Below are 113,065 nucleotides of genomic sequence, written 5' to 3' on the forward strand. Positions count from 1 at the left end.
GCTACGTTTGGACCGAGAACATCGGCAAGGCGCATCGCGTCGCTGCTGCGATCGAGGCCGGCATGTGCTTCGTCAACAGCCAGAACGTGCGCGATTTGCGCCAGCCTTTTGGCGGCACCAAGGCATCGGGCACGGGGCGCGAAGGCGGCACTTGGAGCTACGAAGTCTTCTGCGAGCCGAAGAACGTGGCGGTGTCGCTCGGCGGGCATCACATTCCGCACTGGGGGGTTTGAGGCAATGCGTTCTTCGATCTCCCGTCGTTCGCTGTTGCAGGCCGGCACCGCTCTCGGCGCATGGCCGATGCTTGCCGGTGCCCAGTCCGCGTGGCCTGCGAAGCCGGTGCACCTGGTGGTGCCCTTCCCTCCCGGCGGCACGACCGACTTCGTCACCCGGCTGATCGGCACCGAGCTGTCGAAGACGCTCGGCCAGCCGGTGATCATCGACAACAAGCCCGGCGCGGGCACCGTGATCGGCGTGGACTTCGTCGCGAAGTCCGCACCTGACAGCGGCAACTTCGTGACCGTGGCGAACAGCTTCTGCGCCAACCAGACGCTGGTGAAGAAGCTGCCCTACGACACGACGAAGGACCTGCGCCCCGTCGCGCTCATGGGCATGTCGGAGCATGTGCTCGCCACGCACCCCAGCAGTGGCCTGAAGACGCTCGCGGACCTGCGCGCAGCGGCCAAGGCCAAGCCCGGCATGCTGAGCTATGCGTCGTTCGGCAACGGCACGTCGGCGCACCTGTCGGGCGAACTACTCAAGCAGCAGATGGGCATCGACCTCGTGCATGTGCCCTACAAGGGGCAAGGGCCTGCGCTCACCGATCTGCTGGGCGGACAGGTCACGATGATGTTCGGCAACTGGCCCGAGTTCCGCAGCCATGTGCAGGCCGGCAAGCTGGTGGCGCTTGGCATGGCGACGAAGCAGCGTTCGGTCTATGCGCCGGACATTCCGACGCTCGCCGAGCAAGGGGTGCCGGTCGAATCGAATTCGTGGAATGGTCTGCTGGCACCGGCCGCAACGCCCGATGCCGTCGTGCAGCGCATGAACGCCGAGGTGAATCGTGCGCTGGCATCGCCCACCGTGAAGGCTGCTTTTGAAAAGGGCGGCATCGCTTCTCTGTCGGGCACGCCGGCTCAGTTCGCCGAATTCATCCAGAGCGAGATCGCCAAGTACACCGAGGTGATCCGCAAGGGCAACATCACGCTGGAGGCTTGAGATGGGAAAACTTGCCCTGGCCGCCAAGATCACGCACGTTCCCTCGCTGTATCTCAGCGAGCTCGATGGCCCGCGCAAGGGCAGCCGTCAGGCCGCCATCGACGGCCATCGCGAGATCGGCCGCCGCTGTCGCGAACTGGGTGTGGACACCATCGTGGTGTTCGACACGCACTGGCTGGTCAACGCGAGCTACCACTTGAACTGCGCGCCGCATTTCAAGGGCATCTATTCGAGCAACGAGCTGCCGCACTTCATCAGCAACATGCCGTTCGAGATTCCGGGCAATCCGGAGTTGGGCAAGCTGCTGGCGAAGACGTGCAATGAGTGGGGCGTCGAAACGCTCGCACACGATGCGACCACGCTCGGGCCCGAGTACGGCACGCTGGTGCCGATGCGTTACATGAACGAGGACCTGCACTTCAAGGCGATCTGTGTGTCGGCGCTGTGCACGAGCCACTACCTCAACGACAGCGCGCGCCTCGGCTGGGCGATGCGCCGTGCGGTGGAAGACCACTACGACGGCACTGTCGCCTTCTTCGCGAGCGGGTCGCTCTCGCATCGCTTTGCGCAGAACGGGCTCGCGCCGCAGTTCGCGGACCGCATCTGGAGCCCATTGCTCCAACGCATGGATCACGACGTGGTGCAGATGTGGGAGAACGGCGAGTGGGCTGACTTCTGCTCGATGCTGCCGGAGTACGCAGTGAAGGGCCACGGCGAAGGCTTCATGCACGACACCGCGATGGTCCTCGGCGCACTGGGCTGGTCGGCCTACGACGGCAAAGCCGAAGTGGTGACGCCCTACTTCGGCTCGTCGGGCACGGGCCAGATCAACGCGATCTTCCCGGTCACGCCGCAGGATGGCCGCGCCATCCCGAAAGCCCAGGCTTCGAGTGCCGAGGGCTTCCAGGCTGTTTCACGTCTTTGAGGGGCCGCCATGCCGCATCTCGTCATCCTCTACACACCGAACATCGAGCGCGAAACGGACATGACCGCGTTGTGCCGCACGCTGGCCGACACCATGCTCGAGCAGCGTGACGAAGCGGGCAAGCATGTCTTTCCCCCCGGCGGCACGCGCGTGCTCGCCTATCCGGCCGCGCACTATGCGGTGGCCGACGGCAAGGGCGACTACGCCTTCGTCTATCTCAACCTGCGCATGGCTTCGGGCCGAAGCGATGCGGTGAAGAAACGCGCGGGCGACGCGCTGATCGAAAGCGCGAAGCGGCACTTCGAGCCGATCTTCAACAAGCGCCTCATCGGCATCACGCTGAACGTGGACGAAAGCCCCGGCCAGGTGTACGACGCCAAGCACAGCACCCTGCATCCCCTCTTCAACAAATAGATCGCCATGCTCGCCAAGGACGTCATCCAGCAACTCGCAGCCGAGCTGCACGAAAGCGAAAAGTCGCGCGTGCAGGTCGAGCATTTTTCCAAGCGCTTTCCCGAGATGACCATCGAGGACGGCTACGCGATCTCGCGCGAATGGGTGAAGACCAAGATCGCCGAGGGCCGCACGGTGAAGGGCCACAAGATCGGCCTGACATCGCGCGCGATGCAGCAGGCGAGCCAGATCACCGAGCCCGACTACGGCACGCTGCTCGACGACATGTTCTTCGAGCAGGGCGGCGACATTCCCTTCAAGCGATTCATCGCGCCGCGCATCGAGGTCGAGCTGGCCTTCGTGCTCGGCAAGCCGCTCAAAGGGCCGAACGTGACGATCTTCGACGTGCTCGCAGCCACCGACTATGTGGTGCCGGCGATCGAGATCATCGACGCGCGCATCGAGCAGTTCGATCGCAACACCAAGGCCATGCGCAAGGTGTTCGACACCATCGCCGACAACGCGGCGAATGCCGGCATCGTGATGGGCGGCCGACCGGTCAAGCCCGATGCGGTGGACCTGCGCTGGGTGAGCGCCCTGCTCTACAAGAACGGCGTGATCGAGGAATCGGGCGTGGCCGCCGCGGTGCTCAACCATCCGGCCACCGGCGTGGCCTGGCTCGCGAACAAGCTCGCACCTTGGGACGAGCACCTGGAAGCGGGCGAGATCGTGCTCGGCGGCTCGTTCACGCGGCCGACCAACGCGGTGCCCGGCGACACCTTCCATGCCGACTACGGCCCGCTGGGCTCGATCGCCTTCCGCTTCGTCTGAGCGTCATCGACTGAAAGAACCGACATGCAAACCCCCACCAATCTCTTCAAGCAGGCGCTCGCTGAAAAGCGAGCACAGATCGGCCTCTGGCTGGGCCTCGCCGATGCGTACAGCGCTGAAATCTGCGCCGGCGCCGGCTTCGACTGGCTGCTGATCGACGGCGAGCATTCGCCGAACGGGCTCCAGAGCATCCTCCAGCAGTCGCAGGCGATCGCGGCCTATCCGGGCGCAAACGCGATCGCGCGCGTGCCGCTCGGTCACGGTGACGCAGGCGCGGCACTGATCAAGCAATACCTCGACCTCGGCGTGCAGACGCTGCTGGTGCCGATGGTCGACACCGCCGAGCAGGCGAAGGCGATCGTGCGCGCGATGCGCTATCCGCCGCATGGCATCCGCGGCATGGGCGGTGCGCGCGCATCGGGCTGGGGCCGCTATCCGGCGTATGCGAAGGAAGCGAACGACCGCGTCTGCCTGCTGGTGCAGGCCGAGTCGCGCGAAGCGCTCGCGAACCTCGATGCAATCGCGGCGGTCGATGGCGTGGACGGCGTCTTCATCGGCCCGGCCGATCTCTCGGCCTCGATGGGTCACCTCGGCAATTCGGGCCATCCTGAAGTGCAACAAGCCATCGAGGACGCCATCGCGCGCATCAACCGCGCGGGCAAGGCGGCCGGCATCCTGACGCCGGATGAAGCGCTGGCTAAGCACTATCTGGAACTCGGCGCGCTCTTCGTGGCGGTCGGGCTCGACACCAACCTGCTGGTGCGCCACACGACCGCACTCGCCGCGCGCTTCAAGGGCAGCGCCGCGAAGCCGCAATCGGGCGGCACGTACTGATCGCCCGCAGAACATGAGCAACGCCGATTCCCCGCGCAAGCCCTTCCGTTCCGCGATCATCCGCGACGGCGTGATCCGCGCGACGACGCGCAGCTTCCTGCACGCGCTCGGGCAGGACGACGAGGACATCGCGCGCCCGCACATCGGCGTGTTCCACACGGGCGGCGAGATGAGCCCGTGCAACCTGAACCTGCGCGATCAGGCGCAGCACGCCAAGACCGGCATCTACGCTGGCGGCGGCACGCCGCACGAATGCCCGGTGGTGTCGGTGAGCGACGGGCTCACGATGGCGCACTCCGGCATGCGCTTCTCGCTGATCTCGCGAGAGCTGATCGCCGACAGCGTGGAAGCCTCCACGCGCGGCCACCAGTGGGACGGCATCTTCGGCATCGGCGCCTGCGACAAGAACCTGCCGGGCCTGATGATGGGCATGGTCCGCTGCAACGTGCCGAGCGTGTTCGTGCACGGCGGCTCCGCGTTGCCGGGGCAGACGCCGGGCCCGGATGGCCGCGACATCAACGTGGTCGACACCTACGAGACCATCGGCAAGGTGCTGGCCGGCGATGCGACGGCGGATGATCTCGAAGCGATGAGCCGTGCGTGCCTGCCTACCGCCGGTGCGTGCGCCGGGCAGTTCACCGCGAACACGATGGGCATGGTCTCCGAAGCGCTCGGGCTCGCGCCGATCGGCTCCAGCATGGTCCCGGCGGTGTTCAGCGAGCGCGCGCCGCTGATGCGCCGTGCCGCGAAGGCGCTGATGCGCGCGGTGATGAACGACGGGCCTCTGCCGCGCGACATCGTGACGCGCAAGGCGCTGGAAAACGCCTGCGCGGTGGTCTCCGCCACCGGCGGATCGACCAATGCGGCGCTGCACCTGCCGGCGATTGCGCACGAAGCCGGCGTGAAGTTCCATCTCGACGATGTCGCCGAAGTCTTCGCGCGCACGCCGCTCATCGCTGACCTGCGGCCGGGCGGCCAGTACCTCGCGCGGGACGTGTACTACATCGGCGGCGCGGGCGTGATCCTGCGCACGCTGCTCGAACAGGGCTACCTGCACGGCGATGCGATGACCTTCACCGGCCGCACGCTGGCCGAGGAACTATCCGATGCAGCCGAGCCCGATGGCCGCGTGGTGCGCCGGGCCGGCGATGCGATTTCGCGCGACGGCGGGCTGGCAGTGCTCAAGGGCAATCTTTGCCCCGACGGTGCGTTGCTCAAGACGGCCGGCCTGAAGACGCTGGTGCATCGCGGGCCGGCGCGGGTCTTCGATTCGGAGGAAGAAGCACAAACGGCGGTGCAGAACCGCCGCTACGAGCCGGGTGACGTGATCGTCATCCGCAACGAGGGGCCCAAAGGAAGCCCCGGCATGCGCGAGATGCTCGGCATCACCGCGCTGCTCTACGGGCAGGGCATGGGCGACAAGGTGGCGTTGCTCACCGACGGGCGCTTTTCCGGTGCGACGCGCGGCCTGTGTATCGGCTACGCGGGGCCGGAGGCGGCGGACGGCGGGCCGATCGCGGCGCTGACAAACGGCGATGTGATCGCGATCGATGCGCGGCCGGATGCGCGCAGCATCACGGTCGAACTGACGGACGCGGAAATCGCGGAAAGGCTCGCGAAACGTCAGGTAAACGCGGGGGTGCGGCACGGGGGCTTGCTGGAAAAATACGCGCACACCGTGCGTCCGGCTCACCAGGGCGCGGTGACCCACTCGGGTGCAGTCACGTGGCTGCGCGACGAGTCTTAAGCAACACCCCTTGGAGACACCATGATCCTCACTCGCCGCAGCCTGCTGCAAACCACCGGCGCTTCCGCATTGCTTGCCAGCATCGGCCAGCAGGCCTTTGCGCAGGCGGGCTTCGAGACCGCGCGCATCATCACCGGCTTCGCGGCCGGCGGCACCTCGGACACCACCTGCCGCCGCCTTGCGACGGCGATGACCCCGGGCTATGCGAAGTCGGTCGTGGTCGAAAACAAGACCGGCGCCGGCGGCCAGATCGCCGTGAGCTACGTGAAGACCCAGCCGGCCGACGGCGCGACGATCCTGCAGACGCCGACCTCGATCCTCACGATCTACCCGCACATCTACAAGAAGCTGCCGTACGACCCGGTGAACGATCTGTCGCCGGTGTCGCTGGCCTGCGTGTTCGACTTCGGCTTCGCGGTCGGCCCGGCGGTGCCGCTGAGCGTGAAGACGGTTCCGGAATTCCTGCAGTGGGTGAAGGCCAACCCGACCGCGGGCAACTTCGGCTCGCCCGCCGCAGGCTCGACGCCGCACTTCATCGGTGCGCTGCTCGGCAAGAGCGCGGGCCTGGAGCTCAAGCACGCCGCCTATCGCGGCACGCAGCCCGCGATGCTGGACCTGCTGGGCGGCAACATCTCGGCGGTGTCGGGCCCGATCGGCGACATCATGCAGCACCTGCCCACTGGCAAGGTGCGCATCCTCGGCGTCTCGGGCGAGAAGCGCAGCCGCTTCGTGCCGGACGTGCCGACCTTCGGCGAGCAGGGCCTCAAGAACATGGCGCACAGCGAGTGGTTCGCCTTCCTGCTGCCGGCGAAGGCGTCGAACGACGTGGTCAGCCGGCTGAACACCGCGATGAAGACGGCGCTGGCGCAGAAGGATGTGATCGATGGGCTCGCGGGGTTCGGTCTGGAGGCGATGTCGTCGTCGCCGGGCGAACTGGCGGACCTGTTGAAGAAAGACACGGCCAAGTGGGCCCCCATCGTGAAGGAAATCGGCTTCACGGCTGAAAGCTGACCCTCGCGCGCACTGAAGGCGCCGGGGGAGATTGTTGGAACTTTGAAGGAAGCGATATGAGCAGCATCCCCTCCCCCACCGCGCCTTCGGCGCTTGTGCATCCGGCCATCCATCCCGACGAGCGCGCGGCGCGGCTGCAGCTCGCGGCCTGCTACCGCGTGTTCGCGATGCTCGGATGGACCGAGATGATCTACAACCACATCACGGTGCGCCTGCCGGACAGCGTCACCGGTGGCGAGAAGCAGTTCCTCATCAACCCGTTCGGCCTGCACTACAGCGAGGTCACGGCGAGCAACCTGGTCAAGATCGACCTGCACGGCAACGTGCTCGATGGTTCGACTTATCCGGTCAATCCGGCCGGCTTCACGGTGCATGCGGCGATCCATGACGGCCTGCCTGACGCGCACTGCGTGATGCACACGCACACCACCGCCGGCGTGGCGGTGGCCTGCCTGCAGGGCGGTCTGCAGCAGACCAACTTCTATACGGCGCAGTTGCACGACATGGTCGCGTACCACGACTTCGAGGGCATCACGATCCATGCCGACGAAGGGCCGCGCCTGCTCACGAGCATCGGCCACAAGCCGGCGGTGATCCTGCGCAACCACGGCCTGCTGGCTTGGGGCCAGACGCTGCCGCAGACGTTTGCGATTCTCTGGACGCTGCAGCGCGCCTGCGAGATCCAGATGGCGACGTTCTCGATGGGTGCGGCGATCCCGGTGTCGGAAGACATCGCCCGCAGGTGCACGCGCGATGCGCTGCAATTCAATCCCAATCACGGCGCGGGGCAGGACGTGTTCGACGCGCTCGTCCGCCAGGTCGATCGCATTGACGCCACGTACAAGAACTGAAGGCTCGGACTGAAATCATGAAGGTTTGCATCTACGGCGCCGGCGCCATCGGCGGCTGGATCGGCGCGAAGCTTGCGCAAGTGGGCTGCGAGCTCGACGTGGTCGCGCGCGGCGCGACGCTCGAAGCGCTGAAGCGCGATGGACTCACGCTGGTGAGTGGCGACAAGCGCGTCACCGTGCCGGTCAATGCCAGCGACGATCCGGCTGCGCTCGGCGTGCAGCAACTGGTAATCGTCGCGGTGAAGGCACCGGCACTCCCCGCGGTCGCAGAACGCATCGCGCCGCTGCTGGGCCCGGACACCATCGTGCTCACCGCGATGAACGGCGTGCCGTGGTGGTTCCTGCAAGGCGGTTTCGGTGGCCCGGTTGCTGGCGCGCAGTTGCAGGCGGTCGATCCGGGCGGAAAGATCGATGCGGGAATTCCGGCCAAGCACGTCGTCGGTTGCGTGGTGCATTGCAGCTGCTCGCTCGACGCGCCGGGCGTGGTGCGGCATCACTTCGGCAACGGGCTCATCATCGGCGAGCCTTCCGGCGAATCGACGTCTCGCGTTCAGGCGCTCGGCGAACTCCTCGCGCGCGCAGGCATCGACACCCGCATCTCGCCGCAGATCCAGAAAGACGTCTGGTACAAGCTCTGGGGCAACATGACGGTCAACCCGATAAGCATGTTGACCGGCGCGACGACGGACCTGATCCTCAACGACGACCTCGTGCGCGGCCTGATCTCCACGATCATGCTGGAGGCCAAGGACATCGGCGCCCGCATCGGCGTGCCGATCGCAGAAAGCCCCGAAGACCGTCACGTAGTGACGCGCAAGCTCGGCGCTTTCAAGACCTCGATGCTGCAGGACGTGGAAGCCAGCCGCGCGGTGGAACTCGACGCGCTGGTGTCGGCGGTGCGCGAACTCGGACAGCTGGCCGGTGTGCAGACGCCGTTCACCGACGCCTTGCTGGGTCTGGCGCGGCTTCGGGCGCGACAGTTGGGGCTTTACTGACCCCGGCTTGAAGCACTCAGCGGTGGAGCAGTTGATGCACCGCCGCGGGTAGCGAATTCACCTGCGGCATGAAGCGGTCGATGACCGCGCCGAGCACCACTGCGCAGAACAGTGCACCCAGCAGCGGCTTCCAGGTGAGCCGCACCGCGACAGTGAGCCAGCCTTCGCGCGCGACTCTTATCGCGGCACGCGCGGAGACGTACGAGAACGCGAGTTCGATCGCCACCGCGAGCAGCGCATCCCAGCCGAAATAGAGCAAGGCGAGCGCGCCTGCGCCGAACACGATCGCGGCGCAGATCAGGAAGATCGCGACCACGGGCACCACGATCACGACGCCTTCGTCGACGCTGCCCGCCGCTTCGAGCGCGCCGCTCGCGATATCGGATGCGCCGGTGCCGGAGGGATGATGGATCGCGCTGGCGCCGCTCGAACGCGGTGAATTCCATTCGAAGACGCCCGGATCCGGCACGTCGGGATTAAATTGCGCATTGCGCCGAACCAGCCGCTCGGCCCACCACCGCAGCACCAGCAGGTAGGCGCCGTAGCCCGCGCCCAACGCCACCACGTAGCGCACTGCCAGCGAATCGACGCCGAACAGCATCAGCAGATGCGAAACCATCCACGTCACCAGCAACGTGAGAGTGCCGATCAACAGCCCGTGCGCGCGCAGGTTGTAGGTGCGATGCAGTTCGCGCTCGACCTTTGTTTCCCAGACGCGTACCGATGCCCAGTCCGACAGGATCCTCAAGCGGGCGCTCCGATCAGTCGGCCGCGACCGGCACGCGCTGCGCGACCGCGCACATCAGCTCGTAGCCGACGGTGCCCGCCGCCTGCGCGACTTCGTCGATGGAGAGCACCGCGCCGTTCGATGCGCGGCCCCACAGCGTGACCTCGCTGCCGAAGCCCGCATCGGGCACTGGGGTGAGGTCGACGGTGACCATGTCCATGCTCACGCGCCCGACCATGCGGGTGCGCACGCCGTTGACCAGCACCGGGGTTCCGGTGTCGCAGTGCCTCGGATAGCCGTCGCCGTAGCCGACCGCCGCGACGCCGACGCGCAGCGGTCCGTCGGCGGTGAATCGCGATCCGTAGCCGATCGTGTCGCCGGCCTTGAGGGTCTGCACCGAGATCAGCTTGGTCGAGAGCGTCATGCTGGGCTGGAGCTGCCAGTGCGCCGCGTCGTGCTCGGGAAAATCCGGCGCGCTTCCGTACAGCAGGATTCCCGGTCGCACCCAATCGGCGCGTGCCGCCGCCGAGTGGCGAAGGGTGGCGGCGCTGTTGGCGACCGAGCGCTCGCCCGGCAGGTCGCGCGTGGCCTCGTCGAACACTTCGACCTGGTGCGCGATGCCGCGCGAGCCGTCGGCGTCGCTGAAGTGGGTCATCAGCGAGATTTCGTCGACCTGCGGCAGTGCATTGAGCCGCGTCCATGCGGCGCGGAAGCGCTCGGGGGTGAAGCCAAGCCGGTTCATGCCGGAATTCATTTTGAGAAAGACGCGGTGCGGCACCTGCGTCTTGTGTGCGGCCAGCCAGTCGATCTGCGCATCGCAGTGCACCGCGTGCCAGAGATCGAGGCGCGAACAGAGTTCGAGATCGCGCGGCTCGAACACGCCTTCCAGCAGCAGCACCGGGCCGCGCCAGCCGAGCGATCGGATCCGTTCAGCTTCGTTCAGGTCCAGCAGCGCAAAGCCGTCAGCTGCCCGGAAGGCGTCGAAGACGCGCTCGATCCCGTGCCCGTAGGCGTTGGCTTTGACGACCGCCCAGACGCGCGAATCGAGCGCCGCGCGGCGCGCGCGATCGAGGTTGTGTTGCAACGCAGCGGAATGGATGGTGGCGAGGATCGGACGCGGCACGGCAAAAAAACCTTGGAGAAAGCTGAAAACACGCACATAAACATGCCCCGCGCTACGGGACTTCGCGCGATTTTGACATCGCACCCCCATGCTATAACCGCGCAGCCGCCGTTGAAGCGGCCCCTCTTCCACCATCGCCAGATTTCGTTGCTGGCCAGTCTGCCCATCGATGAAGCGCGGTTTCTACACGATCATGTCGGCCCAGTTCTTTTCGTCACTGGCCGACAACGCGCTTTTCGTGGCTGCCGTCGAACTCATGCGAAGCAGCGGCGCGCCGGAATGGCAGCGCGCCGCGCTGGTGCCGATCTTCACCATCTTCTACGTGGCATTCGCGCCGCTGGTGGGGGCCTTTGCCGACGCGTTGCCCAAGGGCAAGGTGATGTTCATCAGCAATGCGATCAAGGTGGTCGGCTGCGTGATGATGTTGTTCGGCTCGCATCCGCTGTTCGCCTACGCCATCGTCGGGCTCGGTGCGGCGGCGTATTCGCCGGCCAAGTACGGCATCCTGACCGAGCTGCTGCCGGCGTCGCAGCTGGTCAAGGCCAACGGCTGGATCGAAGGCCTGACGATCGCTTCGATCATTCTCGGCATCGTGCTCGGCGGGCAGCTCGTCGGCCACACGCTCTCCAGCCACCTGCTCGCGTTCGACTTCCCGCTCATCGACACCGGCATCGACTCGCCCCCCGAGGCGGCGATCGCGACGCTGATCCTGGTGTATGTCGTCGCGGCCTGGTTCAACACGCGGATTCCGGACACCGGCGTCGAGATGCGCCCGCTGCGCGCCAATCCGCAGCACGGCCTGGTGCGCAACATCGTCGCGCTGCTGCCGGACTTCTGGCACTGCAATTCGCGTCTGTGGCGCGACAAGCTCGGCCAGATCTCGCTGGCGACCACCACGCTGTTCTGGGGCGCGGGCGGCAACCTGAAGTACATCGTGCTGGCCTGGGCATCGCTCGCGCTGGGCTACAACACCGCGCAGGCTTCGTCGCTGACGGGCGTGGTCGCGATCGGCACCGCCATCGGCGCGGTGGTGGCCTCGGTACGCATGCGGCTGGACATGGCCACCCGCGTGATTCCGCTGGGCATCGGCATGGGCATCCTGGTGATGGCGATGAACTTCATCGGCAACATCTGGGTGGCGGTGCCGTTCCTGATCCTGCTGGGCGGCCTGGGCGGCTTCCTGGTGGTGCCGATGAACGCGCTGCTGCAGCACCGCGGGCACAACCTGATGGGCGCTGGCCGCTCGATCGCGGTGCAGAACTTCAACGAGCAGGCCTGCATCCTGATCCTCGGCGCGTTCTACAGCGCCTGCACCGGGTTGGGCCTGTCGGCATACGCGGCAATCACCGCCTTCGGGGTCGTGGTGGCCGGGTTCATGTGGCTCATCAAGCGCTGGCACCAGAGAAATCTCCGCAAGTACCCCGAAGAGGTCGAACACCTCTTGGCCATCGCCCGCAGCGACAAGCATCACTGATTCCGGATCTCGACTGTCTTGGCTGCGCTTGCGCTTGTGTTCAACGCCTTCGTCTGGGGCGTTTCATGGATTCCCTTCCGGCAGATCGAGGCCCATGGCCTGCACCCGGTCTGGACGACTTTCCTGGTCTACGTCGTCATCGCCACGGTGATCGCGGTGCTGCGCCGCAGCATGTGGCACATGTTCGTCCAGCATCCGGGGCTGGTGCTGCTCGGGCTGGCTGCGGGGCTGACCAATGTCGGGTTCAACTGGGCGGTGACGCAGGGCGACGTGGTTCGCGTGGTGCTGCTGTTCTATCTGATGCCGCTCTGGAGCGTTCTGCTTGCGTGGGCGCTGCTCGGTGAGCGCCCGACCGTATCGGCTCTCGCACGCGTGACGCTGGCGCTGGTGGGCGTGGCCGTCGTGCTGAAGACGCCGGAGGTCGAATGGCCGGTCCCGTCGAGCTTGCCGGATTGGCTCGGCGTGGCCGCGGGCTTCTGCTTCGCAGTGACGAACATCCTGCTGCGCGGCCTGCGCCACGCACCGGGCGAATCACGCGCGCTGGCGATGTTCGGCGGCTGCGCGCTGGTGGCAGGCACGACCGCGATCGCCGGAACCGCGCTGGGTGCCATGCACGCACCGGTGTGGACCGAGACCGGCTGGTGGGGCTGGGCCGCGGTGCTCGGCACTGGCTTCGTCTTCGCCAACATCTGCCTGCAATACGGCGCAGCGCGGCTCGCGGGCAACGTGACGGCGGTGATCATGCTGTCAGAGGTGCTGTTCGCGAGCGTATCGTCGGTTGCCCTCGGTGCGGCAACCATGAGCGCGCATATCTGGGCCGGCGGCGCGCTGATCGTTCTGGCGGCCGCATGGTCGGCGTTTGCGCGATCGCCAGGCGACACGGATGATGACCGGTCCGCATTCCAGAAAGAATCTCCATGACGAGCGTGTACGACTTCGAAGCCAAGCAGATCGACGGCAAGCCTGTTTCGCTTTCCGAGTTCAGGGGCAAGGTGCTGCTCATCGTCAACACGGCGAGCGAGTGCGGCTTCACGCCGCAGTTCGCGGGCCTCGAGGCGCTCTACGAGAAGTTCGGGCCCAAGGGGCTGACGGTGCTTGGTTTTCCGTCGAACCAGTTCGGCAAGCAGGACCCGGGAACCAACGAGGAGATCAGCGCCTTCTGCACCCGCAACTACGGCGTGAGCTTTCCGATGATGGAAAAGATCGAGGTCAATGGCCCGGGCGCTGCGCCGCTCTACAAGTGGCTGGTGAAGGAAGCGCGGGGCATTCTCGGCAGCGCGGCCATCAAGTGGAACTTCACCAAGTTCCTGATCGGGAAGGACGGGCAGGTGATCAAGCGCTACGCGCCGATCGACAAGCCCGAATCCATCAGCGGTGACATCGAGGCCGCGCTCGCGGCCTGAGCCCCGCGTCGAGCCCGCAGAAGCGGGTCAGAAGCGGAAGTCGGCGGTCTTCGAGCCGTTGCCCAGCGACACCACCTGCGACTTGGTCACGCCTTCGCTCGCTGCCGCAACGGTGTAGCGGCCGGCCGGCAGGTCCACCAGGCAGACCGGCCCGTCAGCGCGCATCGACAGCGCCGTGCTGCCCTGAGCGTCAGTCACCGTGACCTGCACGTCCGCCAGATAGGCGCCGCTCGCACGCGCGAACAGCAGCGACAGCGGGTGGTCCTTCATCGCGGCGCGCATCGCGTCGGATTCTTCGGAGCCGACGCCGCCGCACACGTAGCGGGCGGCGCCCAGCGTCTTCATCGACGGCGCGAGGACCGGTGTCTGCGCCTGCACCATCCATGGCGCAAGCGCGCACGCGCACACCGTGGCGGCGCGTGCCAGTGTCTGGATGGAAGTCCGTTTCATCGAATCACTCCGGTGGTGAAACACGCGGGAATGTTCGCGCCCGACCCGGGCCTTCGGGGTCAGACCAGACCCCCAGTCCTTGTGCGATCAGGCGATCAGGGTGCCGGCGCGAGGGCCTCGTCCAGCAGTTCGACCCAGTGCCGCACTGGCACTTCACTGCCACTCTGCAGGTGCGTGATGCAGCCGATGTTGGCCGACACGATGGTGGTCGGCCGAAGCTGGTTCAGATGGTCGAGCTTGCGGTCGCGCAGCTTGTAGGACAGCTCCGGCTGCAGCACGGAATAGGTGCCCGCAGAGCCGCAGCACAGGTGCGATTCGTTCTGCGCAACCTGCACGTCGAAGCCCAGCGCACGCAGGTGCTTCTCGACGCCGCCGCGCAGCTTCTGGCCGTGCTGCAGCGTGCACGGCGGGTGGTAGGCGACGAGGCCCGCCGGCGGCTTGACGCGTGGCTTCAGCGTGGGCGCGATGTCGGGCAGCAGCTCGCTCAGGTCGCGCGTGATCGCACTGATGCACGCGGCTTTTTCCGCGTAGACCGGGTCGTCCTTCAGCATGTGGCCGTACTCGCGCACCGTGACGCCACAGCCCGAGGCATTCATGACGATGGCCTCGACCTCGTTACGTTCGACCTGCGGCCACCAGGCGTCGATGTTGGCGCGCATCTGCGCCTTGCCGCCGTCGTGGTCGTTGAGGTGGAACTTGATCGCGCCGCAGCAGCCCGCACTGGACGCGACCACCACCTGGATGCCGGCCGCGTCGAGCACGCGCGCGGTCGCGCTGTTGATGTTGGGCGACATGGCCGGCTGCACGCACCCGGTGAGCATCAGCATCTTGCGTGCGTGCGTGCGCGAAGGCCATGCGCCCGCCGGTCGTGCCTCAGGCACCTTGGCCCTGAGCTTCGCGGGTAGCAGTCCGCGCACCGACTGGCCAAGCTTCATCGCGGGCGCGAAGAGTGACGAGTTCAGGCCTTCCTTCAGTGTCCAGCGAAGGGCGTTGTCGAGCGGCGGGCGCGGCACCTTGTCCTCGACGATCTTGCGGCCGATGTCGACGAGGTGGCCGTACTGCACGCCGCTCGGGCAGGTCGACTCGCAATTGCGGCAGGTGAGGCAGCGGTCGAGATGGAGCTGCGTGCTCTGCGTCGGCGCCTTGCCTTCGAGCACCTGCTTGATCAGGTAGATGCGGCCGCGCGGCCCGTCGAGCTCATCGCCGAGCAACTGGTAGGTCGGGCAGGTCGCGGTGCAGAAGCCGCAGTGCACGCATTTGCGAAGGATCGCCTCGGCTTCGCGACCTTCGGGCGTGTTCTTGAATTCGGGGGCGAGTTCGGTCTGCATGCTGGATCAGTTTGGCGAGTAGAGCCGCCCGCGATGGAAGACAGCTTGCGGGTCGAACTCCTGCATCAACGCGCGGTGGATGCGCTGGGCGGGTGCGCTCAGTACATCGAAGCGCCCGAGCACGCGATGACCATGCGCGTCCGATGGCCTGAAGAGGGTGGCGTGTCCACCTGCCGCCTGCGCCGCTGCGCGGAGCTGCGGCCGCTGATCCGGCGGCGCGAGATACCAGCGCTGGGCGCCGTGCCATTCGACCATCGGGGAACCCGCGATATCGAGCACGGGCGCGGTCTGCGGAACCGACAGGCGCCAGAGATCGTGCTCAGGGTGGCTCGTGAACCATGGATGCCGATGGTCCCGGAGCGACTGCCATCCTGCGGCCGATCGCGCGGCATCTTGCCGCTCGCCGCCGAGATGCGTGCAGGCCGCTTCCACCGCCGCCACGGCCCCGCGCAGGCGCAGCGAGAGAAAGCCCGATCCATCGCGCTCCCGCCAAATGCTCGCGTTGAGCGGCAGAGGACGGCCGCCCCATTCGTTGAGCAGCCGCAGCGCATCGGCCTGCGTGCATGCGAACTCCAGCGTCGCTTCGGCCGGGGCGACCGGCAGCACCTTGAGGCTCACTTCTGCAATCACGCCAAGCACGCCCAGCGAACCCGCGAGCACACGCGAGACGTCATAGCCCGCGACGTTCTTCATCACCTGACCGCCGAAGGTCAGCACCTCGCCGCGACCGTTGACCAGCACCGCGCCGAGCACGTAGTCGCGCACGCAACCCACGCTGGCGCGCGAAGGCCCGCTGAGCCCTGCGGCAACCATGCCGCCGACCGTTCCGCCATCGGCGAAACGGGGCGGCTCGAAGGCAAGGCACTGGCCCCTTTCGGCGAGCGCCGCTTCGAGCTCCGCCAGTGGCGTGCCGGCGCGAACGGTAACGACCAGTTCGCTCGGTTCGTAGCTGGTGATGCCGGTGAGTCCGGTCGTGGAGAGGGGCTCGCCCTGCGGCGGCTCGCCGTAGAAGTCCTTGGTGCCGCCGCCACGAATGGACAGCGTCTTGCCGTCGGCGGCGGCAGCGCGAATGCGCTCGGTGATCTGGCGAAGGGCTGGATCCATGGCGGCGATCGTACCGCCGCGAAGCAGGTCAGTCCTCGAAGAAATTGACGGGAAGACCCGGGGTTGCCACCCGCGTCGCGAGAACGTGGCCCGATGCGGGACGCAGTTCGAGCTCTTGCGCAGGTCTTCCGCGCCGAGCCGTGGTTACGAAAAGCGTACGCAGATCGTCACCGCCGAAGCACGGCATCGTCGGGCACTGCACCGGCGTGGGCAGGGACGAAACCAGTGCACCCGACGGCGAGAAGCGCAGCAGCTGACCGCCTTCGAACATGGCAACCCAGTAGTGGCCTTCGGCATCGACGGTCGCGCCATCCGGACGGCCCTGGTAGCGCAGCGGCGACTCCGGCGTCCAGCCGGGCGGCTTTTCTTCGAACTGCTGGAACACGCGACGACGTGACAAGGTGTTGACGCGCGCAGCCCACGTCCACGCGACCACCCGATGCGCGGCGGTGTCGGCCCAGTACATCGTGTCGCTATCGGGCGAGAAGGCCAGGCCGTTGGCAGTGGTCGCCTCGTTCGCCATCTGCTCGAGCGTGGGCGCGCGGCCGCCGCGCGCGTCGAGGCAGTAGAGCGCGGCGATCGCGCCGTCCTTCGCCTCGTTGAGCGTGCCGGCCCAGAAGCGGCCGAGCGGATCGCACTTGCCATCGTTGAAGCGCATCTTGAGCACGTCGTGATTCACGCGCGCCATCGCCTTGAGCGTGCCGCCCCACTCGCGCGCGCGATAGATGCCGTCGCGCAGTGCGATCACCAGCCCGCCGCTGCGCGCGGGCGCCATGCATCCGGGCTCGGTCGGCATGTCCCATCGCTCGACGGTCGGGCTGTGAATGTCGCCGCGCGTGCGCAAGGCGGCACGGCCCGGGATGTCTAGCCAGTAGAGGGAACGCTCGATGGGGTGCCAGAACGGCGATTCACCGAGCTGGCTCAGGCTGTCGGTCAATGTGGTCCACATGCCGCGAGCTTAGGGGCAAATCGGAACAAAAAAAGACCCGCTGGCGCCGAAGCGCTCGCGGGTCGAACATCCAGAGGAGAACCTCGCAGCGAAAAACGAAATCTTGTCTAGAAAACTGTTTGCGGTATGAAACAGACCGTCATCAGCGGCTGTAGGCGGTTTCGCCGTGGGCCGTGATGTCGAGGCCTTCGCGCTCTTCTTCTTCGCTCACACGCAGGCCGATCGTGAGATCGGTGATCTTGTAGGCGATGAAGGCAACGACGCCCGACCACACGATGGTCAGCACCACGCCCTTGAGCTGGATCCAGACTTGCGCGCCGATGCCGTTGGAGGTGACGGTCGCGGTGACCCAGTCGCCCACGAGGCCGGGGCCGCCGAGCACCTGGGTGTTGAACACGCCAGTCAGAAGCGCGCCGACGATACCGCCGACACCGTGCACGCCGAACACGTCGAGCGAGTCGTCCGCGCCGAGCAGCTTCTTGAGGCCGTTGACGCCCCACAGGCAGGCGAAGCCAGCCACGAGACCGATGACGATCGCGCCCATCAGGCCGACGTTGCCGGCAGCCGGCGTGATCGCCACGAGGCCGGCGACGGCGCCCGAAGCAGCACCGAGCATCGATGCCTTGCCGCGCATCATGGCTTCACCGAGGCACCATGCAAGCACGGCGGCGGCGGTGGCGGAGAAGGTGTTCATGAAGGCGAGCACCGCGCTGGTGCCGGCTTCGAGAGCCGAACCGGCGTTGAAGCCGAACCAGCCCACCCACAGCAGCGAGGCACCGACCATGGTCAGCGTCAGCGAGTGCGGCGTGAAGGCTTCCTTGCCGTAGCCGATGCGCTTGCCGACGAGGACAGCGCCCACGAGACCGGCAACGGCCGCGTTGATGTGCACCACGGTGCCGCCCGCGAAGTCGAGCGCGCCCCATTGCCAGATCAGGCCGGCCTTGTCGTTCATCTGGTCGACGACTTCCTTGCTGGTGTAGGCGTCAGGACCCATCCAGAACCAGACCATGTGTGCGATCGGCGCATAGCTGAAGGTGAACCAGATCGCCATGAACAGCAGCACGGCCGAGAACTTGATGCGCTCGGCGAAGGCGCCGACGATCAGGCAGCAGGTGATGCCGGCGAACGTCGCCTGGAAGGCAGCGAACAGCAGCTCGGGGATGTACACGCCCTTGCTGAAGGTCGCGCCCGGTGCGAAGACGCCGGTGGCCGGATCGAAGATGCCCTTCATGAAGATCCGGTCGAAGCCTCCGATGAACGCGTTGCCCTCGGTGAACGCAAGGCTGTAGCCGTAGATCATCCACAGCACCACGATCATCGAGAAGGTGACCATGATCTGCATGAGCACCGACAGCATGTTCTTGCTGCGGACCAGGCCGCCGTAGAACAGCGCGAGGCCGGGGACGGTCATCATGATGACGAGCAGTGTGGACAGCATCATCCACGACACGTCACCCTTGTTGAACGACGGGGCTGCCGCGGGTGCTGCGGGCGCCGCTGTCGCTTCGGCCGCAGGGGCTGCCGCAGCGGGAGCTGCCGCAGGTGCAGCAGCCGGAGCCGCGGGTGCAGCGGCGGCTGCCGGCGCTTCCGCTGCAGGAGCGGCCGGTGTGGTCTGTGCGAAGCCGGATGTGCCGGCGGCCAGGACGCTCAATCCGAGCGCGATTGATACAAGGAATTTTTTCATTTCGGTTTGTCTTTCGTGCCTTGTGTTTCAGAGGGCTTCGCGGCCGGTTTCACCCGTGCGGATACGAACGACCTGTTCGAGGTCGTAGACAAAAATCTTGCCGTCGCCGATCTTTCCGGTGCGTGCGGCGCCTTCGACGGCCTCGATCACGCGTTCGACAAGCTCATCGGCCACGGCCGCTTCGATCTTGACCTTGGGCAGGAAGTCGACGACGTATTCCGCGCCGCGATACAGCTCGGTGTGGCCTTTCTGGCGGCCGAAGCCCTTGACCTCGGTGACGGTGATGCCCTGCACGCCGATGGCCGAGAGGGCCTCGCGCACTTCGTCGAGCTTGAAGGGTTTGATGATGGCTGTGACCAGCTTCATGATGTTCTCCTACAGATGGATGGAAGCGGCGCGGCCTGTCCGGGCCGCGTCCGCAGGACTACTAGAGCGTCTTGGTCAGCGTGAGGATGAATCGCGTCTTGTTCGGCGAGTACGTGGTCTGGCCGAAGGTGACGCCGTTGATCTCGACGCCCGGGTTCGCGATCACGTTGAAAGCGCTCTGTTCGGTGGCACCCTGCACCGATCCGGTGAGCGAGAGGCCGCCGCCGAAGTCGTAGCCGACGCCCACGTTGTAGTCCCAGTAGCGCTTGTAGCCCAGGCTGCGGATGTCGCTGCTGAAGTAGGTGTAGCCCGCTGCGGCCTTGAAGGTCACCTTGGGGAACACTTCCTTGCTGTACGACAGGTTCAGGTAGCCGGTGTTCTTGCCGTCGAGGCCCGAGCCGCCCTTGTTGCCCGCGTAGTTGAAGTAGTCGTCCGAGACGGTGTGCGAGTACTTGGCAGTGAAGGAGCCGAGCGTGTCGTCGGAGTACGTCGCGGCGCCGTAGATCTCGGTCGTGTTGCCGGCGGTGTTGCCCGGGTAGTAGTACTGCAGCACGCCGAAGTCGAGGTCGAAGACGCTGGCCTTGAATTTGTAGCCGCCGTAGAAGTCCATCTCGACCGAGTTGCCCTTGAGCCAGTTGACGCTGGAGTTCCAGTTGCCAACGTAGAAGCCGCTCGAATGCGCGTAGTCGAAGCCGCCCTGGATCGCCGGCTTCCAGGCGCTCGTCTTGGCGAAGTCGTTGTTCCCGAGCATGTCCTGATCCTGGCCGCGGAACTTGTAGTTCGACGTCAAGGAGACGTTGGCCGTCAGCGGCGATGCCGCAGCAGGATCAGCCGTCTGCGCGCTTGCAAGCATCGGCAGGGCGGCCAGGGCGACCAAAGCCAGGATCTGGTCGGGTTTACGGTGCATCATCGAGTGACTCCTCGGAGTGTTTTGAAAGTGGGTTTGAAACCACCTCAAAGCAGGGAGCGTGCCAAAGCGTTTCAAAGACCCGTTAACAAAGGTTGCGCAGGCATGTACGTCGTGATGAACAAGAAAAGATGGTGCACCATCTTGGTGACAGGGAGTTCAATGAGTTTGTGTTTGGTGCAAAGCCGCGCGTTGCTGGGCCTGGAAGCTGCCAGCGTGACGGTTGAGGTGCATCTGGCCAATGGTTTGCCCAGCTTCACGCTGGTCGGGCTGGTCGATGTGGAAGTAAAGGAAGCGCGGGAGCGCGTGCGGTCGGCCATCCAGAACGCCGGCCTCGAATTTCCCAACAACAAGCGGATTACCGTGAATCTCGCCCCGGCGGACCTGCCGAAGGACTCGGGGCGGTTCGACTTGCCGATCGCGCTGGGCATCCTCGCGGCGAGTGGGCAAATCGATGCGGCCAAGCTCGCCGGCCATGAATTCGCCGGCGAGCTTTCGCTGTCGGGCCAGCTCCGGCCGGTGCGCGGCGCGCTGGCGATGGCGCTGGCGCTGCACACCGGTGGCGTCGCGACGCGGCTGGTGCTGCCGGCGTACAGCGCGCAGGAAGCCTCGCTCGTCCCCGGAGCGCAGGTCTACGGGGCCCGGCATCTGATGGATGTGGTGCAGCAGTTCCTGCCGGCGGGCAGCGAGCAGGCGCCTGCCGCGGAAGGCTGGACGCGCATCGTGCCGTCACCGCCGGCCATCGCGGACGGGCATCCCGACCTCGCGGACGTGAAAGGTCACGCCGGCGCAAAGCGGGCACTGGAGATCGCAGCCGCGGGCAATCACAGCCTGCTCATGGTGGGGCCGCCGGGCTCTGGCAAGTCGATGCTGGCGCAGCGCTTTGCTGGGCTCCTGCCGGAGATGACCGTCGACGAGGCGCTCGAATCCGCCGCGGTGGCCAGCCTGGGCGGCCGCTTCGACACCGGTCGCTGGATGCGCCGGCCGACGGCCAGCCCGCATCACACCGCGAGTGCGGTTGCGCTGGTCGGCGGAGGATCACCGCCGCGGCCGGGCGAAATCTCGCTCGCGCACCACGGTGTCCTGTTCCTGGACGAATTTCCCGAGTTTTCGCGCATGGCGCTGGAGGCGCTTCGCGAGCCGTTGGAAACCGGCACCATCACGATCGTCCGCGCCGCGCGGCGTTCGGAGTTCCCGGCCCGCTTCCAGTTGGTCGCCGCGATGAACCCGTGCCCGTGCGGCTACCTGGGCTCGACGCTGAAGGCCTGCCGCTGCACGCCCGACCAGGTGACGCGCTACCAGGGCAAGCTCAGCGGGCCGCTGCTCGATCGCATCGACATCCATATCGAAGTGCCGGCGGTGTCGGCCGAGCAGTTGCTGGACACGCCTGCCGGTGAAGCGACCGGGACGATCCGCGAACGCGCCGTGCGTGCACGCGAACGTGCCCTGGCTCGGCAAGGCAAGACGAATCACGTGCTGCAAGGCGCCGAGATCGACCGGCACGCGTCGCTCGCACCTGATGCGCTGAAGTTCATGCACACCGCGGCTGCGAAGCTGGGCTGGTCGGCGCGCAGCACGCATCGGGCGCTCAAGGTGGCGCGGACGATCGCGGATCTGGCCGAGTCGGAGAGCATCGAGGTCCCGCACGTCGCGGAGGCGGTGCAATACCGGAGAGCGTTGAAGGCGGCGGTCTGACCCGAGCGACCGCTAAAGTCGGCGACATGGGCGCGCCCGCAACAACAACATCCGCACCCCCGGCCTACGACCGCGGCCTCGTCGCCCTCCTCTCGGTGGGCCAGCTCATCACCTGGGGCAGCGTCTTCTACGTCTTCGCGCTCCTGATGGAGCCGGTGGAGCGCGACCTCGGCCTGAGCCGCGCCCAGTCGTCGCTCGCCTTCAGCCTCGCGCTGCTGGCCGAGGGCGTCATGGCATGGCCGGTGGGCCGCTGGATTGATCGGGGCCATGAGCGCGCGGTGATGACCGGGGGCTCGCTGCTGATCGCGGCGGGGTTGCTTCTCCACAGCTTCATCGGCAGCGCCGCTGCGTTCTACGCGGTGTGGCTGCTGCTCGGCAGCGCGCTGGCGGCGACGCTCTACAACCCAGTGTTCGCGATCGTCACGCGGCGCTTTCCCCATGATTTCCGGCGCGCGATCATCACGCTGACCTTTCTCGGCGGGCTCGCGAGCACGGTCTTCATTCCGCTGGGTGCCTGGCTGATCGCTCAACTTGGGTGGCGGCATGCCCTGTGGGTGCTCGCGGCAATCCATCTCTTTGTCTGCGTGCCCCTGCATGCGCGCGTGCTGCGGCATGCGCCCGGGCCTGCCCGGCGATCAGCCGACCACGCCAACCCGGCAGCACGTCCGGCCGCGCACTACCTGCGCAGCGCCCCCTTCCTGATGGTTGGCATCTTCACCGTGCTGCTGATGGCGGTGACCGCCGCGCTGCCCCCGCACATGGTGAGCCTGCTGCGCGGCGCAGGCCTGCCGGAGGCCTGGGCGATCGCGGTCCCGGCGAGCATCGGACTCATGCAGGTGCTGGGCCGTGTGCTGCTCTTCTTCTTCGAGCATCACTTCGACCTGCATCTCGCGAACCGGTTGATCCCCTGCCTGATACCGCTCGGCCTCGTCACGCTGATTGCCGGCGCGGGTCACCCGGCGGCGGCGCTTTGGTTCGTGCTGCTCTACGGGATGGGTAACGGCATGCTGACGATCGTCAAGGGGACGGCGATCGCGCAATACGTCAATCGCGAGCATGTGGCCACGCTCAACGGAGCGCTCGGGCTGCCGAGCGCGGTTGCGCGCGCGATGGCGCCGCTGCTCCTCGGACTGCTGTGGACCCCTGCGGGGGGCTACACGACCGGTCTCTGGGTCTTGTTCGCGGCCAGCGTGGTCGGAGTCTTCGCGCTGCTCGGAGCGCAGCGCTGGCGCCTGCGACGCGTGTAGTCCAGCGCGCTGGCTCCCCCAAGAGCCAGGGAACCCGCGGAACCGGCTAGGCCGGGCCGCCGGGTTCGCCCCCGGAGAGGGGGTGGAGAGCGACACGAAGTGCGCGAGCCTGGGGGTGAACTAGATCAATCCACGTCCGGCCAGATTGCGCATCAACGCGCCGATGCCGAAGGTCCAGCGCGCCGCGTCTTCGGCATGCACGACCCGGTTCTCCAGCGCGCCAAGTTCGGGCGCCGAGATGGTGACCCGGTCGCCCACCACGTGCGTGAAGCCTTGGCCCGGGCCATGCCGATCCTGAGTGGGCGCAAACATCGTTCCGAGGAAGAGCATCAGCCCGTCCGGATAGGCGTGATGCGGGCCGAGCGCCTGCGACACGAGATCGAGCGGGTCGCGGCTGATCTTCGACAGAGAGCTCGACCCGTCGAGCGTGAAGCCCTCCGGTCCTATCACGCGCAGACCCACCGTGATGCGCCGGACGTCGTCGATGCCGAAGTGGTCGTCGAACAGGCGGATGAAGGGCCCGATCGCGCATGAAGCGTTGTTGTCCTTGGCCTTGCCGAGCAACAGCGCGCTGCGGCCCTCGAAGTCGCGCAGGTTCACATCGTTGCCCAGTGCCGCGCCGAGCGTCTGGCCGCGGCTGTTGACCGCGAGCACGACCTCGGGCTCCGGGTTGTTCCACACCGAACCGGAGTGAATGCCGACATCCGCGCCGGTACCCACCGCCGAAAGCACAGGCGCCTTGGTGAAGATTTCCGCGTCGGGCCCGATGCCGACTTCGAGGTACTGCGACCACGCGCCCTGCGCGATCAGCACGTCCTTGACCTTCGCGGCCTGCGGCGAACCCGGAACGATGCCCGCGAGGTTGTCGCCGAGCAGGTCGCCAAGCGCCGAGCGGATCGACTCGGCCTTCGACGCATCGCCGCGCGCCTGTTCCTCGATCACGCGCTCCAGCAGGCTCGCGATGAAGGTGACGCCGCTGGCCTTCACCGCCTGGAGGTCGCAGGGCGCGAGCAGCCACGGGTGCCGGGTGTCGCGCTTCGACTCATCGCTGTTGGCGAGCGACGCATCCAGCGAGGCCACGCGTTGGGTCATCTCGTCGCGCAGCGCCTCACGCACGGTGCCAACCGGATCGTCATGCTCCAGCAACTGGCTCATGGTTGCCGCGACACGCGACAGGTCGTGCAAGCCGCCCTCATGGACCGCGACGAGCACCGGGCCGATGTCCGACATCCAGAGCCGGCCGACGAGCGTGGCGCGCCCGGCATCGCGAGGCAGGGACTGGGCGGACGTAAGCGTCGAGGTCATGCGGGCGTCTCCTGGTGTGATGGGCCGGTGGTTCGGCCTTTTGCGACTGCGGATCGTACGGGACGGCGCCGATTTCGTGGCGCCTCACGAAGCCTCACGGCGCTGCGTGGGGACCGCTTTCCGCACGCACGCGCGCAATGCTGCCGCGCAAGTCGTGCCACGGCGGTTCCTGCGGCGCGAAACGGGCGCGCATGTAGCCGGCGAGTTCGGCGATCTGCGCATCGTCGAGCACTTCGCGGAAGGCCGGCATGAAGCCGATGTCGCGCGTGGCGGGGTCGCGAACGCCATCGAGGATGGTGCGCAGCAGGTTGTCGGGCCGCGCGCTCGTCAGATTACTGTTGAGCGCCAGCGGCGTGTTCACGCCCAGCAGCGTGGGGCCATCGCCATCGTGGTGGCAGGCGGCGCACGCGCCGTCGAACATGCGCTGCCCGGTGCCGAGCAGACGGCCCTGCGCGGCGGCCCCACGGGCAACGGCCTGTTGCGCCTGCGTGGCGGCCGCTTCTGCCGAGAGCTTCGGATTGAATGACGCGAGATAGGTCGCCATGGCGCGGATGTCCGAATCGGGCACGGCGCCGAGTTCGCGCACAACCTCCGCCATGGGGCCGCCCGCAACGCCGTGGTGCTTTGCGTGGCCATGACGCAGGTAGTCGTACAGCGCATCGGCATTCCACGGCACCGCCGAGTTCGAGAGCGACGTCAGCGATGGCGCTTCCCAGCCATCCACCATCGCGCCCGACAGGAAGGCCGCCCCGCCCTGCTCCGCGCCCAGCGCGTTGCGCGGCGTATGGCACGCGCCGCAGTGCCCGAGGCCGTTGACGAGATAGGCGCCGCGATTCCATTCGGCGCTCTGCGTCGCGACCGGCTGCATTGGCGACGGATCGTGGAAGAGCGCATTCCATCCCGCCATGAGCGGGCGCGCGCTGAAGGGGAACTTCAGCTCGGCCGCGGGCGTTTCGGACCGCACTGCCGGCAGCGACATGAAGTACGCGTAGAGCGCCTGCAGATCATCGTCGCTGGTCTTCGCGAAGGCTGTGTACGGAAAGGCCGGATACAGGTGATGGCCGTCGCGCGAGATGCCCTCGCGCATCGCGCGCTGGAAGGCGCTGAACGACCAGCGGCCAAGGCCCGTCTCCGCGTCGGGCGTGAGGTTGGTGGTGTAGATCGTGCCGAAGGGCGTTTCCATCGCACGGCCGCCGGCATTGGGTGCGCCACCCGCCGCCGTGTGGCAGACCGCGCAGTCGCCGAGCGCCGCGAGCGTGCGGCCGCGTTCGACGGTCGCTTCGCTGTAGGCCGGCGCGCTGAACGACACCGGCGCGATCGCCGGGCGCCACCCCAGCAGACCGGTGACGACGCCGACCGCGCCGACGAGCAAGGCACCTGCGCCTGCCCAGAGCCCGCGTCGGCGAGGCCAGGGCGCATCCGCCGGTGCGGTTCGAGGCTCCGCTCTGGGCGGCTCTTCCCCTGTCGGCGGCGGCAGCGGATTGAGTGCCGCCCGCACCACCTCCGGCGTGAACGGTGGCGCACGAAAGCGCACCCCCGTGGCATCGAAGATCGCATTCGCAATCGCCGCCGTACCCGGCACGGACGACGACTCACCCGCACCCAGCGGCGGCTCGCCGGGCCGCTGCATGTGCACGACTTCGATGACCGGCACTTCGCGGAAATTGATGATCGGGTAGTTGCCCCACTCGCGACTCGCCACCACGCCTGAGGGCGACACGCCGGCCTGCAACTCGGTGCCCGGCTGCGGCTGCTCCGCGAAGCGCACGCGCTCCTTCAATGCACGGCTGGTGGTCTGAATCACGTTGCCGTGGATCTGATGCTCAACGCCCGCCGGGTTCACCATCAGGCCCGCGTCGTGCCCGACGACCACGCGGCGCACATGCACTTCGCCGGTCTTGCGGTTGACCTCGACATCCGCCACCCATGCGGACCACGCCGCGCCGAAACCCGGCCACTTGCTGTGCACGTAGCGCGCATAGGCGAAGCCCTGGCCGAAGAGGATGTCGCCACCAGGGCCGAGCCCGCCATCGGCGTTCTCCTGCGGGCCGGTGCGCATGCGCCAACCGGCTTTCTGGGCAGTTTCTCGAACGAGGTCTGCCGCGCGCGGATCGTGCAGATGGCGCAGCCGGAACGCGACCGGATCGACGCCGGCCGCGGTCGCCAGTTCATCGATGTATGACTCGTGCGCGAACGAGCTCGGCAAGGCCGACACGCCGCGCAACCACGAGGCGCGAACGATCGGCGCCATGTCGTTGACCTTCACGCGCAGGTTGCCGTACGAGTACGGAGGACGCGCGGTGCGGTCGCCCATCTCGAAGGCCTGCGCGACGGGCTCGACAGTGCGCGTCAGCAGCAGCGCCAGCGTCGGCGCGCCGTTTGATGGATAGGAGGTCTCGTAGTCATAGCCTGCGACGTTGCCGTCGGCATCGAGTCCACCGCGCACCTGCATGAGTTGCGCCGCACCCTTGGGCTCCCATGCGTGTTCCTGCTCGCGCGTGAGCTGCACCCGCACCGGCGCACCAACGGCGCGCGACAGCAATGCCGCATCGGCCGCGACATCGTCCGCGCCGTTGCGGCCGTAGCAGCCGGCCGCCTCCATGCGCACCACGTCGATTTGCAAGTCTTCGAGACCCACGAGCTTCGCGAGATCGGCGCGCAGCACATGCGGATTCTGCGAACCGGCCCATACGCGCAGCCTGAAGCCGTCATCGGGCTCCCAGTGGGCGAGCGCACAGGACGGGCCGATCGACGCGTGCATCTGGTAGGGCCACACGTAGGTGCGCGGCATCGATTGCGCGGCACTCGCAAGCGCATCGTCGACGCTGCCTTCATCGACCAGCAGGCGCTGCGTCGCGGGGTTCGCGCGCAGTGCACCTTCGAGATCGTCGAGCGACGGAAGGCCGGGCCACGACTTCCACGTCACGCGCAGTTCGCGCAGCGCCTGCTCGGCCTGTTCCTCGCGCTCCGCGACGATGCCGACAAAGTCGCGAATGACCACCACCGCGCGAATGCCGGGGATGTGCGCAATCGACGACTCGTCCACCGACTCCAGCGTGTTGCCGATGAAGTCGCCATGGTCGGCGCCGGCGTACGGCGGCCGCACCACGCGCCCGTGCAGCATGCCGGGCACGCGCATGTCGTGCACGAAGACGAGCTCGCCTGCGAGCTTGGCCGGAATGTCGACGCGGGGAATGCGGCTGCCGACGATGCGGTAGTCGGCCGGGTCCTTCAGTCGCGAGACCGTATCGAGCGTGAGCACCGCGCGCGCACCGGCGACCAGTTCGCCAAAGCCGAGACTGAACGCGGGATCGTCGCCGGCGTGCACGCAGCCGTCGCGCACCTCGAGGAGCGAAGGCTGCACGCCCAGCCGCTCCGACGCCTGCGCGACGAGCCACGCGCGCGCCTGCGCTGCTGCGTGGCGCAACGGGCCGGCGTGGATCTGGATCGATGCGCTCGCGATCGTCGCGCCCTGGTTGGGCGCACGTGCGGTGTCGCCGAGCACCATGCGCACCTGCCCGAGCGGCACATCGAGTTCCTCGGCCACGATCTGCGACAGCGCGGTCTGAATGCCGGTGCCGAGATCGACGTGCCCATTCAGCGCGGTGACGCTGCCGTCGTCCCACACTGCGAGTAGCACTTCCGGCCCTTCGGCCGGATTGCCCGCGATGAGTGCCGGCTGGCCCTTGGCCTGCGGCGGGGCGGGCGGCGTGTCGCGCACGATGACGAGCATGCCATCGGCATTCAGGAATTCGCTGCGCGTGCGTGGCAGGTCGGCACGCCGCGTCACGAGTCGGCGCCTCCGGCCATTGCAAGTGCGGCGCGCTGCACGGCGGCCACGATTTCCACGTGCGTGCCGCAACGGCACAGGTTGCCGGAGAGTTCGCTGCGGATGCGTGCCTCGCTCGGGTTCGGCTCACGCGCAAGCAGCGCGGCCGCCTGCATCACCATGCCGTTGAGGCAGTAGCCGCATTGCGCGGCCTGCGCGTCTTCGAAGCCTTGCTGCACGGGGTGCCAGCATTCACGAGACCCAAGCCCTTCAAGCGTGGTGATCTCGCGGCCCGCGACGCCTTGCGCAGGAATGACACACGCGCGCGCAGCCACGCCATCGACCCACACGGTGCAGGCCCCGCACTGCCCGAGCCCGCAACCGTACTTGGGGCCGTTCAGCCCCAGGTCGTTGCGCAACACGTGCAGCAGCGTCGCCTCGCGGGACGCGGCGAGTTCGACGCGGCGTCCGTTGACGGTCAGGTCGAACCGTGGGGGGCGGTTCACACGGTTTCGATGTCGGAGGACTGGATGCGCTTCACACCCTTCGCGCTCATCTGCTTCCACGCCGCGGCAAGCGAACCATTGAGATCGATCGCCCGCGTGGCGTCCTCGATCACGTAGACGTTGAACCCGGCCTTGCGCGCATCCATCGCGGTCCACGCCACGCAGAAGTCGGTGGCGAGGCCCGTGACGAACACGGTCTTGATGCCGCGCGCCTTGAGGTAGCCGGCAAGGCCTGTCGCGGTCTTGTGGTCGGCTTCCTCGAACGCCGAGTAGCTGTCCATGTCCTTGTGGAAGCCCTTGCGGATGATGAGCTGCGCGGTGGGCAGCTTGAGGTCCTTGTGGAGTGCGGCATCGTCAGTGCCTTGCACGCAGTGGTCGGGCCACAGCACCTGTGTGCCGTAGCTGAGCTTGGTGGATTCGAACGGCTTCTTGCCATCGTGCGCACTCGCGAACGATGCATGCCCTTGCGTATGCCAGTCCTGCGTGACCACGATGTTGTCGAACGAACCGGCGAGCTTGTTGATCAGCGGCACCACCTCGGCACCACCCTTCACCGGCAGCGTGCCGCCGTCGACGAAGCAGTTCTGCACATCGACCACGATCAGCGCCGCATTGGCCCCGGGCTTGATCTTGGCCGCCGCGAACAACGGCGCCGAAGCGCCGAGACCGCCGATCAGCCCCAGGGCTGCGGCCGACTTCAAGAGGGATCTGCGTTGGGTGTTGTGCATGTTTCGCTCCTCGGGTTGATGAAAGGTTTCAGACGCTCAGATAGGCACGTCGCACTTCGTCGTTTGCCGCGAGTTCCGCCATGGTGGCCTGATAGCGGATCTGGCCCTTCTCGAGCACGTATGCGCGGTCCGACACCAGTTCGGCGAAGTGCATGTTCTGCTCCGACAGCAGGATGCTCACGCCCTGCGCCTTGAGCTCAAGAATCATGTTCGCCATCTGCTCGACGATGACCGGGGCGACGCCTTCGGAGGGCTCATCGAGCAGCACGAGATACGGATTGCCCATCAACGTGCGCGCCACGGTCAGCATCTGCTGCTCGCCACCGCTCATGCGGCCGCCCGGGCGGTTCGGCATCTCGCCGAGATTGGGGAAGAGCTTGAACAGGCGCTCGGGCGTCCACAGCGGCGCATCGGTGCCGTCGCTCCAGCGGCGCGCGGCCTGCTTGCCGACTTCGAGGTTCTCCATCACGCTGAGGTCGGTGAACACGCGCCGGTCTTCCGGCACGAAGCCGAGTCCGAGGCGCGCCGCGTGATGCGGCTCGGCCTTCGAGATGTCATGGCCGAGAAAGCGCACCGCGCCGCGGCGCTTGGCGAGCATGCCGATAAGCGCCTTGAGCGTGGTGGACTTGCCTGCGCCGTTGCGGCCCATCAAAGCAACGACTTCGCCACGACGCACCTCGAGGTCCACGTCGTAGAGGATCTGCGCCGCGCCGTACCAGGCGCACAGCGCCTTGGCTTCGAGCAACACTTCATGCGAGCTCATTGGAAAACCTCCGTGCTTCGCACTGCGGTGCGAGCTTGCTTGGGGCGGCCCGGCGCGGCGCTCATGCTGCCTCTCCCACTGCCGCGTTCACCGCGGCTGCCTTCTCGGCGATCTTCTCGAAGGTCTTGCCGCTGCCGAAGTAGACCTCCTGCACCTTTGGATGGTCGCGGATCTCAAGGGGCTTGCCCTGCGCGATGAGGCGACCGCGCGCGAGCACGATCATGCGGTCGGCGTACGCGAACACGACGTCCATGCTGTGCTCGGTGAAGAGCACCGCCATGCCGCGATCGATGACGAGTTGCTTGGTCAGCGCCATCAGCGAGTTGCGCTCCTTGGGCGCCATGCCGGCTGTGGGCTCGTCCATCAGCAGCAGCTTGGGGCTGTTGGCCATCGCGATCGCAAGCTCCACGCGCTTCACGTCGCCGTAGGCGAGCACGCTGCAGGGGCGATCCGCTTGCGACTTCATGCCGACCTGGTCAAGCAGCGCAAGCGCCTCGTCGCGCTTGTGGTCGGATGCACGTCGCCAAGTGGAGAACAGCTTGTTGTCGTGCGACAGCAGCGCCATCTGCACGTTCTCGACGACGGTGAGCGATGCGAACGTCTCCGCGATCTGGAAGGTGCGGCCCACGCCCAGTCGCCAGATCTCGCGCGGCTTCTTGCCGACGAGCTCCTCGCCGTCGAGCAGGATCGAGCCGCGATCCGCCTTCAATTGCCCATTGACCATGTTGAAGGTGGTCGACTTGCCCGCGCCGTTCGGCCCGATCAGCGCCAGCAGTTCGCCCGGCGCGAGATCGAAGCTGATGCCGTCGACGGCTTTCACGCCGCCGAAGGACTTTCCGAGTTCAGTGACTTTCAGGAGGCTCATGCCTTCGCTTCCTTGAGTTCGGCGGCTTCCTCGGCGTGCCGCTTGCGATCGAAGAGTTGCTTGGCAAAGCCGGCAATGCCCTGCGGGAACAGCAGCACGAGCAGCAGGATGATCCCGCCCAGCATCGCGCGCCAGTAGTCGGTGTTGCGCGCGACGGTGTCGTGCAGCCAGGTGAAGGTCACTGCGCCGACCACCGGTCCGGCCAGCGTCTGGATGCCGCCGAGCAGCACCATCACGAGGCCGTCGACCGACTTGCCCACGCTGAGCGATTCCGGCGAGATGCTGCCCTTGGAGAAGGCGAAGAGCGCACCCGCAAGGCCCGCCGCGATGCCCGCGATCACGAAGGCGGCCCATTGCATGCGCTTGACGTCGATGCCGATCGCATCCGCACGCAGTGCCGAGTCACGGCCCGCGCGCAGCGTGTAGCCAAAAGGCGAGAAGAGAACGCGGCGCAGCCACAGCACGCCACCGCCGACCAGCAGCAGCGTGAGCCAGTAGTAGGCCCGCTTGTCGGACAGCCATGCCGAAGGCCACACGCCGGTCAGGCCGTTGCTGCCGCCGGTGAAGCTGTCCCACTGGTAGGTGATGGCCCAGGTGATCTGCGAGAAGGCCAGCGTGAGCATCGCGAGGTACACGCCTGAAAGGCGCACCGCGAACCATCCGAAGACGAAGGCACCGATCGCAGCCACGAGTGGGGCGACGATGAGCGCAAGTTCCATCGGCATGCCGCTCGCACGCACCAGCAGCGCGGCACCGTAGGCCCCGAGGCCGAAGTACGCCGCATGGCCGAAGGAATGCATGCCCGCCGGCCCCATGATGAAGTGCAGGCTGGTGGCGAACAGCGCCGCGATCATCAGGTCGATCATCAGCACCGTGGTGTAGGGCGAGTCGGCGGTGATGAGCGGCACCGCGGCCAGCACGAGGCCGAACACGCCGGCCGCGATCAGGTAGGTCTTGCTGGGTCGGCGCAGCGGCTCTTCCTGCATTCCGACGTAGCGGCTCGGCGCCTGCGGCTTGCCGAACAGCCCCCACGGACGCCACACCAACACTACCGCCATCACGAGGAAGTCGACCACCAGCGTGAGCTTGGAGAACGACACGCTGAGTCCGAACACATCGACCACGCCAAGCCAGATGCAGATCGCCTTGATCTCGGCAATGAGGAGCGCAGCCACGTACGCACCCGGGATCGAGCCCATGCCACCCACCACGACCACGACGAAGGCCGCGCCGATGGTGTTGAGGTCCATCTCCAGCGTCGCGGGTTCGCGCGGCAGTTGCAGTGCGCCGCCGAGCCCAGCCAGCAGTGCGCCGAGCGCGAAGACGGCCGTGAACAGCCACGCCTGGTTGACGCCGAGCGCACTGACCATTTCGCGGTCCTGCGTCGCGGCGCGAACCAGCGTGCCGAAGCGCGTGCGGGTGAGCAGCATCCACACGAGGCCGAGCACCACCGGCCCGACGACGATCAGGAACAAGTCATACGAAGGAAACTGCCGCCCGAGGATCGACACCGATCCCGCGAGCCCCGGCGCGCGCGGGCCAAGCAGTTCGTCCGGCCCCCAGAACCACAGCACCGCATCCTTGATGACGAGGACGAGCGCGAAGGTCGCCAGCAGCTGGAAGAGTTCCGGCGCCTTGTAGATGCGGCGCAGCAGCACGATCTCGATGAGCGCACCGAGCACGCCCACTGCGAGCGCCGCAAGCACCAGCGCAGGCCAGAACCCCATGCCGCCGCCCAGCCGGTCGACCAGCGTGTAGGCGACATAGATGCCGACCATGAAGAACGAGCCATGCGCGAAGTTCACGATGCGCGTGACGCCGAAGATCAGCGACAACCCTGCCGCGACGAGAAACAGCGACGACGCGCTCGCCAGCCCGTTGAGAAGCTGGACGATGAAACCGGAAAAGCTCATGACCCGTTCGCCTCACTAGCTCAGTCAGTCCGCAGCGCGGGACTTCTTGACTTCGGCAGCAGACGGCTGGTACTTCGCATCGGCGCCGTCGAGGTAGACGTAGTCGACCATCACGCCCTTGCCGCCTTCGTTCTTGGTGCGGCCCACGAACGCGCCCATCGTGGATTGGTTGTCTTCGGCGCGGTAGGTGATCTTGCCGAACGGCGTGTCCACCTGCAGGCCCTTGAAGGCCGCGACCAGCTTTTCAGGCTCGGTGCTCTTGGCCTTCGCGATGCCGGCTGCGGCCGACTTGATCATGCTGTAGCCGACCACCGAGCCGAGGCGCGGGTAGTCCTTGAACTTGGCTTGGTAGGCCTGTTCGAACTTCTTGTGGTCGGCAGTGGTGATGCCGTACCACGGGTAGCCGGTCACGATCCAGCCGGTGGGCGCTTCGTCCTTCAGCGGGTCCATGTATTCGGGTTCACCGGTCAGCACGCTGACGACTTCGCGGTCCTTGAACAGGCCGCGCGTGTTGCCTTCGCGCACGAACTTCGAGAGGTCCGCGCCGAATAGCACGTTGAAGATCGCGTCGGGCTTCGCATCGGCCAGCGCCTGCACCACGCTGCCGGCGTCGACCTTGCCGAGCGGCGTGGCCTGTTCGGCGACGAACTCCACGTCGGGCTGCGCAGCCTTCAGCAGTTGCTTGAACGCTGCGACCGCCGACTGGCCATATTCATAGTTGGGGTAGACCACGGCCCAGCGCTTCTTCTTCAGCTTGGCGGCCTCAGGCACGAGCATCGCGGCCTGCATGTAGGTGCCGGGGCGCAGGCGCACCGTGTAGGCGTTGCCGCCCTGCCAAGTGAGCTTGTCGGTCAGCGGCTCGCCCGCCAGGAAGAAGAACTTCTTTTGCTTCGCGAAGTCGGCAACCGCGAGGCCGGTGTTCGACAGGAAGGTGCCTGCGAGGATGTCGACCTTCTCGCGCGACACCAACTCTTCGGCCACACGCACCGCATCGCCCGGGTTCGCGTTGTCGTCGCGGCTGATCAGCTCGATCTTCTTGCCGTTGACGCCACCGGCCGCGTTGATCTCGTCGACCGCGAGTTCCATGCCCTTCTTGTAGGGCTCGAGGAAGGCGGGCTGCGCCTTGTAGCTGTTGATCTCACCGATCTTGATCACGCCTTGCGCATGCGCAGGAACGAGTGCGGTGACGAGCGTGGCGACGGCGGCCGCGGTGAAGGCGAAGCGCATTGGGGTCATCGGGAACTCCTCGAGGTTTATTGCAGAGAAACGAATGGTGGCATGCGGCTCAACGGAGTCCGTCGACGCCCTTGATTTCGGAAACTTGCAGGCCGCCGATGCGCGGCAGAGGGCGGCCGCTGTCGGTCACCGCGACGGCGACGACGATCTCGTTGGCTCGCGGCGCATCCGACACGCGCGCTTCGACCGCGTCGAAATGGCTGCGCACGAAAGCGGCGTCCTTGTGGCCCAGCGGCACGTCGATGGCGGTGCCGAGCGTGCCGCGCTTCTTGGCAGAGGGCACGAGCGCCGCGCCCTTCTCCACCGCCACGCGCAGCGGTGCGCCGAGCTTGGGATGCAGGATCGCAGCGGCGTGCTCCAGCTCGCCCGATTCGCCGACGATGGCGGCCTTGCCGTAGCTCTGAGCCTGGCCGGGTTCGATGCCGAGCGCGGCGACGGCCTTCTGGCCGAGCAGCGCGCCGAGTTCTTCACCGATTGCGATCAGCTCGTCGAGCGATTCGCTGTAGCGGCCCGCGTACGGGTTCTCGATCACCGCGATGGCGACGGCACGGCGCGTGGGCGGCTCGATGGTCTTGCCCATTTCCTTGCGGGTTTCATCGACCTGGATGACGAGCTTGCGGATGTTGGCACTCATGGGTTTTGTTCCTTGTGTCTCTGGATGCGGAAGGGACCGGCTCAGCGGAGGCCATCCCACTTGCTGATGTCTTCGGCAAGCAACCCGCCGACGCGCGCATGTACGCGGTAACCGGTGCTCATCGCGAGGATGAAGACGATCTCGTCGGCCGCCGGCGCACCGGGCACGCGCACTTCAAATGCGTCGAACTGGCCACGCACGTAGCTGGCGTTGATGTTGGTCAACGGCACGTCGAGCGTGGTGCCGGGCGCGCCGACCTTCTTGGTCGACGGCACGATCGCGAGTGCGTTGGCGGGCTGGCCGGTCTTCTCCTCGGCCTTGCCCTGTCGGTAGGCATCGCGATCACCTTTCCAGCCGAGCAGCTCGCGCATCGCATAGCCGCCGGGCACGTGCCACAGCGCACCGTGCTCCAGCTCGCCGGCCGCACCGACGATCGCGCCCTTGCCGTACGTGGCGATGCGCTCGACCGGCACGTCCATCGCCGCACGCAGCCGATGCGCCATGTCGAGGCCCACCGGATCGAGCAGCTTCATCATCGGAAGGATGTCGGGCTCGTAGCGGCCCGCGAAAGGATTGGTCAGCACGGCGGCGATGGCGCCACGCACCAGCGGCGTTGCGGCGCGGGGGCCGAACTCGTGGTGGATGTGCTCGACCTGGGTGAAGACACGACGTATATCGATCATGAAAACAAGTCCTGCTTTTCGTTAAGCAAATACTGAACCAACTGCACCGCCGACGCCAGTGGACGCCATCTGCAGCGGCGGGTTCGTCCCCCGGGAGCTTAAGGGCTGCACCACGCGCCATTGCCCCTGACAAACCAGCACCACGGACCACACGAGACCCCTGCGCTGCAGGGCCTCAGCGCATGCAACGCCCGCATCGAGTGCGCGGTGCACCTGCGACGTCGGGAGCGCTTCGACATCGCGCGTGACGAGCAGGTCGCCGAGGTCGCTGTCGTCCTTGCATTCATTCGCAGGAAGACGGTGGATTCGGGGATCGTCGACGTTGACGGCATTCGCGATCACCGTCGCGGCCGCATCGGCTTCAGCAGCGGTTCCGGCGAGCACGGTCACGCTGTCCGCGATGCCGAGCGAGAAGCTGCGCCCGCGCCAGCCACTGGTCGCGACACCGCGCACGGGCATGTCCGCGGTGATCTCGAACTGGCCGTCGGTCGTGAGCGGGCCGGTGTCGCGCAGGTCGAAGCGGGCTAGGTCCGCGAAGAGCCCCACGCGCGCCGAATGGCCCGTCGCAAGGTGCAATGCGATGTCGCCGCCGTTGTTGATCCACGCGCGCTCGATGCCGGGACGATGGAAGCAGCCGATGAGTTCCTGCGCGACCGAACCCGCTACCGCCGCCATCGGGGTGATGAAGCCCTCGCTGAATGGCGCACACGCCTGCCACATGCGCTGCGCAACGGGGCCGCGCAAGGCGCATTCGGCACCGACAGGCTGGCGAAGCAGCGGCAGTTCGCCGACGAGCTCATCGAGGATCGTGCGAAAGCGGCGCCACGCGTGCTCGTGTGCCACGGCCACTTCCACCGCATCGCCATGCGCTTCGGCCACGATGTCGATGGGGCCGTGATTCAGATGCCAGCGGCCACCGTCGAGCGCGGTGCGTTGGGCGGTCATCATCAGCCCAGCATCGGGGGTTGGCCCAGCGGCCAGGGGTTGGCCGCGTCCATGCGCAGCCACTGGCGCGCGAGCGGTGCGCCATCGTTGTGCCAGGCGCCTCGCGCGAGTGCCTGTTCGATCGAGAACACATGCTCCATGTGGCCGCCGAGCGCCTGATAGTCGTCGCGGCGCATGCTGAATTCGATCGGCGCCACGATCGCCGGCGTCGGCACGGTGCCGAAGCTGTTGTCGGGCATGCGCGTCACGTCGACCATCACCGTGATGCCGCCGCCCGGCCACACGTAGGCCGGCGCACCGCCGCAGGTCACGTTGACCAGCGCGCGCTTGATGGCGCGCGTGAGCAGCACCGGGTTCTCGGTGACGCCCGCACGAAGACTACCGCCCGCACCGCCGAGGAAGAGCACCGTGCACAGCGAAGGCTCGCAGTTCTCGCCGATGCGGTTGACGATGCGACGCACCTCCTCGGGCATTTCCTGCTCGACAGGGCGAAGCTGGTCGTCGAGCACATACCACTGCGCATGCTCGCCGGTGGTCGACGTCATCAGCAGCTTGAGGCCGGGGCGCGCGACGCCCTCTTCCCAGCCCTCGATGATCGACAGCGGATCGCTGATGTCGGTGCCGCCCCAACCGGTGCCCGGATTCGCGACCTGGAAGTAGCGTCCCGGCGTCGATTTGCGCCCGCGCATCTGGATACCCGATGCAGGCATGTCGAGGCAGCGTCCGGCCTGGTGTTCGGTCAGCACGCCGGTGATGTGGTCGTCGACCACCACCACTTCGTCGGCATGCCCGAAGAGCTGGCGCGCGAAGATGCCGATGGCCGCCGAGCCGCAGCCCACGCGCATCCGCTGCTCTTCGACGCCGTTCACGATCGGTGCGCGGCCGGCCTGGATCACCATGCTGGCCCCGCCGTCGATCACGCATTCGACCGCCTTCTTGTTGCCGAGCAGCTGCATCAGCTCGGCGGTCATGCGCCCTTCCTTCTTGCTGCCGCCGGTGAGGTGATGCACGCCGCCGAGCGACAGCATCTGCGAGCCGTACTCGGCCGTGGTGACATGGCCGACCACTTCGCCCTTGTAGCGGACGTTGGCCTGCTCGGCGCCGAGGAAGCGGTCGGTGTCGATCTTCACCTTGAAGCTGCAGTAGCTGAAGATGCCTTCGGTCACGACCGTGACCATGTCGACGCCGCTGGCTTTCGAGGCCACGATGAAGGGCGCGGGCTTGTAGTCGGGGTAGGTGGTGGACGAGCCCACGCCGGTCACAAAGACCTCGTCGCTATGGAGGAGATCGCCGCTCCAGTCGGACGCCTTTTCCTTGGCCTCGGCGTCGGCATCGGCCTGCGCGAAAGGCACCAGTACCGGCGTTTCACTCGACAGCTCGCGGCGCAGCAGCACGACCGGATCGACCCGCACCAGCATGCCCTCGCGGTTCGCGTAGCGGTCACACGCACCTGTGCGCCCCTCGGAAATCTGGCACAGCACCGGGCACGCGTTGCACTCGACCTTGCTCGTGCTCATCTTCTCGTTGCGCAGCGCGGAGCGGCCTCCTACGTCGGGCATCACGGGCATGTCCATGCCGGGCAGTCCGTCTGTTTTCGTGTGTTCGGTCATCGCGGGGCTCTCGTGAATTTCAGGCCGGCGGGAGTGCAACAACCGTGCCCGTTACCCGCTTGTGCCGAAGTTGACGTTTGTGTAGCATTCCCTACACTTTCATGTGGCAATCGCTACATTGAAGATCAATGTAGCAAACGGGCCCGATGCTTGCAATGGTGTTTTCGTGAGCGTTACCCGCGAGTCCACGGGCGTCGCCGACAATAGAGGGTTCGCTTCTTTTCAGTCCTTCACCATTTCCGACCCTTATGAGTGCATTCAGCGAAGAACGAGTGTTGAGCGTCCATCACTGGACCGACCGGCTGTTCACCTTCACCACCACGCGCGATCCGGCGCTGCGCTTCTCCAACGGCCACTTCACCATGATTGGCCTGAAGGTGAACAACAAGCCCCTGCTGCGCGCCTACAGCATCGTGAGCCCGAACTACGAGGAGCATCTCGAGTTCCTGAGCATCAAGGTGGAAGAAGGCCCGCTGACCTCGCGGCTGCAGCACATCCAGGTGGGCGACACCATCATCGTGGGCCGCAAGCCCACGGGCACGCTGCTCATCGACTACACGCTGCCGGGCAAGCGCCTGTACCTCTTCGGCACTGGCACGGGGCTGGCACCATTCATGAGCATCATCCGTGACCCCGAGACGTACGAGAAGTACGAGAAGGTCATCCTGGTGCACGGCGTTCGCCAGGTCGACGAGCTGGCCTATCACGACCTGGTGCTCGACCACCTGCCCAAGCATGAATTCCTCGGCGAGCTCATCGAGAAGCAGTTGCTCTACTACCCGACGGTGACGCGCGAAGAGTTCCGCAACATGGGCCGCATCACCGACCTGATCGAAAGCAACAAGCTCACCGACGACCTCGGCCTGCCGCCGATCAACCCGGCCGAAGACCGCGTGATGCTCTGCGGCAGCCCCGGGCTCCTGGTGGACCTGAAGCACATCCTCGAAGGACGCGGCTTCAAGGAAGGCAACACCAGCACCCCTGGCGACTACGTCGTCGAGCGCGCCTTCGCCGAAAAGTAATCGTCCGCCGCGAATGCCCGAGCGCAAGGCCACGTCAGCCAAGCCCCAGCGCCGCACCGGCGTGCGCGAAGCCGCGGCGCAAGCCACTCGCGAAAGCATCCTTCGCGCGGCGACGAAGGTGTTCGCCAAATACGGCTACGACGGCGGCAGTGTCGAGAAGATCTCGCAGGCCGCGAGGTCGTACGACCGGATGATCTACTACTACTTCGGCAGCAAGGAAGGCCTCTTCATTGCCGTGCTCGAAGGGATCTACCGGCGCATGGACGAGGCCGAGGCCGCACTGGCGCTCGATGCTTCGCGGCCGGTGGAAGCGCTCACGGCGCTCATCCGTTTCGTGCTGGGCTACTACCGCAAGAACCCCGACTTCGTCACGCTGCTCAACACCGAGAACCTGCACAAGGGCCGGCACATCGCGAAGTCGCTGCGCGCGCGCGAGTACTCGTCGCAGGCGATCTCGCTCATCGGCGAGATCATGACGAGCGGCGTCGCGCAGGGCCTCTTTCGCGCCGACGTGGCACCGCGCGACCTCTACCTGCTCATCGCATCGACCGGCTATTTCTACATGTCGAACCGGCACACACTCACCGCCTTCCTCGGCGAGCCGCTCGAAACGCCGGAAGCCGTCACGCATTGGGAAGACTTCGTGATCGAGACGGTGCTGCGCACCGTCGATGCCGGGGCTTCCGACGAATCCTCCACAGCTACACCCCACGAAGAGGCTACGAAATGGCAGAAGTCGCAAGCGCCGCAAAGTCAGGCAAGGTCGTCATCCGGAACATAGGTCTGCTGCTCTCGGGCGACATCGACAAGCCCATCCTCGATGCCGACACCATCGTCGCGAACGACGGACTGATCGTCGCGGTCGGCAAGGAAAAGGACTGCGATACCGAAGGCGCCAAGACCGTCATCGACGCGAAGAAGACCTGCGTCGCGCCCGGCCTGATCGACAGCCACGTGCACCCGGTCGCGGGCGACTGGACGCCGCGCCAGAGCCAGCTCAACTGGATCGAGTCGAGCATGAACGGCGGCGTGACCACCATGATTTCCGCGGGCGAGGTGCACTACCCGGGCCGCCCCAAGGACATCGTCGGCCTGAAAGCCCTGGCGATCACCGCACAGCGCGCCTTCGACGCCTTTCGCCCGGGTGGCGTGAAGGTGGTGGCCGGCGCGCCCGTCATCGAGAAGGGCATGGTCGAGAGCGACTTCAAGGAACTCGCGGAAGCCGGCGTCAGCCTGCTTGGCGAAGTGGGCCTCGGCACGGTGAAGGCCGGCTACGAGGCCAAGGAGATGGTCGCCTGGGCGCGCAAGTACGGCATCCAGAGCACGATCCACACCGGCGGGCCGTCGGTACCGGGCTCGGGCTACATCGACAAGGACACCGTGCTCGAAGCCGACGCCGACATCATCGGCCACATCAACGGCGGCCACACCTCGTTGTCGGAAACGCATGTGTGCGAGCTGTGCGAGAAGAGCACGCGTGGCATCGAGATCGTGCACAACGGCAACGAGCGCACTGCAGTCGCTGCGGCCAAGGCGGCGATCGACCTGAAGTGCCCGCACCGCGTGATCCTCGGCACCGACGGGCCTGCGGGTTCGGGCGTACAGCCGCTGGGCATCCTGCGGATGGTGTCGCTGCTGTCCGCGTTCGCGAACATCCCGGCCGAGCTGGTGTTCTGCTTTGCCACCGGCAACACCGCGCGCATGCGCAATCTCAACTGCGGCCTGATCGAACCCGGCCGCGATGCCGACTTCGTCTTCATGGACCGCGCGCAGCACACGTCCGGCAAGACGCTGCTGGAAAGCGTTCAGCTCGGAGACATCCCCGGCGTGGGCATGGTGATGATCGACGGCATCGTGCGCTGCGGCCGCAGCCGCAACACGCCGCCTGCGACCGAAGTGCCCGTGGTGGTTTCAGGCGCGCACTGAAGCGCCTGCTCAGTGCTCGCGCGCGGCGCGGAACACCAGGTATCGGGCAGAGATGAAGTTCACCACGAGGCCGGCGCCGCTTCCGACCGCAACACCGAGCGCCGGGCCCCAGGAGCCGCTCACCCAATGCAGCGTGAGCACATAGGCGGCGTAGTTGACTACCGCGCCGCCGATCATCGTGAGCATGTAGTGCACGTACTCGCGCACGATCGAGGCGCCTGACTGCCGCGCACGGAAGGTGAAGTGCCGGTTGAGCAGCCACGTGAACGTCGCGGCGGCCGTCCAGGACAGCACCCGCCCGCCGTACCAGCCCAGGTGTGGCGATGCGATATAGAGCACCCCGACATCAACAACGAAGCCGATCGCGCCGACGATCGCGAACGACAGGAACTCCTTGCCGATCCTCACGACTGGCCCCGGTGGCGCACGCCCGGAATCGCAAGGTAACGCAGTCGCTTGGCCTCCTGCCGCCCGATGGTCACCGTGTGCAGCACGATGCCGCAGACGAAGGACAGCATCGCCATCAGCATGGTGCCCGTCGCGAGCACGGCGGTCGGGAACCGCGGGACCAGTCCGGTCCGCAAATAGGTGACGACCAGTGGCTCAGCCAGCACGATCGAGATCAGCGCCAGCACGGCCGCAGCGCTGCTGAAGAAAAGCAGCGGCCGTTCGCTCACGAAGAGCTTGAAGATCGTCCGCAGGATGCGCCAGCCGTCCCGGTAGGTCGACAGCTTGCTCTCGGAGCCTTCTGGGCGCGAGCGATAGAGGCCCGGCACTTCCGCGAAGGGCATGCGCAGTTCGAGCGCATGCACGGTCAGCTCGGTCTCGATCTCGAATCCCTTGGACACCGCCGGGAACGACTTGGCATAGCGCCGCGAGAACACGCGGTAGCCCGAGAGCATGTCCTTCAGGTGGCCGCCGAAGAGGCTCGCGACCGCGCCGGTCAAGAGGCGGTTGCCGAAGCGATGGCCCCGGCGGTAGGTCTGCGCGTCGTCGCCCGCGTCCACGCGCGAGCCGACCACCATGTCGAGGTTGCCCTCGATCATCCGTTCGATGAGGCCGCGCACACCACTCAGGTCGTAGGTCGCATCGCCATCGGTCATCACGTAGATGTCCGCCTCGACGTCCGCGAACATGCGGCGCGCGACGTTGCCCTTGCCGCGCAGCGGCACGTGGGTGACGAAGGCACCATGCGCACTTGCGACGGCCGCGGTGTCGTCGGTCGAGTTGTTGTCGAAGACATGGATCTCCGCCTCGGGCAGTGCCGCGCGGAATTCGTCGATCACCTGACCGATCGCCAGCGCTTCGTTGAAGCACGGGATCACGGCGGCAATGCGCAGTGGGTGCGGGTCAAGGTGCTCGGTCATTTCTGTACTGGCGAATGCGGTAGGCCTTGGCATTGTCTTTCTCGTAGATCAGCGCGAACTGCTCGCTGAAGCCGGGCTGCGCCTCCAGGTAGGTCGCGGTTGGCAGCGACACGGCAATCGCCTCGAAGCCTTTTTCGGCAAGCTTTCGCGCATAGTCCGCGGGAGGGAAGATGATGAAGTCCGAGTAGCGCCACGGCCCGAGCGCGTCGCCCCAGACCGGGCTCGGACCATAGTAGGTCGCCTCGCTCAGCGCGATCTGGTAGACGCGGCCCGTCGCATGCTCGCGCAGGTAGTTCATCACCGCGTAGCCCGGCACGTTCTTGCGGAGGAACGCTTCGCGCTGTTCGGGTGTGGTCGCGATCATCGACACCTTCTCTCGCGTCTTGTGAAAGACAACGCCGGCCCCAACCACCAGCAGCAGGATGGCGAGCCACCGACCCACTCGGTCGAGCCCGCCGCTGCGGTCGCGCTCGGGCATCGTCTGGCGCAACTTGGCGGCGATGCCGCCGAACACCGTCTGCCAACCCACGGCCGCCGTCAGCGCAAGCATCGGAAAGGAGGGAACCAGGTAGCGCGGATAGCGCGAAGTGAGAGTCCAGACGAAAAGCGAATAGATGCAGAACACCGTCGCGGCCCGCAACGCGGCGGAGCGCTTCCAGTGCGCGCTGAAGGGCACCGCCAGCACCGCCCAGATCAGCGGGGTCGGCAGCGAGGCGTGGTCGCGCACGTCCTGCAGTTGCTGGTGGTAGTCCGAGGCGTTCCAGTTGGTGAAGCCGAACACGCGCGCGCCGATCGGGTTGAAGGGATCGCCGGTCATGATCGCGTTGCGGGCATACCAGTAGATGCAGGGGATCAGGAAGCAAAGCAGCGCCACCGCCAGCACGCGCGGACGGCGCTCGTGCCAGAGCACGAACACGCCCAGCAAGGGCAGCACCGTCAGTGCCTGGTATTTCGAGCCGACCGCGATGCCAAGGAAGAACGCCGAGAGCGCGAGCCAGCGTGCGCCCTGGGGCGACGGCGATTCGCGCCACCACCACAGCGCCGCACAGGCTGCGATCACCATCAGCGCGACGCTGGTGTCGATCAGCGCGCCCGTGTAGTCGCCCATGCCGAGCCAGATCGCCGCGCCCACGCAGGCCACCACGCGATTGATGTGCATGACGCCGAGCCGGTAGACGATGAGCACCGAGGTCCAGCCCGCGAGCGCATTGAGCAGGTGCGGGAACACATCGTTGCCGTTGCCGACCATCAGCGCACCGGCATAGAGCAGGTTGTAGTTGTACGGAAACCAGGGATAACGCAGCCACTCGTAGATGCCGAGCTTGCCGCTGTGCGCCACTTCGCGGGCATACGGCAGGTGGTACATCAGCTCGTCGAATACGGCCGGCGGCGCGAGCGGCGCAGCCAGCGTCATGACTGCGAGCAGCACGAGGGCGATCATCCCCGTCTTCTCGAGCCAGGACAGCGCCGGGGGCACCTCGCGCATGCGCACCTGGCGCAGCCACGACGGGAGCTGCGGAATCGCCACCACGACACCGAGCGCGACCATTGCCACGACGACCGTCGGCGTGAACCAGCCCACGATGCCGAAAGCCTGGAAGACGCAGATGAAGATCCCGATGCCGGTCGTGATGGCCATCGCCGCCTCGAGCCAGACATCAGGACGCGCCGGCGCGCCGAAGCGAACGAGCACTGCCCGCCCGAAGCCCCAGCAGCTGGCGACAAAAACCACCAGCGCCGCATAGTGCGCGGCTGCAAACATCAACTCTTGAATAGGAATCCCCACCGCCGGCCTTCTTTTCGCCGGCCCATCAAATCAAAGATTGGACGCCAGGAGCCGCTCCAGATCCGCTTCGCTCTTCTGGCGACGGGCCGCCTGGTCCTGCAACTGGTCGTGCCCGATTTTGCCGACGTTGAAGTAGGTCGCCTCGGGATGGCTCAGGTAGAAGCCGCTCACGCTCGCCGCCGGCATCATCGCCAGGCTCTCGGTCAGCGTCATGCCGATCTCCGTGCAGTTGAGCACTTCGAACATCGGCTGCTTCACGCTGTGGTCGGGGCAGGCCGGATAGCCGGGCGCCGGGCGGATGCCGCGGTACTTCTCGCCGATCATCTCTTCGTTGCTCAGCGACTCGTCGGGCGCGTAGCCCCACAGGTCGGTCCGCACGCGATGGTGCATCGCCTCGGCGAAAGCCTCGGCCAGCCGGTCCGCAAGCGCCTTGAGCATGATGGCCGAGTAGTCGTCGAGGTCGTCGATGAAGTACTTCTCCTTCTTGTCGACGCCGATGCCAGCTGTCACCGCGAACATGCCCACGTAGTCCTTCAGGCCGCTCTCGCGTGGCGCGACGAAGTCGGCAAGGCAGCGGCTCGGGCGCATCACGCCTTCGACCATCTGCTTCTCGGTCTGCTGGCGCAGGCCATACCAGGTGAGTGCGGTTTCGGTGCGCGACTCGTCGGTGTAGAGCGCGATGTCGTCGTCGTTCACGGTGTTCGCCGGCCAGAAGCCGATCACGCCGCTCGCGGTGAGCCAGCGGCCTTCGATCAATCGCTTGAGCATGCGCTGGCCGTCGCCGTACACGCGCACGGCTTCCGTGCCGACGATCTCGTCCTTCAGGATCGCGGGGAACGGCCCGGCCAAGTCCCACGTCTGGAAGAACGGGCCCCAGTCGATGTACTTCGCAAGCTCGGTCAGGTCGAAGTTGCGGAAGACCCGGCGGCCGATGAACTTCGGCACCGGCGGCACGTAGCCAGTCCAATCGATCGGCGTCTTGTTGGCGCGCGCCTTCGCGAGGGGCCACAGTGGCGTCTGCTTCTTGTTGGTGTGAAGCTGCCGCACCTTCTCGTAATCGGAATTGATCTCGGCGATGTAGCTCGCCGCCTGCTCGGACAGCAGCGACTGGGCCACGCTCACGCTACGCGAGGCATCGGGCACGTAGACCACCGGCCCTTCGTAGTTGGGCGCGATCTTGACCGCGGTATGCACGCGGCTTGTCGTCGCGCCGCCGATCAGCAGCGGAATCTTGCGCATGCGGAAGTGGTCGTCCTTCTGCATCTCGCCGGCCACGTACTGCATCTCTTCGAGGCTCGGCGTGATCAGGCCCGACAGACCCACGATGTCCGCCCCCTCGACCTTCGCGCGCGCGAGGATCTCGTGGCACGGGACCATCACGCCCATGTTCACGACTTCGAAGTTGTTGCACTGGAGCACGACCGTGACGATGTTCTTGCCGATGTCGTGCACGTCGCCCTTGACGGTGGCGATGATGATCTTGCCCTTGGTGCGCACGTCGCGACCCGCTGCTTCGTCCTGGCGCTTTTCTTCCTCGATGTACGGAATGAGGTGCGCCACCGCCGACTTCATCACGCGGGCCGACTTCACCACCTGCGGCAGGAACATCTTGCCCTGGCCGAACAGGTCGCCCACGATGTTCATCCCGTCCATCAACGGGCCTTCGATCACGTGCAGCGGACGGCCGCCCTTGGCAATCGTTGCCTGGTAGGCCTCTTCGGTGTCTTCGACGATGAAGTCCGTGATGCCGTGCACCATCGCGTGCGACAGGCGCTGCGCCACTGACACCGGATGCTCCGGCGTGCCGCGCCATTCGAGCTTCTTGCTCTCGTCCTTGGCGCCGCTCTTGGCGCTCTCCGCGACTTCGACGAGGCGCTCACCGGCATCGGGGCGGCGGTTGAGCACCACGTCTTCCACGCGCTCGCGCAGCTCGGGCTCCAGGTCGTCATAGACGCCGACCATGCCGGCGTTGACGATGCCCATGTCCATGCCCGCCTTGATCGCGTGGTACAGGAACACGGTGTGGATCGCCTCGCGCACCGGGTCGTTGCCGCGGAAGCTGAAGCTCACGTTCGACACGCCACCCGACACCTTCGCGCCCGGCAGGTTCTGCTTGATCCAGCGCGTCGCCTCGATGAAGTCGACGGCGTAGTTGTTGTGTTCTTCGATCCCTGTCGCGATCGCGAAGATGTTGGGGTCGAAGATGATGTCCTCGGGGGGGAAGTCGACCTCGTCGACCAGGATGCGGTAGGCGCGCTCGCAGATCTCGATCTTGCGCTCGTAGGTGTCGGCCTGCCCCTTCTCGTCGAAGGCCATCACCACCGCCGCCGCGCCGTAGCGACGCAGGAGGCGCGCGTGGTGCGTGAACTGCTCGACGCCCTCCTTCATGCTGATCGAGTTGACGATGCCCTTGCCCTGGATGCACCGCAGGCCCGCCTCGATCACATCCCACTTGGAGCTGTCGATCATGATCGGCACGCGCGCGATGTCAGGCTCGCTCGCGATCAGGTTCAGGAAGCGGACCATCGCGGCCTTGCTGTCGAGCATGGCCTCGTCCATGTTGATGTCGATCACCTGCGCGCCGTTTTCGACCTGCTGGCGCGCGACGGCCAGCGCATCCTCGAACTGGCCGTTGAGGATCATCCGCGCGAAGGCCTTGGAACCGGTGACGTTGGTGCGCTCGCCGATGTTGACGAACAGCGCGCCCTCCCCGATCCGCACCGGCTCCAGGCCGGACAGCTTCATGGGAGGAACGAGGATGGGAGAAGAATCGGCAGACATGCGCTCACCTGGAAAGTCGGGATCAGGCGAGCGTCGTTGCAATCCATTCGGTGGAAGCCCAAGCCTGACGCGGGCGCACTACGTGGGATACGAGGGCGGCGGCGCTGCAACGCTCCTTGGGGAGCCGCGGATTTTACGCCGGCTGGGCTTCCCCGGCCGCTGCTGCGGGCAGGCCGAAGAGCATGTCGAACGTCCAGTTGAAGACGAAGGTGTAGATCAGGAAGAACACGACGAGGCCCAGGTCCATCACCAGCGCTTCCCAGAGGCTGACGTTCAGCCACCAGGCGAAAACCGGCACCAGGAAAGCGACGAGACCGCCCTCGAAGCCGATCGCGTGCGCAATGCGGCGCTTGACGCTGCGGCCACGCGTGGCCTGGCGGGACTCCCAGCGCTCGAAAAGGGCATTGAAGGTCAGGTTCCACAACACCGCGATGACCGAAGCAATCACCGCCACGACGCCCGAATGGCCCATGCCCTGGCCGGACATCAGTGCCAACCCCGCGCTGGCCGCCACGATGGCGATGCCTTCGTAGAGGGTGATGTAGACCACACGACGCTTGAGCCCTTGCATGAAATCGATCCCGTTCTGGTTGCTGTTGGGGCGAGACTTTATGTTTTGATTGCTGACACTTAAAGTCATCTTCTTTCAGATTTATTGAAAGATCAGCGCCATGAGCTTTTCGAGCGAGAACGTGGAGGTCTTCCTGGCGGTCATCGACCACGGATCGTTCTCGGCAGCGGCACGGGCGCTGGGGCGGGTGCCGTCGGCGGTCAGCATGGCGATCGCCAACCTCGAAGCGGAACTGGACCTGCAGCTCTTCGACCGCAGAGGCCGGGAGCCGCAGCCGACCGCTGCCGCCCGCTCGCTGGAGCCGCAGGCGCGGTTGCTTGCGTCGCAGCTCAAGCAGTTGCAGGTGCAGGCGCTAGCGTTGACGCAGGGGCTCGAAGATCGCCTGACGCTTGCCATCGCGCCCGAACTGCTGGCGGCGCCCTGGAGCGGCGCCCTGGCGGCCCTGGCGCAGGAATACCCGTTGTTGGAGGTCGAGGTGCTGGCTGCGCCGCAAGCCGACGCACTGGCACTGCTGCACGGCGGGCGCGCACAGCTCGCGTTGGTCTTCGAGCGGCCCAGCCTCGACGGCCGCGAGGGCTTTCAGGAAGTCGCCAACGACACCATGGTCGCCGTGATGGCGCCCGACCATCCGGTACTCGCGGCGGCCGGTGGACGACTCCGCGAGGCGCACCTGACGACCACGCGGCAGATCGTCGTGGCGGGGCGCGACCTGGCGACCAGCGACCCACGTTTCGTCTTTGCGCGACATGTCTGGCGCACGGACAACGCGCTCGCCGCGCTGAGCCTGATCACCGCCGGACTGGGTTGGGGCTGGCTGCCGCGCAATTTCGCGCGCCCGCATGTCGCGGCGGGTGCGCTGATCGAGATCCCGTTCGAGAACCTCTCGAACGGACTCGATCTGTGGGTGGACGTGGTGTGGTCCCGCGAACGCCCGCTGGGACTCGGTGCCCAGCGCTTCGTGGAACTGATCGCCCGGAAGAAGGACTGAGTTCGCGAATCAGCGATCGCCGTGGCCGCGCCCTTGGCCGCGGTCACCACCGCCGCCGCGGTCATTGCCGCCGCCGTGGTCGCCGCGGCCACCACCCTCGCCACGCCCCCGATGGTTGCCCTGGTCGCCGCCACGGCCGTGCCCACCGTCGTGATCGCCGCGCGGCCGACCGGGATTCCAGTCCGGACGGCCCGGCCCGCCGGGGCGGAAGCCGTGATCCGGCGCTGGCGGACGGATCCCGGCGGGCGGCATTGGCGGCCGGTGACCCGGATCCACCGGCGGACGGATGCCCGCCGGCGGTGGCGGCCTGAAGGCCGGTGCGGGTGGCCGGACGCCCGCGGGCGGGCGATAGCCAGGGCCATACCCCGGCCAGGGATTCGGCCGCCATGCCGGAACCGGCGCCGGCAGCGGACGCCATCCGGGCATCGGCGGCGGTGGCGGCCTGCCGCCCCACCAGCGGGGCTGGTTGTACCAGGGGCGATCGCGGTAGTAATCGCCCCAGTAGCTGCCGATCGCGAAGGTCACGATCGGCACGCCGATGACCGCGCCATACGTGGCCAGCGGCACGTGCTGCTCTTCGTACGCGTAGTCGAGGCTGCCGCATAGGCCCAACCGCGAAGGCCATCGGGCAGCACGACGTCGCACCAGGCAAAGCCCGCCGTGCAGCCCATCACCTGCAGCGGCTGTCCGGGCATCAACGTCGCGACGAGCGGATACGAACTCGAAGGGCCAGCCCGAAGATTGACGCTGCCCCGCGTGAAGGCCTGCTGAGCCGCCGCGGCCATCGGTAGCGAAAGTGCGATGGCGCAAGTGCCGATCCATCGCCAAGTCTGTTTTTGCATGTATGGAGATCCTTTGCGGGTCAGGTTAGGTGGGCCGCATTGGCGGTGTCAATCGGACACGGCCGTTCATTGACAACGTCGGGACGGCCCCCGTCGTGCACCTTCGCAAACTTTGGAAAGCCTCTTCACCTCGGCTTCACATGCCGAGAACGGACGCAAAAGCTGCGTCCTCAGGCCGCTTCGCGATAGAACCCGGCCGCGTTCAGCTTGCGCCCGGGCACGGGCAGCACCGCTTGCCCGATCGCAGCGATGTGCTCTGGCGTGGTGCCGCAGCAACCGCCCACGATGTTCACCAGGCCTTCGGCTGCGAACTCGTGCAGCAGGCGCGAGGTCACGTCCGGCGTTTCGTCGAAGCCGGTCTCGCTCATCGGGTTGGGCAGGCCGGCGTTCGGATAGCAGCTGATGAAGGTGTCATCCGCAACGCGCGCGAGTTCTTGGATGTAGGGTCGCATCAGCGCCGCGCCCAATGCGCAGTTCAATCCGATCGCGAGCGGCTGTGCATGGCGCACGCTGTGCCAGAAGGCAGTCACCGTCTGGCCGCTGAGGATTCGTCCGGAGGCATCGGTCACCGTGCCGCTGATGATGATCGGCAAACGCTCGCCGCTGGCCTCGAAGTACTCGTCGATCGCGAACAGCGCGGCCTTGGCGTTGAGCGTGTCGAAGATCGTCTCGACCAGCAGCACGTCCGAGCCACCCTGCACCAGCGCCTCGACCTGCTCGTAGTAGGACTCGCGCAATTCTTCGAAAGTGACGTTGCGCGCTCCCGGATCGTTGACGTCGGGGCTGATGCTCGCGGTCTTCGGCGTCGGGCCCAATGCGCCGGCCACGAAGCGCGGCTTGTTGGGCGTGCTGAACTTGTCGCAGGCGGCACGTGCGAGCTTCGCAGATTCGAAGTTCATTTCGCGCGCGAGGTCGGCCATCTTGTAGTCCTCCTGCGCGATGCGGGTCGCGCCGAAGGTGTTGGTCTCGATGAGGTCGGCGCCGGCCGCCAGATAGCCTTCGTGGATGTCGCGGATCACGTCGGGCCGCGTGAGCGACAGCAGCTCGTTGTTGCCCTTCACGTCGCGCGGGAAGTCCTTGAAGCGCTCGCCGCGGTATTGCTCCTCGGTGAGCTTGAAGCGCTGGATCATCGTGCCCATCGCGCCATCGAGGATGGCGATGCGTTGGGCGAGGATCTCGGGCAGCTTCTGGGCGCGGGTGTAGGCGATGGGCTTCATGGGACGCGATTGTAGAAAGCGCCCTCCGGCCCGACGCGGTGGCGGGTCTTGTCGCTACGCCGCGAGCATGTCGCGCAGTGCGTCCACGAAGCGGGCGTTGTCCTCCGCAGTGCCGATCGACACGCGGATGAAGCTCTCGAAGCCCGGCTCCTTCCACGGCTTGACGATGATGCCGCGCGAAAGCAGGGCTTCGTTGACCGGCGCATTCGGCCGCGCCAGATCGATGAACAGGAAGTTGGCTGCCGACGGCGCGATGCGCATTCCTGGCCATGCCAGCGCACGAAGCTGCTGCACCAGCACTTCGCGCTGCTTCACAGTTTCTTCGACCGCCTGTGCCATGAAAGCTTCGTCGCCCCATGCAGCAAGCGCTGCGGCCTGCGCCGCCTCGTTGACGTTGAACGGCGTGCGAACGCGGTCCAGCCACTGGATGAGCGCAGCGTCCGACGCGATGCCATAGCCGACACGCAGCCCCGCGAGCCCCCAGGCCTTCGAGAAGGTGCGCAGCACGATCCACGGACGCGACTGCTCGCGCAGCATCGCCAGCGCATCGGGAAACCCGCTGGCGAGGCGCGCGTACTCGTAGTAGGCCTCGTCGATCACCAGTAGCGTGCCGGCTGGCGTGGCTTCGAGCAGGCGGGCAAGGGCCTTCGCATCGAACATGCAGCCCACCGGGTTCGAGGGATTGGCAATCATGGCCACCTTCGGCCCGCGCGCCAGCGCCTCGCACCAGGCATCGAGATCGAACTCCAGCGCCGGCGTGAGCGCCAGCAGTTCGACCTTCGCGCCCATCATGCGCGGATAGATCTCGTGCAGGCCGAATGCCGGCCGCTGCGTGAGTACGCGGTCGCCGGGCGACAGGAAGGCCTGGCAAAGCATCTGCAGGATCGACTCGGAGCCGTTGCCGATAACGATCTGCTCCGCGCGGGCGCCGGTGCGTTCGGCGATCGCTGCGCGCAGTGCGGTGCAGTTCGCATCCGGGTACGTACCCACGCGCAGCGCGAGATCAGCCAAGGCCCGCCCCACCATCGGACTCGCACCGAATGGGTTCTCGTTGCTCGCAAGACGTGCGATGTGGTCGACACCGTAGCGCGAGCGCACGGACTCCGACGACAGGCCGGCGTTGTAGGGCGGCAGGCCCGGGACTTCGGGGCGGACGAGTTCCTGGATAGCGGATGCGTTCATGAATAGAGAGCCTTTGCGAACGTTCAAGACCGGCGCGATTCGACGAACTGCAGCACCGCCTCGAGCATGCGCCGCACATGCGGCTGCACGCGCGCCGCAACCTCGGGCAGGTAGTCGAAGGGCAATGCTTCCTGCATGTAGCTGCACTGCGTCATCTCGAGCTGCACCGCGTGCACACCCTGCGCGGGCTGCCCGTGGTGGCGCGTGATGTATCCGCCAGTGAAGCGGCCGTTGAGCACGCCGGTGAAACCGGTCGCTTCCTTGGCGATGCCGAGCAGCGTCTGCGCGAGCGCCGGATCGCAGCTTGCGCCTTGCGCGGTGCCGAGGTTCAGGTCGGGCAGCTTGCCTTCGAAGAATCGCGGCAGCACCGAGCGGATCGAATGCGCATCCCACAGCGCCGCGACGCCATGCTGTGCCTTGATGCGCGCCAGTTCGTCGGCGAGCTGCCGGTGATAGGGCTGCCAGATGGCTTCGCGGCGCGCGGCAATCTCGGCCTCGTCCGGAACGTCGCCCGCAGCGTAGAGCGGCGTGTCGTCGAAGGTATCGACCGGGCACAGTCCCGTGACGCTCTGCCCCGGATACAGGCTTGCGCCATCCGGCGGCCGATTTAGATCAACGACGTAGCGCGAGTGCGTCGCGATCAGCACCGACGCGCCCAGTTCGTCCGCGAAGTCGTAGAGGCGTTCGAGATGCCAGTCGGTGTCAGGCACCTGGCGTGCTTCGTCGGTCAAGCGCGCAGCGAGTTGCGGCGGCACGTGGGTGCCGACATGCGGCATCGAGATCAGCAGGGGACGCGTTCCGCGACGAAAGCGGAATGGCGGCTCATTGGTGGTGAAAGACATGAAGTCAGTCCTTGGCAAGAAGTTGGCTGCGTACGTCGACGAAAGCCGACGCGGCCTCGCGATGCAGGGCGTGGCGGGCGCCGCTCACGCGCGCCTGCCCTGCGACGTACACCGAATCGAGAGCAGAGGTGCGATGGCTTGCGAACACATGCGACGACAGCATCTCAGGCGCGGAAAGCCCTTGCAGGGCGACATGCGACGAATCCAGCACTACGAAGTCGGCCCGCTGGCCCACTGCGAGCCCACCGATCGGGCGGCCCGCGGCCTGCGCGCCGCCCTGCACGGCAGAAATCGTCAGCGCGGTTGCGACCTCGCGATGCGCCGCATCGGCGCCCACGTTGCGCTGGCGCGTGGAGAGGCGCTGGCCGTACTCCAGCATCATCAGTTCCTCGGCCGCATTCACGCAGGCATGGCTGTCCGAGCCCACGCCCCAGCGGCCACCGGCCGCGCGCCATGCGTTGAAGTCAAAGATGCCATCGCCGAGATTGGCTTCGGTGGTCAGGCACAAGCCCGCAACCGCACCACTGGCCGCCGCGCGCCGGTATTCGTCGGCGTCCATGTGCGTGGCGTGAACGAGGCACCAGCGCGCATCGACCGGCGCATGGTCGAGCAGCCACGCGACCGGCCGCTGGCCGCTCCAGGCGAGGCATGCATCGACCTCGCCGGTCTGCTCCGCGATATGGATGTGCACCGGCGCGGAAGGGTCGATCGCATCGAGACCCGCCAGTGCATCGCGCAGTCCCTCTGGCGGAACCGCACGCAGCGAATGCGGCGCGAGGCCGAGACGTGCGCCCTGCTCTTCGCACGCAGGACGCAGGCGTTCGAGCAACCGAAGCATCGAATCGGTCGAGCGGATGAAGCGCCGCTGGCCTTCGCTTGGCGCGCGTCCGCCAAAGCCGCTGGTCTGATAGAGCACCGGCAGCAGCGTCAGCCCGATGCCGGCGCGCTTGGCCGCACGTAGCAACGCGAGCGAGAGTTCTGCGTCATCGGCGTACGGCTTGCCATCCGCATCGTGATGCAGGTAGTGGAACTCGCACACCGAGGTGTAGCCCGCTTCGAGCATCTCGACGTAGAGCCAGGTCGCGATTGCCTCAACCTGTTCCGGCGAGATCTTCGCGGCGAAGCGGTACATCAGCGTGCGCCAGCTCCAGAAGCTGTCCTGCGCTTCGCCGCGGAACTCGGTCAGGCCGGCGAATGCGCGCTGGAAGGCGTGCGAATGCAGATTGGGTATGCCGGGCAGCACCGGTCCGATAGCGCGCGGGGCGTCACCCTTCGCATCGATACCAGGCGTCACGGCCGACAGCTTGCCTGTGTCATCCCATTCGAGCAGGACGTCGCGCGCCCAGCCTGTGGGCAGCAGTGCATCGGCTGCAAAGAGCCGGCGTGAAGATGCGGCGTCAGGCAACGGTTGCCTCCTCGACCGCGATGCGTCCCTTCCGGACGATCGTACGCCCAGGCTGCTGGCCAAACCAGTACGCAAGCTCCGCGCTATCGCGCAGTTGCCACAGGACGAAGTTCGCGGGTCTGCCGACGCCGATCGCGCCGTGCGTGTCCTGCAGGCCCAATGCGCGCGCTGCGTGGCGTGTGATGCCGGCAATCGCTTCGGGCACGGTCAGGCGGAACAACGTGCACGCCATGTTGGCCATCAGCAGCAGGCTCAACGCAGGCGAAGTGCCGGGATTGTGATCAGTCGAAACGGCCATCGGCACACCTGCAGCGCGCAGTGCATCGATGGGTGGAAGGTGTGTGTCACGCAGCGTGTAGTACGCGCCGGGCAGCAGCACAGCCGTGGTGCCGGCCTCGCGCATTGCCGTGATGCCGTCTGCCGAAAGATGCTCGATGTGGTCGCACGACAGTGCGCCGTAGCGTGCCGCAAGTGCCGCGCCCCCCATGTCCGACAGCTGCTCGGCATGCAGCTTGACCGGGAGGCCGAGCGCCTTCGCGGCCTGGAACACGCGCTCTGTTTCTTCCAGCGAAAAGGCGATGCGTTCGCAGAACACATCGACCGCATCCACGAGCCCTTCGGAAGCCAGCGCGGGCAGCATCTCCTTGCAGACCAGATCGATGTAGTCGCTGCTGCGTCCCGCGTATTCGGGCGGCAGGGCGTGCGCGCCGAGGAAGGTGGTGCGCACGGTCACGCCATAGGCTTCGGCAAGTCGTCGCGCGACGCGCAACTGCTTGCGTTCATGTTCCAGTGCCAGCCCGTAGCCGGACTTGATCTCGATGGCGCACACGCCTTCGGCCAGCAGTTGTTCGAGCCTGCGGGTCGCCTGGGCGTAGAGCGCGTCTTCGTCCGCTTCGCGCGTGGCGCGTACCGAAGACACGATGCCGCCACCGGCCTTCGCGACTTCCTCGTAGGTCGCACCGGCGAGGCGCATCGCGAATTCGTTGGCGCGTTGTCCACCGTAGACCAGATGGGTGTGGCAGTCGACAAGACCCGGCGTGACGAGCGCATCGCCGCCGTCGAAACGCGGCAGCGTTGCGAAGTCGCCGGGCACCGCGTTGCCGGCACCGATCCAGGCGATCTTTCCCTGTGCCACCACGATAGCCGCATCGCCTTCGATGCTCTGTTCGCCTGCGAGCGCGCCCGGCGCGATGCGCAGATGACGCCACACGCCGTCGGCGCTGGGGAGTTCCGAGTGCTTCATGGTGTTCAGCTCCCTGATGTTGTTGTCACCGACTCGAATCGCACCGCCACAAGGGCAGCATCTGCGTCGTTCGAAACCGCCTGCCATTCAGTCGGCTCGCCGTCCCACCAGACGCCCGAACCTGCTGCGCAATCGAGGTCGTTCAGCTGCCACCGCCCGCGAAGCGCCAGCAGAAGCCCGTGCGCCGCTGGGGCGATATCGGAGCGCTCGTGCAGCACGCGCACATCGGCGCGCAGCCGGCTGCGTCGCGACATCACGTTGAAGTCGGTGGACGTGCCGCCCAGCAGTTCGCAATTAATCGGCACGCCGCCGTCGAAGGCGAATGGCGTGTGCGGTACGTCCAGACGGTGATCGATTCGATGGTCCTGCGAGTGCAGTCGCACGCCTGCGCCGTCGAGCAGCATGATCACGCGATCCACACCGTCGAAGGCCGAGAACGGCCCCGGACGGTCGATGGTCGCGATGCTCACGCGCCAGTCGAAGCGGTCCATGCCCGCGCCGGCCGGCGAACACACGATCTCGCGCGTGACGCCGCCGCCGTTCTTCCACGGCGTGGCGGCGAGCGAAGCGATGTCGAAGCGGTGGAATGCCACGTCGCTTTGCTTCGCGTGCTTACTTGATCATCGGCAGGTTGAGACCCTGCTTCTTCGCCGTCGCAACCGCGATGTCGTAGCCCGCATCGGCATGGCGCATCACGCCGGTGGCCGGGTCGTTGAACAGCACGCGCTCGATGCGCTTGGCGGCAGCATCGGTGCCGTCGCACACGATCACCACGCCGGAGTGCTGCGAATAGCCCATGCCGACGCCGCCGCCATGGTGCAGGCTGACCCAGGTCGCGCCGCCCGCGGTGTTGAGCAGCGCGTTGAGCAGAGGCCAGTCACTGACAGCATCGGTACCGTCCTTCATCGCTTCGGTCTCGCGGTTCGGGCTTGCGACCGAGCCGGTGTCGAGGTGATCGCGGCCGATCACGATCGGGCCCTTGAGCTCGCCGTTCTTCACCATCTCGTTGAACGCGAGGCCCGCCTTGTGGCGCTCGCCGAGGCCCAGCCAGCAGATGCGCGCCGGCAGGCCCTGGAACGCGATGCGCTCGCGCGCCATGTCGAGCCAGCGGTGCGTGTGCTTGTTCTCGGGGAACAGCTCCTTGATCTTCGCGTCGGTCTTGTAGATGTCTTCCGGGTCACCCGAGAGCGCCACCCAGCGGAACGGGCCCTTGCCTTCGCAGAACAGCGGACGGATGTACGCCGGCACGAAGCCCGGGAAGTCGAACGCGTTCTTCACGCCTTCGTCGAACGCGACCTGGCGGATGTTGTTGCCGTAGTCGACCGTCGGGATGCCCATCGACTGGAAGTCGAGCATGGCCTGCACGTGGACTGCACACGACTTGGCCGCGGCTTTCGTCAGGCGTGCGTGCTCGGTCGCGTCCTGCTGCGCGGCCTTCCATTGCGCGACCGTCCAGCCGATCGGCAGGTAGCCGTTGATGAGGTCGTGCGCCGAGGTCTGGTCGGTTACGAGATCGGGCTTGATGCCACCGGCCTTCGCGCGCTTGACCAGCTCGGGCAGGATCTCGGCCGCATTGCCGAGCAGCGCGATCGAGACCGCGTCCTTCTTCGCGGTGTGGTGCTTGATGAGCTCGATCGCGTCGTCGATGTCTTTCGCCTGCTTGTCGACATAGCGGGTGCGCAGGCGGAAGTCGATGCTCGACTGCTGGCATTCGATGTTCAGCGAGACAGCGCCCGCAAGCGTCGCGGCCAACGGCTGCGCGCCGCCCATGCCACCGAGGCCGGCGGTGAGGATCCACTTGCCGCCCAGGTCGTTGTTGTAGTGCTGGCGACCGGCTTCGACGAAGGTCTCGAAGGTGCCTTGCACGATGCCCTGGCTGCCGATGTAGATCCAGCTGCCTGCCGTCATCTGGCCGTACATGAAGAGGCCCTTGCGATCCAGCTCGTTGAAGTGCTCCCAGTTGGCCCACTTCGGCACGAGGTTGGAGTTGGCCAGCAGCACGCGCGGTGCGTCGGCATGCGTCTTGAACACGCCGACCGGCTTGCCCGACTGGATCAGCAGCGTCTCGTCGTCATTCAGCTCCTTCAGCGTCGCGAGGATCTGGTCGAAGCACGCCCAGTCGCGCGCCGCCCGGCCGATGCCGCCATAGACCACGAGGCTCTGCGGGTTCTCGGCCACATCGGGGTCGAGGTTGTTCTGCAGCATGCGGAACGGGGCTTCGGTGAGCCAGCTCTTGCAGTTGAGCTGGCTGCCACGCGGCGCGCGGATCACGCGGGTCGGGTCATGGCGAGGATCGGCGGGCTTGGCGGCGAGGAACTTGTCGGGAGCGTTCATGGCGGATGTCCTTTCGGTGACGGAGCTTGTTCGGTGGATCAGGCGTTGCTGGGCAGCATCGTGCGCACGGCTTCGGGCCACTGGCTCTGGCGAGCCCAGGTGCGCATGGCTTCGATGGAGGGCGCGAGGAAGCGGTCCTGGTCGATGAAGGCGACGCGCTCGCGGATGGCGGCGAATTCGGCTTCGACGAGCGGCGAGCTCTTCGGGCCGCGCTTCAGTTCGATGCCTTGTGCAGCGGCCATGGCTTCGATGCCGACCACGACGGCGGTGTTCTGCACCATGTCTGCAAGACGGCGGCCGGCGAAGGTGGCCATCGACACATGGTCTTCCTGGTTGGCCGAAGTCGGCAGGCTGTCGACGCTGGCCGGATGCGCGAGCGACTTGTTCTCGGATGCGAGTGCCGCGGCCGTGACCTGCGCGATCATGAAGCCGGAGTTCACGCCGCCATCACGCACGAGGAAGGGAGGCAGGCCGGAAAGGCCGCTGTCGAGCAGCAACGCCATGCGGCGCTCGGAGATCGCGCCGATCTCGCTCACCGCGAGCGCGATGATGTCGGCCGCGAAGGCGACCGGCTCGGCGTGGAAGTTGCCGCCGGAGATGACGTCGCCGTTGTCGAAGACGAGCGGGTTGTCCGAAGCGGCATTGGCTTCGATGCGCAGAACGCGGGCCGCGTGCGCGAGGTTGTCGAGGCACGCGCCCATCACCTGCGGCACGCAGCGGATCGAATACGGGTCTTGCACGCGACCGCAGTCGGCGTGCGAAGGAACGATCTCGCTGCCATCGAGCACAGCGCGCATCGCAGCCGCGACAGCAATCTGGCCGGGCTGGCCGCGTGCGATGTGGATGCGGGCATCGAACGGCTTGATCGAGCCCTGAATCGCTTCGAGCGACAACGCGCCAGCCATGATGCCGGCCGCGAACACGTCCTCGGCGCCGAAGAGGCCCGCCAGCGCCAGCGCGGTCGACACCTGCGTGCCGTTGAGCAGTGCGAGGCCTTCCTTGGGGCCGAGCACGAAGGGCGCAATGCCGATGCGCTTGAGCGCTTCGGCGCCGCCGATCACTTCGCCCTGCGGCGTGGTGACTTCACCTTCTCCGATGATCACGCAGGCCAGATGGGCGAGCGGTGCGAGGTCGCCCGATGCGCCGACAGAGCCCTTCGACGGAATGCGCGGCAGCAAGCCTGCATTGCACAGCGCGAGCAGCGCATCGACGATTTCCGGACGCACGCCGGAGTGGCCGCGCGCCAGGCTCACCGCCTTGGTCGCCAGCACCAGTCGCACTACGCCGGCATCGAGCGGTTCGCCGGTGCCGCAAGCGTGCGAGAGCACGAGGTTGCGCTGCAGTTCGGCCAGGCGCTCGGTCGGGATGATGGTCTGCGCGAGCTTGCCGAAGCCGGTGTTGATGCCATAGACGACATCCCCCGACTCCACGATGTGACGGACCTTAGCCTGCGCCGTGAGAAGGCCGGCACGTGCCGACGGATCGAGCGAGAGCTGCACGCCGCCGGCATGCACGCGGCGCAGCGTCGCGAGGTCGACGTCGCCGGGCGTGAGCACGATCGGCTGGGTGGTGAGGGATGCGATGTCCATGGGAGAAATCCTTCCTGTCTATACAAGTAGTGGCGTCAAAAAACGATGGTCGTGCCTGTCCTGCCTCAGCCGATGCTGGGGTTGCCGTCGGCGCGGAACCGGCTGCCGAGCCGGTAGCGCGTGGCGGGATGCAGGCAGCGCACCATCGTTACTGGGGTGGTGCGGGTCCAGGTGCGCCGCGTGAGCAGCAGGCAGGGCTCGGCCGCGGGCATGTCGAGGCGTTCGGCCTGCTCTGCCGTCGGCAGGACTGCATCGACCACATGCTCGATCTGGTCGAAGGGCACGTTGCGCACGAGGTATTCGCTCGGCGGGATGTCCGAGAAATCCTGCTCGAGGAAATCGGGCACCACGCGTGGATTGACGTAGCGGTCTTCGAGCTGCACCGGCACGTCGTTCTCGAGGTGCAGGCACACGGTGTGGAAGACGGACTCACCCGGCCGCAGGTCGAGCCACACCGCGACGTCCGGCGAGGCGGCGATGCGCTCGGCGACGAGGAATTCGCAGCGGTAGTCGTGGCCGCGCGCGCGAATCTCGCTCGCGATGTTGGCGATCTGCAGCAGCGTGGATTGCGGCTTGTTCTCCGCCACGAAGCTGCCGACGCCGGCCACGCGCACGATGCGGCCCTGCTCCATCAACTCGCGCAGTGCGCGGTTGACGGTCATGCGGGCCACGCCGAACTGCGCGACCAGTTCGCTTTCCGAAGGCAGGCGGTGGCCGGCCGGCCACGAGCCGTCCTGGATCTTGTGGGTGATGAAGGCCTTGACCTGCTCGTACAGCGCCATCGCAGGCATGGCCGAGTTCGCGGCGGTGCCCGTGGTGCGGGACGTCGTCGTGCGGTTCTCGGCGGTCTTGCGAAGGCTGGCGGCGGTCATGGCTCTCCTCTTTGAGGTCGTTCGGTAGGGCTCAGTGCTCGGCGGCGGCCATGGATTCGGCGCGGATCTCTTCGGTGAGGCGTGCCTTGATTTCCATGAACTCCGGCGAAGTCTTGATCGTGTAGTGGCGCGGATGCGGGAAGTCGACCGGGATCTCGGTCTTGATGCGTCCCGGCCGCGCGCTGAACACCGCGACCCGATTGGCCATGAAGATGGCTTCGTCGATGTCGTGGGTCACGAAGAGTACCGTCTTGCGCGCCGATTCCCAGATGCCCAGGAGCAGTTCCTGCATCAGCACGCGGGTCTGGTTGTCCAGAGCGCCGAAGGGCTCGTCGAGCAGCAGCATCTTGGGGTCGTTGGCGAGCGCGCGCGCAATCGCGGTGCGCTGCTGCATGCCGCCCGAAAGCTGCTTGGGGAAGTGGTTCTCGAATCCGCGCAGGCCCACCTTGGCGATGAAGAAGTCGCTGCGCTCCTTCTGCTCGGCCTCGCTCATACCGCGCTCGCGCAGGCCGAAGCGGATGTTCTGGGCGATGGTGAGCCACGGGAAGAGCGTGTAGCTCTGGAACACCACGCCGCGGTCAGCGCCCGGTCCTTCGATGGTCTGGCCGTCGAGCAGCACGCGCCCTTCGGTCGGGTAGTCGAGCCCCGCGACGATGCGCAGCAGCGTGGACTTGCCGCAGCCCGAGGGGCCGAGGATGGTGACGAAGTCGTTCTCGCGCACTTCGAAGTCGATCGGCAGCAATGCCTGCGTCTTCTGGCCGCGCGTGCCGGTGAAGGTGCGCGAGACGCCGCGAATGGAAAGCTGGTTCATCAGATGGTGCTCCAGGCAAAGAGGCGGCGATTGATGCCCTTGAAGACGAAGTCGGAGACGAGCCCGATCACGCCGATGACGATGATCCCGAAGATGATCTGCCCGGTGTTCAAGAGCGCCTGGCTGTCGGTGATCATGTGGCCGATGCCCGACGACGAGCCGATCAGTTCCGCGACGATCACGTAGGTCCACGCCCAGCCGAGCACGAGGCGCAGCGTTTCGGCGATGCCGGGTGCAGCACCCGGAATCAGCACGCGCAGCACGATGCCGCGGCTCTTGGCGCCCAGCGTGTAGGCAGCCTCGACCAGATCGCGACGCGCGCTGCCGACGGTGACGGCGACCATCAGCGTGATCTGGAAGACCGAGCCGATGAAGATCACGAGCAGCTTCTGCGCCTCCCCGATGCCGGCCCACAGGATCAGCAGCGGAATGAAGGCCGACGCCGGCAGGTAGCGGCAGAACGAGACGAAGGGCTCGAAGAAGGCTTCGACGCTCTTCCACGTGCCCATCGCAATGCCCAGAGGCACCGCGACGATCGCGGCGAGCACGAAGCCGCCGAAGACGCGCCACACCGTCATGCCGATGTCGTGCGAGAAGTTGAACTCGGTGAAGAGGCTCACGCCCTCCTTCATCATCGTGACCGGGCTGGCGAGGAAGGTCGGCGAGACGAAGCCGCCGAGCGTGAAGAAGCCCCAGACGACCACGAAGACGACGAAGAAGCCGAGGCCGAGCATCCAGCGCGCACGCGCGCTGACGGGCTCCAGCGGGGCCAGCGCCCGGCGCCGACGGGGCGCCGCAGCAACGGCGGCGGACCCGGCGGCGACCACCGGCTTGGATGAGTTCATGACAGGCGTCGCGCTCATGATGAATACCGCTCTTGATTGCTTACTTGATGAAGCTGGTGTCGAAGGTCGCGTTGAGGTCGTCAGGCGCCTTGCGGATCACGCCGGCCTCCAGCAGGATGCCTTGCGCATCCTTCATGAAGGGCACGATGTCGGTAGCAAAGAACTTCTGGTTGGCCGCCTTGTCGGACCAGCGCAGATAGGCCGACGACTTGGCGAACTGCTCGCCCGACTGCTTCACGGCGGCGCCCATGATGTCGTTCGACTTGGCCGGATCGGCCTTGATCATTTCCACGGCTTCGAAGTACGAATCGGCCAGCGCCTTTGCTGCCTTCGGGTTGGCCTTGAGCCACTTCGGGGCGCAGCCGACGGTGTCCATCACCATCGGGTAGTCGAGCGTGGTGGCGAGGATCTTGCCGGCGGTCGGGTTGGACCGCACGGTCGAGAGGTACGGCTCATAGGTCATCGCAGCGTCGTTCTGGCCGGCGACGAATGCCTGCGCGGCGGGTTGCGGTTCGAGGGACACCAGCTTCACGTCCTTCATGCTCATGCCGTTCTTGTTCAGCATCCATGCGAGCCCGAAGTACGGCGCGGTGCCCGGTGCGCTCACGCCGATCGCCTTGCCCTTGAGGTCGGCGAAGTTCTTGACGTCGTTGCGCACCGCGAGGCCGTCGGCGCCGTAGGACTTGTCCATCTGGAAGATCTGCACGATCGGCACGCCATTGGCGTTCCAGGCCACATGGGTCTCGACGGTGGTCGCGGCGCACTGGATCGCTTCCGAGGCCAGCGCAAGGTGACGGTCCTTCTGCGGAATCATGCGCAGTTCGACGTCGAGGCCGTTCTTCTTGAAGATGCCGGCCTTGTCCGCGAGCGTGAGCGGCGCGAAGCCGGTCCAGCCGGACATGCCGAGGGCAATCTTGGTTTCCTGTGCGTTGGCGCTTGCCGCCATGCCCGCGATGCATGCCGCTGCAGCGACCAGCGAAGCGATTTTTCCGACCGACTTGACCATCAAGGTTCTCCTGTTGCGTTTCAAAGGGTTCGGCTGGCTGGAGCCTGAAAAGGGGCAATTCCAGCAACGGGGCCGAGTTTCATTCGCTGCGATGCACCTGTATATACAGGTTAACCCGAAAAGCCTGCCAAGATCAAGAGACGTTTCGCCCCTTCCCAGTGCGAGAAAGCGGTTTCACGCACCAAAAGCTGTCTAGACAGGGCTCGCACAACGAATATTCCGGCGTCGCAAGGCCCGTGCCAGCGACTCCTCAACAGGAGGGAGGGGGCTCTGCCTTTCTCTGTCATTTGATAGAGGAAAGGCGCCATGGGTCGCCCTACATTGGCCCGCAGCACGCTTCGTGTGGGGAGAAGACCCATGAGCTACGAGTGGAGAGCGGGCGCGGATCGGGCCGCGTTCGCGATTGCGCTTCTGGCCGCCGCGGCCCCCTGCGGGGCCCAGAGCACCGCCGATCAGTTGAATCGGGCCTTGCTTGAAGGGCAGCCGACGCCGCAGGTCGCCGCACCGCCTGCGGCGCCGGCGGTGCCCCGCGCCAGCGTGCCTGCAATACCGCCCAGCCTCTCGCATGGGCCGACGCCACAGGATCCGGCACGACAGATGGCGACGGATGTGCAGGCCTTGCGAGCGCAGTACCAAGCGCGCTTCGCCGACCTGCAGGCCCGCTACCGCGCGAACCCCTCGCCGGAGGCTCGCAAGGCGGCGATGGCCGAGATGCAGGCCCTGCGGCAGGAAGAGGCAACCCGCATACAACAGGTCCGGGACAACTACCGGACGCAGACCGTTGCACGACGCGAAGAGTGGCGCCAGACATGCGACCAGGTTGCGGCATGGACCGCGAACATGCCAGCGCAGGATGCCGGTGGCGCGAGGCTTGGCCAGGCGCCCGAAGCCGACGTGATGACGTTGATCGAAGACTCGCGATTCCAGAGAGCGTTTGGCAAGCCGTATGCGCAGATGAGCGCGGAAGAGCTCAAGCCCTACCCCATCGCCCTCGGCCATTGCTTTACGAGCACCGGCCCGCTCGCTCAACTGGGGGTGCGCGAAAAGACCGCCGCGCTCACGGTCCTGAGCGCCCTCAACATGCCGCGGATCCAGGCGGCGGTGGCGCGTCAGCAGCAGACTGTGCGGGACCTCGGCGAGATGAGCGCCACGCTCGACAACCTGCAACCCACGCCCGCCGACTACGACCGGCTTGTCTCCATGACTTCGCGGTTCACCGCCGCGCAAGCGCGCATCCCCGCGCAGCAGCGTTCGGCTTTCCAGGCACGGCTGGCTTCCGCAGAGGAGCGCATCGCGATCCCGATCGAACGGCAACGCGCCCAGGCCGCCATCGCGCTCGACAAGGGTTCCGAAAGCCTCCAGGCGATGGCCAGCTTGCAGACGCAGCTTTCGAGAGCTTCGCCATCGCAGGCAGTGAACAGCGCGCGCGGCGAAGACCGCGTGCTGCTTGCGAAGCGGATTTCGGAGACGGCCTCCGCCGTTGTGGCGGCGGAGAAGTCCCGCATCGACAGCTTCGGCAACGGCCTGTCGGCGCTGGAGAAGGGCGTCGCCTGGAACGAAGACTTCCGCCGCCGCTACGACGGCGCGGGCTCGCAAGTGAAGGAGCTGGGCGAACTGCAGTCCTACTTCCTCGACAAGCGGCGGGCCGTGCTCTCGACCGTGGCGCCATCTTTCCAGCGCGAGATCGGCAAGGCGTCCGACCCCACTGCAGTCGCCGGACGGTATCTGCTGGCGTCTGACAGGAACGATCCTGCGGGTGCGGCGCTGTGGGCCGCGGTGGCCGATCGCGGCATGGAACAGGAAAAGTGGGCCGTGCTTCGCAGCAATCCGGACCAGGACAGGAAGAGCGGCGGCAGCGGAGAAGGCGGCAGCAACGCAGGCAACGCGGGCAACAGGTCGTCCTCTGGCGAGCCCACGGAGGGCGACATGTACGACGCGTTCAACGCCCATCTCCGCGGCGCGACCGCGGCGCTGCAAGGCCTCGCCGACTCCTGCAGCAACGTCCGCGGCTCGAACAACCCTGCAGATGCGGTGGCGTGCCTGATGGGCGCGGCGGTCAAGCACAGCGGCGGTACGCAGCCCATGGCGATCAACAGCTTCGAGAAGGTCGGGTGCGTGCCAGCGAGCGGTCGATACGGCTTCAACTGCGATTTCAACGTCGCGATGTCCGGCGGCCCCATCGGTGCACAGGCGCTGGGCCGCACGTTCTCCGGAATGGCCAGCCAGAGCTACCGGCAGCACGGCTTGTTCACCCGCGACAGAAGCGGCCATTGGAGCGTGGAACTCCCCGAAACAGAAAGAGGCTGGAGGTAATCGTGATGTCAAGACTCAACGCACTGATCGTGCTCGCACTGCTGGCGGGGCCCGCGTCGGCGGACTCCGGATTTCCGCAGTTCAAGCAATCCCTCGTCGACTTGGTCGACCAGGCCGGCAAGGGCCTGGTGGATACGGCCAAGTCCGCGATGACGAACAAGTCACAGGACCCGACGGCGCCGGGCCCGGATCTCTCCGCCAGGAACGACCCGCAGGCGAGCCTCCAGCCCACGCGCGCGACCGCCCCCGGAAGTCCCATCGCGGCAAGCTTCGATTGCCGGAAGGCCGCGACCGCCTCCGAAAGAATCATCTGCTCGAACCCACAGGCGGCTGAATCGGACCGTGACATGGCAAGCGCCTTCGGTCTCGCGATGCAGGGGACTTCCAACCCGTCGCGCATCCAGAGCAATCAGCGTGAGTGGATTGCAAAGGTTCGCAACGCCTGCCAGGACGCACAGTGCGTGATTTCCGTGAACGGCGATCGCGCCGCGGCGCTGCGGAGCCTCTCACCCTGATTGAGGGTCGACAGGCACCGGGAAGGATCGAAGCCTCATATCATCCGACGCTGTTCTCCGAAGCCTCTGGAGAGTGCGGTGACCAATGTCTTGTCGCTCTACGAACTGGCAAACGCGGCTTCGCTGGATGCTGCGAAATGGCCCGCGCTGCTGCACCAGGTCGCCCAGGATCTCGGCGCTCTCGGCGGCGCCATCTTCACGCCCGGTGTCGACGCAACCGGGCCGCACCTCGGGATCGTCGAGGGAACCTCCACCAATCTGTCGGGCTACAAGTCCTACTGGGCGGCGCACGATCCGTGGCTCCAGGCAGTCGCCGGAAAGCACTTCTTCGAGACCGCGGGCGAAGTTCGCTTCGGGAGCGAGTTCCTTTCGGATGCGGGCGTCCAGCGCTCGATCTACTACAACGAATACGGGCGCTTCGGCGGCGCGGGACACAAGCTGGCCCTCAAGGTATGCGACGCCTCCGACCCGTTCGCCCCGGTCACGCACCTGGTGGTCGGACGCCCCTTTGGCGAGCGTCCGTTCACGCAGGAAGACAGGCACCTGGTGAGGCGTTACTGGGCCCCGGTCCAGCACGCGATACGCATGCACTGGCGGGTTTCTCGCGATTCGAATTCCCGGCAGGACCAGTCGATGGCGCTCGATGCCCTTCCTATGCCGGCGCTGGTCCTGCGGGAGGACGCTCAAATCGAATTCGCGAATGCGCCGGCACGGCAGCTGCTGCGCGACGGGGGCGGCGTGCGGCAGGTCCACAACTCGCTCGTCCAGGTGGGAAGCCTCGAAGCAGCCGATCTCCACGCGCTGGTCAGGCGATCGGGCCCTGGCCCAACCAAGGCCGATTCGCTGATCGCCGACGGTGGAAACATACGAAGACTGGTCGTGTGCGTGTCGCAGGTCCGCGAGTCGCCCGCCTATGCCGCCGCCTGGCCACGCGCCAAGGTCCTGATGGTCCTTCTGGACGGATGCGCCCGGCCGGAAGACGAGGTCCGTTGGCTCACCTGCCTGGGCAGTCATTTCAGGCTGACAACCGCCGAGCGTTTCATCCTTGAGCGCATCGCGGCGGGCAGGACGGTGGAAGAGATCGCACACGAGAAAAGCGTGATCCCGGCGACGGTACGCACCCATCTGACTTCCATATTCGACAAGACGGGGAGGCGCCGCCAGAGCGATCTGGTGCGGCTCGTGCACGGCCGCTAGCGCTTGCGACGGTTCGGAGACAATGGCGCTTCCGCCCGCACGGGAGGTGCGTGCGCCGCTCCAGCAGTCTCCAGAAGTACAACAGCCTTGTCCGCCCAGCCATCCGAATCCTTCGCCGCCGCGCCGGAACAGATCCTCCACGACGTCTTCGGCTACGCGCAATTCCGCGGCCCCCAGCAGGGGATCGTGCAACACGTCACCGCCGGCGGCGACGCGCTGGTGCTCATGCCGACGGGGGGCGGCAAGTCGCTGTGCTACCAGATCCCCGCGATCGCGCGGCACCGCACCGGCCAGGGCGTGACGGTGGTGGTGTCGCCGCTGATCGCGCTGATGCACGATCAGGTGGGCGCACTTCATGAAGCGGGCGTGAGCGCGGCCTTTCTCAATTCCACGCTGGACTGGCAAGAAACGCAGGAAGTCGAACGCCGGCTGATGCGCGGCGAAATCACCCTGCTCTACGCAGCGCCCGAGCGCGTGACGACGCCGCGCTTCCTCTCGCAGCTCGATTCGCTCAATGAGCGCGGCAAGCTCTCGCTGTTCGCGATCGACGAGGCGCATTGCGTGAGCCAGTGGGGTCATGACTTCCGCCCCGAGTACCGCGCGCTGACGGTGCTGCATGAGCGCTATCCCGGCGTACCGCGCATCGCGCTGACTGCCACCGCCGATGCGCTCACGCGCGCCGACATCGTGGAGCGGCTCCAGCTCGAGGAGGCGCGCCAGTTCGTTTCCAGCTTCGACCGGCCGAACATCCGCTACACCATCGTCGAGAAGAAGGACGCGACCACGCAGCTTCTGCGCTTCATCGAGCGCGAGCATGAAGGCGATGCCGGCGTCGTCTATTGCCAGTCGCGCAAGCGCGTCGAAGACGTGGCGCAGTCGCTGTGCGACGCGGGCATCAACGCGCTGCCCTATCACGCAGGCCTTGACGCCGCGGTGCGGCAGAAGCACCAGGACCGCTTCCTGCGCGAAGAAGGCATCGTGATGGTCGCGACCATCGCCTTCGGCATGGGCATCGACAAGCCGGACGTGCGCTTCGTCGCGCATCTGGACATGCCGAAGAACATCGAAGGCTACTACCAGGAAACCGGCCGCGCCGGTCGCGATGGAGAGCCGGCCGACGCCTGGATGGCCTACGGCCTGCAGGACGTGGTGAACCAGCGCCGCATGATCGACGAAAGCCCTGCCGGCGAAGAATTCAAGCAGGTCATGCGCGGCAAGCTCGATGCGTTGCTGTCGCTCGCAGAGGCCAGCGATTGCCGGCGCGTCAGGTTGCTCGCCTACTTCGGCGAGAACAGCGTGCCCTGCGGCAATTGCGACAACTGCATCACGCCGCCGCAGGTCTGGGACGGCACGGACGCCGCGCGCAAGCTGCTTTCCACGATCTACCGCGTGCAGCAGCAAAGCGGCATCAGCTTCGGCGCAGGACACATCATGGACATCCTGCGCGGCAAGACGACCGAGAAGGTCAAGCAGTACGGCCACGAGCGCGTCAGCACGTTCGGCATCGGGACCGAGTTCACCGAGCCCCAATTGCGCGGCGTGCTGCGGCAGTTGATCGCGATCGGCGCGCTGTCGGTCGACGCGCAGGCGTTCAACACCCTGCAGCTCACCGAAGGGTCGCGATCCGTACTCAGGGGCGAAACGCAGGTGATGCTGCGCGAATCGGTCTCGCAACCGGCAGAGCGAAAGAAGCGCGAAAAGGCATCGCGCGGTGCGCCCTCGCCGGCGGCCGCGACGCTCGATACGAGCGGCCAGACGCGCTTCGCCGCGCTGAAGGCCTGGCGCGGCGAAGTCGCGCGCGAGCACAACCTGCCGGCCTACGTGATCTTTCACGACGCCACGCTCGCAGCCATCGCGGAACGCGCTCCAGCGACGCTCGAGGATCTGCAGGGCATCAGCGGCATCGGCGCCAAGAAGCTCGAAGCCTACGGCGCGGATGTGCTGCGCGTCTGCGCGTCGTTCTAACCGGGGCTGTCCACCTGCGGCGACACGAGCCGGATTTCGCGGACCGGCGGGCGCACGAGATACGTCGTTCCAAGCGCCTCGGCCTTGCTACGCGTCGTATCGGCCTTGCTCGTCGATGGCGTCGGGCAGACGCCTGAGCTTCGCAGCGCCAATGCGGCGGCGAGTCGCCCTTCCGCCGGATCGCCCAGGGCGTGATCGAAGTCGTCCGCCACGGCGCAGGTAGGCGCAAAACCATCGCCGTAGTCACCGAAGCCCTGCTGGTTCACACCCTGGAACTGGATCGCGAAATAGGTGGTGCCGCAGTTGTCCTGCGGGAAAAAGCCGTAGGGCTTGCCGCAGGTCGCGCCACCAACGAGATTGACCGTGACGCCGACGCCGCGCAGGCTGTTGACCACAGACTCACTCGCCGAACAGGTATCGGGCCCGGTCAGCACGGTCACGCGCGAGAGGCCGAGTTGCGGCAGCGCCTGGCCCGCCGGCATCGAGAAGCCGCGCGACGTCGAATAGAACGGCACCGTCGCCTGGGCCGTCGTCACATGGAATGGATTCTTGCGATTGAACTGCATCCGCTCGAAGACGGTGCCGCTCGTCGCGGCCGCCGGCGCCACCATGTAGGCCAGCTCGCTCGCCACATCCAGGTAGCCGCCGCCGTTGTAGCGCATGTCGATCACGAGATCGGAAATGCCGGCACCCTTGAGCTGATTGATTGCGCCGATCAGCCCCACCTCGGCCGTCGCGAGGTGATCGTTGAAGAGCATGTAGCCGACCGGCCCGCTGGCGGTGGGGATGGTCTTCACGTTCTGCACGGGCGTGCGGGTGATGCTCGACGCAACCAGGCTGACGGTACGCTCGCTGCCGTCGGGCGCGCGCAGCGCGAAAGTGTGCGACTCGCCTACGTTGGCCGGGTTGAGGGCGGCGTTGAGCCCGGCGACATTTGCGCCCGCAGCGACGTCGATGCCGTCGATCGTGATGAGCTTCGTGCCGCGCACGATGCCCTGCTGCTCCGCCGGCGAACCTGGCTCCAGGTAGGCCACGCGGACGTCTCGCGGCGGCGCAGGGCTGAGGAATGCGAGCTCGAACCCATAGCCCACGTCGATGCCGCCCTGCGAAAGCGCGCGATAGCTGGCCGTGTCCTGCGTGAAGTGAAAGCGGTCCTTGGCCCGTCCGCTCGCGGTCAGCGCTGGTGTCTTGAGCGCGTTGAAGTAGTCGATCGGCGTCGCGTAGTTCGCGGCGACGAGATTGGTCGGCACTTCGTCGAACCACAGGTAGGTTTCGTCGATCCAGCCGCGGATCCAGGCTTTCTCGGTTTCGAATGAGCCCTGGCGATCGGGGAATGCCGCGCCGGTGTCGGGGTCGATGCCGTTGCGGGGCGCGGCGCACTGGCCCGCGACGGTCGACGACGCAACGATGGGATCGCTGGTGGTCGCGACGGGTACGGTCAGCGGCAATGCGACGCCGCCGCCTCCTCCTCCGCCGCCACCGCATGCGGCGATCGTTGCAAGCGCAGCCAATGTCATGACGCGGCACGCCGCGTCCAACATGCGGACTCCTCTCATCGATGAATCTCCCTGCGCACCGGAAGCCGCGCGCGGATGGTCTCGGATATGACGGGCTTCAGTGGACGAAGCCGATGCCGCGCGATTCTCGCACCTCGGGTTTGATGCGATGTTCGGCGTCGAGCTGATCCAGGAACTCGTTCGGCGAGAACTCCGCCGCAAGGATGTCGACCTGGCGCTTCACCGCCGCGAAGTCGCCGGGGCACAGCTGCTCGAGCTTCGCGAGGCGGCCGCGAATCTCGTTCGTCATCTTCGACGCATCGCCTTCGAGCGCCTCGGTGACGAACATGCGCTCGCGCTGTTCAGCAGTGAGCGGCATGAACTTGATCTTGAACGTAAAGCGCCGCAGCGCCGCCTGGTCGAGCCGATCGAGCAGGTTGGTCGTGCAGATGAAGATGCCGTCGAAGCGCTCCATGCCCTGCAGCATCTCGTTGACCTCGGTCACCTCGTAGGTGCGCTGTGCGCCACGACGATCCTGCAGGAAGCTGTCCGCCTCGTCGAGCAGCAGGACCGCCTTCTCGACTTCGGCTTCCTTGAACATGGCGGCCATGTTCTGTTCGGTCTCGCCGACGTACTTGCTCATGAGGTCGCTCGCCTGCTTGATGATGAGCGGCCGGCCGATGGCCTTGGAGATGTGTTCTGCGAGTGCGGTCTTGCCGGTGCCCGGCGCGCCGTAGAAGCACATCGTGCCGTGGCCGCGCACCTTGAGCGCCTCCACGATGCGCGGAATCTCGAAGCGCGTCTCGACATTGAGCATGTCGAGGTCGTAGGTGGTCACGCTTCGGCGCATGCCCAGGCCATCGAAGTTGCCGAGTGCGAGGTCGGCGTTCTTCAACTGGCGCTCGATGAGTCGCTCCATCGAGCGGCCGTCGCTGCTCGCGAGTTCGGCGAAGCGCACCGCCGTGCGGATCTGCGCAGGCGTCAGCCCTTTTCGCGCGGCCAGCTTTGCGGTGAATTCGTCCGACACCGAGACGCCTTCGAGTGTCTTGCGCACCAGCTGCTCGCGCGCACCCGGCGGCGGCGACTTGAGTTCGAGGTGATACGCGAAGCGGCGGCGGAAGGCCGGGTCGATCTGCTCGATGCGATTCGTGACCCAGAGCGTCGGCACCGCGTTCGATTCGAGGATCTGGTTGACCCACGCCTTGCCGCTCACGCTGCCGCTGGTCGGCGAAGGCACCTGCTCGGCGCGGGCCATGATCTGCGCGGCCTCGGTGCTGATGGGCGGGAACACGTCCTCGACTTCATCGAACAGCAGCGCCGCCTGTTCGCTTCCCTTGAGGAATACCTGCGCGATCTGCAGCGAGCGATAGCGGTCGCGGCCCGACAGCGAGTTGCCGTCGCGATCCGCATACTCGACTTCGAAGAGTTCCAGCCCCGCGGCCTGAGCGACCACTTTGGCGAGCTCGGTCTTGCCGGTGCCCGGCGGGCCGTAGAGCAGCACGTTGACGCCAGGCTCCTTGCGCGCGACGGCTGCGCGCAGCAGCGTGACGAGCATCTGCGCGTCTTCCTCGACGAAGGAGAAGTCGTGCACCGTCAGCGCGCTCTTGGCCGATGGGCGCGTGAACACCGCCATCAGCTCATTGCGATCGCGGTATTCGCGCATCAGCACGGGCGGCAGCTTCTCGCTGACCTTCATGAGATCGGCGAGATCGGTGATGTTGTGTTCGGAGATCAGGTTCTCGACGAGCCCGATGCGCTCCAGCCGCGAGCCGGCGCGCAGCGCCTCGCCCACCTCGCTCGCGTTGACGCCGGCCACTTCGGCAATCGCTGCATAGGCTTCAGGCGCGTTGTTGACCTTGAATTCGACCAGCAGCGAGCGCAAGTCGCGCTGGTAGCGCGCGAGCGTGCCGTACAGGAGCAGCGCGCGTTCGGCCTTGTTCAGCTGCAGCAGGCCTGCGAGCGCGTCGATGTTCTTTTCGACCAGCGTCGACTGCTTGCGCAACGCATGCGTAAGCCAGTCGCGCGTGACGGAGAGCACCGACAGCAGGTCCTTGGGCTGGTCCTTCGCGTATTCGTCGAGGTAGAAGAAGAGCGTGCCCTCTTCGTAGGGGCCGCGCCACACGCCGTGCCGCTCCAGCAGCGTGCGGCCGTCGTATTCGTCCACGCCCTTCCAGATGTCGTTCCCGAGGCAGCGCCGTGCGAGGAACTCACGCAGGCGCTGCAGCACGGGCAATGGCCACACGAGGTGTCGGCCGGTCAACGACAGGAGGCCGTTGAGGTCGCGGCGGATGTTGAAACGGGGCCCCTGCTTTGCGGCCAGCGTGAGCACGAAGTGCGAGCACATGAGCTCGAGCACCGGCGCTTCCTTGAGTCCGGGCGAAGGCAATGCATGGCCGCGGGAAGCCGCAGCCATGACATCGACGCCGGAACGCTTGACCATTCGGGGAACCTTCCAGGGGACAAACTGAATCTGGGAGCGACCATAGCGCAGACTTTTGGCTTCGGGAAGCCTGACGAAGAGTAAAAATCCCGATGTTGCAAATCCATCCACGTTGCCCGCAATGGTTCAAATCGAAGACATAGAGCAAGCCGCCCGGCGCCTCGAGGGGCAAATACTGGAAACCCCCTGCGTCGAGTCGCGCACGCTTTCGGAGATCGTGGGCGCGCAGGTTTTCCTCAAGTTCGAGAACCTGCAGTTTTCTGCTTCGTTCAAGGAACGCGGCGCATGTAACAAACTGGTCGAGCTCTCGGAAGCAGGCACGCGCGGCGTGATCGCGATGTCGGCAGGCAATCATGCGCAGGGGGTGGCCTATCACGCACAGCGGCTGGGCCTGCGCGCATTGATCGTCATGCCGCGCTTCACGCCGGGGGTGAAGATCGAACGCACGCGCGGCTTCGGCGCCGAAGTGGTGCTGCATGGCGACACGCTGGAAAGCGCGCGCGCCCACGCGCTCGAACTGGCGGAGCGCGAAGGCCTGACCTTCGTGCATCCATACGACGACAACCTCATCATCGCGGGGCAAGGAACGATCGCGCTCGAAATGCTCGACGAGGTGCCTGATCTCGACACGCTGGTCATCTCGGTCGGCGGCGGCGGTCTGATCGCCGGCATGGCCGTGGCGGCGCGGGCGCGAAAGCCGGACATCGAGATCATCGGCGTGCAGACGGCACGCTTCCCGGCCATGGTGAACGCGGTCAAAGGAACGTCCTACGCGCAAGGCACCAACACGATCGCCGAAGGGATCGCGGTCGGCACGCCGGGCGTGCTGACGCAGGAGATCATCGCCAAGCTGGTCGACGACCTCGTGCTGGTCGACGAGGGCGACATCGAGCAGGCGGTGCTGATGCTGCTTGAAATCGAGAAGACGCTGGTCGAAGGCGCGGGCGCGGCCGGGCTGGCGGCGCTGATCCGGCATCCGGAGCGATTCAGGGGCAAGCGGGTCGGGCTGGTGCTGTCGGGCGGAAATATCGACCCGCTGCTGCTGGCCGCCATCATCGAACGCGGCATGGTCCGGGCGGGGCGGCTGGCGCGAGTTCGCGTCAGCGCGCGGGACGTGCCGGGGTCGCTGGCCCATATCACGGCCACGGTAGCGCAAGCGGGCGCCAACATCGATGAGGTGCACCACCAGCGCGCCTTCACGCTACAAACCGCGCAAAACGTGGATGTCGAGTTGGTCCTGCAGACCCGGGGGCGGGAACATCTCTCCAGTGTGCTGGACGCGCTTCGGGCCGCCGGATTCGAAGCTGACGAGCAGCACTGAGGGTCTGGGAACCCCCTAGACGCCCAATTGCAACCCGGCCGGTAAAATACCCGCCAGTCCCGAGAACCCGAGGAAGAACGATGTCCCATCCCACCCCCGTTGAGCCCGGTCACGCCGCCGCCGTCGAAAAAGACGCGGTCGAGTCGGTCGTCCATCTCATGCCCCTGGTGTTGCCCATCGCCGGCGGCGTCCTGATGCTGCTCCTGGCGTCCATCGCCATCTACGTGGCCTGATTTTTTTCTTCGCGGGGCACTTCGTCCCCGCTCCCCGCTCCAAAAAAAGCCGGAGGCCGACAGACGGCCTCGGCGCAAGCGGGCATAAATGGCTGGTTGCGACCCGGCTTCTCCCCAAAAAGATTGAAACGTTTTCTCCGATGGATCTCGCTGCCGAGAGGCTGAGTCCCCTTTGAAAAGACGATTTTCAACTTAGGAGATTTTGATGAACGCACCGCTGAAGGGTCTTGCCATGCAGGCACCCTCCTATGTCAAGAACGCAAAACTGATCGCCTGGGTGGCCGAAATGGCCGCGCTGTGCAAGCCCGCCGCGATCCACTGGTGCGACGGCAGCACCGAGGAATACGACCGCCTCTGCCAGCAGATGGTCGATGCCGGTACCTTCAAGCGGCTCAACCCGGCCAAGCGTCCCAACTCCTACCTCGCGAGTTCCGATCCGAGCGACGTCGCGCGCGTCGAAGACCGCACCTTCATCTGCTCGGCCAAGAAGGAAGAGGCCGGCCCGACCAACAACTGGATGGATCCGGCCGAAATGCGCGCCACGCTCCAGCCGCTGTTCGACGGCTGCATGAAAGGCCGCACCATGTATGTGGTGCCGTTCAGCATGGGCCCGCTGGGTTCGCCGATCGCGCACATCGGCATCGAACTCTCCGACAGCCCCTATGTGGCGGTCAACATGAAGATCATGACCCGCATGGGCAAGGCCGTTTATGACGTGCTCGGCGATGACGGCGAGTTCGTGCCCTGCGTCCATACCGTCGGCGCACCGCTCGAAGCCGGTGAGCAAGACGTGGCCTGGCCCTGCAACAAGACGAAGTACATCGTCCATTACCCTGAAACGCGCGAAATCTGGAGCTACGGTTCGGGCTACGGCGGCAACGCGCTGCTGGGCAAGAAGTGCTTCGCGCTGCGCATCGCCTCCAACATGGGCCGCGACGAAGGCTGGCTGGCCGAGCACATGCTCATCCTCGGTGTGACCAACCCCGAGGGCAAGAAGCACCACGTGGCCGCCGCCTTCCCGAGCGCCTGCGGCAAGACCAACTTCGCAATGCTGATCCCGCCGGCCGGCTTCGACGGCTGGAAGGTCACGACCATCGGCGACGATATCGCCTGGATCAAGCCCAGTGCCGACGGCAAGCTCTACGCGATCAATCCCGAAGCCGGGTATTTCGGCGTGGCTCCCGGCACCAACCTGCAGACCAACCCGAACTGCATGGCCAGCCTGGACCGCGACGTGATCTTCACCAACGTGGCGCTGACCGACGACGGCGACGTCTGGTGGGAAGGCATGGGCGAAGCCCCCGCCCACGCGATCGACTGGCAGGGCAAGGACTGGACGCCCGCGATCGCCAAGGAAACCGGCGCCAAGGCCGCTCACCCGAACGCCCGCTTCACGGTCGCTGCGACCAACAATCCGGCACTCGACCCGGCATGGGACGACCCGAAGGGCGTCGCCATCGACGCCTTCATCTTCGGCGGCCGCCGCTCCACGACGGTGCCGCTGGTGACCGAAGCCCGCGACTGGGTCGAAGGCGTGTACATGGCTGCCACCATGGGCTCTGAAACCACTGCGGCTGCTTTCGGCCAGCAGGGCGTGGTGCGCCGCGATCCGTTCGCGATGCTGCCCTTCGCCGGCTACAACATGAGCGACTACTTCCAGCACTGGCTCGATCTGGGCAAGAAGCTCGCTGCCTCAGGTGCAAAGCTGCCGAAGATCTACACCACCAACTGGTTCCGCAAGGGCGCCGACGGCAAGTTCGTGTGGCCCGGCTACGGCGAGAACATGCGCGTCCTGAAGTGGATGATCGACCGCATCGAGAACAAGGCCGAGGGCAGCGAGCACGTTTTCGGCGTCAGCCCCCGCTATGCAGACCTCAACTGGACCGGCCTGGACTTCAGCGCCGAGCAGTTCGAAACGGTCACCAGCATCGACAAGGCCGCATGGCAGGCCGAGCTGAAGCTGCACGCCGAGCTGTTCCAGCAACTGGCGCACCATCTGCCGAAGGAACTGCCGGCGACCAAGGCCGCGATCGAGCAGCGCCTCGCTGCTTGAGGCCAGCTAGCGCAAACAAAAAAGCCGCCCGAGGGCGGCTTTTTTTATTGGCCCGCTTCCGCGCGGGGCAGTCGACTGACCAGGCGACCAGATCAGGCAGCTTCCTGACGGCTGGCGATGACCTGCAGGTCGCGCAGGATGCGCGGGTCGTACTTCGCGTAAGCCAGGAATTGCGCGTCGGCACGGGCGGCAGCACGGCGGCGCGCGCTCTTGCGAGTGGCGACGATCAGGCGCTCGGCCAGCGAGCGGGCGGTGCCGGCAAACAGCGCGATGGCAACGAAGGCCACGCCCCACAGCACGGCCCAGGCAACCAGAAGGCCCCCTTCTTCCGTGGTGGACATGAGCCGGTCGGCGGCGACCAGAACCGACGAAACGATCGCGGCCAGCAGCAGCGCGGCCAGACCGCGAGCGCCGTCGAAGCCGCGGCGGGCAGTGCGGACCTGATTGATCACGGCCTCGGCGCGAACAACGCCGGGATGGTTGGCAGGGGTCTCTACGTGTACGAAGCTTGTCATGATGTTTTCCTCCAAGATGGACGCAAGTCCGGGAACGATGGTCTGATATTAGGGGTTACCCTAGTGTTTTGCCAATTTATCTTCTTGATGTTTACCATTCATAGCGATGATGGATGTCAACTTCCGCACACTGGACCTGAACCTGCTCCGCGTCTTCGACGAGGTGATGGCCGAGCGAAATCTCACACGCGCCGCGCGAAATCTCTCCATCACCCAGCCTGCCGTCAGCAATGCCCTGCGGCGCCTGCGCGATGTGCTGGGTGACGAACTGGTCCGCCGCTCTGGTGCCGGCGTCGAGCCCACGCCGCGCGCCCTGGCGCTCTGGCCTGCGGTCCGCGATGCGCTGCGCCAGTTGCAGCACACGCTTGCACCCGGCGAGTTCGATGCCGGCGCTGCCGACACCAGCTTCCTGCTGGCGATGGCCGACGCAACAGCCGCGGAACTCATGCCGGGCCTGGTCGAGATCGTCGAAAACGAGGCGCGCGCCGTGTCCCTGCGCGTCCTGCCACTCACCACGCGCGATCCGCGGCGCATGCTCGAGAACGAGGAAGTCGACATGGCGATCGGCTATTTCCCCGCCGTGATCGCCAGTCTTGCCGCCCGAGGCCAGTCGGAGGTCGGAACCCCTTTCGAAACCATGCGCCTGTACGTCGGCGAATACGTCTGCGTGATGCGGAAGGACCATCCGCTGGCGTCAGCACCCCTGACGCTCGACGCCTATTGCACGGGGCGCCACCTGCTGGTGAGTTTTTCAGGACGGCCGTACGGCTTCATCGACCAGACGCTTGGCGCGCTCGGACGCGAGCGCCGCATCGTGGTCACCGTCAATCAGTTCTTCACTGCCGGCCGGGTGGTTGCCAATTCGGACCTGCTGACGGTCATGCCGCGCCACTTCGTGCGGGTGACCGGCATTCAGGACCAGCTCGTCCTGCGCGACCTGCCTTTCGAGCAGCCGCCGGTGCATGTGGATGCACTCTGGCACCGCCGCGCGCAACATGGGCATGCGCATGAATGGCTGCGGCAGGCCTTGTTGCGGTCCGCCGCCGCTGCGTTTGCGGGGACGGCACCGCTGTCGAGAAACCCCGTTTAGCGGATGACGCTCAGCCAGGCGCTGGCGGCTGCGCGCAGTTCCTGCGCATGATGTGCGTCCGTTCCGGCGCGGCCGTCGGCGGCTTCCATCAGCGTGGTGGCCAGATTGGCATTCGCAGGGCTGGAGGAACGGAAGAAACGTGCCACTTGGGCAAGCAAGGTAGACATGATGGTGCGCGGTGACGCGCTCCTGAAATGATGATGGGTCGTAGATTAAGGGTTTTCCCTAGATACTCAAGCCCGAAACTATGCGTCTCATGCATAACGCCCTCACCTAGACTGCATCCATGAAGCTCCAGCTCCTCTCAGACCTCCATATCGAAGTCCATCCGAAGCTGGAGATCGCTCCTGCGCCAGACGCTGATCTTCTGGTGCTCGCGGGCGACATAGGCTCCTATCAACCTGGATCACGGCTGTTGGAATCCGATTTCGGCCTTTCCCGGTTTTCACCGCGCCATGGATGGCCGGTTCCGGTGATCTACGTGCCGGGCAATCACGAATACGACGCAGCCGATTTCGACGAAGTCCACGGCCGGCTGCGCGAACTCTGCGACGCGCTGGATATCGGCTGGCTCGAGCGCGAAACCCGCGTCATCGATGGCGTGCGCTTCATCGGCACCACGCTCTGGGCCGATTTCGACGCCCTCGTCGAGCCGGCCGACACGATGACCGAGGCGCTCAAGAAGCGCGGCAAAGCCATGCGGGCCGCCAACTTCTATCTGGAGAAGGCGGCCACGGTCCGCCACGGCGAGACCTTCCTCGCCGAGCCATTGAGAGAACAGTCGCTGGCATGCCAAGCCTGGCTGCGCGATGCGCTGGCGCAGGACTTCGATGGCACGACGATCGCCATCACCCATTTCGCGCCTACGCTCGCCAGTGCCGATCCGCGCTACGGCCTCACACCGGGCACCGCCGGCTTCTGCAACAACCTCGACGAACTGCTGCCTCGCGCGGATCTCTGGCTTCATGGGCATCTGCACTGCCAGTTCGACTATGTGAAGGACGGCTGCCGCGTGATCGCGAATCCGCTCGGCTACATGTCTAAGGGCGAGCAGGAGAACTTCCGCCCGGACCTCGTCATCGAGGTGCCGCCCCCGCGCCCCAAGGGCTGAGCGCGCTTCAGCGGCCCTTGTCGGTCGGCACGCCCAGGCGCTTGGCGAGGCGTGCGAGATTCCCGCGATCCATCCCCAGCGAGCGCGCCGCGGCTGCCAGGTTGTGATCGTGGCGGCTCAGCGCGGACGCGATGAGCTCACGCTTGAACCCATCCACTGCCTCGCTCATCGGCCCGATGGCTGGCGCCTCCGACGATCCGATTTCTCGCGCTTCGACAGCCTCTGCAAGTGGCCGGACCTGCGGCAGATCAAGGTCCTCCGCCACCAGACTCAGGATGCGCGGCCGCCGCGGCTGCCGGCCAAGCGCCTTCAGCACGCTGCGGCCCAGCAAGTGCTCCAGTTCGCGAACATTGCCCGGCCAGTCGTAGCCGAGCAATGCAGTCTGCGCGCTCGTTTCCAGTCGCAAACCGCCAAGGCCCAGACGCGACCGGTTCTCTTCGAGAAAGAAACCGGCCAAGAGCAGCACGTCCCGCGCCCGTTCGCGCAGCGGCGGCACCTGGAGCGGATAGGCGCTCAGGCGGTGATAGAAGTCCGCGCGCAAGCGCCCCGCACGCACCTCTTCGGCGAGATTGCGATTCGTCGCGGCGATCAGCCGCACGTCCACGTGATGCTCGCGATCGGAACCGAGTCGCTGCAATTGCCCACTCTGGAGCACGCGCAGCAGCTTGGCCTGAACCGGCAGGGCAAGTTCGCCGACCTCGTCGAGGAACAGCGTGCCGCCATCGGCCAGCTCGAACTTGCCGGGCCGCTCGCCCACCGCGCCGGTGAAAGCGCCGCGCACGTGGCCGAAGAGTTCGCTCTCGACCAACGTCTCGGGCAGCGCTGCGCAGTTGAGACTGACCATCGGCCGCGCCGCGCGCTTCGAGGCGGCGTGCAGCGCCTCGGCGACCAGTTCCTTGCCAACGCCCGTTTCGCCCTGGATCAGCACCGTCAGGTCGCTGCCGGCAACCAGCTCGATCTCCTTCTGCAACTGACGCATCGGCGGGCTACGGCCGATCAGCGTGCGTGTGCGCGGTGCGGCCGCAAGGCGATAGCCCTCCGCACGGAGGCTCTCTTGCACGACGCGGGATTCGAGTTGTTCGATATGCCCGGTGACGCTCACGGTCGCCGCAGCGAGGCTGGCAAAGGATTGCAGCGCATCGAGGTCCTGACGCGAGAACCGCTCCGGCGTCAGCGCATCCAGCGTCAGCAGCCCCCAGGGCTTTTCGTCGAGCCGGATCACGCACCCCATGCAGTCGTGCACCGGGAGGTGGCCTTCATGGCCCTCCACCAATCCGTCATAGGGATCGGCGAGCGGACTGTCCGCTGGAAAGCGCAGCGGCCCGGGCGCCTCAAGCAACGAAGCAAATCGTGGATGCTCGTCCACGCGGAAGCGGCGACCGAGCGTGTCGGCACTCAATCCGTCGACGGCGAGCGGCACCAGCCAGCCCTCGTCCAGACGCAGCAGCGCGGCGGCGTCGCAAGGCATGAGGAAGCGCAGCGCCTCCAGCAGCCGGCGATAGCGCTCGGCACCGGGAAGCTCGCGCGCAATGTCGGCCACCAGCGGGATGATGGCCTGGAGCAGTGGCTGGGAGTTCATGTCAATCCGACACGCATGAAGTCAAAACGACAGCATCCTACCGCTGTCAAGAAGACATCACTCCTGCGCAAGTCATTGATTCATAAGGACCGGCCGCCTGGAACGGCGCTTGCAATCTCCTGGGCATCCGCATCTCACTTCAAGGATCTGGTTCCCATGCTCACGACGCAACAGAAAGCCATCATCACCGCCACCGTGCCCCTGCTCGAGACCGGCGGCGAAGCGCTCACGACCCACTTCTACAAGATCATGCTGGGCGAGTTCCCGGAAGTGCGCCCGCTCTTCAATCAGGCGCACCAGAGCAGCGGCGAGCAGCCGCGCGCGCTGGCCAACGGCGTGCTCATGTATGCGCGCAACATCGACCGGCTCGAAGCGCTCGGCGACCTCGCGGGGCAGATCGTCAACAAGCACGTCGCGCTGCAAGTGCAGCCGGAGCACTACCCGATCGTCGGCACCTGCCTGCTGCGCGCGATTCGCGAGGTGCTCGGCGCGGAGATCGCGACCGATGAGGTCATCGCCGCATGGGCCGCTGCCTACCAGCAACTGGCCGACATCCTGATCGGCGCCGAGAAGGCCGCGTATGACGCCAACGAGAAGGCGCCGGGCGGCTGGCGCGGTGCGCGCGATTTCAAGATCATCCGACGCGAAGTCGAAAGCGACGAGATCACCTCGTTCTACCTGGAGCCGGTCGACGGCCAGCCGGTCGTGGACTTCCAGCCCGGCCAATACATCGGGTTGCGTCTGCAGGTGAACGGCCAGGAAGTCCGCCGCAACTACTCGTTGTCGGCAGCGCCGAACGGCAAGACCTACCGCATCAGCGTGAAGCGCGAGAACGGCGGTGTCGCATCGAACCATCTGCACGACGACGTGCAGGAAGGCGCCACGATCGAGTTGTTCCCACCGGCAGGCGCATTCACGCTCACGAACAGCGACCGCCCGCTGGTGCTGATCAGCGGCGGCGTCGGCATCACCCCGACGCTCGCCATGCTCGAAGCTGCGCTGAAGACATCGCGCCCGGTGCACTTCATCCATTGCGCGCGCACGCGCGGCGTGCACGCGTTCCGCCGCACCATCGATGCGCTGGCGCACAAGCATCCGCAGTTGCAGCGCTTCTACTGCTACGAGGAAGCCCCGGCCGACAAGGCCGAGGCGCCGCACGCCGTCGGCCGCATCGACGCGGAAAAGCTCGCGCAATGGCTGCCGGGCGACAAGCGCTCGGTCGAGGCGTATTTCCTCGGACCGAAGCCTTTCATGCAGCAGGTGAAGCGCGCCCTCAGCACGATCGGCGTGCCGGACCAGCAGGCGCGCTACGAGTTCTTCGGACCGGCTTCGGCGCTGGAGTAAGCCCCGCGGTCAGGCGGCTTGCACGCCCGGCCGGCCCGCTTCCACCACGTAGCTCGCCTGCGTCGCGAACGTGGCGCGCTCCTGTACCGGGTGCTCCGTCGTGCGGAACTCGCACTGCATGCGCCCGGGCGTGAGTTCGAAAAGCGCATATCCGCGTTCGTCGCCGCGGGCATGCTTCACGTCGGGGTTGTCGCGGCGCATTCGGTCCATCGATGCCCGACTCGCGCCGCGCGATGTGATCGAGCCGCCGACGAACTCGGTGGCGACGATCGGCGAGGCTCGATCGTTCGGCCGCACACGCAGATCCGCCGCGACATGCCGATGTACATCGCCGCCTAGCACCACGAGATCTCGCGCGCCGGCGCTTTCCGCCCCTTGCAGGAAGCGTCGGCGGGCCTCTGGATAGCCGTCCCAGCCATCGGTCCAGACCTTGCGGCCTTCGGGCGCATCGAAGCCGGTCGCGCTCATCTGCGTGGATTGGCCGACCAGCTTCCATTGCCGCGTCGAGCCTGCGAGCCCCTGCTTGATCCAGCGCTCCTGATCCGCGCCAAGCATCGTGCGCTTCGCATCGTCGAGCTCGGCACATTCGACCAGCGTGCGACCATGGTCGCGCTCCGGATCGGGGCAGGCGTGATGGCTGCGGAATTGCCGGCAATCGAGCGTCCAGAGTTCGGCGAGTCGACCCCAGGCAAAGCGATCGTGGATGCGCATTGCCGCGCCCTGCGGGGGCAGCGCGAGTGGCATGTGCTCGAAGTAGGCCTGGTAGGCCGCCGCACGACGACGCAGGAAGCGTTCGGGCTCGGTGTACGCCGGGTCGCGATCGTCCGCGTAGTCGTTGACGACTTCGTGGTCGTCCCAGGTCAGGATCCACGGATGCGCAGCATGCGCGGCCTGCAGATCGGCATCGCTCTTGTACAGCGCATGGCGGTCGCGGTATTGGTCCAACGTGTGCGGTGTCTTCGTCCCGTGCTGGCGGACTGCGTTGCTCGGGTTGCTGCCTTCGTAGATGTAGTCGCCGACGAACAGCACGAAATCGAGATCGCGCCCGCCGATCTCCCGGTGCGCCGCGTAGTAGCCCTGCTCGTAGTGCTGGCACGAACCCAGCGCGAATCGCATGCGCCTGACATCCGCGCCCTCGGCCGGCGCGGTGCGCGTATGGCCGACCTTGCTCACCGCATTGCCGCAGGTGAAGCGGTACCAGTAGTCGCGCTGCGGCTGCAGGCCCTGCGCGATCACGTGCACGCTGTGCGCGCGCGATGCATCCGTCACCGTTTCGCCGCGCGCGACCGGGCGGCGCAGTTCCGCATCCGCAAAGATCTCGTGCTTCACCACGAGGGCGCTGTCACCGATCGCATCGTCCGCTTGCGAGGGCACGAGTCGCGTCCACAGCACGACGCTGTCCGGCCGCGGCTGCCCGCTGGCCACGCCGAGCCCAAACGGATTCGCAGACCAGCGCGGTGCGCTCTGTGCCCGCGCGCGCAGGGGCGCGGCCATGCTCCCGAGCGCCAGCCAGATCGCGGCGCGATGGAGTTCCCTTCGAGTGATGTTCATGGCCACGATTGTCGGGCTCGCGCCCCTATGATCGGCGCGTGCTCAACGGCTTGTGGCTCGGTTTCTTCCTGACGGCGGCGGTGGCCGCGCTTGGCCGCTGGCTGATCGGCGGCGACGCTGCCGTCTTCGCCGCACTCGTCGAGAGCCTGTTCGCCATGGCCCGCCTCTCGGTCGAGGTGATGGTGCTGCTCTTCGGCACGCTCACCCTGTGGCTGGGCTTCCTGCGGATCGCCGAAGCGGCAGGCATCGTGGACCTGTTGGCGCGCCTGCTCGGGCCGCTCTTCCGACGATTGATGCCCGAGGTGCCGGCCGGTCATCCCGCGCTGGGACTGATCACACTGAACTTCGCGGCCAACGCGCTCGGGCTCGACAACGCGGCCACGCCGATCGGTCTCAAGGCGATGCGCGAGTTGCAGACGCTCAACCCGAGCTCAACGACCGCGAGCAACGCGCAGATCCTGTTCCTGGTGCTCAATGCGTCGTCGCTCACGCTGCTGCCGGTCACGATCTTCATGTACCGCGCGCAGCAAGGCGCGGCCGATCCGACGCTGGTCTTCCTGCCGATCCTGCTTGCAACCAGCGCATCGACGCTGGTGGGCCTGCTCTCGGTCGCTTTCATGCAGCGGCTCCGGCTGTGGGACCCGGTGGTGCTCGCCTACCTGCTGCCGGGCGCGCTGCTGCTGGGCGCGTTCATGGCGTTGCTCGCCACGCTGTCCTCGGCTGCGCTGGCGTCGCTTTCATCGCTGCTCGGCAACCTCACGCTCTTCGGACTGATCGTCATCTTCCTTCTGGCCGGTGCGCTGCGGCGGGTGAAGGTGTACGAGAGCTTCGTCGAAGGCGCGAAGGAAGGCTTCGACGTCGCGAAGAACCTGCTGCCGTATCTGGTCGCGATGTTGTGCGCGATCGGCGCCCTGCGCGCTTCGGGCGCATTGGACATGGCGCTCGAAGGCATCCGCTGGCTGGTCGCACGCACGGGGTGGGACACACGTTTCGTCGACGCGCTGCCGACTGCACTGGTCAAGCCTTTCTCCGGCAGCGCGGCACGCGCGATGCTCATCGAGACGATGAAGAGCCAGGGCGTCGACAGCTTTGCCGCGCGCGTCGCCGCGATCATCCAGGGCAGCACCGAGACCACTTTCTATGTGCTCGCGGTGTACTTCGGCGCAGTCGGCATCCAGCGCGCACGGCATGCAGTGGGCTGCGCGCTGCTGGCTGAACTCGCCGGCGTGGTTGCCGCGATCGCCGTCGGCTACTGGTTCTTCGGCTGAGCAAGCCCGGCGCGTTCGTGCCGGATGGGCCAGAATAGCCGTCTACTTTCCCCCTGCTCCGTGACCGCTCCCGCCCAGGCGAAACCGCCTACCTTCTCGACCGACGAATTCCGCACATCGCTTGGCATGTTCGCCACCGGCGTGACCATCGTCACCGCGCGCTCGGCAAGCGGCGCGCTCATCGGCCTCACCGCGAACTCGTTCAATTCGGTGTCGCTCGATCCCCCACTGGTGCTGTGGAGCCTCGCGCGCAGGGCGGCCTCGATGGCCGCTTTCAGTGCCGGATCGCACTACGCGATCAACATCCTCTCGTCCAGCCAGAAGGATCTGGCGGAGCGCTTTGCATCGAAGAACGTCGATCGCTGGGCGCAGGTCGCCTACACCGAAGGCGTCGGCGGCGCGCCTTTGCTCGAAGGTGCGGCCGCATGTTTCGAATGCTTCAACCGCAGCCGCTACGACGAAGGCGATCACGTGATCTTCGTCGGCGAGGTCGAGCGCTGCACCCACATCCCCGGCGCTTCGCCATTGCTCTTTCACGGCGGACGCTTCTACACCGAGCACCCGCTTTGAAGGCCCGCACGCGCGCCCGATGCCTGATCGCGGCGATGGCTGCGAGCGCGAGCGTCCAGGTCGCGTACGGCGCGGACGAAGCGCGGACCAATTTCTTCGACGACCCTTTCTTCCAGATGTCGTCCGGCCTTGCGGGCTGCCCTGCACCGCTCGGGCCGCTCTACACGCAGGCCGAGGTTCGCTCGCAGATGCATGCCCGCCTCGAACGCGGCACGAGCTGCTGGCTCGAAGGCCGCTGCAAGGACAGCAACGCCTACCGTTACGACAAGACCATCGCGCCGCAGGTACGCAAGGCGCTCGACGGCGTCTCGGGCGTGCGCCGCGGCAGCGTATGGGTGATGGTGCAGCGGCGCTGGATCTACCTGCAGGGCTGCGTTCCAGACAGGCGCACGCGCGAGCGGCTCGAGAAAAGCGCGCGCGCGGTGCCCGATGTGGAGAACGTAGTCAACGACCTCATGATCGGAACGCGCGACAAACCTGGCTATCCGCTCGCCTCGCCCTGAGCCGCGCCAACAAAGACAACGAACAAGAAGAGACAAACACCGAATGACCGACCGCAAGGACCACCTCGACTCCCGCGCCACCGCCCTCCTCCTCGCCTGCTGCGCCTTCTGGGGACTGCAGCAGATCCTGATCAAGACCACCGTCGCCGAAGTGCCGCCGCTATGGCAGGCCGCCATCCGCATGAGCGGCGCGGTCATGCTGCTGTGGCTGTGGTGCCGCTGGCGGGGCGTTCCGCTGTTCGAGCGCGATGGCACCTTGAAGGGCGGGCTGCTCGCCGGTGCGCTGTTCGCAGGCGAGTTCACCTGCATCTACCTCGGGCTGCAACGCACCAGCGCGTCGCGGCTCACCGTGTTTCTCTACACCTCGCCCTTCGTCGTCGCGCTGCTGTTGCCGCGCTTCGTGCGATCGGAACAGCTGCGCGGCGTTCAATGGATCGGCCTCGCGATTGCCTTCTGCGGCGTGGTGCTGGCCTTCAGCGAGAGCTTCGGCCACAGCACTTCGGGGCAGCTCCATGGCGATGCGCTGGCGCTGATGGCCGGCATTCTCTGGGGGCTGACGACGCTGGCGATCCGCACCACGCGGCTCGCAACCGCCAGTGCGGAGAAGGCGCTCTTCTATCAAATCGCCGTCACGGCGCTGATCCTGCCGGTGCTGTCGCTTGCGCTGGGCGAGCAATGGGGCTTCTCGTATTCGGGCTACGCCTGGTTCTCGATCGCGCTTCAGACGGCGATCGGGGCTTTCGCGAGCTACCTCGCGTGGATGTGGATGTTGCGGCACTATCCGGCGACGCGCATTTCGTCGTTCACCTTTCTCACGCCGCTCTTCGCGCTGGTGTTTGGCGTGGTGCTGCTGTCGGAGCCGCTCACGCTGCAGTTGATGCTTGCGCTGGCTGGCGTGGCACTGGGCATCGTGCTGGTCAACCGGCGGGTATGAAACCATGAAATTCCAGCCCATCCTGGACGCGATCGACCGAGAGATCCGGCCCTTGCTGGGCGCGGAAGGCGCTGTCGCGAGCTACATCCCCGCGCTCGCGCGCGTGCCGGCAACGCAGTTCGGCATCGCGCTGCACACGCGCGAAGGCGTGGAAGCATGCGCGGGCGACGCATCGACGCCGTTCTCGATCCAGAGTATTTCCAAGCTGTTCACGCTCACACTCGCCATGCGCTACCTCGGCGATGCGCTCTGGGAGCGCATGGGTCGCGAGCCTTCGGGCAACCCGTTCAATTCGCTGGTGCAACTCGAGCATGAACAAGGCAAGCCGCGCAATCCCTTCATCAACGCCGGCGCCATCGCGGTTGCAGACCGTCTCGTGAGCCGGGGCCACGCCAAGGCCGAGCTGCTGGCCTTCATGTCGGACCTCTGCGGCGAGGCCGTCCAGTTAGACGAGGAAGTCGCTGCTTCTGAAGCGGCGACGGGCTTTCGCAACATCGCGCTGGCCAACTTCATGAAGAGTTTCGGCAAGATCGACAACGCGGTCGGCGAGGTGCTGGCGCTGTACTTCAACCAGTGCGCGATCCACATGGACTGCCGGCAGCTCGCGCGGGCGTCGGCCTTCCTGTGCCGCGACGGCGCGCACCCGTTTGACGGCAAGCCCGAGATCACCACCGAACGCCACACGCACCGCATCAATGCGCTGATGCTCACCTGCGGCACCTACGACGCAGCCGGCGACGTGGCCTTCTCGATCGGCCTGCCCTGCAAGAGCGGCGTGGGCGGTGGCATCGTCGCGGTGGTGCCGGACCAGCTCACGTTGTGCGTGTGGTCGCCGGCGCTGGATGCGACGGGCAATTCGCTGCTCGGGCTGAAGGCGCTCGAACTGTTCGTGGCGAAGACCGGGCTTTCGATCTTCTGAGGATTCCGCTCAGGACTTGCGCGTCGATTCGCGCACGATGAGTTCGGGCCGCAGGACCACCGTGGAGGCCGAGAGCGACTTGCCGTCGATCTCGTCGAACAGCATCTCCGCAGCGCGCCAGCCAAGCTCGCGGTGCGGCAGGCGGATGGTGGTGAGCGGCGGGTTCACCATGTCGACAAGCGGCATGTCGTTGTGCCCGGTGATGGAGATGTCGCGCGGCACCTCGATGCGACGCTCGCGCAGCACGTCGTAGGCGCCGAGCGCGACGAGGTCGTTGCAGCACACCACCGCATCGGGCCGCTCGTTCTCGTCCAGCAACTTGCGCATCGCGGCGGCGCCGGCTTCGCGGGAGTAGCCCTCGCATTCGGCGACGCAGGCCATCTCAAGCCCTCGATCGCGCAGCGCCTGCTCGACGCCCTGGCGGCGCGCCACGCCGGTCGGGACGTCCTGCGGGCCGGCCAGGTGCGCGATGCGGCGATGGCCCGTCGCGACAAGGTGATCCACCGCGAGCTTCATCGCGAGTCGGTCATCGCTGACCACCGCCGGGAGGCGGCCGCTTTCGTCGGCACGGTTCACGAGCACCGCGTGCATGCGCTCCCTGGCGATGAAATCCACCAGCGGATCGTCGCGCGTGGCGATCGCCATCACGAGCCCGTCCACGCGCTGCGCGAGCATGCGCTCGACGATGGGCTGCGCCAGCACATGGTCGGCCACGTTGGCGACGAAAACGAAGAAGCCGCGCGCCGCAGCACTGGCTTCGATGCCTTGCAGGATCGGCGGAAACACCGGGTTGGTGATGTCGGGCAGCAGCACGCCGATGGTCTGCGTGCGCCCGGTACGCAGCGCCGACGCCGCGCGGTTGGGCCTGTAGCCGAGCCGCTGCGCCGCCTCTTCAACGGACCGCAGCACCTCGGCGCTGATGAGGCCGCGCTTGTCCGGATTGAGCGCGCGCGACACCGTCGACACATGCACGCCCGCCGCCTGGGCGACGTCGCGAATGGTGACGGTGGAAGACTGGTTTGGGCGCATTGATGCAAACGTTTGGTTTCGCGAAGTCCCTGCTCAAGACCCATACCTGATAGGGGTCGAGGGAATTCCCGGATTCTATGCGCCCGCTGGAAAATCGAATAATATGCAAACGATTGCAGCAACCTTTTCCCACCATGAACATCGTCACCACCCCAGATTCGGTGCTCGAGATGGCGACTCGCGCCATGGACCGCACCCCTGATCCGCGTCTGCGCACCGTCATGCAGTCGCTCACGCGCCACCTGCATGCCTTCGTGCAGGAAGTGAAGCTGACCGAAGAGGAGTTCGAGCGCGCGCTCGGCTTCATCGTCGCCATCGGGCAGGCCAGCGGCGAGAAGAAGAACGAGGTCGTGCTCGCCGCTGATCTGCTCGGCGTGTCGACGCTGGTCGCACTGCTCAACAACCAGGACCCGCAGGGCGAATCGCCCGCCGCGCTGCTCGGGCCGTTCTGGCGCGCGAACGCGCCGGTGTGCGATTCGGGCGAGAGCATCGCGCGCTCGGAAACGCCCGGCATCCCGCTCGAAGTCTCGGGCACGGTGCGCAACGCAGGCGGCCAGCCGATCGCGGACGCGACGGTCGACGTGTGGCAGGCGTCGCCGGTCGGGCTCTACGAGAACCAGGACGAGTCGCAGGAAAACATGAACCTGCGCGGCCGCTTCAAGACCGACCGCGAAGGCCGCTTCCATCTCAGGACCGTGCGGCCCGCCGGCTATCCCGTGCCCACCGATGGGCCCTGCGGCGAGTTGCTCAGCGCGCAGCAGCGGCACCCCAACCGGCCGGCGCACCTGCACTTCATGGTGAGCAAGCCGGGGCACAAGGTACTAATCACGCAGGTCTTCGCGGACGACGACGAGAACCTGGAAAGCGATCCGGTCTTCGGCGTCACGCGCCGGCTGATCGGCCGCTTCGAGCCGCAGGAAGGCGCGAACCACGCCACGCTGCAGCACGACTTCGTGCTGGAACCAGGCGAAATGAAGTTCCCGCACCCACCGATACCTTGAATCCGAACTCCTTTCTCGATTTCAACTTTCTCAGGACTTCATGAGCTTCGAACCCACATCCCGACTCGACGGCAAGGTCGCAGTCATCACCGGCGGACTCGGCGCCATCGGCTATGCCACGGCACGCCGACTCGCGACGCTCGGCGCGACCTGCGTGCTGCTGCATCGCAAAGGCGATGACGGCGCCGCGCGTGCTGCCGCATTGCCTGGCGGAAACGCACAGCGCCATTCGGCGACCCGCGCCGACATCGTCGATACGCAGAGCCTGCGCAAAGCGGCTGCGGAAGTGCAGTCCACGTACGGCCGCTGCGACATCCTCGTGAACAGCGCCGGCCACACGCAACCGGTGCCCGCCGCCGATCTCGAAGCGCTGACCGACGAACTCATCGACGACCTGATGCGCGCCAATTTCCGCGGCGTGTTCGCGACCATCCGCGTGTTCGCACCGCTGCTCAAGGCAAGCGGCGACGCATTGGTGGTCAACGTCTCGTCCATTGCCGGATTCACCGGCGTGGGCAGCAACCTCGCATACGTTGCAGCGAAGGCCGGACTCGATGTGGTGGGCGATGCACTCGCCAAGGCGCTCGCACCTGCAGTGCGCGTGGTGTCGGTATCACCGGGGGCGGTCGAATCGGCCTTCGTGCCGGGGCGCGGCGATGACTTCAAGGCCAAGATGGCCACGACCACGCCGCTCGGCCGCATCGGCTCGCCGGAAGACGTCGCGGGCGCGATCGAAGCACTCGCAACCACGATGCGTTTCGTCACCGGCACGCGCATCGTCGTCGACGGAGGGCGCCACTTGTGAACGCGAAGACCCTCATCACCTGCGCGGTCACGGGCAACCTCGTGAAGCCCGACCAGACTCCGCACCTGCCGATCACGCCCACGCAGATCGCCGACGAATGCCTCGCAGCGGCAGAGGCCGGCGCGGGCCAGGTGCACATCCATGTGCGCGACCCGAAGACCGGACGGCCTTCGATGGAAGTCGACCTCTACCGTGAAGTGGTCGACCGCATCCGCCGCAGCAACCGCGACCTGATCATCAATCTCACGACCGGCCCGGGCGGCCGCTTCGTCCCGAGCGAAGACGATCCGAAGGTCGCCGCGCCGGGCAGCACGCTGCTGCCGCCGGAGAAGCGTGTCGAGCACATCGCGCTGATCAAGCCCGATGTGTGCTCGCTCGACCTGAACACGATGAACTCGGGCCCCGATGTGGTCATCAACACGCCGAAGAACGTGCGCCGCATGGCAAAGGTGATGCGCGAAGCCGGCGTGAAGCCCGAGCTGGAAATCTTCGATTCGGGCGACATCCACCTGGCGCTCGACCTCATCGCGGATGGCACGCTGGATGGCCCCGGCATGTGGACCTTCGTGCTCGGCGTGAAGTACGGCTTCATGCCGACGCCGCAGACCGTGCTGTATGCGCGCGACATGCTGCCGCGCGGCGCGTTCTGGAGCGCCTTCGGCATCGGCCGCATGGAGTTCCCGATCGTCGCGCAGGCATGGCTGCTCGGCGGCAACGTGCGCGTGGGCATGGAAGACAACATCTATCTGGAGAAGGGCGTGCTTGCACAGAGCAATGCGCAGCTCGTCGCGAAGGCGCGAGACATCATCGAGAGCCTGGGCGGGGAGATCGCCACGGCTCGTGAAGCACGCACGATGCTCGGACTCGGGGAGGCACGCCAATGAGCGCAGTGATGGCAGAGAACGACCGGGCACTTGCGCTGCGCGTGAGCCAGAAGGCAGCCCATCTCGACGAACTGCGGCTCGAAGCTGCGCCGCAACCGCAACCGGCTGCCAAGCCCGGCTTTGCGGTCGTCAGGGTCTGCGCCGCTGCAGTGAACCCCAGCGACGTGAAGGCGACGCTGGGCATCATGCCGCAGGCCGTGTGGCCTCGCACACCGGGCCGCGACTTCGCGGGCGTCGTGGTCGATGGGCCCAGCGAGTGGGTCGGCCGCGAGGTCTACGGTTCGGGCGGCGACGTGGGCATCACGCGCGACGGCTCGCATGCGCGATTCATCGTGCTGCCCGTGGGAGCACTGCGCGACAAGCCGCGCGGCATCTCGATGGATGAAGCCGGTGCGGTCGGCGTGCCTTTCGTGACCGCCTACGAAGGCTTCCGCCGCAGCGGTATGCCGCGCGAAGGACAGACCGTGCTGGTGCTCGGTGCGAACGGCAAGGTCGGCCAGGCGGCCGTGCAGCTCGCTGCACAGGGTGGCGCGCGCGTCATCGCGGTGCAGCGGCGCGCAGGGCCGTTCGAGGGCTTCGCGTGCGCGCCGGTCGACGTGATCGATGCGCGCCATGGCGAGGTCGCCGCGCGCGTTCGCGAGCTCACCAACGGCCGCGGCGTGGACATTGCCTACAACACCGTCGGCAGCGCCTACTTCGATGCCGCGAACAAGTCGATGGCCAAGGGCGCGACGCAGATCTTCATCTCCACGCACGACCGCGCTGTGCCCTTCGACATCTTCGCGTTCTACCGCGGCATGCACACCTACGTGGGCATTGACTCGCTGGCGATGGACTGCATTGCATCCACCGCGCAGCTCGACGCGATGCGCGAGGGCTTCGAGCGCGGCACGCTCAAGCCCTTCCCGGTGGCGCGCGCCTACGCGCTCGACGAGGCGATCGACGCCTACCGGCTGGTGCTCTCGGGCAGCACCGACCGCGTCGTGCTGCGCCCCTGAGAACACACGGAGGAGACAAGCCATGCACGTGACCCGGTTCGACGAAGCGCCCACCTACGAGGCGCCCAACCACTTCGACATGCGATGCCTGCGCCTGCAGGGCAAGGAGGCCGGCCCGTCGACGCAAATGTGGATGGGCATGAGCCAGCTCCTGCCCGGCGGCCACACCACGCTCGACGGCTCGCCGATCGAAAAGCTCTACCTCGTGCTCGAAGGGCGCCTGACGGTCGTCGGCGAACTCGAAGGGCAACGCGACGAGCAGGAGCTCGGCCCCTACGACAGTTGCCGCTTCGCGCCTGGTGAGAAACGGCAGCTGGTCAACCGCACCAACCGGCCCGCGCTGGTCGCGCTGGTGATGGCGAACGCCCCACCGGCCTGAGCCGGACCTACAACGATTCCAACGGAGACAAGACATGACGACATTCATCCCCGGCCGGCGCAGCCTGATCGCGGCCTCGCTCGCCCTCCTCGCCTTCGGCGGCGCGCATGCGCAGGGTGACTGGCCTCGCGGGCAGACCATCAAACTGATCGTGCCCTTCACCGCGGGCAGCGGCACCGACATCGTGGCGCGGCTCGTCGCCGAGAAGCTCGGCCCCGCGCTCGGCACCAGCGTGATCGTCGACAACAAGCCAGGCGCGGGCGGCACGCTCGGCGCGACGCAGGTCGCGAAGGCGCCGGCGGATGGCTACACGCTGCTGATTCATTCGGCAGGGCACCTGGTCAACCCGGCGATCTATCCGAACCTCTCCTACGACACGCTCAAGGACTTCGCCGGCATCACGCCACTCGCAAGCCTGCCGAATGTGCTGGTGACGCCGCCCGGCCGCTTCGCCGACGAGAAGGACCTCGTTGCCCAGGTCAAGGCCAAGCCGGGTGGTTTCAACTACGCATCGGCCGGCAACGGCTCGGCCACGCACATGAATGCGGAGGTCTTCCGGCTCGCCGCAGGACTCCAGGCGCAGCATGTGCCCTTCCGCGGCACCCCCGAGGCGATGACCGAAGTGATGGGCGGCCGCGTCGACTGGTTCTTTGCGCCGATGGTCTCGGCGCTGCCGCTGATCAAGGATGGACGGCTCAAGGCGCTCGCGGTTGGCACGGGCAAGCGCTCCGCGGTGCTGCCGGACATCCCGACCACGGTCGAAGCCGGCGTTCCTGGCTCCGAGTACCTGTTCTGGGTCGGTCTATTCGCGCCCGCGAAAACGCCGCGGCCGATCGTCGATCGGGTGCAGGCGGAAGTGAGCAAGATCATGGCATCGCCGGATCTGAAGGAGCGTCTCGACAAGCTCGGCGCGGAGCCGTTCACGATGCCTTCGGCGCAGTTCGACAAGTTCCTTGCCGATGAGACGGCGAAAGCGCAGCAGGTGGCGAAGGCAGCAGGCATCAAGGTCGATTGACCGCGCGCGGGGCGGCGGTCTACGCTCGGCCATGCCTTCGATCTACGCCGCCCTCCTCTTTCTCCACATCCTCTCCGCCGCCTACTGGGTCGGCGGCATGGCGCTGATGCACTTCGCGGTGCGGCCGTCGGCGGTTGCCACGCTCGAACCGCCGCAGCGGCTGCCGTTTCTCGCGGCGACTCTGGAGCGCTTCTTCGTCGGCGTATCGACCGCGATCGCGCTGCTGCTCGCGACCGGCCTCGGCATGGTCTGGCTCGCAGGGGGATTCGCGAACGTGCGATGGAATGTGCACGCGATGCTCGCGCTCGGGCTCGTGATGATGGCGATCTACCTGCACATCCGCTTCGCGCCGTTTCCGCGACTGCGAAATGCGGTGGCCGCGCGCACCTGGCCGGTGGCGGCGTCGAACCTCAACACGATCCGTAAGCTGGTGGAGCTCAACCTGGTGCTCGGCGTGATCGTGTTCGCGCTTGCGGTGATGGGTCGCGCAATCTGATGCGCAGCGCCACAATGCCGCGATGAACAAACGCGACTTCCTCGGCAAGGCGGCAATGGCCGGCCTGCTCCCTGCCGTCACCTCCGCTTCTGCAATCGCCGCGCCTTCGGCGTTGAAAGGACCCGGCCTGCTCACCATCAGCGGTGCGGTCGGCAAGTCCAATCGCGGCGCGGTCGATCCGGCACTCGACCAGATGTTCGTCAAACACGGCATCCAGTTCGAGAAGGCCTATGTGTTCGACTCCGAAGGGCTTCACCGCCTGCCAACGGTGCAGATCCGCCCGACGCTCGAATACGACGCGAAGAAGCACACGCTCGTCGGCCCTCTGCTGAGCACGGTGCTCGAGGAAGCGGGCGTGACGGGCGGCAAGGAGACCCAGCTCTTCCTGCGCGCAGTCGACGGCTACGTGGTGCCGCTGAACCTCGCCGATGCGCGCAGCTACCGCATGATCGTCGCGACCGAGATCGACGGCGCACCGCTCTCACTCGGCGGGCTCGGCCCGCAGTGGGCGGTGTACGAGGCCGACACGCTCGCCGCGTTCAAAGACAAGCCGCTCAAGGAGCGCTTCGCGCTCTGCCCCTGGGGCATCTACAGCATCGACGTGCGAAAGGCCTGAAGCGCAACTAGCGCTGCGCGAAGGCCGAAAGGACCTTCAGCACCGTCGCGGTCGCGCCATCGAGTGCCGGTTTCGGCCGGTGCGCAATACCGAGGTGACGCGTGAGCTTCGGGCTCAGCGGCAACACCTGCAACCGCTCGTTGAACTCCGGGCCAACCGGCTGATGCACCGGCAGCACTGCCGCGCCGTACCCCGCCGCGACCAGGCTGCGCATCGCGGCATCGAAGTTGAGTTCGATGCGCGGGCGAGGCGATTCGCCGGCCGCCGCGAACCATTCCATGGTCAGTCGGTACATGTGCGTGGTCGCGTCGTTGAAGATCAGCGGCCGACCCGCCAGCCAGCGCGGCGTGATGCGTTTGGGCGCATCCCATTTCTTCGGGACGAAAGCCATCATTGGCTGGCTGCGCCATCGCGTGACCACCAGGTCGCGCATCGGCGGCTGCGGGACCGCGACGAGGCCCACGTCCAGCGTGCCCATCGCAAGACGCGACATGGTCTCGGACGAACCGAGGATGCTCACTTCGACATCGATGCCCGGGTGCTCCTGCTCGAGCGCTTCGAGTACCTGCGGCAGGAGCTCGACCACCACGCCGGTCGAGGTGCCCAGCCGGACGCGGCCGAGCCGTCCTTCGGCCTGACGGCGAACCACGTCGATGGCGTCATCGGCATCGCGCAGCAGCTTCCGCGCACGGTCGACCAACGCAGCGCCGGCGGCCGTTGGCGTGATGCGGCGCGCACCGCGCACCAGCAGGCGCGCATCGAGGCGCGATTCGAGTTCGCTGATGTGCAGGCTCACCGTGGGCTGCGCCAGATGCAGCGCGTTGGCCGCTGCGGAAAAGGTGCCGAGGTCGACGATAGACACCAGCGTGCGAAGCTGGTCGAGGTTGAGATGACGCATCAGGAAAGCTGATTGGAGTTCACAGAATTCTCAACTTCCACAATATCACGCCGGCTTGCAAGATCGTGCTCCATCCAAGGAGCCTCTCATGCAAACGCCCAAGCCCGCATTCTTCGCAGCCGTTCTGGAGATGATCCGCAACGCGCGCCGCGTGCGGCAGGATCACCGTCTGCTGCGCGCAATGAGCGAGCGCGACCTGCGTGACCTCGGTGTAGGCCGCAGCGAGATCCCGGCGCTGCTCAGCGATGCTGCGGCGCTGTCGAATGTGCCGTACAGCCGTGCGCGGTGTGCTGCGGCTGTTCCGCCAGCAATGCCGCGGTAACACCGTTGGTCCAGCCGAAGCCATCCTGCAACGGGTATTCGCCGCCATGGCCGCCTCGGGTGTCGTCCTGCTCGACGCGGCGCAGCGCGTACTTTTCGACCAGCTTGCCTTCGCGCTCGTAGAGCGCGGCCACCGTCGCAAGCCAGCGGTGCGAAATGGTCCGCGAAAGGTCGTGGCACCCGTGGTCGGCGAATCCACGCACTGCCATCCATTGAAGCGCGGCCCAACCGTTGGGTCGGTCCCACTGCTGGTCGCTCGCGCATTCGGTGGTTGAAAGACCGCCGGGTGCAAGCAGCCGGTTGACGACGGTTGCCGCGAGCGCCTGCGCATGCGCCGGCTCCGCGGCACCGACGAACAGCGGCGTCACGCAGGCCGCCGTGAGGCAATCGCGCCGTTGGTCGAGTCGCCAGTCGTAGTCGAAGTAAGCGCCCTGGGCGTCATCCCAGAAGAGCGCCGTCATGGCCGCCTTGCGCGCTTCGGCCATTTCGGCAAAGGCTGCGGCAGTTGCCGTGTCACCCGATTGCTTCGCCAGCGCGGCGATCTTCGTTTCGAGCTTGAAGAGGAAGGCGTTGAGATCCACCGGGAGGATGTCCGTGGTGCAGATGCTCGCCAGCGATGGAGCGGTGCCGGCGCGCACGTGGGTCCTGCTGCGCTCCTCGGCACATGGCTCCGGCGCGCGCAGCCACCGCGTGCTGAAGTCCCAGCCCGATTCGCAAGCGGCACGGATGTGGCGGTAGACCTCTGCGGGATCGCGCCCGCACGACTGCGCAGTCGTCACGTCCTCGATCCACGATTCCTCGCGCGGCGTGTCGCGTTCGTCCCAGTAGCGGTTGAGCAGCGCGCCGCCCGGCAGCCGCACCACGCGGCGGACGGCCTGCCCGTCGACGAGACCCTCGGCGCCGGCCATCCAGAACGCATGTTCCTTGCGAAGCTGCGGCAGGCAATCGGCTTCTTCGATGACGCCGCGCAGCTGCGCCAGCTCGACCATCAGCGCGAACACCGGCGGCTGGGACCGGCTCAGGTAGTAGCTGCGATTGCCGTTCGGCACATGGCCGTAGGTGTCGATGAGGTAGGCGAAGTTCTCCACCATGTCACGGATCAGCGGCGCGTGACGTTCCGCAGTCAGGCCGAGCATGGTGAAGTACGAGTCCCAGTAGTAGATCTCGCGAAAGCGTCCGCCCGGCACGAGGTAGGCGTGCGGCAGTTGCAGCAGCGACGAACGTGGCGGATGCGCAGCAGGATGTCGCGTGAGCACTCTCCACAGATCGTCGATGTGCGCGGCGATCGGCTGGCCGGGCACCGATACGTAGTCGGAATGCGGCTGCTCGATCACGTCGAAATGATGGCGCACGAAGGCGCCGAGGTCGAATGCGGGTTGCGTCGACTGGGCGCGATACGCCGCGAGGATGTCTGCGGGCTCGCCGCGCGGTGCGCAGTCGACGAAGCTCTTGCTGTCAGTGAAGACGTGATTCGTCTGGACTGCGGTGAAGAGCTCTTCGTAGCGGTCCGCCGGTGTGAGCGTGTCGGGTGCAGGCGCGGCGGCGGCGCGCGACGTGCGCTGCGCGCCGGCCGTGCCCGCGCCGGTCACACCACGCCTGCGTCGCGCAATGCTGCGCGGCGTTGTTCGTCGATGCCCAGTTCGGCCAGCACCTCGTCCGTGTGCTGCCCGAGCGCCGGCGGCGCGTAGCGCAGCACGGGCGGCGTGGACTGGAGCCGCAACGGACTTGCCACGCCCGCGATGCTCTCGATGCCGTCGCCCGCATCGCGCGGCAGCGTCACTGCAAGGCCGCGCGCCTTGACCTGCTCGTCCTGGAAGGCCTGCCCTATGTCGTTGATCGGGCCGCAGGGCACGGCCTTGTCTTCGAGCAGCGCGATCCACTCGGCCGTGGTGCGGGTGCGCGTGACCTCTTCCATCTGCGGGATCAGCACCTCGCGATGGCGCACGCGCAGCGTGTTGGTCGCGAAGCGCGGATCGGCGGCCCAATCGGCATGCCCCGCCGCTTCGCAGAAGCGCGCGAACTGGCCGTTGTTGCCGATCGCCAGCAGCATCGAGCCGTCCTTGGTGTGGAAGTCCTGATAGGGCGCAAGGCTCGGGTGCGTATTGCCCTGCCGCTGCGGCGGGATGCCGGTGTTGAGGAACGCGCTCGCCTGGTTCGCGAGGATCGCCATGCCGACGTCGAGCAGCGCCATGTCGATGTGCTGGCCTTCGCCGGTGCGGTGACGCACTTCGAGGGCAGCAAGAATCGCGGTGCTCGCGTACACGCCGGTGAAGAGATCGGTCAGCGCAACGCCCACGCGCAGCGGGCCGCCACCGGGCACATCGTCGGGACGGCCAGTGATGCTCATCATCCCGCTGGTGGCCTGGATCATCAGGTCGTAGCCGGCGCGGTTCGCATGCGGACCGTCATGGCCGAAGCCGGTCACGCTGCAGTAGATGAGGCGCGGGTTGACGGCGCGCAGGCTCTCGTGGTCGAGGCCGTACTGCTTGAGTCCGCCCGTCTTGAAGTTCTCCACCACGATGTCGCTCTGAGCGGCCATCTGCCTGAGCAGCGCCTGTCCGTCAGGCGTCGCCATGTCGATGGTGACCGAGCGCTTGTTGCGGTTGCAGGCGGTGAAGTAGGTCGCCTGGTTCGTGTCGTTGCCCTCGGCATCCTTCAGGAAGGGCGGACCCCAGGTGCGCGTGTCGTCGCCCACGCCGGGGCGCTCGATCTTGACGACATCCGCACCCAGGTCCGCGAGGATCTGGGTGCACCACGGCCCCGCGAGCACGCGGGACAGGTCGAGGACCTTGATGCCCGCGAGGGCACCTTGCGTGGCGGTGGGCGCTGTCATCAGTTGGCGAAGGCCGCGATGCCGGTCTGCGCGCGACCCAGGATGAGCGCATGGATATCGTGCGTGCCTTCGTAGGTGTTGACCACTTCGAGGTTGACCAGGTGACGCGCCACGCCGAATTCGTCGCTGATGCCGTTGCCACCCATCATGTCGCGGGCGAGGCGCGCGATGTCGAGCGCCTTGCCGCACGAATTGCGCTTGAGCAGCGAGGTGACTTCGACCGATGCGGTGCCTTCGTCCTTCATGCGGCCGAGGCGCAGGCAGCCTTGCAGGCCCAGCGTGATTTCGGTCTGCATGTCGGCAAGCTTCTTCTGGATGAGCTGGTTGGCTGCGAGCGGACGGCCGAACTGCTTGCGCTCCATCGTGTAGGTGCGGGCACGGTGCCAGCAGTCTTCAGCCGCACCGAGCGCACCCCAAGAGATGCCGTAGCGCGCGCTGTTGAGGCAGGTGAACGGACCCTTGAGGCCCTGCACTTCGGGGAAGGCGTTCTCTTCGGGGCAGAACACGTTGTCCATGACGATTTCGCCGGTGATCGAAGCGCGCAGACCGACCTTGCCGTGGATCGCTGGAGCGCTCAGGCCCTTCATGCCCTTTTCGAGCACGAAGCCGCGGATCGGGCCGACAGTGCCGGACTCGGAGACTTCCTTGGCCCACACCACGAACACGTCGGCGATCGGGCTGTTGCTGATCCACATCTTGGCGCCGCTGAGCGAATAGCCGCCCGGCACCTTCTTGGCGCGGGTGACCATGCTGCCGGGGTCGGAGCCGTGGTCGGGTTCGGTCAGGCCGAAGCAGCCGATGAATTCGCCGGTGGCGAGCTTGGGAAGGTACTTCTGCTTTTGCGCTTCGGTGCCGAATTCGTTGATCGGCACCATCACCAGCGAGCTCTGCACGCTGGCCATCGAGCGGAAGCCCGAATCGACGCGCTCGACTTCGCGGGCGATCAGCCCGTAGCAGACGTAGTTGAGGCCGGGGCCGCCGTATTGCTCGGGGATCGTCGGGCCCAGCAGGCCGAGGGCGCCCATCTCGCGGAAGACGGCCGGGTCGGTTTCACCCTTGCGGAAACCCTCGATCACGCGCGGTGCGAGGCGCTCCTGGCAGTAGGCATTGGCTGCGTCGCGCACCATGCGCTCTTCGTCGGTGAGCTGTTGATCGAGCAGGAGGGCGTCGTCCCATTGAAAGCGGGCGTTCTTGATGGCCATGTGAGGTCTCCGGGGGGAAAAGTGCGGGAAGCGAAAGTGCTTGGGTCGGCCGTCATCGTAAGCGCGCCGCAGGGGGAGCGCAAACGATGATTCAACACCCAGTTATGCGTTTTGCGAACGTCATAGGACAATGCGCCAGCGCCGTTTCATTGAATGAACGCGCCGTTCAACTATGTAGGCTCCGCATACCATGCGCCGCAAGATCCCTTCGACACAGTCGCTCATCTGCTTCGAGGCCGCCGCGCGGCACGAGAGCTATACCCGCGCCGCGCAGGAGCTCGCGCTCACGCAGAGTGCGGTGTCGCGCCAGATCACCGCGCTGGAGGACTTCCTCGGCATCGCCCTCTTCCGCCGCACGCGGCACGGCGTGGCGCTGACGCCGGCCGGCGCCGACTACTCACGGCAGATCGCGCGCCAGCTCGACACCATGGAGCGCGACACGCTCGACGCGATGGCGCGGCAGGGCCAGGGCGGATCGCTGCAGCTCGCGGCCGTGCCGACCTTCGCGACACGCTGGCTCATTCCGCGCCTGCCGGATTTCGCGGCGAGGTATCCGGACATCACGGTGCACATCGAGACACGCACGCGGCCCTTTCTCTTCAACGACACGCCGTTCGATGCCGCGATCTACGCCGGCACCGCGACGCAGACCGCCAACTGGGCGGGCACGAAGTCCACCGTGCTGATCGAGGAAGACGTGATTCCGGTCTGCAGCCCCGCGCTGCTTGCAGGCCGCAAGCCGCTGTCGCCGTCGGCGATTGCCCGCATGCCGCTCCTGCAGCAGAGCACGCGCCCCGACGGCTGGCGGCAGTGGTTCGATGCGCAGAACGTCGATGCGCCGCGCGCGCACAGCGGGCCGCGCTACGAGCTGTTCTCGATGATCGCCATCGCCGCTGCGCACGGCCTGGGCGTGGCGCTGATGCCCACCATCGCGATCCAGAACGAACTGGCGCGCGGCGAACTCGTCATTGCCTGCGAGCGCGCCCTGCGCGGCGAGCGGAGCTACTACCTCGTGACACCCGCCGTCGACGACGAGCGGCCGGCCCTCACGCTTTTTCGCGCCTGGCTGCTCGCGCAGGCGGGCGCGACGGCTTCGCAGCCGGCTTCTGCGCGGCCGCCATCGCGGCCAGCCCCGCCATCACGTAGCACATGAGCTCCTCGGCGAGGCCTTCGCTGTCCTTGCCGATCGCGGGCAGCAGCTTCGCCGGGATTTCCTTCGGGATGATCATGATCGCGAGGCACGGCAGTAGCGCGAAGACGACGCCGCGCTGAGCGCTCGGATGTTCGGGCGGCAGCCCCATCACCGCACTCACCAGCCCGCGCATGAACTGCGACTTGGGCCGCACGGCCTTCTCGATCAAAGCGGGCATCGCCGCGGAGGGCGTCATGATTTCGCGCAGCACCACGCGGAAGCCCCACGACGCATTCGCGTTGGTGGCGAAGCGCACAAAGTGCGTCAACACCGTGCGCAGCTTGGTCTCCGGGTCGTCGATGTGCTCGACCATCGCCATCAGGTCTTCCAGCCCGATCAACTGCTGGTGTGCCGCAATCAACACCGCTTCATAGAGGCCGTCACGGCTGCCGAAGTGATAGTTGACCGACGCGAGCGGCACGCCCGCGCGCTCGCAGATCTCCTTGCTCGTGGCCTCGGCGAGGCCGCGTTCGGCGAAGACCTTGCCCGCCGTCTCGATGAGATGCTGGCGTGTCGCATCACCATCGGGGCGTTGCGCCCGCCGGCCGGGCGTGGGAGATTTCTTTCTTGCTGTGACTGCCATCGCGGTAATCCCTGGAAACAAAGTCCTAGTTTGAATTTGAATTCAAATTCGATATCATCCAGTCTACTTCATCGACAACGCAGCGTCATCCCTGCGCAGAGAGAAACCATGAACAAGAAGCCGATCATCGTTGGGGCCATCGTTCTCGTGGCGGCCGCCGCTCTCGCGGTCTGGTACTTCAACCGACAGCCCGCGAATGCCAATGAGCTGGTGCTCTACGGCAATGTCGATCTGCGACAGGTATCGCTCGCCTTCAACGGCGCAGAACGCATCGGCAGGCTCAACGTGCAGGAAGGCGACCGCGTCACCGCCGGGCAGGTGCTTGGCGAACTGGACACGCGCACGCTCGAATTGCAGATTGCCCAGTCCGAAGCGCAGATCGCGGTGCAGCAGCAGGTGCTGCAGAAGCTCAAGACCGGCAGCCGCCCTGAAGAAATTGCACAGGCACGCGCACAGGTCTCCGCGGCACAGGCCGATGCCGAACTCGCACGACAGCAGCTCGAACGGCTGCAATCGATCCGGCAAACGACCGCCGGCCGCGCAGTGAGCCAACAGGACCTGGATGCCGCACAGGCCCGCCAGAAGACCGCACTTGCGCAACTCGAAAGCGCACGCAAGGCGCAGCAGCTCGTCGTCACTGGTCCGCGCAAGGAAGACATCGCGCAGGCGCAGGCCCAACTCGACGTCGCGGTCGCATCGCTCGCCGTGCTCAAGCATCAGCTGGACCAGGCACAACTCCGCGCGCCGATCAATGCGGTGGTGCGCGCACGGCTGATGGAACCGGGCGACATGGCTTCGCCGCAGCGGCCGGTGTTCACGCTCGCGATCACCGATCCGAAATGGGTGCGCGCCTACGTGACCGAGTCCGACCTCGGCCGCGTGAAGCCCGGCATGGCGGCCACGCTGCACACCGACAGTCATCCGGGCCAGCCGCTCGCGGGCAAGGTCGGCTACATCTCGTCCGTCGCGGAGTTCACGCCGAAGACCGTGCAGACCGAGGAGCTTCGCAGCAGCCTCGTCTATGAGATCCGCGTGCTCGCCGACGACCCCGAAGATCGACTGCGACTCGGCATGCCGGTGACGGTGCGGCTTGCGCTCAACGGCAACAACGCAAACGCAAGTGCGAACAGCAACGCGGCGACGGCCGGGAGCAAGCCCTGATGACCACCGCCGCACCAGCGCTCGCAGGTCGCGGCCTGCACAAGCGCTTCCAGGTCAAGGGCATCGTCGAGCCCACCCGGGCGCTTGACGACGTGACGCTCGAAATCCCCGCCGGAAAGCTCACTGCGCTGGTGGGTCCCGACGGCGCGGGCAAGACCACGCTGCTTCGGCTCACCGCGGGGCTGATGAGTGCGGACGAAGGCTCGCTCAGCGTGCTCGGCATCGATGTCGCGAAAGACCCGCAATGGGTACAGGACCGCATCAGCTACATGCCGCAGCGCTTCGGCCTCTATGAAGACCTGAGCGTGCAGGAGAACCTCGACCTCTATGCCGACCTGCACGGCGTGAGCAAGTCGGTTCGTCGCGATCGCTACGCCCGTCTGATGGAGATGACCGACCTCGGCCGCTTCACCGACCGTCCCGCGGGCAAGCTCTCCGGCGGCATGAAGCAGAAGCTCGGGCTCGCCTGCACGCTGGTGCGTTCGCCGGCGCTGCTGCTGCTCGACGAACCTACTGTGGGCGTCGACCCGCTCTCGCGGCGCGAGCTGTGGGAGATCGTGCAGCAGCTCGTGGATGAAGAGCATCTCTCCGTCATCGTCAGCACCGCCTATCTCGACGAAGCGGAGCGCTGCGCGCAGGTGTTCGTGCTGCACGGCGGCAAGCTCATCGCGCAGGGTGCGCCGAACGAGATCCGCGACAACGCGAAGGATCTCTGCTTCATCGCGACACCTCCGAAGGGCACCGCGCCACGCACCTTGCAGGCGAAGCTGCTCGACACACCGGCATCGATCATCGACGCGGTGCCGCAGGGCGGCGAAGTGCGCTTCATCCGCCGCCCCGATGCGGACGCGTCTTCGGTCGAGGCCTTGCTGGATGGTGCACCGGTCGAGGCCGTCCCGGCGCGGCTCGAAGACGGCTTCATGGTGCTGCTACGCGCAAAGCAGGCCAAGGCCGAAGCCGCACCGGCCCAACCCGCGGTCGCGACGCCCACCGCCGACGGCAAGGACGTCGTCATCGAAGTGAAAGACCTTGTGCGCAAGTTCGGCGACTTCACCGCCGTTGCCAGCACCAGCTTCGACGTGCGGCGCGGCGAAATCTTCGGCCTGCTCGGCCCCAACGGTGCGGGCAAGACCACCACCTTTCGCATGCTCTGCGGACTGCTGCCTGCGAGCAGCGGCTTCCTGCAGGTGGCGGGCGTGAACCTGCGCACCGCACGCGCTCATGCGCGCAGCAAGATCGGCTACGTCTCGCAGAAGTTCGCGCTCTACGGCAACCTCACCGTCACCGAGAACCTGAACTTCTTCGGCGGTGCCTACGGCCTGCGTGGCGACCGGCTGCGCGACCGCATGCAGACGGTGCTCCAGCAGTTCGACCTCGTCGGGCAAGAGCAGGCCACCAGCGGCCAGCTCCCCGGCGGCTTCAAGCAGCGGCTCGCGATGGCGACCGGTCTGCTGCACGAGCCGGAGATCCTCTTCCTTGACGAACCCACGAGCGGCACCGATCCGCTCGCGCGGCGCGAGTTCTGGCGGCGCATCACCGCGCTGGCCGAAGCTGGCGTGACCATCATCATCACCACGCACTTCATGGAAGAGGCCGAGTACTGCGATCGCATCGTGATCCAGGATGCGGGCAAGCTCCTCGCCATCGGCACGCCGCAACAGGTGCGCGTGCAGGCCGGCAGCGCGGCGGACAGCCGGCTCAGCATGGAAGAAGCCTTCATCGACATCGTGAAGCAGGCGCGTGAATCGACGCGCGCACCCGCACAGGGAGCGACGGCATGACCGATCCAGCACCATCAGAGCAGGCGACGCAGAGCCGCTTCTGGAGACGACTCATTGCGCTCACACGCAAGGAAACGCGGCAGCTCATCCGCGACCCGAGCAGCATCGCGATCGGCATCCTGCTGCCGATCATCCTCATCCTGATCTTCGGCTACGGCCTGTCGCTCGACGTGAAGAACGCGCCGATGGCGGTGGTGCTCGAAGACACCTCGCCCACCGCCGCGCAGGCCGTGGCGGGCCTTCAACTCACGCCCTACATCTCGCCGGTGATGCTCACTTCGATGCGCGACGCCGAAGCGCTGATGCACCAGCGCAAGGTCGACGGCATCGTGCGCGTGCCGGCCGACTTCTCGCGCCGGCTCGCGGCGGGCGACGCGAGCATCCAGGTGATCGTGCACGGCGCCGATGCGAACAAAGCCAACATCGTGCTGCGCTATGCGACGGGTGCGCTCGCGCAGAACTCGCAGCGCATCGTCGACCGCGCGGGCGGTGGGCCGCAAGGCACGGGCATCGGTGCGATCACGATTGAACAGCGGCTGTGGTTCAACAGTGCGAACACCAGCACCTGGTATCTGGTGCCGGGATTGATCGTGCTCATCATGACGCTGGTCGGCGCCTTTCTCACCGCGCTCGTGATGGCGCGCGAATGGGAACGCGGCACGCTCGAATCGCTCTTCGTCACGCCGGTGCGGCCGGTGGAGATCCTGCTCGCCAAGGTCATCCCCTACTTCGGCATCGGCATGATCGGCCTGCTGCTGTGCCTGCTGGCCGCGCGCTTTCTCTTCGAAGTGCCGATGTACGGATCGCTCGCCGTCATGGTGGTGGCCGCGATGCTGTACCTGCTGGTCGCGGTGGGCATCGGCCTGCTGATCTCTTCCGTCACTCGCAACCAGTTCCTCGCGAGCCAGGTCGCGCTGATATCGAGCTTCCTGCCTTCGCTGATGCTGTCGGGCTTTCTCTTCGACCTGCGCAATGTGCCGACCGTCATCCGCATCGTCGGGCATGTGTTGCCGGCGACGTATTTCATGGAGCTGATCCGCACCCTGTTCCTTGCGGGCAACGTGTGGTCGCTCATCGTGCGCAACTGTCTCATCTTGCTGGTGTACGCGGTGGTGCTGCTCAGCATTGCGCGATTCGTCACGCGCAAGAAGCTGGACTGAAGGACAACCATGAACGGTTCATTCATCGACTTCCTGCGGCGCGTGGCCCACTTGTGCCGCAAGGAACTGCTCGCAATCCTCAAGGACCCGTCGAGCCGCGTGATCCTCATCGTGCCGGCGCTCATGCAAAGCCTGCTCTTCGGCTACGCGGCCACCTACGACCTGACGCACGTCGACTATGCGCTGCTCGACCAGAGCCGCAGCGGCGCATCGACCGCGCTCATCGCCAAGCTCGACGGAACCGGCGTATTCAAGCGCGCGGCCACGCTCACATCGCCCGACCAGATCGCGCCACTGGTCAACCAAGGGGACGCTCTCGTCGTCATCCAGATCGGCCCCGATTTCGAGCGGCAGCTCAATGCGGGTGAAGACGCGCCGATTCAAGTGATCATCGATGCGCGCAACTCCAACACCGCCGGATCGGCCTCAGGCTTCGTCGCTTCGGTCGTCAATGCCTTCAACGATGACTGGCGGCAGAAGCACGGCGGTTTGCAGGCGCCGGTGCGCATCGAATCGCGCGCATGGTTCAACCCGAACCTGGAGACACGCTGGAACTTCATGCCCGGCATGATCGCCGCGCTCAGCATGATCCAGACCCTGCTGCTGACCGCACTCTCCGTGGCGAGAGAACGCGAGCAAGGCACCTTCGACCAGTTGCTGGTCACGCCGCTGTCGCCCACCGAAATCATGATCGGCAAGGCGCTGCCGCCGGTCTTCATCGGGCTGGTGCAGTCGACCATCGTGCTGCTGATGACGCTGCTGTGGTTCAGGGTGCCGATGGCCGGGTCGCTCATCACGCTCTACATCGGGCTCTCGGCCTTCACCATTGCGAGCGTTGGCATCGGCCTCTCGATCTCGGCCGTGTCGGCCAACATGCAGCAGGCGATGCTCTACACCTTCGTGCTCATCATGCCGATGATGCTGCTGTCGGGCCTCACCACGCCGGTGAGCAACATGCCCGAAGTGCTGCAGATCGCCACGCTCGCAAACCCGCTGCGCTTTGCCATCGACCTCGTGCAGCGCGTGTATCTCGAAGGGGTCGGGCTGCTCACCGTCTGGCACAACCTCATTCCGCTTTTCATCATCGCGGCCGTCACGCTGCCGCTCGCCGCGTGGCTGTTCCGCCACCGGCTCGTCTGAATCCGCTCATCAAAGGGCATGCCATGAAGACCTCCGCACGCTTCCACACCACCGCCGTCGCCGGTGTTGCCGCGCTCATCGCGGCCGCGATGCTCACCGGCTGCGCCGTCGGCCCCGAGTTCAAGCCGCAGACTCCCGAAGCCCCGGCCGACTTCGCGGCATGGCACGGCGGTTCGCCCGAACTCACCGAGGCGCAACGCACAGCGCCCTCCGCGAGCGCTGCGCCGCAAGACTGGAGCATGTTCAACGACCCGGTGCTCGACGCGCTGCAGAAGCGCGCCCTCGCCGCCAACTCCGACCTGCAGACCGCCGCGCTGCGCTTTCTGCAAAGCCGCGCGCAGCAGGGCGTCGTCGAATCGCAGAAGGGCATCCAGGTCAACGCCAGCGCGGGCGTGACGCGGCTGCGCCAGAGCGAGTTCGGCGAGACCCGGCGATTGCTTGATGCGATCAACCCGCCCAACCAGGCAGAGCTGATCCAGATCCTGAGCGAGCCGCACAACTTCTATCAGGTCGGCTTCGATGCCTCGTGGGAGATCGACCTGTGGGGCCGCGTGCGCCGCTCCATCGAATCCGCCGATGCCAACGTTGCCGCATCGCAGGCCACGCTCGCGCAAGTGCAACTCAGCGTGCAGGCCGAAGTCGCGCGCCGCTACTTCGAACTGCGCGCGGTGCAGCGCCAGATCAAGCTCGCGCGCGAAGACATTGCGGCGTCGGAGGAAACGCTGTCGCTCGTCAAGGCCCGCGCCGATGGCGGACTCACCACCGACCTCGACGTCGCGCGCCAGAACGCGCAAGCCGCCGACCTGCGCGCACGCCTGCCGCAACTGCTCACGCAGGAAGCGCAGGCCACCAACCAGATCACCCTGCTGCTCGGCGAACGGCCCGGCGCGCTGCAATCACAACTCGCGCCGCTGCCCGACAACGCGGCGGTGGCCGCACTGCCCGACCTCTCGCTCGGCGTGCCATCGGACATGGCACTGCGCCGCCCCGACATCCAGATGGCGCAAGCCCAACTGCACGCCGCCACCGCCAACATCGGCGTCGCCGTGGCCGACCTGTACCCGCGCGTCACCATCGGCGCGGGCTTCGGCTTCCAGTCGGTGGACGGCAGCACCTTCACCGACTGGGGCAGCCGGCAGTGGAACATCGGCCCGAGCATCCAGTTGCCCATCTTCGACAACGGCCGCCGCCGCGCGACCGTGAACCTGCGCGAGCTACAGCAACAGGAGGCTGCGGTCGCGTATCAGCAGACCGTGCTCAAGGCTTGGCACGAGATCGACGATGCGCTGAGCGCGTACACCGCCGAGCGTCGGCGCAACGAACAACTGGCGGTGAGGGAACGCAGCAGCCGCGACGCGCTACAACTCGCGCGCGTGCGGTATGAGCATGGGTTGACCGACTTTCTGGTGCAGTTGGATGCGGAGCGGACCTGGCTGCAGGCGCAGAGGGACTACACGGACAGTTCGAGTCGGTTGGCGCTGGGGTTGGTGGCTGTTTCCAAGGCGTTGGGTGGGGCGGGGGATGTGACTGCCAAGTCGTAGTCCCCAGCGTCATTCACTCCACCAGGAGGTACTCTCCACGTGCACCGGCCCGGCGCGGCTTCTCGCCCGCCTTGACGCACAGGACCTGCTCCTTGCCGCAGACCGTCAAGGTGCCGGACTGCGTAGCGCGCAGGATGGCCGTGCCGAACTCGGCCTGCCGGACTTCGCGCATGCTGTTCCAGGCCACGTAGGCGCTGCCGCCGGCCGCGAGCAACGAACCGATGGCGAGCGCGATCAGAGCCTTCCAGACCAATGCACGCTGCGCCCGACTCACCGTCCGGCTCTGCTCGCGCAGCGTGTCGGCTGCCGACAGGGCATGGCTGGTGGACTGCTGCAGCTGCTGATTGAACTGCCCCAGCGCCTGCTGCGCCCCTTGCGCCACCGCAGCCTGCGAGCCGTTACTGATGGCCTGCATCGCTTGTTGTGTGAAGCGTTCGGCACCGCCGTGCAGGCGCTGCACGCCCTGTTGCATTGCGCCAGTGCTTGCTTCGATGCGATTCAGCGCATCCATGCTGCGCGATTCGATCTCGCGCGCGATATGCGCGAGCTTCACGATCAGCTGTTGGGTTTCGTGGATGTCGCTGGTGTTGTTGTCGGTCATTCGTTCTTCCTCCCTGATTCTGTGAGTCGCCGTCACATCTGCATGGCGTGCGGCCTGTGGGCAGGCGGTTCCTGCAACTGAAGCTGCTGCTCCCATTGCTCCTGTTGCAGGGCCTCTTGCGCGCGTTGCGTCTCCCCGTAGCGCTGCACCTCCTGCTCCCAGGCTTGCCCAGCCGGTGACGCAATGAACTGTTGCGAAGTGGATTCCAACGCCCTCGTCCAGATCGCGTCGTTTCCGCTGAGCGAGGCCGCGTACAACTGGTCGATCATGCGATCCAGGTCTGTCTTTGGCGCGGCGCTGCGGCGATCCAGTTGCAGTTCCAATTCCGGGTTCATCGGGTCCTTGGCGTAGCACTCTCGTACCTCCCGAGTGCGGCACAACGCCTCCGGCCCAAGACCGTCGAAGTGATCCCGCAGTCCATCCGCGTCATAGCCAGCGGTGCCATAGAAGAACGCATGCTGCTCAGAGCGGTGGATGCGATAGAGGTCTGGGCTTTCGTGCACCGGACGCATCTGCAGGATGGGGGTGTCGCTCAGACGGTTGATGTACTGCGCCGCGAGGTTGTAGTTCAGTACGCCCAAGCCATCGACAGCGTACGTGTCACCGATGTCGCTGTGCGCGCCGCTGACCGTGATGTTGAGCGCGCGCATCCTCACTGAAGCCAGCGGGGATGTGGTCCGTGGACTTGAAGAGATCGCGGCGCTCGTGCTGTGCCGTGATCTGCAGGACTGACATCACCGACGATGGCAGGCGGCGGTCGTGTTCTTCGAGACCGGTGGCGACGGGGTCCAGGAGCAACGCGGTCTGGATGGTGCGCCCGGGTGGCACGAGCGGGGGACTGGTGTATTCGATATGGGTGACGAGGCCCTCGTCGTCCGTAACGACATTCGCCCCTTCGGGATTCTGAATGCCGCGCTCCTCAATCATTCGAGACAATGCGGCCGTCTGCTCCGCCCCGCGACTGAAGCCGATGCCCGCAACGCGAATCTGGACATCGGGATCGTCATAGATCCACCTTCGTGCTTGCTTACAGAGTTCCCAGTAGGCGGTTTCAATCCTTCGCTCGAAGGTGTAGCCGCAAACACCGTCCGGAATGCGCTTGAACGGGTTGTCCTGGGTGTAGATGCCTTCTACGTAGCCGCTCGCAATGTTAGTCACACCTTGATCCTCGAAATTGCGGATCTGGGCATGGATGCGTGCCACGATGCTCCGGTTCTCAGGTGCGTCCTTGTAGAGGCTGTTGCCCGTGCCATCCTGTGCGGCGATGTAGAGGCGTTCGTGCGGATTGCTGGTGTGAAGCAACACCGGTACTCGCAGTTGCGCCAAATCCTCTTCTGCGCGCGTGTAACTCTGCAGCTGTTCCTGAGTGGCCGGATCGGCATCCACGCCGTCCGGCTTCTTGCTCATGCTCCCCATGATTTGATGCTCCTCGCTGATGTTGTCGTCAATAGGTTCGGCTGAAAGCCGTGATCAGGTCGTCTCGAAAGTTGCTAAGCGGACGCCCCGGTCGCTGTTCCCGCTTGGTCCAGATCGTTGCCCGCATGTACACGTTGATCGTGCGGTCATTGACCTCCAGAATGATTTCGGGGTGAGGAAAGCTTCCTTCAAAGGAGATCTCTTCGCGCTCGAGGCTGTGAAGGACTACCTGGTCTTTGAAGATCTCCGCCATGTCGATCTCGGCGCGCAACGGCACACCGTCCTTGGATCGCCAAGTCACGATTGCGGGGGGAGGAAAGTTTCGGATCGGCCCCCAGCTGGCGCCGAGATTGCCGGGGTACTTGTCGCCAATGGACGCTGAGGACAGCTTCAACTTGTCATCGTCATCGATGCGCCGGTAGTTGCCGTACCTCACCTTGCACCCGTAAGTGCTGTAGCAGGACGCGTCGAACCAATGTGCGATGAAGCGCATGGGCCAATGCGCCGCGAGGTCGGCCGAGGATCCATTGCCAATGGAGGGCGACACGTTGTCAGGAGGTGCAGGGGTGTTGCCTGAATTGGTCATGGCGCTTTGGCATCCGGTCAATGCAAGTGAAGTGATGAGGGCAGCGGCCCAGTGAGGTCTTCGCGCGGTGGACCGGCGATCTATCAACGCAACAGGCGGACCAGCCGACGTGCCGGCGGCAGCGGCTTCGCGGGGTATGTCCGCGCATTGGAACGGCGGCGCACATAGCAGTGCGCCGTTGTCGCAGACCAAAGGCTGGCCTGCGACCAAAGTGCTTCTTCGCATTTTTTATCTCTCCCTGATGCACGGCGTGCGGGTGCACGGTGCGTCGGGAGGATAGCGCGGAGGTCGGGCTGCCAATTTCGTCGCCGTCGCGTCGTATCAGCAGACCGTGCTCAAGGCGTGGCACGAGACCGACGATGCGCTGAGTGCGTACACCGCCGAGCGTCGGCGCAACGAGCAACCGGCGGTGAGAGAAGGCTCTCGGTAGCGCGGGCGGAGCCCGCGCCAACCCAGGCAGGCGATCAGGGCACGATGGCCGGAACGCCGATCAGCGAGAACAAGGCATTGGCGGCCGTCAGATTCAACTGAGTCTCGCGCGCAAGCCCTGGTTTTGACTTTTGGCCCGTGTAAACAGCGCCTGCACGTTCAACAAAAACGCGTTCAGCGCCAATGCCAGAGAGCTGCAACGGTAAGTTCTTCAGCCGCATCACGCGCGCGTCACCCAGGGTCTCGATCTCGTAAGTGCCGCGGCCAATGGGCACGCAGTTGCGAATCGAGAGCACCGGCAGCTGACGTTGTCGACAACTGTGATACGCGACCACGCTGCCGGACTCCGCAGGAAAGCTCGCGGCGATGATGGTGTTGGTGGTGTAGTAAGCCGTGGGATTGCTGACCGCCGATTCGCTACCCAGGCCTGCAAGGGCGAAAGCGCTGAAGGTCCAGTCCTCATCCACCGCCGTGCCGTAGTAGACGGAGCCGTCCGACGAGGTGATGGATCGCTGGTTGTAGACGCAAGGTGTCCCGCGGAAGTACGCGAGCAGCTCGTCGAACGAAGTGACGCCGACGGCGGCAGACGCGTCAGCGTCGGCGCTCAGGCAAGCCGGTGCTCCACCCTCGCGCGTATCGCCGCCTGCGGCAACGGCAGCCGAAAACCGTGGCGTGAAATTGCCGGTGGAATAGACCACTGGCGACGTGGCGGTGATAACCGTTGTCTGCAATTGCAGCTTGGACCCTGCTGGGAAAACGGCGGAGCCCTTCGCTCCAAGGTCGTTGGGAAGCGTGGCCCATCCCGGCCCCGCCCAGAGCGCCGTGCTCGGTACGACAGGAGAGATCGCGGCGAGCACCTCGTTCATCTTCTTGCCGGAGATGTCGACAGCGGAACGCTGCGAGCTTCCGGTCATGAGGTTGTCGCAATAGTTGACGTAGGCAGAACGACCGCTGGCGTCGCGTTGGGACTCAATACTCTGCGTGGAAGAAAGGCATTCCGCCCACCCGCTGCCGTTCCAATGCAGCATTTGCGGTGCAAGCGCGGTCATCCCGTTACCGTGAAGCCCTCCTTCGAACAAGGTACCTGCTTGGTAGTTGCGCTGCACGCCCCGAAAGCGAACGAGACCCGACGCATCCGGAGTGTTCTCCTGCGCTGTCGCGAGGAACCCGCCGTAGGACGCGTAGTAGTTGGCTTCAATGAACTTCAGGAACGAGATGGAAGCGGAAGCCTGC

Annotated in this window: 106 protein-coding genes and 1 riboswitch (1 of these 107 cut by a window edge); of the genes, 49 read left to right on the plus strand and 57 right to left on the minus strand. The window is 66.3% G+C overall.

Annotated elements, in window-relative coordinates; genetic code table 11:
* From FHW64_RS22825 to FHW64_RS22870, 10 genes are all read left to right on the plus strand, one after another.
* On the plus strand, positions 1–233 hold a 233-nt coding region (locus FHW64_RS22825; RefSeq protein ID WP_184530500.1), incomplete at its 5' end, for an aldehyde dehydrogenase family protein.
* Between the two features lie 16 nt (positions 234–249).
* Positions 250–1,218 (plus strand): tripartite tricarboxylate transporter substrate binding protein, encoded by a 969-nt coding sequence (locus FHW64_RS22830; RefSeq protein WP_409350644.1) that lies wholly within the window; start codon positions 250–252, stop codon positions 1,216–1,218.
* A gap of 1 nt (position 1,219) precedes the next feature.
* Positions 1,220–2,143: a 3,4-dihydroxyphenylacetate 2,3-dioxygenase gene (hpaD, locus tag FHW64_RS22835; RefSeq protein WP_184530504.1), complete on the plus strand. Its 924-nt coding sequence runs from the start codon at positions 1,220–1,222 to the stop codon at positions 2,141–2,143.
* 9 nt (positions 2,144–2,152) lie between these two features.
* Positions 2,153–2,557 carry a 5-carboxymethyl-2-hydroxymuconate Delta-isomerase gene (locus tag FHW64_RS22840; protein WP_184530506.1) on the plus strand — a complete coding sequence of 135 codons (405 nt, stop codon included), beginning with the start codon at positions 2,153–2,155 and terminating at the stop codon, positions 2,555–2,557.
* 6 nt (positions 2,558–2,563) lie between these two features.
* Positions 2,564–3,367, plus strand: a complete 804-nt coding sequence (gene hpaH, locus FHW64_RS22845; RefSeq protein ID WP_184530508.1) for a 2-oxo-hept-4-ene-1,7-dioate hydratase — start codon at positions 2,564–2,566, stop codon at positions 3,365–3,367.
* Positions 3,368–3,391: 24 nt separating this feature from the next.
* Positions 3,392–4,201, plus strand: coding sequence for a 4-hydroxy-2-oxoheptanedioate aldolase (gene hpaI / locus FHW64_RS22850; RefSeq protein ID WP_184530510.1), 810 nt, complete (start codon positions 3,392–3,394; stop codon positions 4,199–4,201).
* A 13-nt stretch (positions 4,202–4,214) separates the two neighbouring features.
* Complete coding sequence (ilvD, locus tag FHW64_RS22855) at positions 4,215–5,948, plus strand: dihydroxy-acid dehydratase (RefSeq protein ID WP_184530512.1); 1,734 nt, start codon at positions 4,215–4,217, stop codon at positions 5,946–5,948.
* Between the two features lie 21 nt (positions 5,949–5,969).
* Positions 5,970–6,959, plus strand: a complete 990-nt coding sequence (locus FHW64_RS22860) for a Bug family tripartite tricarboxylate transporter substrate binding protein (protein WP_184530514.1) — start codon at positions 5,970–5,972, stop codon at positions 6,957–6,959.
* 56 nt (positions 6,960–7,015) lie between these two features.
* Complete coding sequence (locus tag FHW64_RS22865) at positions 7,016–7,810, plus strand: class II aldolase/adducin family protein (protein WP_184530516.1); 795 nt, start codon at positions 7,016–7,018, stop codon at positions 7,808–7,810.
* Between the two features lie 17 nt (positions 7,811–7,827).
* Positions 7,828–8,805 carry a 2-dehydropantoate 2-reductase gene (locus FHW64_RS22870; RefSeq protein ID WP_184530518.1) on the plus strand — a complete coding sequence of 326 codons (978 nt, stop codon included), beginning with the start codon at positions 7,828–7,830 and terminating at the stop codon, positions 8,803–8,805.
* 16 nt (positions 8,806–8,821) lie between these two features.
* Here FHW64_RS22870 and FHW64_RS22875 read toward each other — a convergent pair whose 3' ends face one another.
* Together FHW64_RS22875 and alr are read right to left on the minus strand one after the other, a co-directional pair.
* Entirely contained in the window at positions 8,822–9,553 is a 732-nt protein-coding gene (locus tag FHW64_RS22875; RefSeq protein WP_184530520.1) for a hypothetical protein, read from the minus strand.
* Between the two features lie 13 nt (positions 9,554–9,566).
* Positions 9,567–10,655 carry an alanine racemase gene (alr, locus tag FHW64_RS22880; RefSeq protein ID WP_184530522.1) on the minus strand — a complete coding sequence of 363 codons (1,089 nt, stop codon included), beginning with the start codon at positions 10,653–10,655 and terminating at the stop codon, positions 9,567–9,569.
* Positions 10,656–10,824: 169 nt separating this feature from the next.
* Here alr and lplT point away from each other — a divergent pair, with 169 nt between their 5' ends.
* Genes lplT through FHW64_RS22895 form a run of 3 tightly spaced genes read left to right on the plus strand, consistent with a single transcriptional unit; the run spans position 10,825 to position 13,532 of the window.
* Entirely contained in the window at positions 10,825–12,129 is a 1,305-nt protein-coding gene (gene lplT, locus FHW64_RS22885) for a lysophospholipid transporter LplT (protein WP_184530524.1), read from the plus strand.
* An 18-nt stretch (positions 12,130–12,147) separates the two neighbouring features.
* Positions 12,148–13,050 carry a DMT family transporter gene (locus tag FHW64_RS22890; RefSeq protein WP_184530526.1) on the plus strand — a complete coding sequence of 301 codons (903 nt, stop codon included), beginning with the start codon at positions 12,148–12,150 and terminating at the stop codon, positions 13,048–13,050.
* Positions 13,047–13,532: a glutathione peroxidase gene (locus FHW64_RS22895; protein ID WP_184530529.1), complete on the plus strand. Its 486-nt coding sequence runs from the start codon at positions 13,047–13,049 to the stop codon at positions 13,530–13,532. Before FHW64_RS22890 ends, FHW64_RS22895 begins: the two co-directional genes overlap by 4 nt.
* A gap of 27 nt (positions 13,533–13,559) precedes the next feature.
* Here the strand turns inward: FHW64_RS22895 and FHW64_RS22900 are convergent, their stop codons facing one another.
* The 7 genes from FHW64_RS22900 to FHW64_RS22930 form a co-directional block, all read right to left on the minus strand.
* On the minus strand, positions 13,560–13,982 hold the full coding sequence (locus FHW64_RS22900; protein WP_184530531.1) for a carboxypeptidase-like regulatory domain-containing protein: 423 nt from the start codon (positions 13,980–13,982) through the stop codon (positions 13,560–13,562).
* A 95-nt stretch (positions 13,983–14,077) separates the two neighbouring features.
* Positions 14,078–15,310: a glycolate oxidase subunit GlcF gene (glcF, locus tag FHW64_RS22905; protein WP_184530533.1), complete on the minus strand. Its 1,233-nt coding sequence runs from the start codon at positions 15,308–15,310 to the stop codon at positions 14,078–14,080.
* Between the two features lie 6 nt (positions 15,311–15,316).
* Positions 15,317–16,414: a glycolate oxidase subunit GlcE gene (gene glcE / locus FHW64_RS22910; protein ID WP_184530535.1), complete on the minus strand. Its 1,098-nt coding sequence runs from the start codon at positions 16,412–16,414 to the stop codon at positions 15,317–15,319.
* Positions 16,415–16,442: 28 nt separating this feature from the next.
* The gene (locus tag FHW64_RS22915) at positions 16,443–17,363 is read right to left on the minus strand and encodes an SMP-30/gluconolactonase/LRE family protein (protein ID WP_184530536.1); all 921 of its coding nucleotides are present in this window, start codon (positions 17,361–17,363) and stop codon (positions 16,443–16,445) included.
* Between the two features lie 142 nt (positions 17,364–17,505).
* Positions 17,506–19,047 (minus strand): ammonium transporter, encoded by a 1,542-nt coding sequence (locus FHW64_RS22920; RefSeq protein WP_184530537.1) that lies wholly within the window; start codon positions 19,045–19,047, stop codon positions 17,506–17,508.
* Between the two features lie 27 nt (positions 19,048–19,074).
* Positions 19,075–19,413: a P-II family nitrogen regulator gene (glnK, locus tag FHW64_RS22925; RefSeq protein WP_088955064.1), complete on the minus strand. Its 339-nt coding sequence runs from the start codon at positions 19,411–19,413 to the stop codon at positions 19,075–19,077.
* A gap of 61 nt (positions 19,414–19,474) precedes the next feature.
* Positions 19,475–20,320 (minus strand): TorF family putative porin, encoded by an 846-nt coding sequence (locus FHW64_RS22930; protein ID WP_409350645.1) that lies wholly within the window; start codon positions 20,318–20,320, stop codon positions 19,475–19,477.
* A gap of 162 nt (positions 20,321–20,482) precedes the next feature.
* Between FHW64_RS22930 and FHW64_RS22935 the strand changes: the two genes are divergently transcribed.
* A complete protein-coding gene (locus FHW64_RS22935) occupies positions 20,483–22,015 on the plus strand; it encodes a YifB family Mg chelatase-like AAA ATPase (RefSeq protein WP_184530539.1) in 1,533 nt (510 codons plus the stop codon).
* A gap of 26 nt (positions 22,016–22,041) precedes the next feature.
* On the plus strand, positions 22,042–23,262 hold the full coding sequence (locus FHW64_RS22940) for an MFS transporter (protein ID WP_184530540.1): 1,221 nt from the start codon (positions 22,042–22,044) through the stop codon (positions 23,260–23,262).
* A gap of 120 nt (positions 23,263–23,382) precedes the next feature.
* Here FHW64_RS22940 and FHW64_RS22945 read toward each other — a convergent pair whose 3' ends face one another.
* The 12 genes from FHW64_RS22945 to FHW64_RS23000 all read right to left on the minus strand — a co-directional run bounded on the left by FHW64_RS22945 (position 23,383) and on the right by FHW64_RS23000 (position 38,219).
* Positions 23,383–24,567, minus strand: a complete 1,185-nt coding sequence (locus FHW64_RS22945) for a fumarylacetoacetate hydrolase family protein (protein ID WP_184530541.1) — start codon at positions 24,565–24,567, stop codon at positions 23,383–23,385.
* Positions 24,568–24,661: 94 nt separating this feature from the next.
* Positions 24,662–28,357, minus strand: a complete 3,696-nt coding sequence (locus FHW64_RS22950; RefSeq protein ID WP_184530542.1) for a molybdopterin cofactor-binding domain-containing protein — start codon at positions 28,355–28,357, stop codon at positions 24,662–24,664.
* Positions 28,354–28,842 (minus strand): (2Fe-2S)-binding protein, encoded by a 489-nt coding sequence (locus tag FHW64_RS22955; protein ID WP_184530543.1) that lies wholly within the window; start codon positions 28,840–28,842, stop codon positions 28,354–28,356. The genes FHW64_RS22950 and FHW64_RS22955 overlap by 4 nt, the downstream gene beginning before the upstream one ends.
* Positions 28,839–29,570 (minus strand): bifunctional nicotinamidase/pyrazinamidase, encoded by a 732-nt coding sequence (pncA, locus tag FHW64_RS22960; protein ID WP_184530544.1) that lies wholly within the window; start codon positions 29,568–29,570, stop codon positions 28,839–28,841. The genes FHW64_RS22955 and pncA overlap by 4 nt, the downstream gene beginning before the upstream one ends.
* A gap of 28 nt (positions 29,571–29,598) precedes the next feature.
* A complete protein-coding gene (locus FHW64_RS22965) occupies positions 29,599–30,333 on the minus strand; it encodes an ABC transporter ATP-binding protein (RefSeq protein ID WP_184530545.1) in 735 nt (244 codons plus the stop codon).
* A 61-nt stretch (positions 30,334–30,394) separates the two neighbouring features.
* The gene (locus FHW64_RS22970) at positions 30,395–31,198 is read right to left on the minus strand and encodes an ABC transporter ATP-binding protein (RefSeq protein ID WP_184530546.1); all 804 of its coding nucleotides are present in this window, start codon (positions 31,196–31,198) and stop codon (positions 30,395–30,397) included.
* Positions 31,195–33,111 (minus strand): ABC transporter permease, encoded by a 1,917-nt coding sequence (locus FHW64_RS22975; RefSeq protein ID WP_184530547.1) that lies wholly within the window; start codon positions 33,109–33,111, stop codon positions 31,195–31,197. The genes FHW64_RS22970 and FHW64_RS22975 overlap by 4 nt, the downstream gene beginning before the upstream one ends.
* Positions 33,112–33,135: 24 nt before the next feature.
* Entirely contained in the window at positions 33,136–34,347 is a 1,212-nt protein-coding gene (locus tag FHW64_RS22980) for an ABC transporter substrate-binding protein (protein WP_184530548.1), read from the minus strand.
* A 49-nt stretch (positions 34,348–34,396) separates the two neighbouring features.
* A complete protein-coding gene (locus FHW64_RS22985) occupies positions 34,397–34,981 on the minus strand; it encodes an amino acid synthesis family protein (RefSeq protein WP_184530549.1) in 585 nt (194 codons plus the stop codon).
* A 41-nt stretch (positions 34,982–35,022) separates the two neighbouring features.
* Positions 35,023–35,664 (minus strand): amino acid synthesis family protein, encoded by a 642-nt coding sequence (locus FHW64_RS22990; protein ID WP_184530550.1) that lies wholly within the window; start codon positions 35,662–35,664, stop codon positions 35,023–35,025.
* Between the two features lie 21 nt (positions 35,665–35,685).
* On the minus strand, positions 35,686–36,609 hold the full coding sequence (locus FHW64_RS22995) for a UPF0280 family protein (protein WP_184531088.1): 924 nt from the start codon (positions 36,607–36,609) through the stop codon (positions 35,686–35,688).
* Positions 36,610–36,611: 2 nt separating this feature from the next.
* Positions 36,612–38,219, minus strand: coding sequence for a 6-hydroxynicotinate reductase (locus FHW64_RS23000; RefSeq protein ID WP_184530551.1), 1,608 nt, complete (start codon positions 38,217–38,219; stop codon positions 36,612–36,614).
* A 248-nt stretch (positions 38,220–38,467) separates the two neighbouring features.
* Here FHW64_RS23000 and FHW64_RS23005 point away from each other — a divergent pair, with 248 nt between their 5' ends.
* The 3 genes from FHW64_RS23005 to FHW64_RS23015 are packed head-to-tail and all read left to right on the plus strand — an operon-like array spanning position 38,468 to position 41,167.
* Positions 38,468–39,241, plus strand: a complete 774-nt coding sequence (locus FHW64_RS23005; RefSeq protein ID WP_184530552.1) for a ferredoxin--NADP reductase — start codon at positions 38,468–38,470, stop codon at positions 39,239–39,241.
* A 13-nt stretch (positions 39,242–39,254) separates the two neighbouring features.
* The gene (locus FHW64_RS23010; RefSeq protein ID WP_184530553.1) at positions 39,255–40,022 is read left to right on the plus strand and encodes a TetR/AcrR family transcriptional regulator; all 768 of its coding nucleotides are present in this window, start codon (positions 39,255–39,257) and stop codon (positions 40,020–40,022) included.
* On the plus strand, positions 39,968–41,167 hold the full coding sequence (locus tag FHW64_RS23015; RefSeq protein ID WP_184530554.1) for an amidohydrolase family protein: 1,200 nt from the start codon (positions 39,968–39,970) through the stop codon (positions 41,165–41,167). The genes FHW64_RS23010 and FHW64_RS23015 overlap by 55 nt, the downstream gene beginning before the upstream one ends.
* Before the next feature lie 9 nt (positions 41,168–41,176).
* Here the strand turns inward: FHW64_RS23015 and FHW64_RS23020 are convergent, their stop codons facing one another.
* From FHW64_RS23020 to FHW64_RS23040, 5 genes are all read right to left on the minus strand, one after another.
* Complete coding sequence (locus tag FHW64_RS23020) at positions 41,177–41,575, minus strand: GtrA family protein (protein ID WP_184530555.1); 399 nt, start codon at positions 41,573–41,575, stop codon at positions 41,177–41,179.
* Positions 41,572–42,534: a glycosyltransferase family 2 protein gene (locus FHW64_RS23025; protein ID WP_184530556.1), complete on the minus strand. Its 963-nt coding sequence runs from the start codon at positions 42,532–42,534 to the stop codon at positions 41,572–41,574. The genes FHW64_RS23020 and FHW64_RS23025 overlap by 4 nt, the downstream gene beginning before the upstream one ends.
* Positions 42,518–44,296 (minus strand): glycosyltransferase family 39 protein, encoded by a 1,779-nt coding sequence (locus FHW64_RS23030; RefSeq protein ID WP_184530557.1) that lies wholly within the window; start codon positions 44,294–44,296, stop codon positions 42,518–42,520. Before FHW64_RS23030 ends, FHW64_RS23025 begins: the two co-directional genes overlap by 17 nt.
* A 54-nt stretch (positions 44,297–44,350) precedes the next feature.
* A complete protein-coding gene (gene metH, locus FHW64_RS23035; RefSeq protein ID WP_184530558.1) occupies positions 44,351–47,101 on the minus strand; it encodes a methionine synthase in 2,751 nt (916 codons plus the stop codon).
* 21 nt (positions 47,102–47,122) lie between these two features.
* Positions 47,123–47,225, minus strand: a riboswitch (S-adenosyl-L-homocysteine riboswitch).
* 9 nt (positions 47,226–47,234) lie between these two features.
* Positions 47,235–47,672 carry a PACE efflux transporter gene (locus FHW64_RS23040; protein WP_184530559.1) on the minus strand — a complete coding sequence of 146 codons (438 nt, stop codon included), beginning with the start codon at positions 47,670–47,672 and terminating at the stop codon, positions 47,235–47,237.
* 100 nt (positions 47,673–47,772) lie between these two features.
* Between FHW64_RS23040 and FHW64_RS23045 the strand changes: the two genes are divergently transcribed.
* Positions 47,773–48,660 carry a LysR family transcriptional regulator gene (locus tag FHW64_RS23045; protein WP_184530560.1) on the plus strand — a complete coding sequence of 296 codons (888 nt, stop codon included), beginning with the start codon at positions 47,773–47,775 and terminating at the stop codon, positions 48,658–48,660.
* A gap of 9 nt (positions 48,661–48,669) precedes the next feature.
* Here FHW64_RS23045 and FHW64_RS34760 read toward each other — a convergent pair whose 3' ends face one another.
* The 14 genes from FHW64_RS34760 to FHW64_RS23110 form a co-directional block, all read right to left on the minus strand.
* Complete coding sequence (locus FHW64_RS34760) at positions 48,670–49,227, minus strand: hypothetical protein (protein ID WP_311733351.1); 558 nt, start codon at positions 49,225–49,227, stop codon at positions 48,670–48,672.
* Positions 49,182–49,502: an SH3 domain-containing protein gene (locus FHW64_RS34490; RefSeq protein WP_260306293.1), complete on the minus strand. Its 321-nt coding sequence runs from the start codon at positions 49,500–49,502 to the stop codon at positions 49,182–49,184. The genes FHW64_RS34760 and FHW64_RS34490 overlap by 46 nt, the downstream gene beginning before the upstream one ends.
* Before the next feature lie 170 nt (positions 49,503–49,672).
* Positions 49,673–50,719 (minus strand): homocysteine S-methyltransferase family protein, encoded by a 1,047-nt coding sequence (locus FHW64_RS23055; RefSeq protein ID WP_184530561.1) that lies wholly within the window; start codon positions 50,717–50,719, stop codon positions 49,673–49,675.
* A gap of 54 nt (positions 50,720–50,773) precedes the next feature.
* The gene (locus tag FHW64_RS23060) at positions 50,774–51,901 is read right to left on the minus strand and encodes a histidinol-phosphate transaminase (RefSeq protein ID WP_184530562.1); all 1,128 of its coding nucleotides are present in this window, start codon (positions 51,899–51,901) and stop codon (positions 50,774–50,776) included.
* A 23-nt stretch (positions 51,902–51,924) separates the two neighbouring features.
* Complete coding sequence (gene hutG / locus FHW64_RS23065) at positions 51,925–52,743, minus strand: N-formylglutamate deformylase (protein ID WP_184530563.1); 819 nt, start codon at positions 52,741–52,743, stop codon at positions 51,925–51,927.
* Between the two features lie 4 nt (positions 52,744–52,747).
* Positions 52,748–54,148 (minus strand): formimidoylglutamate deiminase, encoded by a 1,401-nt coding sequence (locus tag FHW64_RS23070; protein WP_184530564.1) that lies wholly within the window; start codon positions 54,146–54,148, stop codon positions 52,748–52,750.
* Positions 54,141–55,391 carry an imidazolonepropionase gene (gene hutI / locus FHW64_RS23075; RefSeq protein ID WP_184530565.1) on the minus strand — a complete coding sequence of 417 codons (1,251 nt, stop codon included), beginning with the start codon at positions 55,389–55,391 and terminating at the stop codon, positions 54,141–54,143. The genes FHW64_RS23070 and hutI overlap by 8 nt, the downstream gene beginning before the upstream one ends.
* Positions 55,392–55,396: 5 nt before the next feature.
* The gene (locus tag FHW64_RS23080) at positions 55,397–55,984 is read right to left on the minus strand and encodes a HutD family protein (RefSeq protein ID WP_184530566.1); all 588 of its coding nucleotides are present in this window, start codon (positions 55,982–55,984) and stop codon (positions 55,397–55,399) included.
* A gap of 19 nt (positions 55,985–56,003) precedes the next feature.
* A complete protein-coding gene (gene hutU / locus FHW64_RS23085) occupies positions 56,004–57,725 on the minus strand; it encodes a urocanate hydratase (protein WP_184530567.1) in 1,722 nt (573 codons plus the stop codon).
* 38 nt (positions 57,726–57,763) lie between these two features.
* On the minus strand, positions 57,764–59,314 hold the full coding sequence (gene hutH / locus FHW64_RS23090; RefSeq protein ID WP_184530568.1) for a histidine ammonia-lyase: 1,551 nt from the start codon (positions 59,312–59,314) through the stop codon (positions 57,764–57,766).
* 65 nt (positions 59,315–59,379) lie between these two features.
* Positions 59,380–60,105 (minus strand): histidine utilization repressor, encoded by a 726-nt coding sequence (gene hutC, locus FHW64_RS23095; protein WP_260306345.1) that lies wholly within the window; start codon positions 60,103–60,105, stop codon positions 59,380–59,382.
* Positions 60,106–60,217: 112 nt separating this feature from the next.
* Positions 60,218–60,997 carry an ABC transporter ATP-binding protein gene (locus tag FHW64_RS23100; protein WP_184530570.1) on the minus strand — a complete coding sequence of 260 codons (780 nt, stop codon included), beginning with the start codon at positions 60,995–60,997 and terminating at the stop codon, positions 60,218–60,220.
* Positions 60,997–61,842, minus strand: coding sequence for an ABC transporter permease (locus tag FHW64_RS23105; RefSeq protein WP_184530571.1), 846 nt, complete (start codon positions 61,840–61,842; stop codon positions 60,997–60,999). The genes FHW64_RS23100 and FHW64_RS23105 overlap by 1 nt, the downstream gene beginning before the upstream one ends.
* 40 nt (positions 61,843–61,882) lie before the next feature.
* Positions 61,883–62,848, minus strand: a complete 966-nt coding sequence (locus FHW64_RS23110; protein WP_184530572.1) for an ABC transporter substrate-binding protein — start codon at positions 62,846–62,848, stop codon at positions 61,883–61,885.
* Between the two features lie 357 nt (positions 62,849–63,205).
* Between FHW64_RS23110 and FHW64_RS23115 the strand changes: the two genes are divergently transcribed.
* From FHW64_RS23115 to recQ, 4 genes are all read left to right on the plus strand, one after another.
* Entirely contained in the window at positions 63,206–65,161 is a 1,956-nt protein-coding gene (locus tag FHW64_RS23115) for a hypothetical protein (RefSeq protein ID WP_184530573.1), read from the plus strand.
* A gap of 5 nt (positions 65,162–65,166) precedes the next feature.
* The gene (locus FHW64_RS23120; protein ID WP_184530574.1) at positions 65,167–65,676 is read left to right on the plus strand and encodes a lysozyme inhibitor LprI family protein; all 510 of its coding nucleotides are present in this window, start codon (positions 65,167–65,169) and stop codon (positions 65,674–65,676) included.
* A gap of 78 nt (positions 65,677–65,754) precedes the next feature.
* Positions 65,755–66,873, plus strand: a complete 1,119-nt coding sequence (locus tag FHW64_RS34765) for a helix-turn-helix transcriptional regulator (RefSeq protein WP_184530575.1) — start codon at positions 65,755–65,757, stop codon at positions 66,871–66,873.
* Positions 66,874–66,960: 87 nt separating this feature from the next.
* Complete coding sequence (gene recQ, locus FHW64_RS23130) at positions 66,961–68,838, plus strand: DNA helicase RecQ (RefSeq protein ID WP_184530576.1); 1,878 nt, start codon at positions 66,961–66,963, stop codon at positions 68,836–68,838.
* On the opposite strand, the gene FHW64_RS23135 is transcribed toward recQ, so the two are convergent.
* The gene (locus FHW64_RS23135) at positions 68,835–70,379 is read right to left on the minus strand and encodes a S41 family peptidase (protein ID WP_260306295.1); all 1,545 of its coding nucleotides are present in this window, start codon (positions 70,377–70,379) and stop codon (positions 68,835–68,837) included. The genes recQ and FHW64_RS23135 overlap by 4 nt on opposite strands.
* A 73-nt stretch (positions 70,380–70,452) precedes the next feature.
* Entirely contained in the window at positions 70,453–72,774 is a 2,322-nt protein-coding gene (locus tag FHW64_RS23140; RefSeq protein ID WP_184530578.1) for an ATP-binding protein, read from the minus strand.
* Positions 72,775–72,895: 121 nt separating this feature from the next.
* Here FHW64_RS23140 and FHW64_RS23145 point away from each other — a divergent pair, with 121 nt between their 5' ends.
* The 3 genes from FHW64_RS23145 (at position 72,896) to FHW64_RS23155 (ending at position 76,381) form a co-directional block, all read left to right on the plus strand.
* The gene (locus tag FHW64_RS23145) at positions 72,896–74,095 is read left to right on the plus strand and encodes a threonine ammonia-lyase (RefSeq protein ID WP_184530579.1); all 1,200 of its coding nucleotides are present in this window, start codon (positions 72,896–72,898) and stop codon (positions 74,093–74,095) included.
* Positions 74,096–74,175: 80 nt separating this feature from the next.
* The gene (locus FHW64_RS23150; protein WP_184530580.1) at positions 74,176–74,328 is read left to right on the plus strand and encodes a hypothetical protein; all 153 of its coding nucleotides are present in this window, start codon (positions 74,176–74,178) and stop codon (positions 74,326–74,328) included.
* Between the two features lie 205 nt (positions 74,329–74,533).
* Complete coding sequence (locus tag FHW64_RS23155) at positions 74,534–76,381, plus strand: phosphoenolpyruvate carboxykinase (GTP) (protein ID WP_184530581.1); 1,848 nt, start codon at positions 74,534–74,536, stop codon at positions 76,379–76,381.
* Positions 76,382–76,473: 92 nt separating this feature from the next.
* Here the strand turns inward: FHW64_RS23155 and FHW64_RS23160 are convergent, their stop codons facing one another.
* Positions 76,474–76,896, minus strand: a complete 423-nt coding sequence (locus FHW64_RS23160; RefSeq protein ID WP_184530582.1) for a hypothetical protein — start codon at positions 76,894–76,896, stop codon at positions 76,474–76,476.
* 109 nt (positions 76,897–77,005) lie between these two features.
* On the opposite strand from FHW64_RS23160, the gene FHW64_RS23165 reads away from it, so the two are divergent.
* Complete coding sequence (locus FHW64_RS23165; protein WP_184531089.1) at positions 77,006–77,986, plus strand: LysR family transcriptional regulator; 981 nt, start codon at positions 77,006–77,008, stop codon at positions 77,984–77,986.
* Here FHW64_RS23165 and FHW64_RS23170 read toward each other — a convergent pair.
* The gene (locus tag FHW64_RS23170) at positions 77,983–78,153 is read right to left on the minus strand and encodes a hypothetical protein (RefSeq protein ID WP_184530583.1); all 171 of its coding nucleotides are present in this window, start codon (positions 78,151–78,153) and stop codon (positions 77,983–77,985) included. The two genes, FHW64_RS23165 and FHW64_RS23170, sit on opposite strands and share 4 nt — an antisense overlap.
* A 119-nt stretch (positions 78,154–78,272) precedes the next feature.
* Between FHW64_RS23170 and FHW64_RS23175 the strand changes: the two genes are divergently transcribed.
* A complete protein-coding gene (locus FHW64_RS23175; protein WP_184530584.1) occupies positions 78,273–79,097 on the plus strand; it encodes a metallophosphoesterase in 825 nt (274 codons plus the stop codon).
* 7 nt (positions 79,098–79,104) lie between these two features.
* Here the strand turns inward: FHW64_RS23175 and norR are convergent, their stop codons facing one another.
* Positions 79,105–80,676: a nitric oxide reductase transcriptional regulator NorR gene (norR, locus tag FHW64_RS23180; protein ID WP_184530585.1), complete on the minus strand. Its 1,572-nt coding sequence runs from the start codon at positions 80,674–80,676 to the stop codon at positions 79,105–79,107.
* Positions 80,677–80,832: 156 nt separating this feature from the next.
* On the opposite strand from norR, the gene hmpA reads away from it, so the two are divergent.
* Positions 80,833–82,020: an NO-inducible flavohemoprotein gene (gene hmpA / locus FHW64_RS23185; RefSeq protein ID WP_184530586.1), complete on the plus strand. Its 1,188-nt coding sequence runs from the start codon at positions 80,833–80,835 to the stop codon at positions 82,018–82,020.
* A 9-nt stretch (positions 82,021–82,029) separates the two neighbouring features.
* Here the strand turns inward: hmpA and FHW64_RS23190 are convergent, their stop codons facing one another.
* The gene (locus FHW64_RS23190; protein WP_184530587.1) at positions 82,030–83,571 is read right to left on the minus strand and encodes an alkaline phosphatase; all 1,542 of its coding nucleotides are present in this window, start codon (positions 83,569–83,571) and stop codon (positions 82,030–82,032) included.
* A 38-nt stretch (positions 83,572–83,609) separates the two neighbouring features.
* Between FHW64_RS23190 and FHW64_RS23195 the strand changes: the two genes are divergently transcribed.
* The 5 genes from FHW64_RS23195 to FHW64_RS23215 are packed head-to-tail and all read left to right on the plus strand — an operon-like array spanning position 83,610 to position 87,765.
* Positions 83,610–84,839 (plus strand): nucleoside recognition domain-containing protein, encoded by a 1,230-nt coding sequence (locus tag FHW64_RS23195; RefSeq protein ID WP_184530588.1) that lies wholly within the window; start codon positions 83,610–83,612, stop codon positions 84,837–84,839.
* Positions 84,840–84,863: 24 nt separating this feature from the next.
* Positions 84,864–85,409 carry a flavin reductase family protein gene (locus FHW64_RS23200; RefSeq protein WP_184530589.1) on the plus strand — a complete coding sequence of 182 codons (546 nt, stop codon included), beginning with the start codon at positions 84,864–84,866 and terminating at the stop codon, positions 85,407–85,409.
* Positions 85,406–85,912 (plus strand): BON domain-containing protein, encoded by a 507-nt coding sequence (locus tag FHW64_RS23205; protein WP_260306296.1) that lies wholly within the window; start codon positions 85,406–85,408, stop codon positions 85,910–85,912. Before FHW64_RS23200 ends, FHW64_RS23205 begins: the two co-directional genes overlap by 4 nt.
* A gap of 43 nt (positions 85,913–85,955) precedes the next feature.
* Positions 85,956–86,846, plus strand: a complete 891-nt coding sequence (locus FHW64_RS23210) for a DMT family transporter (protein WP_184530590.1) — start codon at positions 85,956–85,958, stop codon at positions 86,844–86,846.
* Positions 86,847–86,850: 4 nt separating this feature from the next.
* Positions 86,851–87,765 (plus strand): glutaminase, encoded by a 915-nt coding sequence (locus FHW64_RS23215; RefSeq protein ID WP_184530591.1) that lies wholly within the window; start codon positions 86,851–86,853, stop codon positions 87,763–87,765.
* Between the two features lie 9 nt (positions 87,766–87,774).
* Here FHW64_RS23215 and FHW64_RS23220 read toward each other — a convergent pair whose 3' ends face one another.
* Positions 87,775–88,794: a LacI family DNA-binding transcriptional regulator gene (locus FHW64_RS23220; protein ID WP_184530592.1), complete on the minus strand. Its 1,020-nt coding sequence runs from the start codon at positions 88,792–88,794 to the stop codon at positions 87,775–87,777.
* 134 nt (positions 88,795–88,928) lie between these two features.
* Here FHW64_RS23220 and FHW64_RS23225 point away from each other — a divergent pair, with 134 nt between their 5' ends.
* The 8 genes from FHW64_RS23225 to FHW64_RS23260 are packed head-to-tail and all read left to right on the plus strand — an operon-like array spanning position 88,929 to position 94,988.
* On the plus strand, positions 88,929–89,795 hold the full coding sequence (locus FHW64_RS23225) for a dioxygenase (RefSeq protein WP_184530593.1): 867 nt from the start codon (positions 88,929–88,931) through the stop codon (positions 89,793–89,795).
* A gap of 40 nt (positions 89,796–89,835) precedes the next feature.
* Positions 89,836–90,600: an SDR family NAD(P)-dependent oxidoreductase gene (locus tag FHW64_RS23230; protein WP_184530594.1), complete on the plus strand. Its 765-nt coding sequence runs from the start codon at positions 89,836–89,838 to the stop codon at positions 90,598–90,600.
* Positions 90,597–91,484, plus strand: a complete 888-nt coding sequence (locus tag FHW64_RS23235) for a 3-keto-5-aminohexanoate cleavage protein (protein ID WP_184530595.1) — start codon at positions 90,597–90,599, stop codon at positions 91,482–91,484. Before FHW64_RS23230 ends, FHW64_RS23235 begins: the two co-directional genes overlap by 4 nt.
* A gap of 8 nt (positions 91,485–91,492) precedes the next feature.
* Positions 91,493–92,482 (plus strand): zinc-binding alcohol dehydrogenase family protein, encoded by a 990-nt coding sequence (locus FHW64_RS23240; protein WP_184530596.1) that lies wholly within the window; start codon positions 91,493–91,495, stop codon positions 92,480–92,482.
* A 22-nt stretch (positions 92,483–92,504) separates the two neighbouring features.
* A complete protein-coding gene (locus tag FHW64_RS23245) occupies positions 92,505–92,861 on the plus strand; it encodes a cupin domain-containing protein (protein ID WP_184530597.1) in 357 nt (118 codons plus the stop codon).
* 34 nt (positions 92,862–92,895) lie between these two features.
* Positions 92,896–93,876 (plus strand): tripartite tricarboxylate transporter substrate binding protein, encoded by a 981-nt coding sequence (locus FHW64_RS23250; protein ID WP_184530598.1) that lies wholly within the window; start codon positions 92,896–92,898, stop codon positions 93,874–93,876.
* A 31-nt stretch (positions 93,877–93,907) separates the two neighbouring features.
* A complete protein-coding gene (locus FHW64_RS23255) occupies positions 93,908–94,372 on the plus strand; it encodes a CopD family protein (RefSeq protein WP_184530599.1) in 465 nt (154 codons plus the stop codon).
* A gap of 22 nt (positions 94,373–94,394) precedes the next feature.
* The gene (locus FHW64_RS23260; protein WP_184530600.1) at positions 94,395–94,988 is read left to right on the plus strand and encodes a molybdopterin-dependent oxidoreductase; all 594 of its coding nucleotides are present in this window, start codon (positions 94,395–94,397) and stop codon (positions 94,986–94,988) included.
* 7 nt (positions 94,989–94,995) lie between these two features.
* Here FHW64_RS23260 and FHW64_RS23265 read toward each other — a convergent pair whose 3' ends face one another.
* A complete protein-coding gene (locus FHW64_RS23265) occupies positions 94,996–95,886 on the minus strand; it encodes a LysR family transcriptional regulator (protein ID WP_184530601.1) in 891 nt (296 codons plus the stop codon).
* 88 nt (positions 95,887–95,974) lie between these two features.
* Between FHW64_RS23265 and FHW64_RS23270 the strand changes: the two genes are divergently transcribed.
* Positions 95,975–96,208 (plus strand): DUF1127 domain-containing protein, encoded by a 234-nt coding sequence (locus FHW64_RS23270; RefSeq protein WP_184530602.1) that lies wholly within the window; start codon positions 95,975–95,977, stop codon positions 96,206–96,208.
* On the opposite strand, the gene treF is transcribed toward FHW64_RS23270, so the two are convergent.
* From treF to FHW64_RS23285, 3 genes are read right to left on the minus strand one after another with little or no spacing between them, the layout of a single operon-like run.
* The gene (gene treF, locus FHW64_RS23275; protein WP_184530603.1) at positions 96,126–97,796 is read right to left on the minus strand and encodes an alpha,alpha-trehalase TreF; all 1,671 of its coding nucleotides are present in this window, start codon (positions 97,794–97,796) and stop codon (positions 96,126–96,128) included. The two genes, FHW64_RS23270 and treF, sit on opposite strands and share 83 nt — an antisense overlap.
* On the minus strand, positions 97,793–99,040 hold the full coding sequence (locus FHW64_RS34500; RefSeq protein ID WP_184530604.1) for a CaiB/BaiF CoA-transferase family protein: 1,248 nt from the start codon (positions 99,038–99,040) through the stop codon (positions 97,793–97,795). The genes treF and FHW64_RS34500 overlap by 4 nt, the downstream gene beginning before the upstream one ends.
* On the minus strand, positions 99,040–100,242 hold the full coding sequence (locus tag FHW64_RS23285) for an acyl-CoA dehydrogenase (protein ID WP_184530605.1): 1,203 nt from the start codon (positions 100,240–100,242) through the stop codon (positions 99,040–99,042). The genes FHW64_RS34500 and FHW64_RS23285 overlap by 1 nt, the downstream gene beginning before the upstream one ends.
* A 190-nt stretch (positions 100,243–100,432) precedes the next feature.
* Between FHW64_RS23285 and FHW64_RS23290 the strand changes: the two genes are divergently transcribed.
* Entirely contained in the window at positions 100,433–101,395 is a 963-nt protein-coding gene (locus FHW64_RS23290; RefSeq protein WP_184530606.1) for a LysR substrate-binding domain-containing protein, read from the plus strand.
* On the opposite strand, the gene FHW64_RS23295 is transcribed toward FHW64_RS23290, so the two are convergent.
* Positions 101,289–102,017 carry a TetR/AcrR family transcriptional regulator gene (locus FHW64_RS23295; RefSeq protein ID WP_184530607.1) on the minus strand — a complete coding sequence of 243 codons (729 nt, stop codon included), beginning with the start codon at positions 102,015–102,017 and terminating at the stop codon, positions 101,289–101,291. The genes FHW64_RS23290 and FHW64_RS23295 overlap by 107 nt on opposite strands.
* Positions 102,018–102,125: 108 nt before the next feature.
* On the opposite strand from FHW64_RS23295, the gene FHW64_RS23300 reads away from it, so the two are divergent.
* The 5 genes from FHW64_RS23300 to FHW64_RS23320 are packed head-to-tail and all read left to right on the plus strand — an operon-like array spanning position 102,126 to position 108,800.
* Positions 102,126–103,178: an HlyD family efflux transporter periplasmic adaptor subunit gene (locus FHW64_RS23300; protein ID WP_184530608.1), complete on the plus strand. Its 1,053-nt coding sequence runs from the start codon at positions 102,126–102,128 to the stop codon at positions 103,176–103,178.
* Positions 103,178–104,959: an ATP-binding cassette domain-containing protein gene (locus FHW64_RS23305; protein WP_184530609.1), complete on the plus strand. Its 1,782-nt coding sequence runs from the start codon at positions 103,178–103,180 to the stop codon at positions 104,957–104,959. Before FHW64_RS23300 ends, FHW64_RS23305 begins: the two co-directional genes overlap by 1 nt.
* Positions 104,956–106,119, plus strand: a complete 1,164-nt coding sequence (locus FHW64_RS23310; RefSeq protein WP_184530610.1) for an ABC transporter permease — start codon at positions 104,956–104,958, stop codon at positions 106,117–106,119. Before FHW64_RS23305 ends, FHW64_RS23310 begins: the two co-directional genes overlap by 4 nt.
* Positions 106,120–106,128: 9 nt before the next feature.
* Positions 106,129–107,259 (plus strand): ABC transporter permease, encoded by a 1,131-nt coding sequence (locus tag FHW64_RS23315; protein WP_184530611.1) that lies wholly within the window; start codon positions 106,129–106,131, stop codon positions 107,257–107,259.
* Between the two features lie 23 nt (positions 107,260–107,282).
* Positions 107,283–108,800 carry an efflux transporter outer membrane subunit gene (locus FHW64_RS23320; protein ID WP_184530612.1) on the plus strand — a complete coding sequence of 506 codons (1,518 nt, stop codon included), beginning with the start codon at positions 107,283–107,285 and terminating at the stop codon, positions 108,798–108,800.
* Positions 108,801–108,813: 13 nt separating this feature from the next.
* On the opposite strand, the gene FHW64_RS23325 is transcribed toward FHW64_RS23320, so the two are convergent.
* The 5 genes from FHW64_RS23325 to FHW64_RS23345 form a co-directional block, all read right to left on the minus strand.
* Positions 108,814–109,401, minus strand: a complete 588-nt coding sequence (locus FHW64_RS23325; protein ID WP_184530613.1) for a hypothetical protein — start codon at positions 109,399–109,401, stop codon at positions 108,814–108,816.
* Positions 109,402–109,433: 32 nt separating this feature from the next.
* Positions 109,434–110,051: a hypothetical protein gene (locus FHW64_RS23330; protein ID WP_184530614.1), complete on the minus strand. Its 618-nt coding sequence runs from the start codon at positions 110,049–110,051 to the stop codon at positions 109,434–109,436.
* Complete coding sequence (locus tag FHW64_RS23335; RefSeq protein WP_184530615.1) at positions 110,002–110,808, minus strand: phospholipase effector Tle1 domain-containing protein; 807 nt, start codon at positions 110,806–110,808, stop codon at positions 110,002–110,004. Before FHW64_RS23335 ends, FHW64_RS23330 begins: the two co-directional genes overlap by 50 nt.
* Before the next feature lie 37 nt (positions 110,809–110,845).
* Positions 110,846–111,403 carry a hypothetical protein gene (locus FHW64_RS23340; protein WP_184530616.1) on the minus strand — a complete coding sequence of 186 codons (558 nt, stop codon included), beginning with the start codon at positions 111,401–111,403 and terminating at the stop codon, positions 110,846–110,848.
* Positions 111,404–111,867: 464 nt separating this feature from the next.
* Positions 111,868–113,065, minus strand: the 3' portion of a protein-coding gene (locus FHW64_RS23345; protein WP_184530617.1) for a hypothetical protein. The gene runs 749 nt beyond the window's last position; the window shows 1,198 of its 1,947 coding nt (coding positions 750–1,947); the start codon falls outside the window, past its right edge — the gene reads right to left on this strand; its stop codon occupies positions 111,868–111,870.

This window comes from Variovorax sp. Sphag1AA, assembly GCF_014192575.1.
In the GTDB taxonomy this organism is placed as follows: Bacteria; Pseudomonadota; Gammaproteobacteria; order Burkholderiales; family Burkholderiaceae_C; genus Variovorax.

What these genes read in the sequence shown, in the direction of transcription:
- FHW64_RS23040 (WP_184530559.1), bottom strand. Translation starts at nt 47,672, where the DNA reads ATGCAAGGGCTCAAGCGTCGTGTGGTCTACATCACCCTCTACGAAGGC.
- FHW64_RS23325 (WP_184530613.1), bottom strand. Translation starts at nt 109,401, where the DNA reads ATGACCGACAACAACACCAGCGACATCCACGAAACCCAACAGCTGATC.
- FHW64_RS22930 (WP_409350645.1), bottom strand. Translation starts at nt 20,320, where the DNA reads ATGCACCGTAAACCCGACCAGATCCTGGCTTTGGTCGCCCTGGCCGCC.
- lplT (WP_184530524.1), top strand. Translation starts at nt 10,825, where the DNA reads ATGAAGCGCGGTTTCTACACGATCATGTCGGCCCAGTTCTTTTCGTCA.
- FHW64_RS34500 (WP_184530604.1), bottom strand. Translation starts at nt 99,040, where the DNA reads ATGACAGCGCCCACCGCCACGCAAGGTGCCCTCGCGGGCATCAAGGTC.
- FHW64_RS23200 (WP_184530589.1), top strand. Translation starts at nt 84,864, where the DNA reads ATGGGCCAGAATAGCCGTCTACTTTCCCCCTGCTCCGTGACCGCTCCC.
- FHW64_RS23255 (WP_184530599.1), top strand. Translation starts at nt 93,908, where the DNA reads ATGCCTTCGATCTACGCCGCCCTCCTCTTTCTCCACATCCTCTCCGCC.
- pncA (WP_184530544.1), bottom strand. Translation starts at nt 29,570, where the DNA reads ATGCACAACACCCAACGCAGATCCCTCTTGAAGTCGGCCGCAGCCCTG.
- FHW64_RS23155 (WP_184530581.1), top strand. Translation starts at nt 74,534, where the DNA reads ATGAACGCACCGCTGAAGGGTCTTGCCATGCAGGCACCCTCCTATGTC.
- FHW64_RS23045 (WP_184530560.1), top strand. Translation starts at nt 47,773, where the DNA reads ATGAGCTTTTCGAGCGAGAACGTGGAGGTCTTCCTGGCGGTCATCGAC.
- FHW64_RS23015 (WP_184530554.1), top strand. Translation starts at nt 39,968, where the DNA reads ATGGCAGAAGTCGCAAGCGCCGCAAAGTCAGGCAAGGTCGTCATCCGG.
- FHW64_RS23145 (WP_184530579.1), top strand. Translation starts at nt 72,896, where the DNA reads ATGGTTCAAATCGAAGACATAGAGCAAGCCGCCCGGCGCCTCGAGGGG.
- hutG (WP_184530563.1), bottom strand. Translation starts at nt 52,743, where the DNA reads ATGTCTTTCACCACCAATGAGCCGCCATTCCGCTTTCGTCGCGGAACG.
- FHW64_RS23025 (WP_184530556.1), bottom strand. Translation starts at nt 42,534, where the DNA reads ATGACCGAGCACCTTGACCCGCACCCACTGCGCATTGCCGCCGTGATC.
- FHW64_RS23320 (WP_184530612.1), top strand. Translation starts at nt 107,283, where the DNA reads ATGAAGACCTCCGCACGCTTCCACACCACCGCCGTCGCCGGTGTTGCC.
- FHW64_RS23160 (WP_184530582.1), bottom strand. Translation starts at nt 76,896, where the DNA reads ATGACAAGCTTCGTACACGTAGAGACCCCTGCCAACCATCCCGGCGTT.
- FHW64_RS23295 (WP_184530607.1), bottom strand. Translation starts at nt 102,017, where the DNA reads ATGGCAGTCACAGCAAGAAAGAAATCTCCCACGCCCGGCCGGCGGGCG.
- FHW64_RS23150 (WP_184530580.1), top strand. Translation starts at nt 74,176, where the DNA reads ATGTCCCATCCCACCCCCGTTGAGCCCGGTCACGCCGCCGCCGTCGAA.
- FHW64_RS22980 (WP_184530548.1), bottom strand. Translation starts at nt 34,347, where the DNA reads ATGACCCCAATGCGCTTCGCCTTCACCGCGGCCGCCGTCGCCACGCTC.
- FHW64_RS22860 (WP_184530514.1), top strand. Translation starts at nt 5,970, where the DNA reads ATGATCCTCACTCGCCGCAGCCTGCTGCAAACCACCGGCGCTTCCGCA.
- FHW64_RS23220 (WP_184530592.1), bottom strand. Translation starts at nt 88,794, where the DNA reads ATGCGCCCAAACCAGTCTTCCACCGTCACCATTCGCGACGTCGCCCAG.
- FHW64_RS23170 (WP_184530583.1), bottom strand. Translation starts at nt 78,153, where the DNA reads ATGTCTACCTTGCTTGCCCAAGTGGCACGTTTCTTCCGTTCCTCCAGC.
- FHW64_RS23225 (WP_184530593.1), top strand. Translation starts at nt 88,929, where the DNA reads ATGAACATCGTCACCACCCCAGATTCGGTGCTCGAGATGGCGACTCGC.
- FHW64_RS23000 (WP_184530551.1), bottom strand. Translation starts at nt 38,219, where the DNA reads ATGACCGAACACACGAAAACAGACGGACTGCCCGGCATGGACATGCCC.
- FHW64_RS23010 (WP_184530553.1), top strand. Translation starts at nt 39,255, where the DNA reads ATGCCCGAGCGCAAGGCCACGTCAGCCAAGCCCCAGCGCCGCACCGGC.
- FHW64_RS22975 (WP_184530547.1), bottom strand. Translation starts at nt 33,111, where the DNA reads ATGAGCTTTTCCGGTTTCATCGTCCAGCTTCTCAACGGGCTGGCGAGC.
- FHW64_RS23210 (WP_184530590.1), top strand. Translation starts at nt 85,956, where the DNA reads ATGACCGACCGCAAGGACCACCTCGACTCCCGCGCCACCGCCCTCCTC.
- FHW64_RS22840 (WP_184530506.1), top strand. Translation starts at nt 2,153, where the DNA reads ATGCCGCATCTCGTCATCCTCTACACACCGAACATCGAGCGCGAAACG.
- FHW64_RS23290 (WP_184530606.1), top strand. Translation starts at nt 100,433, where the DNA reads ATGCGCCGCAAGATCCCTTCGACACAGTCGCTCATCTGCTTCGAGGCC.
- FHW64_RS23215 (WP_184530591.1), top strand. Translation starts at nt 86,851, where the DNA reads ATGAAATTCCAGCCCATCCTGGACGCGATCGACCGAGAGATCCGGCCC.
- FHW64_RS23250 (WP_184530598.1), top strand. Translation starts at nt 92,896, where the DNA reads ATGACGACATTCATCCCCGGCCGGCGCAGCCTGATCGCGGCCTCGCTC.
- hmpA (WP_184530586.1), top strand. Translation starts at nt 80,833, where the DNA reads ATGCTCACGACGCAACAGAAAGCCATCATCACCGCCACCGTGCCCCTG.
- FHW64_RS23265 (WP_184530601.1), bottom strand. Translation starts at nt 95,886, where the DNA reads ATGCGTCATCTCAACCTCGACCAGCTTCGCACGCTGGTGTCTATCGTC.
- FHW64_RS22895 (WP_184530529.1), top strand. Translation starts at nt 13,047, where the DNA reads ATGACGAGCGTGTACGACTTCGAAGCCAAGCAGATCGACGGCAAGCCT.
- FHW64_RS22965 (WP_184530545.1), bottom strand. Translation starts at nt 30,333, where the DNA reads ATGAGCTCGCATGAAGTGTTGCTCGAAGCCAAGGCGCTGTGCGCCTGG.
- FHW64_RS22870 (WP_184530518.1), top strand. Translation starts at nt 7,828, where the DNA reads ATGAAGGTTTGCATCTACGGCGCCGGCGCCATCGGCGGCTGGATCGGC.
- FHW64_RS23055 (WP_184530561.1), bottom strand. Translation starts at nt 50,719, where the DNA reads ATGAAGCCCATCGCCTACACCCGCGCCCAGAAGCTGCCCGAGATCCTC.
- FHW64_RS23240 (WP_184530596.1), top strand. Translation starts at nt 91,493, where the DNA reads ATGGCAGAGAACGACCGGGCACTTGCGCTGCGCGTGAGCCAGAAGGCA.
- FHW64_RS23340 (WP_184530616.1), bottom strand. Translation starts at nt 111,403, where the DNA reads ATGACCAATTCAGGCAACACCCCTGCACCTCCTGACAACGTGTCGCCC.
- FHW64_RS23190 (WP_184530587.1), bottom strand. Translation starts at nt 83,571, where the DNA reads ATGAACATCACTCGAAGGGAACTCCATCGCGCCGCGATCTGGCTGGCG.
- FHW64_RS23305 (WP_184530609.1), top strand. Translation starts at nt 103,178, where the DNA reads ATGACCACCGCCGCACCAGCGCTCGCAGGTCGCGGCCTGCACAAGCGC.
- FHW64_RS23335 (WP_184530615.1), bottom strand. Translation starts at nt 110,808, where the DNA reads ATGAGCAAGAAGCCGGACGGCGTGGATGCCGATCCGGCCACTCAGGAA.
- hpaI (WP_184530510.1), top strand. Translation starts at nt 3,392, where the DNA reads ATGCAAACCCCCACCAATCTCTTCAAGCAGGCGCTCGCTGAAAAGCGA.
- FHW64_RS23115 (WP_184530573.1), top strand. Translation starts at nt 63,206, where the DNA reads ATGAGCTACGAGTGGAGAGCGGGCGCGGATCGGGCCGCGTTCGCGATT.
- FHW64_RS23060 (WP_184530562.1), bottom strand. Translation starts at nt 51,901, where the DNA reads ATGAACGCATCCGCTATCCAGGAACTCGTCCGCCCCGAAGTCCCGGGC.
- FHW64_RS23310 (WP_184530610.1), top strand. Translation starts at nt 104,956, where the DNA reads ATGACCGATCCAGCACCATCAGAGCAGGCGACGCAGAGCCGCTTCTGG.
- glcE (WP_184530535.1), bottom strand. Translation starts at nt 16,414, where the DNA reads ATGGATCCAGCCCTTCGCCAGATCACCGAGCGCATTCGCGCTGCCGCC.
- FHW64_RS22865 (WP_184530516.1), top strand. Translation starts at nt 7,016, where the DNA reads ATGAGCAGCATCCCCTCCCCCACCGCGCCTTCGGCGCTTGTGCATCCG.
- FHW64_RS22945 (WP_184530541.1), bottom strand. Translation starts at nt 24,567, where the DNA reads ATGACCTCGACGCTTACGTCCGCCCAGTCCCTGCCTCGCGATGCCGGG.
- hpaH (WP_184530508.1), top strand. Translation starts at nt 2,564, where the DNA reads ATGCTCGCCAAGGACGTCATCCAGCAACTCGCAGCCGAGCTGCACGAA.
- FHW64_RS22915 (WP_184530536.1), bottom strand. Translation starts at nt 17,363, where the DNA reads ATGTGGACCACATTGACCGACAGCCTGAGCCAGCTCGGTGAATCGCCG.
- FHW64_RS23030 (WP_184530557.1), bottom strand. Translation starts at nt 44,296, where the DNA reads ATGTTTGCAGCCGCGCACTATGCGGCGCTGGTGGTTTTTGTCGCCAGC.
- ilvD (WP_184530512.1), top strand. Translation starts at nt 4,215, where the DNA reads ATGAGCAACGCCGATTCCCCGCGCAAGCCCTTCCGTTCCGCGATCATC.
- FHW64_RS23330 (WP_184530614.1), bottom strand. Translation starts at nt 110,051, where the DNA reads ATGCGCGCGCTCAACATCACGGTCAGCGGCGCGCACAGCGACATCGGT.
- FHW64_RS22985 (WP_184530549.1), bottom strand. Translation starts at nt 34,981, where the DNA reads ATGAGTGCCAACATCCGCAAGCTCGTCATCCAGGTCGATGAAACCCGC.
- hutC (WP_260306345.1), bottom strand. Translation starts at nt 60,105, where the DNA reads ATGCCTGCGATGGCGCTGTACGAGCAGGTCAAGGCCTTCATCACCCAC.
- norR (WP_184530585.1), bottom strand. Translation starts at nt 80,676, where the DNA reads ATGAACTCCCAGCCACTGCTCCAGGCCATCATCCCGCTGGTGGCCGAC.
- FHW64_RS23120 (WP_184530574.1), top strand. Translation starts at nt 65,167, where the DNA reads ATGTCAAGACTCAACGCACTGATCGTGCTCGCACTGCTGGCGGGGCCC.
- FHW64_RS23285 (WP_184530605.1), bottom strand. Translation starts at nt 100,242, where the DNA reads ATGGCCATCAAGAACGCCCGCTTTCAATGGGACGACGCCCTCCTGCTC.
- FHW64_RS23105 (WP_184530571.1), bottom strand. Translation starts at nt 61,842, where the DNA reads ATGAACTCATCCAAGCCGGTGGTCGCCGCCGGGTCCGCCGCCGTTGCT.
- FHW64_RS23100 (WP_184530570.1), bottom strand. Translation starts at nt 60,997, where the DNA reads ATGAACCAGCTTTCCATTCGCGGCGTCTCGCGCACCTTCACCGGCACG.
- FHW64_RS23175 (WP_184530584.1), top strand. Translation starts at nt 78,273, where the DNA reads ATGAAGCTCCAGCTCCTCTCAGACCTCCATATCGAAGTCCATCCGAAG.
- glcF (WP_184530533.1), bottom strand. Translation starts at nt 15,310, where the DNA reads ATGCAGACCGAACTCGCCCCCGAATTCAAGAACACGCCCGAAGGTCGC.
- hutH (WP_184530568.1), bottom strand. Translation starts at nt 59,314, where the DNA reads ATGGACATCGCATCCCTCACCACCCAGCCGATCGTGCTCACGCCCGGC.
- FHW64_RS22920 (WP_184530537.1), bottom strand. Translation starts at nt 19,047, where the DNA reads ATGAAAAAATTCCTTGTATCAATCGCGCTCGGATTGAGCGTCCTGGCC.
- FHW64_RS23230 (WP_184530594.1), top strand. Translation starts at nt 89,836, where the DNA reads ATGAGCTTCGAACCCACATCCCGACTCGACGGCAAGGTCGCAGTCATC.
- glnK (WP_088955064.1), bottom strand. Translation starts at nt 19,413, where the DNA reads ATGAAGCTGGTCACAGCCATCATCAAACCCTTCAAGCTCGACGAAGTG.
- FHW64_RS22995 (WP_184531088.1), bottom strand. Translation starts at nt 36,609, where the DNA reads ATGACCGCCCAACGCACCGCGCTCGACGGTGGCCGCTGGCATCTGAAT.
- FHW64_RS22970 (WP_184530546.1), bottom strand. Translation starts at nt 31,198, where the DNA reads ATGAGCCTCCTGAAAGTCACTGAACTCGGAAAGTCCTTCGGCGGCGTG.
- FHW64_RS23110 (WP_184530572.1), bottom strand. Translation starts at nt 62,848, where the DNA reads ATGGTCAAGTCGGTCGGAAAAATCGCTTCGCTGGTCGCTGCAGCGGCA.
- FHW64_RS23135 (WP_260306295.1), bottom strand. Translation starts at nt 70,379, where the DNA reads ATGTTGGACGCGGCGTGCCGCGTCATGACATTGGCTGCGCTTGCAACG.
- FHW64_RS22900 (WP_184530531.1), bottom strand. Translation starts at nt 13,982, where the DNA reads ATGAAACGGACTTCCATCCAGACACTGGCACGCGCCGCCACGGTGTGC.
- FHW64_RS23260 (WP_184530600.1), top strand. Translation starts at nt 94,395, where the DNA reads ATGAACAAACGCGACTTCCTCGGCAAGGCGGCAATGGCCGGCCTGCTC.
- FHW64_RS22935 (WP_184530539.1), top strand. Translation starts at nt 20,483, where the DNA reads ATGAGTTTGTGTTTGGTGCAAAGCCGCGCGTTGCTGGGCCTGGAAGCT.
- hpaD (WP_184530504.1), top strand. Translation starts at nt 1,220, where the DNA reads ATGGGAAAACTTGCCCTGGCCGCCAAGATCACGCACGTTCCCTCGCTG.
- hutI (WP_184530565.1), bottom strand. Translation starts at nt 55,391, where the DNA reads ATGAAGCACTCGGAACTCCCCAGCGCCGACGGCGTGTGGCGTCATCTG.
- FHW64_RS23165 (WP_184531089.1), top strand. Translation starts at nt 77,006, where the DNA reads ATGGATGTCAACTTCCGCACACTGGACCTGAACCTGCTCCGCGTCTTC.
- FHW64_RS34490 (WP_260306293.1), bottom strand. Translation starts at nt 49,502, where the DNA reads ATGCAAAAACAGACTTGGCGATGGATCGGCACTTGCGCCATCGCACTT.
- FHW64_RS22940 (WP_184530540.1), top strand. Translation starts at nt 22,042, where the DNA reads ATGGGCGCGCCCGCAACAACAACATCCGCACCCCCGGCCTACGACCGC.
- hutU (WP_184530567.1), bottom strand. Translation starts at nt 57,725, where the DNA reads ATGAACGCTCCCGACAAGTTCCTCGCCGCCAAGCCCGCCGATCCTCGC.
- FHW64_RS23300 (WP_184530608.1), top strand. Translation starts at nt 102,126, where the DNA reads ATGAACAAGAAGCCGATCATCGTTGGGGCCATCGTTCTCGTGGCGGCC.
- FHW64_RS22990 (WP_184530550.1), bottom strand. Translation starts at nt 35,664, where the DNA reads ATGATCGATATACGTCGTGTCTTCACCCAGGTCGAGCACATCCACCAC.
- FHW64_RS23140 (WP_184530578.1), bottom strand. Translation starts at nt 72,774, where the DNA reads ATGGTCAAGCGTTCCGGCGTCGATGTCATGGCTGCGGCTTCCCGCGGC.
- FHW64_RS23245 (WP_184530597.1), top strand. Translation starts at nt 92,505, where the DNA reads ATGCACGTGACCCGGTTCGACGAAGCGCCCACCTACGAGGCGCCCAAC.
- FHW64_RS23005 (WP_184530552.1), top strand. Translation starts at nt 38,468, where the DNA reads ATGAGTGCATTCAGCGAAGAACGAGTGTTGAGCGTCCATCACTGGACC.
- FHW64_RS23315 (WP_184530611.1), top strand. Translation starts at nt 106,129, where the DNA reads ATGAACGGTTCATTCATCGACTTCCTGCGGCGCGTGGCCCACTTGTGC.
- metH (WP_184530558.1), bottom strand. Translation starts at nt 47,101, where the DNA reads ATGTCTGCCGATTCTTCTCCCATCCTCGTTCCTCCCATGAAGCTGTCC.
- FHW64_RS23270 (WP_184530602.1), top strand. Translation starts at nt 95,975, where the DNA reads ATGCAAACGCCCAAGCCCGCATTCTTCGCAGCCGTTCTGGAGATGATC.